The following is a 112,319-nucleotide window of genomic DNA, read 5'->3' on the forward strand; positions in this document are numbered from 1 at the left end:
GGTGAGCGGTTCCGGTTTCACAACGGCGCCCGGCGGCAAGGGCGCCAACCAGGCGCTCGCCGCCGCACGTGCCGGTGCTCAGGTGCGCATGGTCGGCGCCGTCGGCAAGGACAATTTCGCACCAGAAGCGCTGGCGTTGCTGCGCGAGGCCAAGGTCGACCTGTCGGGCGTGGGAGAGACCTTTGCCTCGACCGGCACGGCGCTGATCATGGTCGGTGACGACGGCGAGAACATCATCGCCGTGGTTGCCGGCGCCAATGCTTCCGTGGTGCCCGGCGACCTCTCCAAGGCTTTTCTGAACAAGGGCGACGTCGTGCTGCTGCAGCATGAGATTCCGCTCGCGACGATCGATGCGGCACTCGACCAGGCAAGGGCGGCCGGCGCGGTCACCGTGCTCAACACGGCTCCGTTCCACGCCAAGGCGGCCGGCTTCCTCGGCAAGGCTGATTACGTCGTAGCCAACGAAACCGAGTTCGACCTCTATGGCGAGGCGCTGGCGCTCAGCGGCCGCGATCGGAAGGCGCGCATGCGCGATTTTGCCGGGAAAACCGGACGCGCCATCGTCGTCACGCTTGGCGGCGAAGGCGTGATGGCGGCGACGCCGAGCGATTTCCTGACCGTTCCCGCGTTGAAGATCACGCCGGTCGACACGGTCGGGGCCGGCGACACATTCTGCGGCTATTTCGCGGCCGGCCTGGCGTCGGGCCTCACGCTCGAACAGGCATTGGCGCGTGCCGGCGCCGCCGGCTCGCTGGCTTGCCTCAAGCCCGGCGCCCAGCCGGCAATCCCGCTGGCCAAGGATGTCGACCAGGCCTTGCAGGAAACCCGTTGAGATGATGCGCCCCCGCACCAGACATGCCGTACCCGCGGCCAGCGACATCTGCCGCCTGTCGGCTGTCGAACTCGCCGACGCGATCCGCCGAAAGAAACTCTCCGTGCGCGAGGTGGTGACGGCGTTCCTCGATCGCATCGATGCGGTCAACCCGCTGGTCAATGCCATTGTCTCGTTGCGCGACCGCGCCGACATCCTGCGCGAGGCCGACGCCGCCGATATCAGGCGGACGGATGGAAGCGGGTCCCTCTTTGGCCTTCCCATTGCCATCAAGGACCTTGCCTCCACAACGGGCCTCAGAACCTCGTTCGGCTCGCCGATCTTCGCCGATTTCGTGCCGCAGGAAGACGACTTCTTCGTCGAACGCATCCGCGACGCCGGAGCCATCATCATCGGCAAGACCAACGTTCCCGAATTCGGGCTCGGCTCCAACACCTACAACAACGTGTTCGGGCCAACGCTGAACGCTTTCGATCCGTCGCTCACCGCCGGCGGCTCGAGCGGCGGTGCGGCGGTGGCGCTGGCACTCGACATGGTGCCCGTCGCCGACGGCAGCGATTTCGGCGGTTCGCTACGCAACCCGGCAGCCTGGAACAATGTCTACGGTTTTCGGCCGTCGCAAGGGCTCGTGCCCGCTGGTCCCGACTTCGAGGTTTTTCAGGCGCAGATGGGCGTCGAGGGGCCGATGGGCCGCAACGTCGCCGACATGGCGCTGTTGCTCGACGTGCAGGCCGGTTACCATCCGCAGGCGCCTCTCTCCTATGAAAAGCAGGGCTCCTTCCTTGAAGGGCTCGCGACGGTGGCGACCGGCGGCCGCATCGCCTGGCTGGGCGATCTCGGCGGCCATCTGCCGATCGAGCCCGGCATCCTCGACCTTTGCGAGGCAGCACTCGCACGGTTCACGGATGTATCCTTCCTGGCCGAGCCCTTGCGACCGGATTTCGATTTCGAAGCACTCTGGCAGGCCTTCGTGACGCTGCGCCAGGCCAGCAGCGGCTGCGCCCTGAAAGTGCATTATGACGATCCCGCCAGGCGCAGCCTGTTGAAACCGGAAGCCGTCTGGGAAGTGGAGAACGCCATGCGGCTGACGGCGCCGCAAATCCGCGCGGCTTCGGTCGTTCGCACCTCCTGGCACCGCATGCTGTTGTCGATCTTCGACCGCTTCGACCTTATCGCGCTGCCAACCGCACAGGTCTTTCCCTTCGATGTCGGCACCCATTGGCCCCGCGAGGTCGCCGGGCGGGAGATGGACAGCTACCATCGCTGGATGCAGGTTTCAGCCTTCGCCACCTTGGGCGGTTGCCCGGCGGTCAATGTGCCGGTCGGCTTCGACCACAGGGGCCGGCCCATGGGCATGCAGCTGATCGGCCGGCCACGCGGCGACCTCGCCGTGCTGAAGGCCGCGGCCGCCTATGAGACGACGTTGCCCTGGCCGGCCGGCGCCTGAGCCAGGCACGCCGCGCACCGGCTTGCGTCGTTATCGCCGCCATGCATTGATTGTCGCCTGAAAGGCCGCGTAGCGGCATTGCGAGGAAAAATCATGTCGCTGGAACTCTACGCCGCCTATGTTCTTGCCTGCATCGTCATCATCCTGGTGCCCGGGCCGACGGTGACCTTGATCATCGCCAACAGCATCCGCCACGGAACTCGTGCCGGTCTCGCCAACGTTGCCGGCACGCAAGCCGGCCTTGCCGTCACGATCGCCATCGTCGGCATCGGCCTCAACACGCTGATCTCGGGCATGGGCCACTGGTTCGAGTGGGTGCGTCTGATCGGCGCCGCCTACCTGATCTGGATGGGCGTGCAGATGTTCCGCTCGAAGGGCACGCTGAACGCCGACGGAACCGCTCGTAAACCACGCGGCGGCTTCTTCCTGCAGGGCCTGCTCGTGGCGCTGAGCAATCCCAAGACGCTGATTTTCTTCGGCGCCTTCTTCCCGCAGTTCATCGCGCCGCAGGGCAATTATTCGCTGCAGATCGTCGTCATGGGCCTAACCGCCATGATCTTCGCCGTCATGTCGGATTCGACCTATGCGCTCGCCGCCGGCCGCGCCGGCCGCATGCTCTCGGCCAGCCGCGTCAAGCTCCTGTCCAGGATCAGCGGCAGCTTCATGGTCGGCGGCGGCCTGTGGCTGGCGTTTTCGCGGTCGAAGTAACCACGAAAGCGCCTTCTTCATAAATTTTCGCAGAGACACATTGAAGAATTGCACGCCACTGCACAATTCTTCACTATGCGCAAATCAAACGTTTCCTTTCGGGATCGCTTGCTTATTTGGCAATACGAGTACAGCGACGCAGTGGTCGGCATCGCTTTCTTTTGCGCCTTTGCGCTGATGAAATCCATCGCAATTGTAGAGCTTCAGGCCAATCCGGTCGTCGCCACCCAACGCGTGATGGCCGTTGTCGAATACATTAGAGTGAAGCCTATCAGCCCGTATGCCATGGTAGGTCACAATTTGTACTACACCTACGATGTACGCCTTGATGACGACAACACGCGGATATCGATCGACGATGACGTCGAGCGACCGCATCTTCTTGGCTCTCTCGTTCCTATTGAACGGCAGCACCACAAGCACGGCGTCGACACCTATCGATTGCTCAATGGGTGACAACGCGCGCTGGTGACAACGCGCGTTGTCCAAAAAACGTCAGTTAAGCCGCCTCAGCCTCTCCACCAGCAGCGCAAAAAACCCGTCATGGTCGATGTCGCGCATCACCATGGCGTTCTTTTCCCGCTTGGTCACCCCCCACCAGTCGATCACGGTCATGCCCATGGTCAGTTCCGAGGCGGTTTCCACGCTGACATTGCAATTGCGGCCCTTGAACAGATCCGGCTTCAGCAGATAGGCGATAACGCACGGGTCGTGCAGCGGCCCGCCGTCGGTGCCGTACTTCTCCTCGTCGTAACGCTCGAAGAATTCGAGCATATCTGCCGTGGCGATGCCGACCTTGCTGCCAAGCTTGCGAAAAGCGTCGATGCGCTTGGACGTGGTCAGCGCCTTGTGGGTAACGTCGAGCGGCATCATCACGATCGGGATGCCGGACTTGAACACCAGATCGGCGGCCTGTGGATCGACATAGATGTTGAATTCGGCGGCCGGCGTGACATTGCCGCCTTCGAAGAAGCCGCCGCCCATCAGCACGATTTCCTTGATGCGCGGTGCAATGCGCGGTTCGCGGATTAGTGCCAGCGCTATGTTGGTGAGCGGCCCGAGCGGGCAAAGGGTGATGGTGCCGCTCTCTTCCTTCATCAGCGTCTCGACGATGAAATCGACGGCATACTGCTCCTGCAGCTTCATCGTCGGTTCGGGCAGTTGCGGCCCGTTGAGACCGGTCTTGCCATGCACTTCCTCGGCGGTGACCAGTTCGCGCGCCAACGGACGGATGGCGCCGGCATAGACCTTGATGTCTGGCCGGCCGGCCAATTCGCAGATCTTACGGGCGTTCTTTTCGGTCAGTTTCAACGGCACGTTGCCGGCAACGGCAGTAATGCCGATGATGTCCAGTTCGCTACTGCCGAGCGCCAGCAGAATGGCGACGGCATCGTCCTGGCCGGGATCGGTGTCGATGATGATCTTGCGTGGTTGGGGCATTTCAATTCCTTGTTTGGCTAGCCATCAGCTCACCGGTCGTGCGCCCGAAAAACGCCAACCGGCTGCAAGCTGCCGAACCGCTCGACGGGGAACGGTCCTGGCCTGCGCGCTTCTCCTTGCATCCGCGCGTCGTTTCAAGCGCCATGTCGATTATTCCTGTGAGTCCACGGCTTGGTCTTTTTGGGCGGGTCTTTTGGTGGCTTGAACTTGGTCGTGGGGCGGACCATATCAAGACCATCGGGAAAAATGCCATTTGGGTTTTTCCAGTTTATGTCGCTCTTGAGAGGACAGTGTAACATGAGCCGAATGACGCCTTTCTCCAGCCCGCTTCTCCTGGGTTTCGATGCCATGGAAAAGACCCTGGAGCGTCTGGCGAAGTCCGGTGACAGCTACCCTCCCTACAACATCGAGCGCCTCAGCGGTGCCGACGGCAAGGCCGAAAGGCTACGCATTACACTTGCTGTCGCCGGTTTCGCCGAAAGCGATCTCGATGTGACAACGGAGGAAAACCAGTTGGTCGTGCGCGGTCGTCAGACCGACGATACCGAGCGCGAATTCCTTCATCGCGGCATTGCCGCACGCCAGTTCCAGCGCTGCTTCGTGCTGGCCGACGGCATGCGCGTGATCGCGGCGGAGCTGAAGAACGGCCTTTTGTCGATCGACCTCGATCGGCCGGAGTCTGAACGGCTGGTACGGAAAATAAATATATCGGTGAAAGACTGATCTTCACTGATGGCTCTCATGCGGGATGGCCTTGAGCGGCGTCCTCGCGCCAAGGAGGCTTGAAATGACCAGAACTGACGAAACCATCACCATGACCAGCGGCGAGTTCGCCCATCTCGGCGAAGGCTCGGTCGCCTATCTGCGCAAGGTCTCGAGCGATGAACTGCTCGGCCGCTTCCCCAACATCGGCGAAATCGCGCCCGGTATGGAGCTGTGGGCCCTGTTTGGCGCCAACGGCCAGCCGATCCTGCTTTCCGATGCGCGTGACCGTGCCTTGGCCGGCGCCATGGAAAACGACCTGACCACCGTCGCCATTCATTAAAGTCGGCCAGCGGGTTAACTGAAAAGGGCCGCTCACGGCGGCCCTTGGGGTGATATCTTAAAAAAGATGGCTTCAGGCCGCGTGCGAGGCCTGTGTGTCCGACAAAAGCGCGTGGATCGCCGCGGCGTCGCGCGTTCCCCTGACCTTGGCCACCGTGTCGGCGTCGCGCAGCACGCGCGCGATGCGCGACAGCGCCTTTAGGTGATCGGCACCCGCCCCTTCCGGCGCCAGCAGCAGAAACACCAGATCGACCGGTTGGTCATCCAGCGATTCGAAATCGACCGGGGTTTCCAGCCGGGCGAAAACGCCGGCGATGCGCTTCACGCCGGCGAGCTTGCCATGCGGGATGGCGATGCCGTTGCCGACGCCGGTCGAACCCAGGCGTTCGCGCTGCAGGATGGTGTCGAACACCTCCCGTTCCGGGATGCCCGAAATCGCCGCGGCTCGCTCGGACAGCAATTGCAGAAGCTGCTTCTTCGAGTTCGCCTTCAACGCCGGCAAGATCGCCGGAACGCTGATAAGATCGCTCAGATCCATGCTTGAAAATCCTTGTTCGCCTGCCGCGCCAGTCCCCACCCCTCGTGCGGCCGGCTTTTATCCCTGTGCGACTTTGGTCGTGGACGGATCGATCCAGCCGATGTTTCCGTCTGGCCGGCGATAGACAATGTTGAGGTGGTCGGTTCCGGCATTGCGGAAAACAACCACCGGACTGTCCTTGGTATCGAGCTCGATGACGGCTGAGGCCACCGACATGGTCTTCAGCGTCATGGTTGATTCGGCGACGATGGCCGGTGCGAAATCCTCCGGGATTTCCTCATCGTCATCGGCAAGCGGTGCCATCACGGTATAGGCAATGTCGGTCAACTCGCCATTGGCATTGCCCGAATTGTGCGATTTCAGACGGCGCTTGTAGCGCCGAAGCCGGGTCTCCAGCCGATCGGCCGCGGCCTCGAAGGCGAGCGTCGGATCCTGGGCATCGCCGGTGGCCTGCAGCGAGGCGCCGGAATCCAGCCTGATCATGCAATCCGCCGAATAGCGCGAGCCCGATTTGATGACGGTGACGTGCCCCGCGAAGCCGCGATCGAAATATTTGCCGATCGCTTCACCGACACGATCGTTGATGCGTGTGCGGAACGCATCGCCGATATCCATGTGCTTTCCCGAAATGCGCAGATTCATCTGAAAACTGACCTTCCTTGCTCAGGCTTCAAACTGGCCCGAGTTTATACTCGTGATCCGTGCGCACAAGCTTTGCGGCGTCACTCGCGCCGATTTAAATCCGAACTTTCCGGTTGATCACAAGCCGCCTTCTTGACCGTCCCGGGTCATTGTCGTGACGGACCATCCGCTAGCGGGCATCAAGCCCGTCTCATGCGGGCGGGCTTCTAGCCACTTCACCGTGGCTTGTCAATGAAACTCGAAAACTGTGGAAATCGCGAGTGCCTAACGGCCGGCGCTGGCGAGCGCCCGCTTCTCGCGCCGGCGCTGCACTGATGAGGGAATATTCATGCCTTCCCGGTACTTGGCGACCGTGCGACGGGCGATATCGACGCCGCTTTCCCTCAGCATGTCGACGATAGCATCGTCCGACAGCACATCGACGGGCTTCTCTTCGTCGATCATTTGCTTGATGCGATCACGCACCGCTTCGGAGGAATGCGCATCGCCACCACCCGATGCCGCGATCGAGGCGGTGAAGAAATAGCGCAGTTCGAACACGCCGCGCGGGGTGAGCATGTATTTGTTCGCGGTGACCCGGCTGACCGTCGATTCGTGCATGCCGATGGCGTCGGCCACCGTGCGCAGGTTGAGCGGCTTCAGGTGGCGCACGCCATGGACGAGGAAAGTATCCTGCTGGCGCACGATTTCCGAGGCCACTTTGAGGATCGTCTTGGCCCGCTGGTCGAGGCTGCGTGTCAGCCAGTTGGCATTCTGCAAGCACTCGGCCAGGAAGTCCTTCTCAGCCTGGTTCTTCGCGTGCGGCGACACTTGGGCGAAATAGATATGGTCGACCAGCACGCGCGGCAGCGTTTCGGCGTTGAGTTCGACGGTCCAGCTGCCGTCATTGGCCGCCCGCACCTCGACATCGGCGACGATCGAGTCGCTGGCGCCGCCTGAAAACGCCATGCCGGGCCGTGGGTCGAGCGCCCGGATTTCGGCCAGCATGTCGAGCAAATCCTCCTCATCGACGCCGCAGAGCCGCTTAAGCGTCTGGAAATCGCGGCGCGCCAGCAGTTCGAGATTGGCGATCAGGGCCTTCATGGCCGGATCGAGCCGGTCACGCACCGCAAGCTGCAGGGAAAGGCATTCCGCGAGATCGCGGGCAAACAGGCCGGCCGGCTCGAAGGTCTGGCATACGGCCAGCACCTTGCCCACCGCCACGCCGTCGGTGCCAAGCCGCCCAGCGATCTCCGCCAGATCGGCCCTGACATAGCCGGTCTCGTCGAGCCCATCGGCAAGTTCTCCGGCGATCAGCCGCGGTACGGGATCGGTGAAGGCGAGCGCGATCTGCTCGCCGACATGGTCGCGCAGCGTGATCGCGCTCGCCGCCATGTCGCCGGCATCGAGCCCCTCGGAAGAGGAGCCGCCGCCACTGCCAGAAGCCGATTTCCATTGCGCCGTCAGGTCGGGCCCGAGCCGTTCGCTGGTGCCGGGATCATCGGGAAACAGGTTTTCCAGGGACGTGTCGAGCTTTTCCGAGATTGCCTCGGCGCTCCATGCCGTCTCGTTCTCGAACCAGTCGCCATCGGGCGCCGCTTGCGGCTCAGCCTCGAGCTTCTGCGCCTGATCGCTCGCGGCATCGTCCTGCGGCTCGGCGCGCTCCAGGAGCGGGTTGCGCTCGATCTCCTCGTCGATGAAATGCTCGAGCTCTGCATGAGTGAACTGCAGCAGCCGAATCGACTGCATCAGCTGCGGCGTCATCACCAGCGACTGCGACTGTCGGAGCTGTAGTTTCGCCGCCAATGCCATGGTTCGGTTTCAAACGCCTCCTCTACGCGTCCGGACTTCCGGAATGAATTTCTCGGCCGGCCATAGAAACTGGCCCGGCTTTTGCTTGTCAAGGCAAAGCCTAGCAAAACTCGCTTACCGGAGCGTTATTGCGGATCAAAATCGCGGAAAACTGGTCGTCGGCGCGCAAAAAATCGTATCAGGAAACAAATTTCACGCTGAGAGCGTTTCCAGGAGCCGGGAAAAAATGGCTTTCCGATCGGAATTCGTGAAAACAGAGACGGGACGGTTCGCTGTTTCAGACAGCGAACGTCTCAGAGCGTGAAACCCTCGCCGAGATAAAGCCGCCGCACGTCGGGATTTGCCACCACTTCGTCGGCGCGGCCATGGGTCAGCACCTGGCCGGCATGGATGATATAGGCACGATCGATGAGGCCGAGCGTCTCACGCACATTGTGGTCGGTGATGAGGACACCGATGCCGCGCGCCGTCAGGTGACGCACCAGTTGCTGGATGTCGGCGACGGCGATCGGATCGATGCCGGCGAAGGGTTCGTCGAGCAGCATATAGGCCGGGCGCGTCGCCAGCGCACGCGCGATTTCCAGGCGCCGCCTTTCGCCGCCCGAGAGCGACATGGACGGCGCCTTGCGCAGATGGCTGATGTGAAATTCCTCGAGCAGTTCGTCGAGGCTGCGCTCGCGAACCTTGCGGTCCTTTTCGACCACTTCGAGCACGGCGCGGATGTTCTGTTCGACATTGAGGCCGCGGAAAATCGAGGCCTCCTGTGGCAGATAGCCGATGCCGAGGCGCGCGCGGCGATACATTGGCATCGAGGTGACGTCGAAGCCGTCGATCTCGATAGTGCCTTCATCCACCGGCACCAGGCCGGTGACCATGTAGAAACAGGTCGTCTTGCCGGCGCCGTTGGGGCCGAGCAGCCCGACGGCTTCGCCAGCGCGCACGCCCAGCGTGACGCCGCTGACGACCTTGCGGCCCTTGTAGCTCTTGGTCAGGCCCTTGGCGATCAAGGTACCCTTGAACTTCGCCTTGTCGACGGTGATCGCGGCCGGAGCCGAAAGCTTGCCTGCGGCCCGTCCCGGAAGACGCGCCGTCAGCGACGACAGGCTGGCCATCAGGGGTTCGTCGCTCCCGATTTCGACGCATCCGATTTCGGCGGTGGTGTGATCGACATCACGACGCGTTTGCCAGCGCATGGATCAACCTGGGCCAGCCCGGTTTTCATCTGCACGACGAGTTTGCAGCCGACCAGGACATTGTCGTTTTGCGAGAGCACCACCTTCTGACCCGAAAGCACCAGAACCTGGGTCTTCATGTCGAAGCTGCCTTGATCGGCGGTGGCGACCTGCGCATCCGACTTGATGTAGACCTTGTCGGAGATCTCCAGGTGATCGATGTTGGCGGAGCCGGTCATCGCCGCACCTGCCGCTTCCGACCCCTTGGCAGCGGCATTGGGATCCTTGACGTAATAGACCGTCATCTTGCCGGCCTTCATCAACGTCGGCCCCTGGACGACGCTGACATTGCCTGTGAAGATGGCGACACTCTCGGCCTGACGAACCTCCAGCTTGTCGCTTTCGATCTGGATCGGCTTGTCGCCGGACAGTTTAAGACCTGATTGGGTGGTGGACTGCGCCAGTGACGGCACCAGTCCGAGCAGCAGCAACGCCGAAGTTGCAGCCGCGAGCCGCGTCGAACTACTGAGCCGCATTGGTTTCTCCGCTGTTTCCCTCTGCCGTCTTCATGGCGGCGGAATCGATGTTGACGCGCACTTTATTCTCAAAAACCAGAACCTTGCCATTGTCCTGGACCGACATCGTATTCGCCGTGATCCGCGACCCGTCATGGCTGACGTCGACCGGATCGCCCGTCTTCATAGTGCCTTTGCCCATGTCGAGGAAGACCGATTTGAACTTGGCTTGCATGCCGTCGGTCGTGGTGATGACAACGTCGCTGGTCAGGTTCATCGTGTTGCCGTCGCGATTGTAGGTACCGTGCGAGGCTTTTACCGCCGCGACATTATCGGGCGCGATCGGCACCTTGGCGTCGATGCCTTCGAGTTCGATGATGCCTTGCGTGCTCACATCCTGTATCGCCCGCAGCGCCGTCATCGAATAAGGCTGCTTCTGCTTGGTGAAACCGTTGAGTTTGGGATTGGCCATTACCAGCTTGCCGTTGGAGAAGGCGGTGCCTTCGGCCTGCACCGCGACGGAGACGGGCGCGGCGAAATAGGAATAGACCGGGAAGGCCACGGCGATCAACGCCGCGGCCAAGGGCACGGCGAATTTGAGCACGCGCACGCGGCGCGAATGACGCTGGGCGCGGTCGAAAGCTTCGCCCCGCGTCCAGCCATCCGCCGGGGGAGCCAACTCCGTCTCCGGGCTGGTCGGTTCATTCGGTCGCGCTAACATGACTGCTTTCTTCCAAAACCCTGCCCAGGAGCCCCGCCTATAGGTGGGACGCCAGCGCCCTCACGCAAGCACAAGCCGACGAAAACCGCAAAAATGTGACAGCTGCCGTGCACAAACAAAACCGGGTCAGCGCAACAGCCAGTGCTTCATAGCAGAAATAGACGCCCTTGCGTCTTTTTTCATTACTGAAGTTCTTCGCACTTACCTCGCGTCGCTCGCATAGGCCAGTCACAAAAAAGACAGCATATGGACCGTCGCGCGCGGATCGCCGCGCCACGTGCGGGACGGAACTGCTTCCCGATGAAGACATCATGGTCTAAAAGCGTCTCTTCCCGCTGACTGTGAGGCTGACGATGGCATTGAGAGCCGACGACCTGATCGACCGCCGCCGCTTGCGGCGCAAACTGACTTTCTGGCGTGTTGCGGCCTTTGGCATCGTGGCGCTCGGCGTGATTGCGCTGTCGACCTGGTTCTATGGCGACGATTTCGGGGGCTTTGCCGTCGACCACATCGCCAAGGTCAGGATCGAAGGCACCATCACCGAGGACGACGAACTGATCAAGCGGCTGGAGACCATCCGCCAGTCGCCGAAAGTAAAAGGCGTGATCCTGGTGGTCGATTCTCCTGGCGGCACGACCGTCGGCGGGGAGTCGATCTACGAGGAGGTGCGCAAGCTCGCCGCCGACAAGCCTGTCGTGGCCGAGGTCGGAACGCTCGCCGCGTCGGCGGGCTACATGATCGCCAGTGCCGCCGACCATATCGTCGCCCGCAAAACCTCGATCGTCGGCTCGATCGGCGTGCTGATCCAGTATCCCGACGTCAGCGGCCTGATGGACAAGCTCGGCGTCAAGCTGGAGGAGGTGAAATCCTCGCCGCTGAAAGCCTCACCCTCGCCCTTCAAGCCGACCAATGACGACGAACGCGCCATGGTCCGCAAGCTCATCCTGGACAGCTACGACTGGTTCGTCGGCATCGTCGCGGAACGCCGCAAGATGACCCACGAACAGGCGCTGGCGCTCGCCGACGGTTCGATCTTCACCGGCCGCCAGGGTGTTGCCAACGGGCTGATCGACGCCGTCGGCGGCGAGTCCGTGGCGATCGACTGGCTGGCGACCAAGGGTGTCGATGCCAAACTCAAGGTGGTCGAGTGGAAGGACACGGAACGGCGCGGCGGTTTCCTGTGGTCGAAGGCGATGGCACGCACGGTCGCCGGCGCGCTCGGCCTGCCGGACTCCGGCGGCGACGTCATCCATGAACTTGGCGCCGACCGCTTGTTTCTTGACGGTCTCGTTTCCGTCTGGCACCCTTGAGACGCGTTGGGACAGCTGAAAAAGCAAATAAAATCATCCTGATAATTTTGGCCGAACTGCTTTCACGGGGACCCGTCTGATGATCAAGTCCGAGCTTGTGCAGATTATTGCCACGCGCAATCCGCATCTTTTCCTGCGCGACGTCGAAAACATCGTCGGCGCGATCTTCGATGAAATCACTGACGCGCTTGCCGAGGGCAACCGGGTCGAATTGCGCGGTTTCGGCGCTTTTTCGGTGAAGAACCGACCTGCCCGCACCGGCCGCAACCCGCGCACCGGCGAATCCGTCGAGGTCGAGGAGAAATGGGTGCCGTTCTTCAAGACCGGCAAGGAACTGCGTGAAAGACTGAACGGCGGCAAGTAGCCGGACGGCTTGTCCCGGCCCGCTTGCGACGGAAAATATCATGCTCAACCGCTTCATACTTATCGTGATCTTCGTGCCCCTGGCGATCATCCTGATCGCTTTGGCCGTCGCCAACCGCGAACTCGTCGCCTTCACGTTGGACCCGTTCAATCCCGGCAATCCGAAGCTGACGCTGACCTTGCCGCTGTTTATTTTCCTGTTCCTGGCGCTCGCCGTCGGCATGGTCGTCGGCAGCCTGGCGACCTGGGTCAAGCAGGGCCGCTACCGCAAACTGGCGCGCCAGCGCGGCGTCGAGGCGGAAAACCTGCGCCAGGCGGTCCGCGCGCCTTTAGTGCCGCAGGCCCCGGTCCAAGGGTCAGCCCCAGGGTCAGGCCCAGGGTCAGCATTGCCGAAGCCCACCAATTGAAGCGTCGGCCGGCGCATTTCTTTTCATGGAGCCTTTCATGCTGACCATTTCGGCCGCCGAGGTCGATCGTGCGCTGACCTTTCCTGGTCTGGTCGAGACGCTGCGCACGGCATTTCGCGAGGGCGCGGTGCAGCCGGTCAGGCATCATCACGCGGTCGAAAGGCCTGACGGTGCGGCGTCGACCCTGCTGCTGATGCCGGCCTGGACCGATTTTCAAGCCGCGGGCGGTTCCGCCGGCGGTCATATCGGAGTCAAGATCGTCACCGTCTCGCCCGACAACAACACCATCGGCAAGCCCGCCGTGATGGGGCTCTACCTCCTGCTCGACGGCGGCACCGGCGAACCGGAAGCCCTGATCGACGGCCAGCGGCTGACGCAGTGGCGCACGGCCTGCGCCTCGGCGCTCGCTGCGTGCTATCTCGCCCGTGACGATGCCTCGCGGCTGCTGGTGGTCGGCGCCGGCGCGCTGTCACCCTTCCTGGCCAAGGCGCACAGCGCCGTGCGGCCAATCAAGACCATCCGCATCTGGAACCGCACCCCGGCCAACGCCGAGAAAGTCGCGGCCGATCTGTGCGCCGAGGGCTTCGCGGCCAGCGCGGCGACCGATCTCGATGCCGAGCTCGGCCAGGCCGACATAGTCTCCTCGGCGACAATCACCACCACGCCGCTGATCAAGGGTGCGCTTCTGCGGCCGGGAACCCATGTCGATCTGGTTGGCGGCTTCACCCCGACGATGCGCGAAAGCGATGACGACGCGATCATGCGCGCCCGCGTCTATGTCGACACACGCGCCGGCGCCACCAAGGAGGCCGGCGACATCGTCCAGCCACTGGCCTCCGGCGTGCTGAAGCCGGAAGCCATCGTCGCCGACCTGCACGAACTGGCGCGCGGCCAAAGGGAAGGCCGCGGCAGCCCTGACGAGATCACGCTGTTCAAGTCGGTTGGCGCGGCACTCGAAGACTTGGCCGCCGGCATTGCCGTCTACAAGGCGCTCAGGGGCTAATGCATGTCGCCCGGAACTGTCCTCGGTTCCGGGATAACGACATGCATAAAATCAGAAGCTTACAGCAGGTCGGCGAATCCACCGGCCAGCGGTGCCGGCGCAGCGACTGGATCAGGTCAAGCAGGCGTTCGGAACGGGACATGGACGCTATCCGGGAGTGGTAAACGATAGGGCCAGCGCTGAGGCAACGGCAAGGGGCGACGGTTCGGAACGGCTTCGGCCCGGAACCGTTGTCGCGTCATGCGACTATATGGCTTCCTGCTCTTCTGGTCTGTCTTGACCGCCACGATCGCTGCGCTCAGCCTCGGGCCGTCCTTCGCCCATGTCCTGGAATCGGCGCCCCGGCTCACCCGGTGGTCCCCGGCGCTTTGGCGCGAGGCCACCGTTTTCAACGGGCAGTTCCTGCTCTTCGCTATCATCGGCGCGCCGCTGGATGTCGCGGCGGTCGCCTGCCCGGGACTGCTCGCATGGTTGCTGCGCGAGGATCGGCCGGCGTTCTGGTTCGCACTAGGCGCCGCCTTGCTCTATGCGCTATCCCTGGTGCTTTGGTTCGTTCTCGTCAAACCGGCCAATAACGTTCTCGCCACCTGGGTGCCGGGCCCGATTCCGGACAATTTCGAAGCCATACGGCTGCGCTGGGAGACCGGCCACATGGCCGTCACGGCGGCCAAGGCTGTCGGCTTCGTTTCGCTGGTTGTCGCCCTGCTTTCGATCGGGCATGGCTGAGCCTCCGCAATCGCAATGTCGCGCGGGTTTGTTGCGCCGATGGGCATAGCTGTGGCAGAAGCGGGCCGAACCGCCGGAGAAGCTGCCTCTTGAAGTCTTTTCGCGTCAAACGCCGCGACGGCCGACCGCACCCAGCGAAGAGCGGGACCGTACAGCCGCGCCCGGCCGAGGATCGTTCCGCGGTCAAGCCAGATGCCAGGCCGCGCGAACAACACAATGTGAAACCGGAAAACCGGTTCGAGCCGAAATCCGCGCCGCGCATCCTCGCCCGCCGCGAAGGCGCCCTGCCCGCTGAGCACCTTCCGGTAATCCTCGAAGTAGCTCCCAACGCAGATTACGCGCTGCTCGACAGCGGTGCCGGCCAAAAGCTTGAACAATACGGTCCCTACCGCATCGTGCGGCCCGAAGGCCAGGCGATCTGGCAGAAGGCTCTGCCGGCAAGGGACTGGGAGCGGGCCGACGCGATCTTTACCGGAGACACCGACGAGGAGGGCATCGGCCGCTGGCGTTTTCCCAAGACACCGCTCGGCGAAACCTGGCCGATGAAGCATGACGGCATCGATTATCTCGGCCGTTTCACTTCGTTTCGCCATGTCGGTGTCTTTCCCGAGCAGGCCTCGCACTGGGACCATATGGCGGACCTGATCGCTGCGGCCAGGCGCCCCGTCAAGGTGCTCAACCTGTTCGGCTATACCGGCCTTGCCTCGCTGGTGGCGGCGCGCGCGGGTGCGGAGGTCACCCATGTCGACGCCTCGAAGAAGGCAATCGGCTGGGCGCGCGAAAACCAGGAGATGGCCGGTCTTGGCGCCAAGCCGATCCGCTGGATCGTCGACGACGCGGTGAAGTTCGCCGAACGCGAGGAGCGTCGCGGCAGCCGCTACGACATCATCCTCTTCGACCCGCCGGCCTATGGCCGCGGCCCCAAGGGCGAAGTGTGGCAGTTGTTCGAGGACCTGCCTGATTTGACGGACCTCTGTCGCTCGATCCTGACCCCAAAACCGCTTGCCGTGGTTCTGACCGCCTATTCGATCCGTGCCTCCTTCTTCGCCGTCCACGCTCTGATGCGCGACACCTTTGCGGGCATGGGCGGCAAGGTTGAATCGGGCGAGCTGATCATCCGTGAAAAGTCCGTCGGCCGGGCGCTTTCGACTTCACTGTTTTCGCGCTGGGTGGCCTGACATGAACGAACGGCATGCCGGCGCACCAGGCCAGGTGAAGGAAGTCACCAGCCTTGCCAATCCGCTGGTCAAGGACATCAAGGCACTTGCCTTGAAGAAATTTCGCGACCAGCAGAACGCCTTCATGGCCGAAGGGCTGAAGCTGGTCATCGATGCGCTCGATTTGGGCTGGCAGATCAGGACGCTTGTTTTCGCCAAGGCCGGACGCGGCAACGCGGCCGTGGAAAAGGTCGCGGCGCGCACCGTTGCCGCCGGCGGCACCGTGCTCGAAGTATCGGAAAAGGTGCTTGTCGCCATCACCCGCCGCGACAATCCGCAAATGGTGGTCGGCGTCTTCTCGCAAAAATTCCTGGCCCTGAAGGACATCCGTGCCGATAATGGCGATGTCTGGGTGGCGCTCGACCGGGTGCGCGATCCAGGCAATCTCGGCACCGTCATCCGCACCGTCGATGCCGTCGGCGCCAGGGGCATCATTCTGGTCGGCGATACCACCGATCCGTTTTCTGTGGAAACTGTACGCGCCACCATGGGTTCCATTTTCGCCGTGCCTGTGGCGAAGGCAACGACCGAGGCATTCCTGGCCTGGCGCGGCGGCTTTTCGGGTCTCGTTGCCGGCACGCATCTGAAAGGCGCGGTCGACTACCGCTCGGTCGATTTCTCCCGCGGGCCGGTGCTGCTGATGATGGGCAACGAGCAGCAGGGCTTGCCCGAAAGCCTGGCGGCAAGCTGCGACAGGCTGCTCAGGATTCCGCAGGCGGGCCGCGCCGATTCGCTCAATCTCGCGGTCGCCACCGGCATCATGCTGTTCGAGATCAGGCGCGGCGCGTTGAAACTCGAACCAATCCCGGACCAGCAATGAGGGTTGCCCAATCGTGAAATCATGGTCTCCCTACGTGCTGCTCGTCATCGTGGCCATCGCGCTCGACCAATGGATAAAGGCACTGGTCGAGGCCGGCCTGCCCTTCCAGGAAAAGCTCGACCTCCTGCCGTTCCTGGCGCTGTTTCGCACCTATAATACGGGCATCGCCTTCTCGATGTTCTCCTCCTTCGGCGACACCGGCCTCGTGGTCATCGCCGCGCTGGTCGTCGCCTTCGTGCTTTACCTCGCCACGCGCACGCCATCGGGCCATGTCATCGCCCGCATCGGCTTTGCCCTGATCATCGGCGGCGCGCTGGGCAATCTGATCGACCGTGCCGTCTACGGCCATGTCATCGATTACATCCTGTTCCACACGCCGGTCTGGTCCTTCGCCGTCTTCAACCTTGCGGACGCCTTCATTTCCGTGGGCGCGGCGCTGGTCGTCTTCGACGAACTCATCGGCTGGCGGCGTGAACCCACGCCTCCGAACGCCAAGCCTTCCAAGGATTGACCCCACGCTGCCATCGCCGCACAGTCACACGCCAAGCAAGTTCGCGGAGAGAAAGATGACCGAAACCTTCAAAGCCATCCTCGTTTCGCGCGATGCCGAGAAAAAACAGTCGGTCGTCGTGACCGATCTCACCGACGCCGATCTGATGGAGGGCGACGTTACCATCGCGGTCGAGGCGACGACGGTGAACTACAAGGATGGACTGGCCATCTCGGGCAAGGCACCGGTGATCCGCCGATGGCCGCTGGTGCCGGGCATCGACCTTGCCGGCACCGTCATCTCCTCTTCCAATCCCGACTGGCGCAAGGGTGACAAGGTCATCCTGAATGGCTGGGGCGTTGGCGAAACCCATTTCGGCGCTTATGCCGGGCGCGCCCGCGTGAAGGGCGACTGGCTGGTGCCTCTGCCGGAAGGCATGAGCGCGCATGATGCCATGGCGGTCGGCACCGCCGGCTACACGGCCATGCTCTGCCTCATGGCCCTGGAGCGGCACGGCATCCTGCCCGATCGCGGCCCTGTCGTGGTTACGGGCGCCGCCGGCGGCGTCGGTTCCGTCGCTGTCTCGATCCTGTCCAGCCTCGGCTACCATGTCATCGCCTCGACCGGCCGCAATGCCGAAAGCCCTTATCTGATCAACCTCGGCGCCGCCGAGGTGATATCGCGCGACGAGCTCAACCAGCCCGCCAAGCCGCTGGCCAAGGAGCGTTGGGCCGGCGGCATCGATTCGGTCGGCAGCCACACGCTGGCCAACGTCCTGTCGATGACCTCCTATGGCGGCGCGGTCGCCGCTTGCGGCCTCGCCGGCGGCATGGATCTGCCGTCGAGCGTGGCACCCTTCATCCTGCGTGGCGTCTCCCTGCTCGGCATCGATTCGGTGATGGCGCCGAAGGCAGTACGCCTCGAGGCGTGGCGGCGCATCGGTGCCGATCTCGATGTCGACAAGCTCGCCAGCCTGTCCACGACCATCGGCTTCGACGGCATCATCGGTGCGGCACACGACATCGTCGATGGCAAGATCCGCGGCCGCGTCGTCGTCGACATGTGACCCGTCTAAGGGGTCGCGGGCGCCGGACGGAATTGCCACATCAGCTGGTAAATCCGTCGCCGCCGAGGCAAAAACGCCCAATCCGCTAAAATTCGAACGATCCCCCGCAATTTTCCATAATCTCTGTCTGGCAAAGGATTTCGCATGATCGCGGAATCCGACAGCCAACCGGTCGACGCAGGCGACGGTATCGATGCAGGTGACGACATCGATGCGGCACCGGCGCAAGCGCCGGCGCCTGCGCGGCGGTTTATCGCCGCGCCGCCGCTGGTGCCCGATCAACAACCGGCCAAGCGGGAAGGCCTGCCGATCCTGACCTTCGTTGTCATGGCGCTGGCAGGCCTCTCCTACCTGACCGGGGGCCCGGCCTTCATCAGCGTGGCGTTGCTGGTAACCGGCCTTGCCGGCCTGGCCATGCATCTGCACGCCAGACGCAGCGTGCGCCGCAATACGGTCATGCTTGACGAAACCACCGCCCGCAACCGCGCCGAGATCGAGACGCTGGCCGATCGCATGTGGGAGATGCAGGAAAGCGAGGAGCGCTTTCGCGGTCTCATCGATGCACTCGGCGACCTCGTCATCCATCGCGACCGCGATGGTTACATTGTCTATGCCAACAAGGTGTTCGCCGACCTTGTCGAAACCGATCAGCGCGACCTTGCCGGCAAGACGCTGGCCGAGCTCGGCATCGAGGTCGGTATCGTTCCCGATGCCGCTTTCTCCGACCATGAATGCCTGAGTTCCACCGACGTTGAAATCCGCACGCCGACCGGCCCGCGCTGGTTCTCGTGGATCGAGCTGTCGGTGCGCGACAAGGACAGCAATGCCGTCTCGCATCGCGCCATCGCCCGCGACATCACCGCACGCAAGCGCGCCGAATCATCCATGATCACCGCGCGCGAGCGCGCTGAGTTCGCAAGCCAGGCCAAGTCGCGCTTCCTCGCCACGGTCAGCCATGAGATCCGCACGCCGATGAACGGCATCATGGGCATGGCCAGACTGCTCGCCGACACCAGGCTGTCGCCGGAGCAGCAGACCTATGTCGGCGCCATCTCGACTTCGGCCAGCGCCTTGCTTGCCCTGATCGAGGACCTGCTCGACTATTCCAAGATCGAGGCCGGACGCTTCGATCCCGAACCGCAGCCGATGTCCGTGCGTGAGATCGCCGACAACATCATCGAATTGATGGCCGCACGCGCCTTCGCCAAGAATATTGGCCTCGGCTGCCATGTCGAACCGGATGTGCCGCAATTGATCACAGCCGATCCGGGCCGGGTCAGGCAGGTGCTGCTCAACCTCATCGGCAACGCCATCAAGTTCACCGACAGCGGCGGCGTTCTGGTCAGCGTCGCGCGCGCCCGCACCGAGACCACCGACCGCATCTGCTTCACCATCGCCGATACCGGTCCGGGCCTGCGCGACAAGGACATGGAGCGCATCTTCGAGGAATTCGAGCAGGCCGACGGCACCTCGACGCGCCCGCATGGCGGTGCCGGACTGGGACTTGCCATCTCCAAGCGCCTGGTGGCCGCCATGGGCGGCGCGATTTCGGTTTCCAGCCGGCTTGGCCAGGGATCGGAATTCGTCTTCGAAATTCCCGCCATATCAGCCACCGAGCCGCCGCAGGGCCGGTTGAACGCGCTTGCCGGGCGACGCGCCGTGATCCTGTCCAAGAACACCGTCGAGGCCGACGCCATCGCCCGCACCATCCGCGCCAATGGCGGCGCGGCCGGCATGGCCACCACCGTGGCTCAGGCCGCTTCCTTTGCCGACGGCTGCGACGTGCTTCTGGTCGACGCGGCCCTGGAAGAGAGTGACGGAAGGCTGCTCAAGCGGCTCCGTCAACATGGGTTCGCCAATTGCGAAGCCATCACGCTGATTGCCCCCACCGACCGCGGCATGCTTGGCGAGTTTCGCGGCAGCGGCTACGCGACATTCCTTGCCCGGCCAGTGCGCGGAGGAACACTCTTGCGCGTCCTTTTGAGCAGCCACGCACCGGTCCTTGCCACGCCGCAGCCGGAAAAACGCCGCGCACCGGCGCTTCGTGCGTCAGGCGAACGCCAGCAGGGCCTGTCCGTGCTGATCGCAGAGGACAACGACATCAATGCCATGCTGGCCCGTGCAACGCTGCTGAAAGCCGGACATCGCGTCAAGGTGGTCGGCAATGGCAAGGCCGCCGTCGAGGCGGTCACGGGCGCCGGCCACAACCGCCGTTTCGACGTGGTGCTGATGGATCTGCATATGCCGGTCATGGACGGGCTGGACGCCATTGCCGCGATTCGTCGCCATGAGGAGGAGACATCCGTGCCGCCCGTGCCGATCATGGTGCTGTCAGCCGATAGCCAGGAAAAGACCCGCCATGCGGTGCTTGCCCACGGCGCAAGCGGCTTCGTCACCAAGCCGCTTGACCCTGAGGCGCTGGTCAGCGCCGTCGAAGGCCAGGTCGCCGCTTGAGCCGCCTTTTCCCGGTGCGTGGCTGACGAAGACCACCAAAAAAAGCAGCACGGTTTCGGCACCCGCGAACACGACGCACCTGGGGCCTTGTGACGCAACATAGCCGGTTGACCGCTTTCGCCAGCCGACGAAGTATTGCCCGCGACGCCGTATCACGGTACTGTCACAATCCTGTTGCACCTACACCGTATCCCCGTGCCAAGAGGGATGGCTCGAAGGAGAATCACTCGTGCATACAGTTATGCCGGAATGTGACACTCGGCCGAACGCCAGCAGCGCCTTGCTCGCCGGACGTAATGTCGATTCCGTCATAAAAGGCGCAGCGCTCGGCCGTATCGGCAACCTCGAAGTGCGGCTTGCCCGCAACGAGGCCGAGATCGCGGCCGCGCAGGAAGTGCGTTACCGTGTATTTTATGATGAGCTTGGCGCCAGGAAGGATCTGTTCCAGGCGCAGGACCGCCGCGACGCCGACCGTTTCGACCCGCTCTGCGACCATCTGCTCGTCCTTGATACCACGCTTTCCGGCCCTGAGCACCGCCGCATCGTCGGCACCTATCGCTTGCTGCGGCAAGAAATCGCAGCAACCGCCGGCGGCTTCTATTCCGAAGGCGAATTCGAGCTGACCAAGCTCATCGCCCGTCATCCCGGCCAGCGTTTCCTCGAACTCGGCCGCTCCTGTGTTTTACCCGAATACCGTTCGAAGCGCACCATCGAGGCGCTGTGGCAAGGCATCTGGGCCTATATCAATCATTACGAAATCGGCGTGATGACCGGTTGTGCCTCATTCCACGGCACCGTGCCTGCGGCGCATGCCGAGGCGCTCACCTATCTCGCCCATCATTGCCGCACAAACTCGGCCTGGGACGTGCGAGCTGTGTCCGAACGTTATTGCTCCATGGACCTGATGCCGATCGAGGCGGTCAACACCAAGGCGGCGATCGCGGCGATGCCGCCTCTGGTCAAGGGCTATCTGCGGGTAGGCGCTCGCATCGGCGATGGTTGCGTCATCGACCGCGAATTCTCCACGGTCGACATTTTCGTCGTGATGCCGGTCAAGGAGATCGGCGCACGCTACGTCAATTATTATGGCGGGGAAGCGCAGCGCTTCGCCGCGTGACGATAGCGAATAGCGAATAGCGAATAGCGAATAGCGAATAGCGAATAGCGAATAGCGAGAGCTGCGCCGCAACCATGCGTTCTGCCAACCCTATTCGCTACTCACTACCCGCTATTCCCTTCTTTTCACGGAATGTCTTCCGGCCGCCGGCCGGGCCGGCTCTTGTAGGATGGAAAGGTCCAGCCGAAACGGAGCGCACCGCCGCGCACCGCGAACGCGGCGGCGAAGCCGGCCAGCTCTGAAACGATCGGCGGCAATCCTGTGACGTCGCTAGCCGTGAAGATTGCAGCGCCCGCGAGAGCGGCCGTAACATAGATCTCCGGCCTCAGCAGCACCGAGGGTTCACCCGCCAACAGATCACGCAGGATGCCGCCCGACGTGGCGGTGAGCACGCCGGTGACGACGGAAACGACCGGCGAACTGGTAATGGCCAGACCCTTGGCCGCACCCATCACCGAAAAAGCGGCCAACCCGATGGCGTCGAGCCAGAGCAGCCACTTCCAGCGGGATTCGACACGGTGCGCACCAAAGAACACCAGCACCGCGACCGCCGCGCAGATCAGCACGTAGCTGGAGTTGGCGACCCAGAAAACCGGCAGATTGAGGATGACGTCGCGAAGCGTGCCGCCGCCGATACCGGTGACGCTGGCCAGGAACAGAAAACCGATAATGTCGACCTGTTTGCGCGACGCCGCCAACGCCCCTGTCGCCGCGAAGACGGCAACGCCGGCATAGTCGAGAAGGGCGATGGGGTTCATGGGTTAGGGGAATAGGGAATAGGGAATAGGAGAATATGTTTAGCACGAAGCCGCTTGATTCATACGGCTTCCTGTTTCTTTTCCCTACTCCCCTACTCCCCTACTCCCTATTCCCCTACTCACGCATCCTTCTCGGCCTGCTCATTGACCGGCCCTGGCTCGACCGGCGCGTCGGCCGCGATTTTCGGGCCGCCCTTGGCGACGCCGACCATGGCTGGGCGCAGCACTCGCTCGCCGATCGAATAGCCCGGCTGCACGACCTGGACCACGGTGTTGGCAGGGACATCGGGATTGGGAACTTCGAACATCGCCTGGTGGAAATTGGGATCGAACTTCTCGCCTTCCGGAGCGAGTTTCTTGACTCCATGCCGTTCCAGCGCCGACAGCATGGCGCGCTCGGTCAGATCGACGCCTTCGATCAGTGCCTTGAAGCCGGCATCCCCCGACGCCTTGGCCTCGGCGGGAATGGCATCCAGCGCGCGGCGCAGATTGTCTGACACCGACAGCATGTCACGGGCAAAATTCGCCACCGCGTAGGTGCGCGCGTCGTGCACGTCGCGCGCGGTGCGGCGGCGCAGGTTCTCCATCTCGGCCGCGACGCGCAGTGCGCGGTCCTTCAGCTCTTCGTTTTCCTTCAGCAGGCGCACAAGCGCTTCATAGTCGCCATCGATGCTGCCTTCCGTACGCTCGACATTGGCCTCGGCCGTCTCGGCTTCACTGGGCGCGCGTTCGTCTTTTGCCTGGTCGCTCATCGCCGTTTCCCGTCATCTCGAATGGTATGGATTTGTGCCCGATATCGAGGTTCGCAGGCCAAAAATCAAGGGGAAAGCGACCGCGAGGACCTTTCACCGGACTGGAAGGCACCAAGGCGGTAGTCCGATTTTAATTCAAATTTTACCGTGCTTGCCGGCTTTGCTTGCCACAAGGCCGTGATGCGGGAACCATTCCGTCGCTGGAGGAGTTTGGGACCCGACGCAGGATTTGAACCGATGACCCGCAACAAGCTCGAAAAAACAGAAAGGCTCGCTGCGGAGGTTCGGCGCCAGATCGGCGCCGAGGCGATGAAGCGCTTTCTGCGCACCTTGCCAGCCTTCCGCACCGAAACCGACATCCCGGACCGCTTCGGACAATTGCTCGACCACCTCGACAGGGTCGAGGATGGCGACGTCGGCTGGCGACGGGCAGTGAGGATCGACTAGGCCTTACGCGACAATTACGCACAGTAACTTTACGTGATCATCGGCTTGCGGTGGCGGCGCACCCCGCCTATGCTTCCTGATGAACATGATTTCCCCCGAAGCGGCGGCCAATAGCAAGCGCGCCTGGCTCAAGATTCTGGCGCGCTACAAGAAGCCTGACAGGCGGCGCAGCGCACTCGAACTTGCCATCACCCTCATTCCCTTCGCCACTCTGTGGGCTCTGTCGTCCGCGGCCTATGCCTATGGTCATTGGTGGGGACTGATCCTCATCTTGCCCGCGGCCGGATTCCTGGTGCGGATTTTCATGATCCAGCACGATTGCGGCCATGGCTCCTTCTTTGCCAATCGCCATGCCGATGACTGGATCGGTCGTGCGCTGGGCATCCTGACGCTGACGCCTTACGACTGCTGGCGGCGCGCCCATGCCACGCATCATGCCAGCGCCGGCAATCTCGACGAGCGCGGCATGGGAGACATCAGGACGTTGACCGTCGCCGAATACCGGCGGATGTCCTGGCGGGGCCGTCTGGCCTACCGTCTCTACCGCCATCCCCTGGTGATGTTCGGCCTGGGGCCGGTCTGGCTGTTCATCTTCTCGCAAAGGCTGCCCGTCGGCATGATGCGCGGCGGCCTGACGCCCTGGGTTTCGTCAATGACCACCAATCTTGGCATCGCGCTTGCCGCGGCCATCCTCATCTGGGTCATCGGTCCCGGCGCGTTCCTGATTGTCCATCTGCCGATCGTCATTCTCGCCGGTTCGGCCGGCATCTGGCTGTTCTATGTCCAGCACCAGTTCGAGGAGACCGAGTGGGCGAAGGATGGGGAATGGGAGTTCCAGCACGCCGCCCTGCACGGCTCGTCCTATTACGACCTGCCGCCGGTGCTGAACTGGCTCACCGGCAATATCGGCGTTCACCACGTCCACCACCTCTCCGCCAGGGTGCCCGGCTACCGGCTGCAGGAAGTGCTGCGGGACTATCCCGAGTTGCGCGGTATCGGCCGCGTCACGCTGCTCGAGAGCCTGCGCTGCGTCAAACTGGCCTTGTGGGACGAAAGCCGCAGCAAGCTGATATCGTTCCGCGAGGCACACGCGGCGCTATAGGCGCGGTCCACGCAGCGGACGAAGGGCCGGATGAGAGGCAGCGCAAAGCTTCTCAACCGTCCGGCCAGTCCTCAAAGCCTCAGGCCGCCTGCCGCTCGTCGCGCATCAAAATCTCGCCATGGCGGATCTCAGTGCCCAGCACCTTCAGGCATTCGCGGATGAAGTTGGACAGGCCCGGCCAGCCCTTGGCCGAAACGAGATTGCCGTCGACATGGGCTCCATTCGGCGCGACGTCGATATAGATGCCGCCCGCCAGCGTCACCTCCGGCTCGCAATAGTGAAGCGCCGCCACTTCCCTGCCCCGCACCACGCCGTCGACCGCGATCAGGATCTGCACGCCATGGCAGATGGTGAAGATCGGCTTGCCTGTCTCATGGAAGTGCCGCACCAGCGCCTGCACGCGCTTGTCGATGCGGATGTATTCGGGACCGCGGCCGCCCGCCGCGTAAACGGCATCGTACTGGGCCGGATCCACGTCGGAAAACGTCTTGTTGAGGATGTAATCGTGGCCGGGCTTTTCGGTGTAGGTCTGGTGGCCTTCGAAATCGTGCAGCGATGTCTTCAGCACGTCGCCGGCCTTCTTGTCCGGGCAGACGACATGCACGGTGTGGCCGACGGCATGCATGGCCTGTTCAAAGACGAAAATTTCATATTCCTCGCTGAACTCGCCAACCAGCATCAATATCTTCTTGCCAGCCATTCCCGGTTCCTCCCTTTGGGGCCATTATTTCGGGTTCCGAAATAATCGCATTATCCTAAGGGCAAGATGATGCAAGGAAAAGCGCAAATCGCACAATTGGTACGACCAGTTTGGGTCTTCCTCGATTGAGAGGGCTTTGGCTTTCGTAGAAAACGCGTCAGCTGCCGCGAACCCGGCGCCAGGAATATTTCGGACCCTTGGGCTCCGCGATGGCCGCAGGCTGGTAGTAAAGCCCCAACCCGCCGGTGCGGCCCTCTTCCAGGCGCTTCAAGAGCACTGGATTCGAGACCTCGAACTCGTCGAAGCCAAGCCGCAGCATGTGCGGCAACGGGTCGACCAGGACTTGCCCGGTGGCACGCAGCGCGCCCGTGAAATGATAGCGGCTGCGTAGCAGTTCGCCCTTGGAGAAGGAGCGGCCGTCACCGAAGGCCGGGAAGGCCAGCGCCACCAGCGACAGTTGGTCGAGCAGATCGGCGATCTTCTCGAGCTGATCGCCGGGCTGCAGCAGGGCGCCGAGCCGCTCCTTCGCCGAGCGGCGCACCTCCGGGTCGAGGTCGAGGAACGCCTGCAGCGGCAGGATGAAGCGGCCATTGCCGGAAAGCGCATCGGCGCTTTCGGCATGGATCCACTCGTCCTCGCGAAAACCCTCCGGGGTCCAGAGCCGGGTCTCCGGCGTCGTCGGTTCAGTCATCAAAATTCCCAAAAATTCGAAGCGCTCCAGGGTGTGTTGAAATTCAGGTCAGGCCGCGTCGAAAACGGTTGTTTCCGAGAACCGGAGCGGAGCGTACTTGAAGTACGTGAGCACCGGAAGCTCAGGAAGCTGCCGTTTGCAGGCCGGCCTCACCTGAATTTCAACATACCCTATAGCGATGCGTCGGTCAGCGACACTTCCAGTCCCGACAGGTGAATGCCGCACTCGGTCTTGGCGTGACCGGCCCAGCGGCCGCTGCGCGCGTCCTCGCCCGGCTGCACCGGCTGCGTGCAGGGAAAGCAGCCGATCGACAGATAGCCATAGGCGACCAGTGGATTTTCGCGCAGCGCATGCGCGCGCATGTAGCCGGCCTGATCCGACGTCGTCCAGCGCGCCAGCGGATTGATGCGGATGCGCGGGCCGACCGCCTCGAACACTGGAAGTGCGGCCCGCGTCGAGGCCTGGAAGCGCTTGCGGCCTGTGAACCAGGCGCGGAAGGGTGCGATGCCACGTGCCAGCGGCTCGACCTTGCGCACGTTGCAGCAGGCATCGGTGTTGTTCTGGTGCAGATTGCCGGTCGGATCGATCCGTTCGAGCGCCGCTTCGTCGGGCTTGATCACCCGGATGTTGGTCAGCCCGAAATCGGCGACCAGCGCGTCGCGATAGCCGAGCGTCTCCTCGAAATGCTTGCCGGTATCGAGGAAGACGACCGGCAGCGTGCGGTCGATCTTGGCGATCATGTGCAGCAGCACCGCCGAATCTGCGCCGAACGAAGACACGGCGGCGATCTCGTCGTGAAACAGCTCATTGGCCGATCGTTCGATGATCTCGATCGGGCTGAGATGACCGTAGAGCGCGTCAAACCCCGCCGCCTTGGCGGCGGCGCCGTCCTCGACGTCGACAATATGGTCAAGCGGCCTTGGCTTCGCCAGCATAGAGCGCCTCCTTGAACGGCGCGGGACCGACACGGCGGTAGGCGTCGATGAATATTTCGTGTGGGTTGAGCCGAAGGCCGAGATAGGTATCGACGATCGTCTCGATGGCGTCGGTGATTTCTTCCGAAGAGAAGCCGCGGCCGATGATCTCACCGACGGAGGTGTTTTCATCGGCGGAACCGCCGAGCGTCACCTGGTAGAGTTCGGAGCCCTTCTTCTCGACACCCAGGATGCCGATATGACCGACATGGTGGTGGCCACAGGCATTGATGCAGCCGGAGATCTTCAGCTTCAGCTCGCCGATCTCGCGCTGCCGCTCCAGCGAAGCGAAGCGTTGCGAGATTTCCTGTGCGATCGGGATCGAGCGCGCGGTCGCCAGCGCGCAATAGTCAAGACCCGGGCACGAGATGATGTCCGAGATCAGGTTGGAATTGGCCGTCGCCAGCCCGATGTCGACCAGCGCGTCATAGACCGTCTTGAGGTCGGCGCGCGCCACATGCGGCAGGATCAGGTTCTGCTCGTGGCTGACGCGAAGCTCGTCGAAAGCGTATTTTTCGGCGATGTCGGCGACTGCTTCCATCTGGCTGTCGGTCGCATCGCCCGGCACCTCGCCGATACCCTTGAGTGAGATCGTCACCGCCGCGTAGTCGGGGTGGCGGTGCGTCACCACGTTCTGGTCGAGCCAGTCAGAGAAGCCCTTGGAATCCAGGCGCGCCACCTTGACCGCCGTGTCGCCGTCCGGCCGCCCGGTCAGCGCCGGCGGGGCGAAATAGGCCTCGATGGCGCGAATGTCAGCCTCCGGCAGCTTCAGCTCCGCGTCCTTCAACTCCTGCCACTCGGCCTCGACCTGGCGGGTGATTTCCTCGGCGCCGGTCTCGTGGACCAGGATCTTGATGCGCGCCTTGTATTTGTTGTCGCGGCGGCCATAGAGATTGTAAACGCGCAGGATCGCCGTGCAGTAGGACAGAAGGTCGGCTTCCGGCAGGAAGTCGCGGATCTTCCTCGCCACCATCGGCGTGCGACCCTGGCCGCCACCGACATAGACGGCGAAGCCGAGCTCGCCGGCGGCGTTCTTCTTCAGGTGCAGGCCGATGTCATGCGTCTGGATGGCGGCTCGGTCGCGCTCGGCTCCCGTCACCGCGATCTTGAACTTGCGCGGCAGGAACGAGAATTCCGGATGCACCGACGACCATTGCCGCAGGATTTCCGCATAGGGGCGCGGATCGGCGACCTCGTCGGCGGCCGCCCCGGCAAAATGGTCGGCGGTCACATTGCGGATGCAATTGCCGCTGGTCTGGATGGCGTGCATCTCCACGCTGGCCAGGTCCGCCAGGATCGCCGGAATGTCCGACAACGCCGGCCAGTTGAACTGGATATTCTGGCGCGTGGTGAAGTGGCCGTAGCCCTTGTCGTATTTGCGGGCGATGTGGCCCAGCATGCGCAGCTGCTTGCCGTTCAGTGTGCCGTAAGGCACAGCGATGCGCAGCATATAGGCGTGCAGTTGCAGATAGACGCCGTTCATCAGCCGGAGTGGCCGGAACTGGTCCTCGGTGATCTCGCCGGACAGCCGGCGCTCAACCTGGTCGCTGAACTCGGCGACGCGGGCCTGGACAAAATCGTGGTCGAACTCATCGTAGCGGTACATATTTCGTCTTTCAGGGCGCGTCCGCCCGTGGCTGGTTAGGCTGCCCGCGCAGCCTGCTTGCCGAGATCGTTGCGGATGGTGGGACCGGCGGCGCGGATCTTCTCGCGCAGCCGCACCGGCTCGACAACGCCGTCGACGACTTCCGCGTCGATCAGATTGACGTCGACCACTTCATTGTCGGCGTGGGCCTTGGCGCCGATCGCCTCCAGCCGATCCTCGGCCGCTTTGTCATAGGCAAGGTCTGCATGGTCCACCGTCTCGGCCCAGCCGCCATCGGCGTACCAGACGGCAATGCCGTCGCCGAGGCGATTGGCGGTCAGTATCTTCATGGCTGAACTCCCTCGGCGGCCGCTACGGGCGCACTCTCATGCCTGTGTGCCGCGAGCGCCTCGGACCGCTCGAAATTGGCGCCGGCGACAGCGTCGCCGATGATGGTCATGACCGGGCCCGACAGATCGGCGCGCGCCTCCAGCGACGGCAGGTCGGCAAGCGTGCCGTGGAAGCGTCGGCGATTGGTCAGGCTGGCATTCTCGACCACCGCGACCGCCGTGTCCGGCGACAGGCCGGCCTCGATCAGCCGGCCGGCAACTTCGGCCGCGACCGAGCGGCCCATGTAGACGGCGACGGTAGCGCCGGAAATGGCGAGCTTGGCCCAATCCGGCAACGAATTGCCCTTGAGGTCGTGGCCGGTGGTGAACACCATCGACGACGACACACCGCGCAGCGTCAGCGGCAGTTCGAAATCGGCGGCAGCGGCGAAGGCCGCGGTGACGCCCGGAACCACCTCATAGGCGATGCCGGCATCGCGAAGTGCTGCCATCTCCTCGCCGGCGCGGCCGAACACCAGCGGATCGCCCGATTTCAGCCGCACGACGCGCTTGCCCTCACGGCCAAGCTCCACCAGCAGCGCATTGATTTCGGCCTGGCTCTTTGTATGGCAGCCCTTGCGCTTTCCCACCGGCAGGCGCTCGGCATCGCGGCGGCCCATGGCGACGACCGCCTCCGGCACCAGCGCGTCATGGACGATGACGTCGGCCTCCATCAGCAGGCGATGCGCCCGCAGGGTGAGGAGGTCCTCGGCGCCGGGACCGGCGCCCACCAGGGCGATGTGGCCGCAAATGGGCGCGTAGGACAACAGCAGATCGGTGGCGGCTTCGTGCGCCTGCGAAAAATCGCCGGCCTCGACGGCGCGCGCCGGCGCTCCGCCGAAGAAGTCACTCCAGAAACGCCGGCGTACATTGCCCCGGGGTAATCTCTCGGCGGCATTGCGGAACGACATTGCAAGCGCCGCCAGCGCGCCAAGCGACGGCGACAGCATGCGGTCGATGCGGCCACGCAGCATCTGCGCCAGCACCGGACCTGCACCTTCGGTGCCGATGGCAATGGCGACCGGTGCGCGGTTGACCAGCGCCGGAGTGAAGAAATCGCAGAGATCCGGCCGGTCGACGGCATTGACGGGAATGCCCAGCCGGCGCGCGTCGGCGGCCACGCGGCGATCGAGCGCTTCGTCGCCGCTGGCGGCAAACACCATCACGGCGCCTTCGAGCTGCGAGGCATCATACGCGGCGGCCACATGCTTCGCGCCGGCTTCGGCGATGAAGGTCAACAACTCCGGCTCGGCATTTCTGGCGATGATGTGCAGAACGGCACTCGACTGGGCAATCAGCCGCGCCTTGGCCAGAGCCTCCTCGCCGCCGCCGACAATGGCCACGGCTTCGCCCTCGACCCGCAGGAAGACGGGAAAGGCGTTGAGCTTGGTGGTGGCTTGCGGCATGATGATAGCGATCCGGGACAGTTTCGCAGTTTTACGCCGAGGCGTAAAAAAGCAGAAGCAAAGCACTCGCGCATCCGGTGATGGCAGGCAATCGCTTTTTCGCAACCGCGAAGGGCAGGAGAAAAATATTCCACGCCCATGCCCATGGGCACGCTGGGTCGCCGAAATCGGCCCTGATTTCAGGCGCTTTTAGCTGCCGGCGACCTGTCCCGCAAAACAGTTTTTTCTAATTTCTATTAATTTAGTAGATTAAAGCCGTCCGGTGGCGATTTCATGTTCAGCGCCCGGCCTGCACGGCTGTTCGGTGCGCCGCGTGAGTTGGAACGTTGACGGGCTGAAACGCGTTCCCGGTATAACCACCACTCAACAAGGAGCGTCCTCATGAACACGATCAAACTAAAGCATGGCATTTGGGTTCTGGTGGCAGACGGTGAAAAGGCGCTCCTGCTCAAGAACGTCGGTGACACCAAGTTTCCTAACCTTGAAGTCGTGCATCTGATGGAACAGGAAAACCCGCCCACACGCGAACAGGGAAGCGACAGTCCCGGCCGGTACAATGACGGCCCATCCGTGCACCGCAGCGCGGTCGAGGAGACCGACTGGCACCGTATCGGCAAGGAACGCTTCGCCGAGGAGATTGCCGCCCGGCTCTACAAGCTTGCCCATGACGGCGAGTTCGATAGCATCGTGCTTGTCGCCCCACCAGTGGTGCTCGGCGCCATGCGCAAGAAGCTGCACAAGGAGGTTGGTGACAAGGTGACGGCCGAAATCTCGAAAACCATGACCAACCACGGCATCCCCGAGATCGAGGCCCTGTTGCAGGCAGCCTGATCGCTGGCAACAAGGCGAATGCCATAGCGAGCTCAAACAGAACGGCGGCACCCCGGTCGCCGGTCCGGCATTTTGTCGCCGCGCCGTCGCTTTTCGCACCTTGCGGGTTGCATCACCGTTGCCCCTTCCACCATATTGCGAAACAGGCGACGGCTTTCGGGCGCCGCATATCCGACATCGCTAGCTTGAAAGGCGCTCCATAGACAATGCCGCATGACACGCCCCTTATCGCCACCATCGTCGCCGGTCTGGGGCTCGCTTTTGTCTTCGGCGCTCTCGCCAATCGCTTCCGTATTCCCCCATTGGTCGGCTATCTCGTAGCCGGCGTTCTGGTCGGCCCGAACACGCCCGGTTTCGTCGCCGATGCAGGGCTTGCCAACGAATTGGCTGAAATCGGCGTCATTCTCCTGATGTTCGGTGTCGGCCTGCATTTCTCGCTCAAGGACCTTCTGTCGGTCCGCGCTATCGCCGTGCCTGGCGCCATCGTTCAGATCGGCTTTGCCACCGCGCTCGGCGTCGGGCTGTCCTGGATGCTCGGCTGGTCGATGGGCGCGGGCGTGGTGTTCGGACTGGCGCTGTCGGTCGCCTCGACCGTTGTGCTGCTGCGCGCGCTTCAGGAACGCCGCCTGATCGAGACCGAGCGCGGCCGCATCGCCGTCGGCTGGCTGATCGTCGAGGACTTGACCATGGTGCTGGCGCTGGTGTTGCTGCCGGCGCTTGCCGGTGTACTCGGCGGCCAGGAACACGCCAATGCCCATTCGGGCGACCTGCTGTCGCTGCCGGCCAGCTACGGCATATGGGGTGTCGTCGGCATCACGCTGGCCAAGGTCGCCGCCTTCGTGGTGGTCATGCTGGTGGTCGGCCGCCGGGTCATTCCCTGGATCCTGCACTACGTTGCCCATACCGGGTCGCGCGAACTGTTCCGTCTCTCCGTGCTCGCCATTGCGCTCGGCGTCGCCTTCGGCGCGGCAAAACTGTTCGGCGTCTCGCTGGCGCTGGGCGCGTTCTTCGCCGGCATGATCATGAGCGAATCCGAGCTCAGCCACCGCGCGGCCGAAGAATCGCTGCCGCTGCGCGATGCCTTCTCGGTGCTGTTCTTCGTCTCCGTCGGCATGCTGTTCGATCCGTTCAGCCTGATCAGCAACGGCCTGCCGATCCTGGCGACGCTGGCCATCATTGTCATCGGCAAGTCGCTGGCGGCGTTCGTGATCGTCGTAGCCTTCGGCTATCCCCTGGCCACGGCCTTGATGATTTCGGCCAGCCTTGCCCAGATCGGCGAGTTCTCCTTCATCCTGGCCGAACTCGGCGTCGGGCTGAAACTTCTGCCCGAGCAAGGCCGCGATCTGATCCTGGCCGGCGCCATCCTGTCGATCGTGCTCAACCCGTTGATGTTTCTGGTTATCGACTGGATGAAGCCGTGGCTGGAGGCCCGCGCCATCAGGACGGCGCAACCAGCGGATACCAAGCCGGTCGGCCCGGCGACGGAACCGGGCCAGGTAGCCTCGGTCGCCGCAACGTTGAGCAAGGAAGACGGCCCGCCGCCGACTACGACGCTTGCCGGTCATGCCATCCTGATCGGCTATGGCCGGGTCGGTGGCCTCGTCGGTGCCGCGCTGAAGGAAGCGGCACAGCCTTTCCTCGTCATCGAGGATGCCGATAAGACGCTGACGAGGCTGAAAGCAGACGGCATCGAAACCATCGCCGGTAATGCCGCCAATGCCGAAGTGTTCGCCGCGGCCAATCCTGAAGGCGCAAAGCGGCTGATCCTTGCCATCCCCAACGCCTTCGAGGCCGGCCAGATCGTGCTGCGGGCACGCGCCGCCAATCCCAACATCAATGTCATCGCCCGCGCCCATTCCGACGCCGAGGTCGAGCATCTGAAGGGACTCGGCGCCGATACCGTGATCATGGGCGAACGCGAGATCGCGCGCGGCATTGTCGAAGAGGTGCTTGGCCACGAGCCGCGGGTTTCTGAACCGTCCGCTGCCTGAGTCGACGCAACCCACAAGCGCGTTCAATCATGCCACGAATGCCGAGCCGCCATTTTGCGCGACACCGCCGAGATATTTTGCCGGGGGCTTGCCAAGCGCCTTCTTGAACATGGTGATGAAGGCGGTAACCGAGCCATAGCCGAGGTCGCCCGAGACTTGCTGCACGCTGGCACCGGACGCCAGCTCCCGAATGGCGACGATCAGGTGCAAGTGCTGGCGCCAGCGCCTGAAGCTCAAGCCAGTCTCCTTGACGACGAGACGCGCCAGACTGCTTTCGCTGAGCGCGACGCGGTTGGCCCATTGTGCCAACGTACTGCGATCGGCAGGGTCTTGCGCCAGCGCCTCGGCGATCCGCCTCAAGCGCGGCTCGGATGAAATCGGCAGATGCAGCTGCTGGACAGGCATGCGCGGCAGTTCTGCAAGCAGGGTCCTGGTCAGGAGCTCATCCCTTGCCTGGTCGTCCTGCACGCTGTCGGACAGCTCGACGATCAGTTCGCGCAGCAGCGGCGAGATCGAAAGCGTGCAGCACCGGTCCGGCAATTCGGCGGCTCCCGGCTCGATATAGACGAAGAAGATCCGCGCGTTGGCCGTCGCGATGTTGCTGTGCTCCATGCCGCCGGGAATCCATACGCCGCAATGCGGCGGCACCATCCAAAGACCGCTCGGAACGCGGCATGTGACGCCGCCTCCGAGCGCAAAGACGAGCTGGCCTTTGCGGTGCCAATGGGCCGGCACTTCCGCTCTGGTCTCGGTGACGTCGACACGCACGGCGATGGCTGGCGCCAGCACGTCATCAACATCGAAATTGACCCATGGGTAGCGAAGAGGCTGTCTCATGATTGACTGCTTTTAGCGATCAAATGCCATAATAGCTAAATTCTTCAAGCAGGGAAGCCGATAAGTTCCGGCCTCCAGCAAGAAGGTACGCACCCATGCTCGCCTTAATCATATGTTCCGACAGCGCCACGGGCTTGAGGTTAGCCGGGGTCGAAGAACCTCGGCCCCTCGCGGACGAGGCGCTCGTCTCGGTCCGCGCAACTTCGTTGAACCGGGGTGAACTGCGCTTGCTCACCATCCGTCCGAACGGCTGGACACCCGGCCAGGACATCGTCGGAATTGTCGAACGCGCAGCCGCCGATGGCTCCGGGCCGATCACGGGCACCAGGGTCGCGGCTTTGGTCGACCAGGCCGGATGGGCTGAACGGGTCGCCGTTTCAACAGACCGTCTCGCCGTCCTGCCGGATGAGGTCAGCTTCGCCTCGGCAGCCACGCTTCCGGTCGCCGGCACGACCGCGCTCAGGACTTTGCGCCACGGCGGTGACCTGGCCGGCCTAAAGGTCCTGATCACCGGTGCAAGCGGTGCCGTCGGTCGCTTCCAGATCCAGATCGCCCGCGAGCGGGGGTGCGTCGGTGACCGCCATCGCCGCCGCCAGGCACAACGAGGATTTGCGCGAACTCGGAGCCGAGCAGATCGTGGAGTCGATCGAGCGGGCCGAGGGGCCGTTTTCGCTGATCACCGAGTCGGTCGGCGGCGAAAGCCTCGCACACGCGATCGAACGCGTCGCGCCCGGCGGGACCATCGTCATGTTCGGTTCAAGCAGTGGCGTGCTCACGCCCATCGGATTCCGCCAGTTCGTTCCGGACCATGAGGGGGCGCGGCTTCAGACGTTCGCCTACTACACGTCCGGTTCAGCCATCGGCGCCGACATCGCCGCGCTGCTCGCCCTGGTCGCCGCTGGTCGGCTGGACACCCGCATTGCCTTGACCGTGCCATGGACGAACATCGGCCAAGCCCTGGACGCACTGCGACAGCGCAGCTTCAGCGGCAAGGCTGTCGTCACCATAGGGGTGAGCCGGCCCTAGCCTGAAGTCGACCAGTTCATACGTGCTGGCCGCCATTGATGTGGATTTCCGAGCCGGTCACATAGGACGCCTGCCCGGAGCACAGGAAAAAAATGATGTCGGCGACCTCCGCCGTGGTGCCCAGGCGCCGCAGCGGAATGGTCTCGACGATCTTTTCCGTGCCCGGCGACAGGATCGCGGTGTCGATCTCGCCCGGCGCGATGGCGTTGACACGGATGCCGTGCGGGCCGAAATCATGCGCCATCTCGCGCGTCAGCGAGCCGAGAGCGGCCTTCGACGTCGCATAGGCGGTGCCGGCGAAGGGATGCACGCGGGTGCCGGCGATCGACGTCACATTGACGATCGAGCCTCTGGCAGCCGCCAATTCCTTGAACAGGCCGCGCGCCAGCATGATCGGCGCGAAGAAATTGACCTGGAACACGTCGCGCCAGACATGCATCGGCGTGTCGATCGAGTCCATCCGGCTGTTGCCATCCTTGAGCTTGGGCGAAATGCCGGCATTGTTGACCAGCGCGTGCAACTGCCCGCCATGCGCTTCGAGCCGATGACGGATTTCCGACACCGCAATACCGACATCTTCCTGATCGGCGAGATCGACCTTGATGTGGTCCTCCGGACCGGCCGGCCACGGGCAGTCCTCGGCAAAGGCCTGGCGCGAGCAGGTGATGACGCGCCAGCCTTCGCGCGAAAAGCGTTTCACCGTGGCATGGCCGATACCGCGGCTGGCGCCGGTCAGCACGATGGTTTTTCTGGTGTCTGTCTCGGTCATGTCGCGGTCTCCAGGCAGGACATGTAGCCGAACGCCGCCGGGGTGGCGAGAGGCGGTTGACGCCGCTAGCCGGCTGCTCAGCCGCCGCCAAGAATATCTAGGATCGAGGTCTGCCGCTTCTTGAGCCGACCGCCGACGCTGCCTGGCGGCACCGGGTGCCCGACCGAAGCCGTGGTGCCGCCATCCGCTGGCATGTTGAAGCCATCGGCATCGACGGTCTGGGCAGGCCGCGCCGCACGGACCGGCGCCGGCGGTGCCGCCGCCTGCGCGGCCGGCGCCTGCTGTCCAACCGAAGCCGAGGGAACCGGTGCCGGTTGGTTGTTGTCGGCCGAGGGAATGTCGTCGGGCACGATGGTGTCCGCCGGCGTCGACTTCCAGGTGCCGGGCAGCGGCCGCACCGGCACGCCCTCATGCGCGGCGACCATGAATTCGTGCCAGGCCTGCGCCGGCAGCGCGCCGCCGGTAACCTTCTTCATCGCCGTGCCGTCATCATTGCCGAACCACACGCCGGTGGTCAGATTGGCGGTGTAGCCGACGAACCAGGCGTCGCGCGAATTCTGGCTGGTGCCGGTCTTGCCGGCCGACGGCCAGGCGAAGGCCGCCTTCTTGGCGGTGCCGACCTCGACCGTCCCGGTCATCATCGAATTCATCATGCCGACGATCTCGGGCTTGATCACGCGCGGTGCGCTCCCCCCAGCGCTGTCATAGAGCACCTTGCCGTCGGATGTCGTGACGCGGCGGATGAAATGAATGTCGGGCTTGTAGCCGCCATTGGCGAAGGGCACATAGGCCGAGGTCAGTTCCAGCGGCGTCACTTCCGAGGTGCCGAGCGCGATCGAGGTGTTGGCCAGCAGGTCGGACTGGATGCCCATGCGGTGCGCGGCTTCCACCACCGCGTTCGGCCCGACTTCCATGGTCAACTGCGCGGCAACCGAGTTGAGCGACTTGGCCAGCGCCGTCGCCAAGGTGACCTTGCCAAAGTACTTGCCGCCGTAATTGTCGGGTGTCCAGTTGCCGATCTTGATCGGTGCGTCGTTGCGGATGCTGTCGGGCGTGCGGCCGGCCTCGAGCGCAGCCATGTAGACGAACGGCTTGAACGCCGAGCCCGGCTGCCGGCGCGCCTCGGAGGCGCGGTCGAACTGGCTGGTCGAATAGTCATAGCCGCCGACCATGGCGCGCACCGCGCCGGAATCGTCGATCGACACCAGCGCGCCCTGGGTGACATTGAGCTTCTTGCCGCTGTCGTTGATCAGCCGGCGGATCGACTGTTCGGCGAGTTTCTGCAGGTTCAGGTCTACGGTAGAATCGATGACGATATCGCCGCGCACATCGCCGATCAGGTCGGGCAACTCTTCCATGATTGTGTCGGCGACGTAATTTTCCGAGCCGGTCCAGTAGGATGGCGAGCGCGTCGCCGGTGCGCTCAGCGCCGTCTTCAGCTCTTTCTCGCTGATCTTGCCCTCCTCGCGCATGGCGGCGAGCACCAGCTGCGAGCGCTCCTCGGCGGCCTTGGGATCGCGCGCCGGCGACAGCCGCGACGGCGCCTTCAGCAGGCCAGCCAGGAGTGCGGCTTCCGACAAGGTGACGTCGCGCGCGCTCTTGCCGAAATAGCGGCGCGAGGCCGCCTCGACACCATAGGCACCGGAGCCGAAATAGACCCGGTTGAGGTACATTTCGAGGATCTGGTCCTTGGTGTGCTTGTGCTCCAGCCACAGCGCCAGCAGCACCTCCTGCACCTTGCGTTCCAGCGTGCGGTCAGGCTTCAGGAAAAGGTTCTTGGCCAATTGCTGCGTCAGCGTCGAACCACCTTGCGAGAAGTGCCCGCCGATGAGGTTGGTCACCATGGCGCGAGACAGGCCGATCGGATCGACACCGAAATGCGAATAGAAGCGGCGGTCCTCGATGGCGATCACCGCCTCGGGAATATAAGGCGACATTTCGTGCAGGCCGACCGCTTCGCCGCCGCTCATGCCGCGATTGGCCAGCAGCTGCCCGTCGGCCGAGACGATCTTGATGTTGGGCGCACGGTCGGGGATCGACCAGGTCGTGGCCGCGGGCATCTTGGCGCCGTAGTAGATAACGACGCCCGCCACCGCGATGCCGCCCCATATGGCGAGCACGAAACACCAGTAAACCAGCCGGCCGAGCACGCCGAACAGGCCGCGTCCACTCCCTCCGCGCCTCCCCCGCGACGATTTCCCCTTCGATGATTTGCGTTTGGCGGAGGCTTTGCGATTGCTCGGCACGACGCGGTCCTCCTCGCTCACCGAAAGACCCGTCTGGGATTTCGCCCGTGGCGGTCCCTCGAAGCTGGGCTCGATGCGACTGTCTCTGCGGTTCGCCATGCGCTGCGCTTGATGTCCCCGGTGCCAATGGCGCTCGGGTTGAAGAGTAGATGCGGCGATTTAAGGGCGGGTTAAGCAGAGCTTCGCGCAAGCGCCTGAATTCCGTTAGGAATTTGTTAATCTGTTGTCCATTGCCAGCGTCGCAGCGCGGCGGATGTGACAGCTCCGCGCACCCGAGGCACCGTCGGCGTCCGAACGCTCGTGGCGAGCCCTCATTTGTGGCCTTGGCGTTTTTCTATCTCGTAGCTCAGCCACCGGCAGAACATACCCATGACCGACGCGGCGGCGCCGACAAGCAGGCAGACGACCAGCAGCGGGCTCTTTGAAGCGCTCGACCAACTGACTATGGCCAGCAGGACGACACTGGCGGTGGAAATCAGATAACCCACCCCCTTGAGCAAGTGCAGAGAAGCCGTCGTCATGCCTGAAACATCCTCCGCCTGTCTTATGGAACATTCATTTCGCCTTGGAGTTCCATTCAGAGCAAACCCGGACCCACGACGTCGATGAAGCGCGCAGGGTGATCAGGAGGGGTATTAAGGCCTTTGCCGCCAGAATGCGGATGCAGGCTGGCGCCCCAACCCGGGTCTCTTCATAATCCGCTCAAATTTCACATCCGGTTAGTCGGGATCACCAGCCTGCCGTAGCAAGGCGACGAGACACTCGCACTTGATTCTTCGAGCAGGCGCACGGTTGCGGAGCGGAAGGCTCCGAATTGGCCCCGATTTCGATAGCGTCAGGCTATGCGAAAGCGCCCGGCCAGCGGCGCGCTCATTGGTCGTCGTCGTCGCCGGCGGCGGGCCGCCAGCTGGTTGGCTCGACCTTCTTTTGCGTGTGGCTGTCGATGTAGACCCACCAGCCGTCGTCGCGGTATTGAGCGATGGATTCATTGAGGATGCCATCGCTGTCCTTCCAGGTGACGGTGACCTTGGAGCCGTCGGTCGGCGCGGTCGATATCGGCTTTCTGTCCGCCATCTCATCCCCTTCTTCCAGACGGTTGATCGCCACGAGGGCCATCAGCTGTGAGCGAAGATATCCTCTTCGTCCCAGCCCATCAGGTCAAGCTTGGCCCGCGTCGGCAGAAAGCGGAAACAGGCGTCCGCCTCCTTCGTGCGCCCCTCGCGCGCCAGCCGCCCGGCCAGCACATCGCGCAACCGATGCAGATAGAGCACGTCCGAGGCCGCGTATTCGAGCTGCTCGGGCGACAACGTTTCGGCCGCCCAATCCGACGATTGCTGCGCCTTGGACAGGCCGACGCCGAGAAGCTCGAAACAGATGTCCTTCAGCCCGTGCCGGTCGGTGTAGGTGCGCGTCAGCCGCGACGCGATCTTGGTGCAGAACACCGGCTCGGCCATCACGCCAAAAGCATGGTAGAGCACAGCGAGGTCGAAGCGACCGTAGTGGAACAGCTTGGTCACGCTGTCGTTTCCCAGCAGCTTGACGAGGTTCGGTGCTTCCTTCTGCCCCGGCGCGATCTGGATGACATCGGCACTGCCGTCGCCAGGCGAAATCTGCACCACGCAGAGCCGGTCACGGTTGGGATTGAGGCCGAGCGTTTCCGTATCGATGGCCACCGCAGCGACATCGTAGCGGGAGAGGTCAGGCAGATCGTTTTTATGGAAGCGGATATCGCTCATCGTCTTCTCCGGGTCGCGGCCTTCGGCGTCGCGCATCCATCGAAGAAGCGCACACGCGCTCCAACAAATTGCGCTGTCGACCCGTCCTCGCCGTGATCGGCGGAAAAATCAACAGAAAGTTGATTTTCCGCCGTCCAGGTTGTCCGCCTTACCGTGTCAGCGCGTCCAGAATGCGCGCCCAGGAGCGCTGGCCCTTGTGGAAGGAGCTGAGCTCGTATTTCTCGTTGGGCGAGTGGATGCGGTCGTCGTCGAGGCCGAAGCCGACCAGCAGCGATTCCATGCCGAGATAGGTCTGGAAGTCGCCCACCACCGGAATGGAGCCGCCGCTGCCGGTCGTCACCGCGGGCTTTGGCCATTCGTCGGAAAGCGCGGTCTTGGCCTTGGCCAGGAACGGCGAGTCGTAGGAGAGCTGGATTGCCGGAGAACCGCCATGAGCGTGGAATTCGACCGAGCAATCGGCTGGGATGCGCTCCTTGACGAATTTCTGGAAAGCCGCGCGGATTTTCTTCGGATCCTGCTTGTGGACGAGGCGGAAAGACACCTTTGCCGAGGCTTCCGCGGCGATCACCGTCTTGAAACCCTTGCCGGTATAGCCGCCGATGATGCCGTTGAACTCGGCGGTGGGCCGCGCCCAGGTCAGTTCCAGTACCGAGCGGCCTTTTTCGCCCGACGGGATCGACAGGCCGACAGGTCCGAGGAAGGTCTCGGCCGTCTCGCCCAGCGTTTCCCATGATTTCAGCACCTGCGAAGGCGTTTCCTCGACGCCGTCATAGAAGCCCGGAATGGTGATAAGGCCGTCCTTGTCGTGGATGTCGGCCAGCACCTTGGCCAGGATGCGGATCGGGTTCGCGGCAGCGCCGCCATAGAGGCCCGAATGCAGGTCCCGGTCGGCGGCCTTAACCGTGATCTCCTCGCCGACCAGACCGCGCAGCCCGACGCAGATCGACGGCGTGTCGCGGTCCCACATGCTGGTATCGCAGACCAGCGCGAAGTCGGCCTTGAGCTCCTCGGCATTGGCCTCGAGGAACGGCTTCAGCGAGGGCGACCCCGATTCCTCCTCGCCTTCGAACAGGATGGTGACGCGGCACGGCAGACCACCATACACCTGTTTCCAGGCACGGCATGCCTCGACGAAAGTCATCAGCTGACCTTTGTCGTCGGCCGAGCCGCGCCCGGTGATGATTTTGTGACCAGGTGCAATCTCCTTGATCGCCGGGGCGAAGGGATCGTTTTCCCACAGCTCGATCGGGTCGACCGGCTGCACGTCATAATGGCCGTAGAACAGCACATGCGGCGCGCCCGCCGGCCCGTCGTGATGCGCAACCACCATTGGGTGCCCGGGCGTGTCGCGCACGCTGGCGTCGAAGCCGATCAGCTTGAGTTCCGCCACCAGCCATTCCGCCGCCTTGCGGCAGTCGGTGGCATAGGCTGGATCAGTGGAGATCGACTTGATCCCGAGCAGGCCGAAGAGCCGTTCTAGGCTCTGGTCGAGGTTCTGATCGAGACGGTCGAGGACAGGGGAAACTGCGGACATTTGCATAGCCTTTCGATTCAGTGCCGGAACCGTAAAGGCAGAGCGGCGAAACGAAAAGCCCGGGACGATTGGACCACGGCCCGGGACGGTCGCCGCGGGCAAAAAAATGCCGCCGTGGTGGAGGGGGAACCACGGCGGCCTTTTACTCGAAACGATGCGGCAGCCCGGAGAGGGGGGATAGGCTGCCGCAATTGTCCGGTATAGGCGGGGGACGGGCCTTGCTCCGGACTTCGGCGAAAACTGCCGATGAACTGTATTTGGGTCCCTGAACGTGGCGATTCAAGGGCACCAACGTTACACTTTTGTAACGTGCCCGTGAGCGGGCTTGTATAACCCCGATCCGTCAGGATCCCGATCTGTCAGGGTGTTGACGGAACCTATCTCTGGCGATGTCTTTGGCATGGACCAAGGCATTGCGCCGCGCTATCCCTGCCGGCATGAAAAAAGGCGATCATCTCTTCCTCATTGACGGCTCTGGCTACATCTTCCGGGCCTATCACGCACTGCCGCCGCTGACCCGCAAGTCCGACGGCCTGCCGGTCGGTGCCGTTTCCGGCTTCTGCAACATGCTTTGGAAGCTGATGCAGGATGCCCGCAACACCGATGTGGGCATTGTGCCGACGCATTTTGCCGTCATTTTCGACTATTCCTCGAAAACCTTCCGCAACGACCTCTATCCCGAATACAAGGCGAACCGTTCGGCGCCGCCCGAGGATCTGATCCCGCAATTCGGGCTGATCCGCCAGGCAACCAGGGCGTTCAACCTGCCTTGCGTCGAGATGGAAGGCTTCGAGGCCGACGATCTCATCGCCACTTACTGCCGGCTGGCCTGCGAGGCCGGTGGCGACACCACCATTATCTCCTCCGACAAGGATCTGATGCAGCTGGTTGGCGACACGGTCGGCATGTACGACCCGATGAAGGATCGCCAGATCGGCATCCCCGAAGTCGTCGAGAAATGGGGCGTGCCGCCGGAAAAGATGATCGACCTGCAGGCGCTGACCGGCGACTCCGTCGACAATGTGCCTGGAGTGCCCGGCATCGGGCCAAAGACCGCGGCGCAACTGCTCGAGCAGTTCGGCGATCTCGACGGATTGCTCGCCCGCGCCGGCGAGATCAAGCAGGAGAAAAGGCGGGAATCGATCATCGCCAACGCCGACAAGGCGCGCATCTCGCGCCAGTTGGTGACGCTGAAGAACGACGTACCGGTGGCCGAGGGGCTGGACGATTTCCTGCTGCATGCGCCCGACGGGCCGAAGCTGATCGGCTTCCTCAAGACCATGGAATTCACCTCGCTGACCCGCCGCGTCGCGGAGGCGACCGGCACCGAGGCCGGCGACGTCCAGGCCGTCACTGTGACCGTCGAACGCGCCGATAACGCACATGGCCCCGACGTCGGTGCCGGAACACCGCCCGTCGCCCGAAAGGGGGCGGGCTCCGAACCTGGCCAGGCTGCTGAAGCCGAGACGACGGAGAGGCCAAAACAGGGTGACACCCCTTCCCTCCTGGCCGCATTGCGGCTGGAGGGCGCGGCGACACGCAAGATCGATACCTCGGCCTATCAGTGCATCCGCGATATCGCGACGCTGAAAGCCTGGGTCGCCGAGGCGCGAGAGGCTGGTATCGCTGCCTTCGACGTCAGGGCGACGTCGACCGATCCGATGCAGGCCGAACTGATCGGCATGGCAATGGCCACAGCGCCCGGCTGCGCCGGCTACATTCCCTTCGCCCACAAGAGCGGCAATGGTGACTTGCTCGGCGGCGGCGCGCTCGAAAACCAGATACCGCTTCGCGAGGCGCTGGCGGTCCTGAAACCGCTGCTTGAGGACAGGTCGGTGCTGAAGATCGCGCACAACCTGAAGTATGACCTGGTTATCATGAGCCGCTATGGCATCGATGTCGCGCCCTTCGACGACACCATGCTGATCTCCTACGTGCTCGACGCCGGCACTCCGCACGGCCACGGCATGGATGCCCTTGCCGACAAATGGCTTGGCCATAGGCCCCTTCAGCTCAAGGACGTGACCGGTTCCGGCAAAAGCTCTGTCGGTTTCGATCAGGTCGACATCGACAGGGCGACGGCTCACGCCGCCGAGGATGCCGACGTGACGTTGCGGCTGTGGCTGGTGCTGAAGCCCCGCCTTGCCGCCAAGGGCCTGGTCTCGGTCTATGAACGCCTGGAGCGGCCGCTGGTGCCGGTGCTGGCGCGCATGGAACAGCGCGGTATTTCGGTCGACCGGCAGATCCTGTCGCGGCTTTCGGGCGAGCTGGCGCAAGGTGCAGCCCGGCTCGAAGAGGAAATCTACCTGCTCATCGGCGAGCGCATCAACATCGGCTCGCCCAAGCAGCTCGGTGATATCCTGTTTGGCCGCATGGGCCTGCCCGGCGGCTCCAAGACCAAGACCGGCCAGTGGTCGACCTCGGCGCAGCTGCTCGAAGACCTTGCCGCCGAAGGTCACGAACTGCCGCGCAAAGTCGTCGACTGGCGCCAGCTGACCAAGCTGAAATCGACCTACACCGATGCGCTGCCGGGCTTCGTCAATCCCGAAACCAAGCGCGTCCACACCTCCTACGCGCTGGCCGCGACGACGACCGGGCGGCTGTCGTCTTCCGACCCGAACCTGCAGAACATTCCGGTGCGCACGGCTGAAGGGCGCAAGATCAGGACCGCCTTCATCACCGACAAGAGCCACCGGCTGGTGTCAGCCGACTACAGCCAGATCGAACTGCGCGTGCTCGCCCATGTCGCCGAAATCCCGCAACTGCGGCAGGCCTTTGCGGATGGCGCTGACATCCACGCCATCACCGCTTCTGAAATGTTCAATGTGCCCGTGGAGGGCATGCCGTCGGAAGTGCGCCGCCGCGCCAAGGCGATCAATTTCGGCATCATCTATGGCATCTCGGCTTTCGGCCTCGCCAACCAGCTGTCTATCCCGCGCGAGGAGGCGAGCGCCTACATCAAGAAGTACTTCGAGCGCTTTCCCGGCATCCGCGACTATATCGAGGAGACCAAGGCCTATGCCCGCGAGCACGGCTTTGTCGAAACAATCTTCGGCCGCCGCATCCACTATCCCGACATCAGATCGTCGAACCCGTCGCTACGGGCGTTCAACGAGCGCGCCTCGATCAACGCCCGCCTGCAAGGCACCGCCGCTGACATCATCCGCCGCGCCATGATCCGCATGGAGGAAGCCTTGGACAAGGCCAAGCTGTCCGCCCGCATGCTCCTCCAGGTACATGACGAACTGATCTTCGAAACGGTCGAGGCGGAAGTCGAGGAGACGATCCCGGTCGTGCGCCATGTCATGGAAAACGCGGCGATGCCGGCGGTATCGATGTCGGTGCCGCTGCATGTCGACGCGCGGGCCGCCAACAATTGGGACGAGGCGCACTGACGCGCTAGAGCAATTTCAGGAGAAGTGTATAGCGGTTTTCCCGGGAAAAGCGCTTAGCGCTTTTCCTTGGAAATTGCATTAAAACAAAGAGTTAGAGCGGTTAGGCGATTCAATCAATCGCTGAACCGCTCTGCGGAATGCCCTCAGGCCGCCTGCGCCAAACACTTCGCGCACGTCCCGCGAAATTCGATCACCGCCTTCTTGGCGGCGAAGCCGGTCGAGTTGACCCATTCGTTCAGCCGGTGGTCGACATCGTGGTCGGACATTTCGGTCACCTGCCCGCAGCCGTCGCAAATGGCGAAAGCGGTCATCGAGTGGCTGTGGTCGTGCGGCTCGGCGCAGGCGACGAAGGAGTTGATGCTTTCCAGCCGGTGCACGAAGCCCGACTTCACCAGCGTGTCGAGCGCGCGATAGACCTGTAGCGGCGCGCGAAAACCGCGCTCGCGCAGCTGGTCGAGCAAGGTGTAGGCGCTGAGCGGCCCGCTGGCGGTCTCGAGTTTCTCGAGCACGCACAACTGGTTTTTCGTCAGCACATCCCTTGCCGCCATGATTCCACTTGTCCTGCACTGTTTGCGGCCTGCCTGCGCGTGCAAACGGCCCGATCCCATTCAGATAGCGACGAACCGCCGTCTTTGCTACTCCTCTGTTGCCGTCCCGGTCAGTCGATGACGCGCGGGCACATTGGTGACGGCGGGATCGATAGCGCCACGGTGTTCAAGGATACTGGCGGAAATCTCGACGAAGATAGCCAAGGGTGTGCCCGGCACCATTGGCCGGCCGACCCACCCGGCGATCAAGGCCGCCTCAGGGAGGCCGGCCACGCCCTGACTGGACTTCATCCGTGAAAGGCCGGCGCGAGCAATTCCGCCAGCCTTTATTAGCCAGCTTCATCTACTTCCTCGGCGGACCTTTGCGCTCGGCGGAGGCCGCCCACAGGTTGATGTCGGACTCGCGCGCGTACGTATCGATCTCGGCCAGTTCGGCGTCGCTGAAGTCGAGCACCTTCAGCGCGCCGACGCAGTCCTCGACCTGCTCGGGCCGGCTGGCGCCGATCAGCGCCGAAGTAACCCGGCCCCTGCGCAGCACCCAGGCCAGCGCCATCTGCGCCAGCGTCTGGCCGCGCTTGCCGGCGATCGCGTTGAGCGCCTTGATGTTGGCGATGGTGCGGTCGTTGATGAAGGCTGTCTTCAGCGACTTGCCTTGGGACGCCCGGCTGCCATCGGGAATGCCGCCGAGATATTTATCGGTCAACATGCCTTGCGCCAGCGGCGAGAACACGATGGAGCCGACGCCGAGCCCTTCGAGCGTATCGAGAAGGCCGTCTTCCTCGACCCAACGGTTCAACATCGAATAGCTCGGCTGGTGGATGACGCAGGGCGTGCCCAATTGCCTCAATATGTCGGCGGCCTCGCGGGTGCGCTGCGAATTGTAGGACGAGATGCCGGCATAGAGTGCCTTGCCCGAACGCACCGCATGGTCGAGCGCGCCCATGGTTTCTTCGAGCGGCGTGTCGGGATCGAAGCGGTGCGAATAGAAGATGTCGACATAGTCGAGGCCCATCCGCTTCAGGCTCTGGTCGAGACTGGCCAGCATGTATTTGCGCCCGCCCCATTCACCATAGGGACCCGCCCACATTTCATAGCCAGCCTTGGTCGAGATGATCAGTTCGTCGCGATAGGCGGAAAAATCGGTGCGCAGGATCTCGCCGAAAGGCGTCTCGGCCGAGCCGGGCGGCGGCCCATAATTGTTGGCCAAGTCGAAATGGGTGATGCCGAGGTCGAAGGCCTTGCGCACGATCGCCTGCTTGGTCCGATGCGGCGTGTCGTCGCCGAAATTGTGCCACAGCCCGAGCGAGATCGCCGGCAGCTTGAGGCCGGACCGACCGCAACGGTTGTAGATCATTTTTTCATAGCGGTTCTCAGCGGCGACATAGGTCATGGGAAATCCTCGAATCTGAACGGACAGGGCACCGTCATCGCAGAGGCGGTGAGCATGCCCGTACCCCATCCTTTACCCCCTCCCCGGAGGAACGGGGAGGGGGGCAAGCAAAATTATCGATAATCTTCGCGACCTATTTCTTCTTGGCCAGAAGATCCTTGGCTTGCTTGACGCCAAGCGCGGCCGGGCGCTCGCATGTGGTTTGCATGGCGACGAACTTGCCGGTTTCGCCCGAGCGCAGGAGGCCGGTCATGACATCGACGGCATGCAGCGCGAGTTCCATCGAACAGCGGTGCGGCCGGCTTTCAGCGATCGCCAGCGCCATGTCGGCGAGGCCTGATGTGCGGTAATTGGCCATCATGCCCTGGCCGTGCATCTCATTGGGGATGCCGAGCGGGTGCTTCCATTTCGGCAGCTTCTTGACCGGCTTGCCTTCTTCGGTGAAGCGCACGTCGCCACCGAAGAAGTTCGGATCCGGCACGAACACCGTCCCGGCCTCACCATAGAGTTCCATCGGCGCGTGGCCGTGAGCCCAGACGTCCCAGCTGGTGTTCAGCGTCACCACGGCGCCGTTCTCGAATTCGAGCAGGCCGTGAATGGTGGTCGGTGTGTTGACCGGGATTTTTTCACCCGCGCGAGGCTTTGAGCTGATGGTCCGCTCCTTGGCCGGAGTCGTCGCGAAAGCCGCCACCTGCTTCACCGGCCCGATCAGCTGGATCAGATTGGTGATGTAATACGGCCCGATGTCGAGCACCGGCCCGGCACCCGGCTGGAAGAAGAAATCGGGATTCGGATGCCAGTGTTCCATGCCGTGGCCCATGACGTGGCAGGTGCCGCTGGTGATCCTGCCGAGCTTTCCCTCGTCGATCAGTTCACGCACCAGCTGGTGCGCGCCGCCCAGGAACGTGTCCGGCGCCGAACCGATGCGCAGCCCCTTCTTCTCGGCCCGCGCCTTGAGGTCCTGGCCTTCCCTGAGCGACAGCACGAACGGCTTTTCCGAATAGACATGCTTGCCGGCATCGAGCACCTGCTTCGACACCTCGTAGTGCACGGCCGGAATGGTCAGGTTGACGATGATGTCGATGTCGTCGGCCTTGAGCAGGTCCTCGACGGTCTCGGCGCGGAGCTTGAATTCCTTCGCCCGCGCCCTGGCCACATCCATGTTGATGTCGGCGCAGGCACGCATCTCGATGCCGCGAAACAGCGGCGCCAGCGAAAAATAGGCCTTCGAGATGTTGCCGCAGCCGATGACGCCAATACCAAGTTTCTTTGCCATGGTGGTTGTTCCTAGTAGCTCTTGACGGTCGCGATCGAGCGGCGGGCGAAGCGCTCGATGTCGTTGGGATTGTCCTGTTCCATGACAAAGTATTTTGCCGCGCTCTTGGCCCGCAACACCTTGATCAAGCCGGCCCAGTCGATTGTGCCATGCCCGACATCCGACCAGCCATCCTCATCCAGCCCCTCGCCAGGCTTCGCCATATCCTTGACATGGACGGCGACGATGCGCTGGCCGTGCTTCTCGATCCAGGGTAGCGGGTCGGCGCCGCCGCGCACCACCCAGGCAACGTCCATTTCCCAGCCAATATTGGGGGCGGACGACAGGATATGGTCCTGCGGCAGCGAGCCGTCGGCGAGCATCTTGAATTCGAAATCATGGTTGTGCCAGGCAAAGCCATAGCCGGCCTTCGAGGCCACGTCGCCGACCTTGGCCAGACGCTCGCCGAAGGCGCGCCAGCCGGCGGCGTCGGATGGCCTGTCCTCGGCCATCAGATAAGGGCAGATCAAAAGCTTGACGCCGAGCGTTTCGGCGATCCTGCGCACGCCGTCGAAATCCTTCTCCAGCGCATCGATGGAAAAATGCCCGGTCGGCATCGAAAGGCCGTTCTTGTCGAGTTCGGCGCGGAAGGCCTTGGGATCGTCATAGACGCCGCCGAAGCCTTCGACCTCGGCGTAACCGAGCTTGCCGAGCATTTCGAGCACATCGGTCCAGGGCAAGAAATTGCGAGCGCTGTAAAGTTGGAATGACCAGTTCATCGTCTCTGTCCGTTCTGCTTGGGATTGTCTTTGGGAGGATGGTTTTCTTGGGAGCTACATGCGGTTTCCGGATGGGGTGTCGAACAGCGAGGCGCGGGCGGGATCGAAACCGATTCGGATCGGATCGCCATTGCGCAGCGTTTTTTCCGCCTCGACACGGAAGGAAAAAATGCGGCCGCCGAGCTTCGTCCACACCAGTGTATCGGAGCCCATGGGCTCGACGATCTCGACGGCGGCATCGGTGGCAAAGGGCATGGAATTCGCGGCCTCGCCAAAGACAACGTGCTCCGGCCGGATCCCGAACACGCAAGGCCCGCTCTTGTCGCCGGTGCCGTCGAAGCTGTAGCGATCGAGCGGTATGTTCAAATCCCCGGTCTTGAACACTGCCGTCGGGCCGGTCTCCAACTGCCCCTCGACGAAGTTCATCGCCGGTGAGCCGAGGAACCCGGCAACGAACCGGTTGACCGGACGGTTGTAGATGGTTTGCGGCGCGTCGAGCTGCTGGATGACACCGCCCTTCATCACCGCTATGCGATCGGCCAGCGTCATCGCCTCGATCTGGTCATGGGTGACGTAGATCATCGTGTTCTGCAATTTACGGTGCAGAAGTTTGATCTCGACGCGCAGTTCGGAACGCAGCTTGGCATCGAGATTGGACAGCGGTTCGTCGAACAGGAAGACGTCGACATCGCGCACCAGCGCCCGCCCGATGGCTACGCGCTGGCGCTGGCCGCCGGAGAGTGCGGCCGGCTTGCGCTGCAAAAGCGGCTCGATCTGCAGGATCTCGGCGGCCCGCGCGATGCGCTTGGCGATCTCGTCCTTGGCGATGCCGGCGACGCGCAGCCCGAAGGACAAGTTCTTCTCCACCGTCATCTGCGGATAGAGCGCATAGGACTGGAAGACCATGCCGATGCCGCGGTCCTTGGGCTCTTCCCAGGTGACGTTCTTGCCCTTGATGAAGATACGGCCTTCGGAAATGTCGAGCAGGCCGGCGATGCAGTTGAGCAAGGTCGACTTGCCGCAGCCGGAGGGCCCGAGCAGCACGATGAACTCGCCTTCGGCGACATCGAGGTTGAGCGTCTGCAGCACCGAGATGGCGCCGAAGTTCAGCGACAGATCCTGGATCGAAACACTGGTACCGTTCGCCGCCATCGCCATCACCCTTTCACCGCGCCGGCGGCGATGCCGCGCACGAACAATTTGCCGGAAATGAAATAGACGATCAGCGGCACCAGCCCGGTCAGGATGGTGGCGGCCATGTTGACGTTGTATTCTTTCACGCCTTGCACCGAGTTGACGATGTTGTTGAGCTGCACCGTCATCGGATAGGTGTCGGGGCGGGTGTAGACGACGCCGAACAGGAAGTCGTTCCAGATGCCTGTCACCTGCAGGATGATGGCGACGACGAAGATCGGCAGCGACATCGGCAGCATGATGCGCAGATAGATGCCCCAGAAGCCGGCACCGTCGACGCGCGCCGCCCGGAACAGCTCTTCCGGCATGGAGGTGAAATAATTGCGGAACAGAAGCGTCAGGATCGGCATGCCGAAGATGGAGTGCACGATCACCAGGCCGGTAAGGCTGCCATAGAGGCCGATCTCGCGCAGGATGATGACGATGGGATAGATCATCACCTGATAGGGAATGAAGGCGCCGACGATCAGGATGACGAAGAACGTGTCGGCGCCCTTGAAGCGCCAGTTGGCCAGCGCATAGCCGTTCACCGAAGCGATGGCGATCGACAGGATCACTGAAGGAACGGTGATGCGCACCGAGTTCCAGAAACCACGGGAAAGCCCATCGCAATTCAGGCCGGTGCAGGCCTGCGACCACGCCTTGACCCAGGGCTCGAAGGTGATCTCGAGCGGCGGCGAGAAGATGTTGCCGAGTCGGATCTCCGGCATGCCCTTGAGCGAGGTGACGACCATCACATAGAGCGGCAGAAGGTAGTAGAGCGCGACCACCACAAGCGTGCCGTAGAGGAAAATGTTGCGGCGCGAGAACATGTGCCGCGGCTTTGGCCCGCTCGGGCCGGCGGCATCATCCCGCGGGTTTGACGACGTGGCGGACAAGGCGACGGCATGGTCAGACACGCTTGCGGCCTCCGAATTCGAGATAGGCCCACGGCACGATGACGATCATCACCGACAGCAGCATCATGGTCGAGGCGGCAAAACCCTGGCCGAGGTTCTGGGCGAAGAACATGTAGTCGTAGACATATTTGGCCGGCACTTCGGAGGCGATGCCCGGCCCGCCGCTGGTCTGCGCGACAACGAGATCGTAAACCTTCACAATGCCTGACGCGATGATCACTAGCGTGGTGATGAACACCGGCCGCATCATCGGGATGATGATGAACAGATAGGTCTTCCACATGGGTATCCCGTCCACCCGTGTGGCCTTCCAGATGTCCTCGTCGATGCCGCGCAGGCCCGCCAGCATCAGGCACATGATCAGCCCTGTGCCTTGCCAGAGCGCCGCAATCGATATGCCATAGATGACGATGCTGGAATTGTAGAGCGGATTGAAGTCGAAGCTGGTCCAGCCGAGGCTTCGTACCACGCCCTGGACGCCGAAATCCGGATTGAGCAGCCATTGCCAGACAAGGCCGGTGACGATGAAGGAGAGTGCGAAGGGGTAGAGAAAGATGGTGCGGAACGTGTCCTCGAAACGGATCTTCTGGTCGAGCAGGGCAGCCAGCAGAAACCCAATCACCAGCGAGAACACCAGTGAGATCACGCCGTAGATCAGAAGGTTCTCGATCGAGATCAGCCAGCGCGGCGTCGCCCACAGCCGGTAATACTGGTCGAGCCCGACGAAATTCAGCCGCGGCAGGAGCTTCGAATTGGTGAAGGAATAGAGCACCGTCCATGCGGTGCCGCCGACAAAGACCACCATTGCGGTGAGGATCATCGGGATCGAAGCGACCTTCGCATTGAGATTGCGGAAGAGTTGGCTCGGGCGTTCGCTCTTGCTCATCGGTACAGTCGTGCTGGATCGGATAAGGGCGGAAAGTCAGCACGCCTGGGCTCCCGACCCTGCCCGGCAAGGTCGGGAGCGAGGCGGCTCATCAGTCGTCAGTCAGCCGAGGCGATGATGTCGGCGAAGCGCTTCTGCGCATCTTCGAGGCTCATGTCCTGCTTGGCGAAGAATTCGGAGAAAAGGTCCTCCTTCTGCTTCTGGCTGTCCTGCGAGAGCAGCTGGTCCGTCCATGGGATGACCGCGCCCTTGGCCAGGATAGCGAGGCCCTTCTTCATGCAATCATTGGCCGCGTTGAGGTCGACGTCGCCGCGCACCGGCAGCGAACCCTTCTTGAGGTTGAAGGCAACCTGGGTCTTGGGATCGAGCAGGGTCTCGGCCAGCACTTCCTGCGCCTTGGCCTTGTCGGCGTCCTTGAGCATCGGGAAGTAGAAGGCGTCGCCGCCCGTGGCGATGACCTCGTTCAGGCCAAGGCCGGGAAGGCAAGTATAGTCCTTGCCGGCGGTCTTGCCGGCGACCTGGAACTCGCCTTGCGCCCAGTCGCCCATGATCTGGCCGCCGGCCTTGCCGGTGATGACCATGTTGGTGGCCTGGTTCCAGTCCTGCACATTGGTGTTCTTGGCCATCTTGCGCGCGTCGTCCGCGGCCTTGAAGACCTTGGCGACTTCGGGACCGGCGGCGAACTTGGCGTCCTTGTCCTTGTAGACCTTGAGGAAGGCGTCGGTTCCACCGACCGCGGCAAGCAGCACGTCGAAGGCGCCCGATGCCTGCCAGGCCTGCCCGCCGACCGCGAGCGGCACGACGCCTGCCTTCTCCAGCGCCGGGGCCGCGGCCACATACTCATTCCAGTTCTTCGGCACCGGAACGCCGGCCTTCTCGAAGGCCGCGTTCGACAGCCACAGCCACTGCCAGGAATGGATGTTGACCGGCACACAATAGATCTTGCCGTCGATCGTGCACGAGTCGAGCAGGCTCTTGGGCCGTACCACCTCCGTCCACTTGCCCTTGTTGGCGACATCGGTGAGGTCACGCATCAGGCCGGCCTGCACCAGCTCTTCCGCTTGCCGGCCATGGTTGAATTGGGTGGCCCCCATCGGATCGCCGCCGGTGATGCGGCTGATCATGATCGGCCGCGCCGTGCCGCCGGATCCGGCGATGGCGCCGTCGACCCAGTGATTGCCGGTGGCGTCGAATGCCTTGGCGAGTTCGGCGACCGCTGCCGCCTCGCCGCCGGAAGTCCACCAATGGGTGACTTCCAGATCGGTCGCGGCCGCCGGCCCGGCGAAGTTGAGCGCAACCGTCGCTGCAAACGCAGCGGTCAGGAATTTATATCGCATTTCGGCTTCCTCCCAGAAATCTGAAACGTTACAGATTTTCGATACGGCAATTGAAGACTATGCGCAACCCCTTCCGGCAAGAGTCGGTTTGATATTTTTCGAGCCGCGAACAAAATCGTTTCGTTGCGGCCTTATTGTGCGACGCAATGAGCAAGACTGCGCCGCACAATGAGCAAAGGCAGCAAGAAACTTGCTAGGAGCATGCTCTCTCTGAATCCCAACGATTTTTCGCCACGCGGTTGACGATGTCTTTCCGTGTCCGCGAGCACCCACTTTTACACCGATCGTGACAAGCTGTAACGTTTCAGTATATTGCTTCCAATGCAGATGACGCGCCATGGGAAGCGGCCCGCAACATTGCCGGGCTGCCCGGCGGCTGCTATGCGCCTGATGGGCGGGACGGATGGACAGACAACGCACGGACAAGGATGACGACGCGACGGCACAGGAGCGGCCGACGCTGAAGACGCTTGCCTTCATGACCGGCCTCGGCGTCACCACCGTCTCGCGCGCCTTGAAGGACGCGCCCGAGATCGGCGCAGAGACCAGGCGTCGTGTCCAGCTCGTGGCCAAGCAGATCGGCTATCGGCCGAACCGCGCCGGCGTGCGCCTGCGGACCGGCAAGACCAATGTCATCAGCCTCGTGCTCAACACCGAGCACGAACTCATGAGCTTTGTCTCCGACATCATCTATGGCGTGACGGAAGTCATCGCCGACACGCCCTACCACCTGATCGTCACACCCTATTCGCGCTCGCAGGATCCGCTGGATCCGGTGCGCTATCTTGTTGAGACCGGCTCCGCCGACGGCGTGATCATTTCACGCACGCAGCCGAACGATCCCCGCGCCCGCTACATGCTGGAGCGCGGCATTCCCTTTGCCACGCATGGCCGCACCGATATGGGGCTGGTGCATCCCTATCATGATTTCGACAACTACGCCTTCGCGGCCGAGGCGGTGCGCCACCTCGCCGGCATGGGCCGCCGCCGGCTCGCTTTGGTGACCCCGCCGGTCGGTTTGAGCTACTACCGTCATACGGTCGACGGCTTTGCCGACGCGCTGAGCGAAGTCGGCGCCAGCGAGGTGCCGTTCAACACCGTCTCTATCGACCACTCGATCGAGCAGATCAGGATGAGGACGGCGCAGCTGATGCGGCGCGACATCAGGCCGGACGGCATCATCAGCAGTGCTGCAGCCGCGACGCTCGCTATCGTCGCCGGCATCGAGGATGCCGGCCTGAAGCTCGGCCGCGACGTCGACGTTGTGTCGAAGCAATCGTCGGAACTGCTGCATCTGTTCAGGCATGAATTGCTGGTCGTCAACGAAGACTTCCGGCTGGCCGGGTCCGAACTCGCCCGCTCGGTGCTCGGCTGGATCGGGGGTGCCGCGCCCGGCTCGCTGCAGAGCCTGAGCGAGCCGAAGGGCGTCGTGGCCTATCGGCGCTTCGGCGAATAGACTCCTTTTTTACGCAATTCCGGACGGAAACCGCCACGCAATCTCCTGGAATTGATCTAGCCAGCCGCGCCGCTGCCCCACGGCCCGTGGAACGCACCCTGCTCGCCAATGCGCTCGAAACCATGCGCACCGAAGAAGTCGCGCTGCGCCTGGATCAGGTTCGAGGTACCGCGGCCCTGGCGGTAGCTGTCGAAATAGGCAAGCGCCGAAGACAGCGCCGGCACCGGCGCACCGGCCTCGGAAGCCCTCGCGACGACACGTCGCAGCGACGGATGCGCCTCCTGCATCATGGTGATAAAGGCCGGCGCCATCAAAAGATTGGTCAAAGCGCCGCCGCTGCCGAACGCTTCGGCCATCGTGTCGAGCATCTGCGAGCGGATGATGCAGCCGGCGCGCCAGATCTTGGCGATGGTCGGCATCGGCAGGTTCCAATTGAACTCCTTCGAAGCGCCGCTCATCACCGCAAAACCCTGCGCGTAAGCGGCGATCTTGCCGGCGAACAGCGCCAGTTCGAGGTCTTTCAGCAGCGCGTCCTTGTCGCCGGAAATTTTCGTCACGCCGATATTGCCATAGGCTTTTTCGGCTGCCTGCCGTTCGTCCTTGATCGACGACAGCACGCGCGCCGCCACCGCCGCTTCGATCGCTGTCGCCGGAATGCCGAGCTGCTGCGCCTCGATGACGGACCATTTGCCGGTGCCCTTCTGGCCGGCGCGGTCGAGGATGATGTCGACCACCGGCTTGCCGGTCTTCGGATCGTCGGCGGCGAGCACCTTGGCGGTGATCTCGATCAGGTAGGAATTGAGCCGGCCCTTGTTCCAGTTGGAAAACACCGTGCCGATCTCTTTCGGCCCCATGCCCAGACCATCGCGCAGGATGCCGTAGATCTCGGCGATCATCTGCATGTCGGCATATTCGATACCGTTGTGGATGGTCTTGACGAAATGTCCGGCGCCGTCAGTGCCGAGCCAGGCGGCACAGGGCTCGTCGTTGAACTTGGCGGAGATGGCGGTCAGCACCTTCTCGACACGCTTCCAGGAGTCTTCGGTGCCGCCGACCATGATCGACGGTCCGTGGCGTGCGCCCTCCTCGCCGCCGGAGACACCCATGCCGATGAAGGTCAAGCCCGAGCCGGACAGTTCCGAGAAGCGCCGCATCGTATCGCGGAAATTGGCATTGCCGGCATCGATGACGATGTCGTTGTCGGACAGCACGCCGCGCAAGGCTTCGATCTGCTCGTCGACCGGCTTGCCGGCCAGCACCATGATGATGATCGGGCGCGGCGGCCGGATCGCCGCGGCGAGTTCCTCCAGACTGTAGCAAGGAATGACCATGTCCCTGAGCGCACCGGCATTCTCGACGAAAGCGTCCGTGCGTGCCTTGGTGCGGTTGAAGACGGCGATGCGGTGCCCGTGCTCGGCGATGTTCAGCGCCAGGTTGGAGCCCATCGTGCCAAGGCCGATCAGGCCGATTTCGGCTTTTTCCATCGTTTCTTCCCTGTTTCCGGATCTGGTGTTTTCGAGCTCGAGCCCGTTCTTGCCTCGATACCCATTATTGCTTGGATGATTGACGGGCCTTCAGGCCCGCGTCAACCGCCTCGCCCAATTGTGTTGTCGCGGCCATTACGGCCTGATGTCGATCGGCGCCTCGATCTTCACCATGTCGAAGTCCGAGATCAGTATGTCTATGCGCACCGTCCAGCGGCCGGGAACCGGGATGATGAGGTTGTCGACACGCCAGCTGCCATCGCCGGGCCTGGTTGCCGCGCGCTTCAGCGGCTCGATGCCGGAATCGGGCTTCGACAGCACCAGCGTCACTTCCTTGGCGTCGAGCGGTCCGAAATCGCCGCTCATGATGATCATCGAGGCGGCGACGGGTCCGGCATGGCCAGGCGTGATGCTGAGATCGGCCATCGCCTGCAGCGCGTGGACGTGCACCGAAACCGGCTGGGCCGCGGCGATCGCCAGCGCTCGTGGCGGCGGCGTGAAGCGCCAGCCCGCCGCGACCCCGAAGATCGCCAGCACGATCAGCACTTCGACGCCGACCGAGCGGGTGAGCCGGCGTTGCACCTCGGTCGCTCCCGCCTCGGCCGAAGCGGTGAGCTTCCAGCGATTGACGCCGGCCAGCGTGAACAGGAAGACCAGCAGCGCGAGCTTGACCAGCAGCAGCCGGCCATAGGCAGTGTCGACCAGCGCCGAGGGCGTCTGCACCTGGATCACGGCCAACACGATGCCTGCCACGGCAAGCAGGGCGACCACAGGCACGATTGCCCATGAGAAGCGGCGCAGGAATTCAACGGCGCCGGCCGCTTGACGCTTCAGCGAGAGGCCGAGCGGCACCAGAGCGCCGGCCCAGAAGGCGATACCGACGCCATGGACGAAGACCAGCGGCCGTGTCAGCCATTGCGGTTCGGCGGCACAGGCATGGCCGCTGGCGGCAAGCGCTGCGCCCACACCGACCAGCCCGGCAAGGGCAAGCTGCCTGGCGGCCGCGCGCGGTCCGGCCAGCGACAGCAGGCCAAGCCCCAGCGCGATCAGGGCGATCAGCACCGTCCAGCCGAAGCTGGTGCCGAGCCCTGTGCACCAGACCACCGGCTGCGCCAGATGGGAGAGCGGCGCACCGAGCGCATCGAGACCTTGCAAGCCGAGCGACAAGAGTGCCGCCACCAGCCCGCACAGGATCGTCCCGGCAACAAAGCGTTGACCGGCGCGGCCATCCCCGGCCAGCCAGGCAAGGGCGAAAGCGCCGCCAGTGCCGAGGAAAAGGCCGGCATAGAGAACGACCTTGCCGATCCAGATCGCCGACCGCAACGGCCAGTCGACCGCCTCGGAGACGGCTGGAGGCTCGCTTGGCGCACCGATGGAAAACAGCAGCGAACCGCCGACCGGATGGCCATCGGCGGAGATGACACGCCAGCTCAGCACATGCGTGCCGGATTTGAGTGTTTGCGGATTGTCGATCTCGACCGTCTGGTCGCTGAGGCGGAAGGATGTCAGCGGGATCGGCGTACCATCGGGCGTCACCAGCGTCAGCACCAGCGGCGAGACCGGCTCGCTGAAGGTCAGCGAGAACCGCGCCGGCGCCTGCGCCAGCACGGCGCCGTCGGTCGGGTCGGTCTTGATCAGCGCCGCATGGGCAAAGGCCTGGCCTGTCGAGGCCATGACGATGAGCGCCATGAGCACCGCAAAGAGCCCACCAGCCCAGCCGAATCGCTTGCCGGCCATTGCGGTCCTTTGGAATGGGGATGTTGGGTTCATGCTGCCGCCATGGAATTGGCGGCGCACCTTGCGGACAGGGCGCGCCGCCAGAAAATCATTTCTTCGGCGTGAGCTTGATGCCGGGCGCCGGGGTCTCCAGCGCGTCCTCATCCTGTCCGGCCGCCGGAATCTCGATCCAGCGGGCGGCGGCATCGCCGCATTCCTGCACCACCGGGAAGTAGAGCTTCTGGCCGGCGGGCAGATCGGCCGTCAGCGTCGCCCGGAAGACGAACTCGTCATAGAATTCATCCGGCAGATTGCCGCCGCTCCAGTCGACTTCCTTGACACCGTCGGCCACCGCCTGGCCATAGAGCTGGTAGGATTTTTCATATTTGCCTTTCTTGGTCTGCAGCGTCCAGCCGGGCTTCGGCATCGGCTTCACCGCGATCACCCCTTCCGGAATCTGCACACGCACGGCGGTCGTCGCTTTGCCGTCGCAGCCATGCGGCACGCGCAGCACAGCCTTGTAGGTCGAGCCGACGGCCGCCTCCTGGGTTTCGAGCGTGATGTGCGCCAAGGCGGCATTTGTCCCCAGCACGAGAAACGCGCCGGCCGCCAAAAGATACTTGATCATGATGGTCCCTCTGATTTCAAAAAATGGTGGATCGGCGCGATCAATTGGCGTGGTCGTCCATGCCCCCCATTTCACCCATGCCCTCGACGGCGAACTCGATGCTGACGGCGCCGGCCTTCTCGAAAGTCAGCGTGGCGGCGAATTTTTCACCCTGCTTGGGTTGCCGCTTCAGGCCGATGAACATCAGGTGATAGCCACCGGGCGCCAGCGCCACCTTGCCTCCGGCCGGAATCTCCAGGCCACCGTCAACTGGCCGCATGGTCATGACGCCGTCCTTGACGCCCATTTGATGCAGCTCGGCCTTTTCAGAAACGTCGGAGGAAATCGACAGCAGCCGGTCCGCGGCGCTACCCTTGTTGATGACGGTGAAATAGCCGCCGGCCACCTTGGCGCCGGCGGGGGTGGCGCGCGACCAGGGGTGTTCGATTTCGAGATCGCCCACCTTGAATTCATGCGCCAGGACGGCCTGGACGCCGACGAACAACAGGGCAAAGGCCAGCGTGACAATGCCGAGATCGGCTTTGAACCGAGGCAGGATGCGGCCGAACACAGTGCCCGCCGACATACGGAAAGAATGGGACATGGTTGCTCCATGACGTGATGATCGCGCCGTCGCCGGTCGCGAATGGTTTTGATCTTGGATGAGTACGCTCGCGAAAGGTTCCGCAAGCAAGCAGGCTCAGGCCGCAAGCGGCGGCGCGCGCGGGTTCGATGGGGAGCGTTCGCGGGCGAAGTCGAGATGGGTGGTCGCCGGAAAGACGAAGGCGACGGTCTCGAAGGAAAGGGATGCAAGCGCGAGCCCCGCATCGGGCGGCGGCGCATAGGCCGGCGAAAACATGCTGCAGCCGAGTGTGCAGCAGGCCGGCAGATGTGACGGGTGCTGGTCGCCGCCGGGAAGCTGGGTGGCGCCGTCGCGGGTACAGATGACGTTGCCGAAGGCATCGAGCTGCGCGGTATCAGGCCCGGAGCTGAAGGCGAACGCACCAAGTGTCGACTGGAGCAACAGCAGACAGGCCGCGACAAGCGCGACCGGCATGCACCGTTGTCTCCCCCGGCGGCTCAAACCATCTGCCTCTTCAAACGATCGATGACGATACCTACCACGGCCGGGACAGGTCGAAAATCGCCAAATCGACACTGCGGCAACACGGCAGGATCAGCTCTTTTGGGATGACCGGCTTTCCGGGATCGAGGTCAGCAATGTCTGGCGTGCCGACTTCAAATGCTTGCGGCAGGCGGCATCGACCTTGCCGAGGTCGCGCGACTTGAGTGCCTCGATATAGGCTAGATGTTCGCCGATCGCGACTTCGTTGCGCTCGCGTTCCTGCGCCTTGTTCCACTGGTAGTGGTAGTGGAAAATCATGGCGATGACGTCGTAGAAATCGACGATGAAGCGGTTGCGCGAGGCGCGGTGGATGAGCCGGTGGAGGCGCTCGTCCAGCTCCGAGAACTCATTGAAGCGCGTCGCGATCTCGCGTGCCAGAACGCGGTGTTCCCCCTCCAGCCGGTCGAGATCGCCCCAGACCGGACTGTCCTGCGGCAGCGCAGTGAAGGCGGCGGCCGAGCGCAATTCGAACATTTCGCGGATCTCGGTCAGTTCCAGTGCGAAGGCCCGCGTAAAGCCCTTCAGCACCCAATGGCTGTTGCGGCGTTTTTCGATCAGGCCAAAGCGGGAGAAGCGGATCAGGAACTCGCGCACGCTGGTGGTGCCGACGCCGATCTCGCGCGCCAGTTCGAGCTCGTTGATCTGCATGCCGGCCTCGGCGCCGCCGGCCAGCAGCCTGCGCATGAACGACCGTTCGATAATCTCGGCCAGCGTGTCGGTCTCTTCCTCGGGAAAGAAGTCATCGGGACGCGGAGCGCGCAGCACCGTCTTGGCGCGCTTGTTCCAGGCGATCAGTCCGGTCTCTTCCATGCGCGCCAGGATGCTGCGCACCGTCGTACGGCTGACGCCGAGCACCGCGCCCAACTCCGGTTCCGACGGCAGGCTGCGCGTTTCGTCGAGCAGCCTGAGGCAGCGGTTATAGGCGTCCTTATAGACGTTGTTGCTCTTCGACATCCCCTGATCCATTCATGCCCGTGCTTGCGGCGGCCGGCTTGAAGCGCAATATGTGTTCCAATGATCCTGAAAAGCAGGAATCTCTTTCTCCGGGTCCGGTTCATTGTTCCGGCACCACCACTTGCCTCAGGGCGAACTGCGGCGAAAAAACGATTGACGCAAAACTGTTTTTTCACGATAAAAGACATTAACTCTTAACAGGCGCGTGTCAATCCGCGCATCCCAGGATCACCCAGGAAACGCCCGTGAACGTGTCGAACACCATTCTTCTGTCCCCCGCCGACAATGTCGCCGTTGCCAATGGCCGTATCGAGATCGGCACCACGCTGCCGGGCGGCGCGCTCGCTGCCGCCGTCATCGAGCCTGGCCACAAGGTGGCGATCAAGCCGATCGCCGCGGGTGAAGCAGTCGTCAAATACGCCCAGGCGATCGGCCGCGCCACACAGGACATCGCACCGGGCGAGCATGTCCATTCGCACAATCTGGTCTTCGAGGCCGGCCGCCTGCCGGTGGTGCCGCCGAGCGAGGCCGAGCATGCGACGGAGGCCGACCGCGCCCGCACCTTCATGGGCTATCGCCGCGCCGATGGCCGCGCCGGCACCCGCAACTTCATCGGCATCATCGCCAGCGTCAATTGCTCGGCCACCGTCTGCCATTCGATCGCCGACACCGCCAACAGGACCTTGCTGCCGAAATATCCCGGCATTGATGGCTTCGTGCCGATCGTCCATGGCCAGGGTTGCGGCATGAGCGCCACCGGCGACGGCATGATGGTGCTGCATCGGACCTTGGCCGGCTATGCCCGCCACCCGAACTTCGGCGGCGTGCTGATGGTCGGCCTCGGCTGCGAGGTCAACCAGCTCACGCTTTACGGCCAAAAGGGTGCCGCCGCCGGCAAGCGCCACTTCAACATCCAGGATGCCGGCGGGTCGCGCAAATCGGTGGAAAAGGCGATGGGCGTGCTGGCCGAGATCGCCGAGGAAGTCGGCCAGTTGAAACGCGAACCGATTCCGGTCAGCGAGATCGTCGTCGGCCTGCAATGCGGCGGCTCCGACGGCATGTCGGGCATCACGGCCAACCCGGCTCTGGGCGCGGCGGTCGACATCCTGGCCGGCGTCGGCGGCATCGGCATCCTTTCCGAGACGACGGAAATCTACGGCGCCGAACACCTGCTCGCCTACCGCGCCGCAAGCCCCGAGATCGCCAAGAAACTCGATGGCTACGTGAAATGGTGGGAAGATCACGTCGCCAAGCATGGCGCCTCGATCGACAACAACCCCTCGCCCGGCAATAAGCGCGGCGGCCTCACCACGATCCTGGAAAAGTCGCTCGGCGCGGTCGCCAAGGGCGGCCAGACGCCGCTCAACGGCGTGTTCGGCTATGCAGAGAAGGTCACCGGCAAGGGGCTGGTGTTCATGGACACGCCCGGCTACGACCCGGTCTCGGCCACCGGACAGGTCGCGGGCGGCGCCAATGTCATCGTCTTCACCACCGGCCGCGGTTCCTGCTTCGGCTGCCGGCCGACACCCTCGATCAAAGTCGCCACCAACTCGACCATGTACAACCAGATGGAAGAGGACATGGACGTCAATTGCGGCGTCATCGCCTCCGGCGAAAAGACCATTGCCGGCATGGGCCGCGAGATCTTCGAACTGATCGTCGAGACGGCTTCGGGCCGCAAGACCAAAAGCGAGGATTTCGGCTACGGCGACAACGAGTTCGTGCCCTGGCATCTCGGCGCAACGCTCTAATTCGACTGATATCTGGTAGACTGCCCGGCCGCACAAGTGGCCGGGAATAGGGAGGTTGTGGATGAAAAAACGCCGTATCGGCCAGACAGCGCTGGAGGTGACCGAAGTCAGTTTCGGCGGCGCCGCGATCGGCGGTCTATACCGGGCCTGTTCGCGTGAGGCGGCTATGGAAACATTGCAGGGCGCGTGGGAAGCCGGCTTGCGTTATTTCGATACCGCGCCCTTCTACGGTTTCGGCCTGTCGGAGCGTCGCTTCGGCGACTTTCTACGCTACAAGCCGCGTGATTCCTACGTGCTGTCGACCAAGGTCGGCCGCCTGTTCCGCCCGGTGCCCGAAGACCAGGTTCCCGACCACTCCTATGTCGATCCGCTGCCCTTCGCGCTGGACTACGACTATTCCTATGACGGTATCATGCGGTCGGTCGACTTCAGCTATGCGCGCCTTGGGCTAAACAGGATAGACATTCTGTATGTGCACGACATCGGCGTCTACACGCACGGAGTCGAGAAGACCAAACTGCACTTTCGCCAGCTGATGGACGGCGGGCTCAAGGCGCTCGAAGAGCTGAAGCGGGCCGGCACGATTTCGGCCTATGGGCTCGGCGTCAACGAAGTCCAGATCTGCCTCGAAGTCATGCGCCGGGCGCCGCTCGACTGCACCCTGCTCGCCAGCCGTTATTCCTTGCTCGACCGCAGCGCGGAAGCCGAACTGCTGCCGCTGTGCCGCGCGCAACAGACCTCGCTGGTGATCGGTGGTGTTTTCAACTCGGGCATATTGGCGACCGGGCCGGTGCAAGGCGCGCATTTCGACTACGTACCCGCCAGCCACGATGTGCTCGGTCGTGTCGACGCCATGGAGAAGATCGCCGGTGAAGGCGGTTATCCGCTGGCGGCGGCCGCGTTCCAGTTTCCTTTGCACGAGCCAACAGTCGCCACCGTGCTGACCGGCACCGCAAAATTGGCGAACCTGACGCGCAACCTCGAATTGCTCGATATCGACGTGCCGGAGACAGAATATGCCAAGTATCGTCCCTACACCGTGGTGCAGGAACTGCCTTGAAGCCCGCACTTTCGCGATGTCCACAGGGTCGCGGGCGGCTTCACAATATCGCGATCTGGAAGAATGAACATTCCATATTGACTGGAGTATGGAATTAATATTCCATACTCCCTCAGAACGGAAACGGGAGCGCCCGACCAAGACTGGAGAGAGCCGACGCCGGTAGGAGTCGTTGTCAGGCCTTTGGGAGAGTTGGCCGGAAACACCGCTTGCATCGGCTGGATCGATGGACTATCAAAACAGTGCAACTGTTTTTTATTGATAAAGTTCTGTTTGGGCCACGCCTATCCGAACCGGGCTTCCGTAACGTTTCACCAGGCGACTTAGGGAGGATCCTATGAAATTCGTGACCAGCATTCTCAACCGCCGCGCCGTCATGGCCCTGGCGGCAGCCTCGATGCTCACCGGCGTCATGCATACCGCACCGGTTTCGGCGGCGGACGTGACCATTCCGATCATCGTCAAGGATACCACGTCCTTCTACTGGCAGATCGTCCTGGCCGGCGCCCGCAAGGCCGGCAAGGATCTCGGCGTCAATGTGCCGGAACTCGGCGCCCAGGCTGAGACCGACGTCAACGGCCAGATCTCGATCCTCGAGAACGCCGTCGCCGGCAACCCGGCCGCCGTCGTCATCGCGCCGACCGAAGCCAAGGCGCTCGGCAAGCCGATCGACGAGGCCGCGGCCAAGGTCAAGGTCATCGGCATCGACTCGGGCGCCGACTCCAAGGCCTTCACCTCGTTCCTGACCACCGACAACGTCCAGGGCGGCCGCGTCGCCGCTGACGGTCTCGCCGCCGCGATCGGCGCCGCCAACGGCGGCAAGGTCGAAGGCAAGGTTGCGCTTATCACGGCGCTCCCTGGCGCTGGCTCGCTCGAACAGCGCGCGCAAGGCTTCAAGGAACAGCTCAAGGCCAAATATCCCGGCCTCGAACTGATCGCCGACAAATACGCCGACGGCCAGGCCACCACCGGCCTCAACATCGCGACCGACCTGATCACCGCCAATCCGGACCTGAAGGGCATCTTCGCGTCAAACCTGATCATGGCGCAAGGCGTCGGCCAGGCGATCGCCGAGAACAAACTTGCCGGCAAGGTCGGACTGATCGGCTTCGACAGCGACGAGAAGCTGATCAAGTTCCTCAATGACGGCGTCATTTCGGGCCTCGTCGTCCAGGATCCGTATCGGATGGGCTATGACGGCATCAAGACGGCGCTCGCCGCTTCGAAGGGCGAGAAGGTGGAGGCAAATGTCGACACCGGTGCCAATCTCGTGACCAAGGACAACATGAAGGATCCCAAGATCGACGCGCTGCTCAATCCGAAGCTCTGAGCAGCCAGTGTTCAAAAATCGTTTCCGGGGCGTCGCGCCCCGGAAACATCCGCCGCCACGAGCGGCTTGGCAATCGGCCGGCTTCGGCTAGGCTGTTTGAAAAGACGATCACAGCCTCGCCAGGTGCCAGCCGCGGGGCCAATCTGGGAGGATCGCCATGACGCCGACGGCGCACGAACTGCATCCGGCTCCCGCGCTGGAGCCCGGCAGGACCATCCTCGAATTGCGTGGGCTGGAAAAGCGTTATCCCGGCACTCATGCCTTGAAGCCGGTGGACCTTGCCTTCAAGGCAAGCGAGATCCACGCCATCGTCGGCGAGAACGGCGCCGGCAAATCCACGCTCATCAAGCTTTTGACCGGCGTCATGCCGCGCACCTCCGGAGAAGTGATCTGGGAGGGTCAACCGGCTGCACTGGCGACCCCGCATGAGGCGATGGCGCTCGGCATCAACGCCGTCCACCAGGAAGTCGTGCTCTGCCGTCACCTCACGGTCGCCGCCAACATGTTCCTCGGCGAGGAGAATTCGCGCTTCGGCATCCTGCAGCAGCGCGCCATGGTCAAGGAAGCGCAGAAGATCATCGATGATCTCGGCTTCGACTTGCCGGCGCATGTCACATTGGGCGATCTGACCATCGGCCAGCAGCAGTTGATCGCCGCCGCCCGCGCCACCGTGCGTGGCACCAAATTCCTGATCTTCGACGAGCCGACCGCCTACCTGACCCGCAAGGAGGCCGACCAGCTCTTCACCTTGATCCGCCGCCTGAAGACCGAGGGCGTGACGATCATCTATATCAGCCACCGCATGGAGGAAGTGTTCGAGCTCGCCGATCGTGTTTCGGTGCTGCGCGACGGCACGCTGGTCGGCACCAGGAACATCAGCGAGACCAACGATGCAGAACTCGTCAAGCTGATGATCAACCGCTCGATCGAACAAATCTACCACAAGGAGCATTTCACTCCCGGTGCGGCGATCATCGAGGCCAGGAACCTCTCGGGCAAGGGCTTCGAAAACGTGTCGATGACGGTCCGTGCCGGCGAGATCGTCGGGCTCTACGGCCTGATCGGCGCCGGGCGCAGCGAATTCGTCACCACGCTCTACGGCCGGCACAAGAAGTCGGCCGGCCAGGTCCTGTGGCAAGGCAAGGATGTCCAAATCAACTCCGAGCATGACGCGATCAAGCTCGGCATGGCGCTGGCGCCGGAAAGCCGCCGCGACCAGGGTCTCTGCCTCAATTTGCCGGTTGGCCTCAACCTCAACCTGCCGATCTACAAGCGCATCTCCAGCAATTTGTTGATCTCGAACGCGAAAGAGAAGGCCGAGGCCGACCGCCAGATTGCTGGCCTCAGGATCAAGACTCCGACGCGCCATGCGTTGGCTTCCAGCCTGTCCGGCGGCAACCAGCAGAAGATCGTTATCGGCAAATGGCTGGCGCACGGCGCCAAGCTGTTCATCTTCGACGAGCCGACGGTTGGCGTCGATGTCGGCACCAAGGCCGAAATCTACCGCCTGTTCAGCGCGCTGTTGTCGAAGGGCGCCGGCATCATCCTGATCTCGTCCTATTTGCCGGAGGTCTATGAACTGGCCGACACGCTGCACGTGTTCCGCCGCGGCAAGCTGGTGGCCACGCACGGGTTCCACACCGCCGATCACGAGGACATTCTCACACAGGCGCTCGCCGAGAAACAAGAAAAGCTGGGAGGAAAGACATGAGCACCGAGGCGATTCCTGCCGAAAAACCGAAGCGCAATTACAACGCCCTGTTCGGACTGACGCTGCTGGCGCTGCTGGTGCTGCTGTGGGTCATCCTGTCGTTGTCCACATCGAGCTTCGCGTCGGCCAACAACATCTCGAACCTGCTGCGTCAGGGTTCGATGATCGCCATTTTGGCTGTCGGCCAGACCTTCGTCATCATCACCGGCGGCATCGATCTGTCCGTCGGCGCGGTGGTCGGCTTCGCAACCGTCATCGCCGCGATGCTGATCAATGCCGGCGTCCCAGTCTTCCTCGCCATCCTGCTCACCTTGCTGGTCGGCGTCGCCATCGGCCTCTTCCATGGTTTTGGCATCGTCAAGATGGGCCTGCCGCCCTTCATCATCACGCTGGCGACCCTGACGTCGCTGCGCGGCATTGGCCTCTTGATGACCAACGGCAATTCGATTTCGATCAACAATGATGCTTTCCAGGAATTCTCGCGCAACTCCTTCCTCGGCGTTCCCAATCTGTTCTGGATGGTCCTGCTGGTCGGCATACCCGCCTATGTCTTCCTGCATCACAGCCGCTGGGGCCGGTACCTGTTCTCGGTCGGGTCGAACGCCGAGGCCTCGCGCCTGTCCGGCGTCAACGTCCAGCGCACCATCTTCATGGCCTACACGCTGTCGGGTCTCTGCGCGGCCTTCGTCGGCGTGCTCTTGGCTTCGCGCATCGGCATCGGCAATCCGACGCAGGCCGAAGGCTGGGAATTACAGGCGATCGCCTCGTCGGTGATCGGCGGCACCTCCCTGTTCGGCGCGGTCGGCTCGGTGCACGGGCCGCTGCTCGGCGCCTTCATTCTCGCCACCATCAACAACGGCGCCAACCTGCTCAACGTCAACGCCTTCTGGCAGCGTGTCATCACCGGCGTGCTGATCATCGTCATTGTCTATTTCGACGGCCTGCGCCGCCGCGGCGGCAAGTAGTCAACGAGCCGAAAAACGATCTCCGGCCCGGTATCAAAACGGGCCGGCGTTTTCGTAAACCCAAAATGGACTGAAACATGAAAGCCGTCGTCTGCCGCTCGCCCGGCGAACTCATTCTGGAAGACCGTCCGGCTCCCGGCTCGCCGCCTCCCGGCTGGGCGCTGGTGGCGGTCAGCCATGTCGGCATCTGCGGCACCGACTACCATATCTTCGAGGGCAAGCACCCGTTCCTCGCCTACCCCCGCATCATGGGCCATGAGGTGTCTGGCACCGTCGTCGAAGTCGGCGAAGGAGTCGGGCTTGCGGTCGGCGAACCGGTCATCATCAACCCGTATCTCTCCTGCGGCAAATGCATCGCCTGCCGGCATGGCAAACCAAATTGCTGTGTCAGGATCGAAGTGCTCGGCGTGCATCGCGACGGCGCCATGTGCGAACAGATCCTGGTGCCGGCTGAGAATCTCTATCCCACAAATGGTCTGTCGCTCGCCGACGCCGCCGCCGTCGAATTCCTGGCCATCGGCGCGCATGCCGTGCGCCGCGCGCGTTCCGAGCCCGGTGCACGCACGCTGGTCATCGGCGCCGGCCCGATCGGGCTTGGCACCGCCATCTTCGCACGCATTGCCGGGCTCGAGGTGACACTTCTCGACATGAGCTCCGAAAGACTGGTCTTCGCGGCGAGTGAGCTCGGCTTTTCGATTCTCGACGGCTCGCAAACACCCGTGTCCGATCTGGTGCGTGATGCGACCGGCGGCGAAGGCTTCGACGTGGTCTTCGACGCCACCGGCAACACGCGATCGGTGCAATCGGCCTTCGTCCATGTCGCGCATGGCGGAGCGCTGGTGCTGGTCAGTGTCGTCAAGGACGACATCGTCTTTTCCGATCCTGAATTCCACAAGCGCGAAATGACATTGGTCGGCAGCCGCAATGCGTTGCGCGCCGACTTCGATCATGTCGCCGCCTCGATCCGCAATGGTGCTGTGCCGCTGGCCAAGCTCGTCACCCACCGCACCACGCTGGCCGATACGCCAGGGGATCTCGCACGCTGGGCACACGAGAAGTCGGGCCTGATAAAGGCCGTGATCGAGATCGGATAGCCGGGGCGTTATAGCGCCGAGAGCTTCAGCTCCACTCGCTCGGCCGGAAAACGCGATTCGGAAAACTGGATTGGCTGGCCGTCGGGCGTGACGTTGACCGCCACTGTCACCAGCACGATGGCGCCCGGCTGCAGATCGAGATCGGCGAGATCGGCGGCGTCCGCATGGCGCGCCGACAGCGAGGTCGATTGCCTGAGATAGTCGTCGATACCGAAACGAGCGAGCGACGCGGTGATCGAACCGGTTTGCGCCATCGCCTTGTCGATGCCGGCAAAGCGCTTCGCCTCGAACCATGCGGCAGCGCGCGACACCGGCCGTCCGTCGGCCTCGCCGCGCGTTTCCAGCCGGATTACCTCGGCACCCCGGGCAAGGCCAAGCCCCTCGGCAACGCGCTGGCTGGCAGGCTCGACCGAGAAAGCAAGCAGCACGATGTGCCGTTCCGAGGTCTGCCCCTGCAGCCCCGCAGAGAAGCGCGTGCGCGCGCCGATCGGATAGGACAGCCGCTTGCGCGACAAGACGAACGTGCCGCGCCCCTGTTCGGCCCGCAATACGCCCTCCTGTACGAGGGCCGATATGGCGCTACGCACGGTGTGACGATTGACGCCGTAGCGCTCCGCCAGCGCGACCTCGGGCGGCAGTGCGGCATTTTCGGCGAAATCGCCAATGGCAATCGCTTGCAAGATCCTGTCGGCGATCTGGCGCCAAAGTGAGACGCCGCTGCGCCGCTCGATGGTATCGGCCGCTTGCCCGGTCATGTTTTTGCCTCCCGGCCTGTCACGCACCCGTCATGGACTCGCGCTAGGTAATATGTATAATTTGTATAGTTGTCTATATCAATAGACAAATTTAGAGGAAAGTTGGCGATGCGAGGACAGGAAGCCCGCGACCAGGCCGAGCGCAAGGCCGCCATGGCCACCTTGGCGCAATCGAGCGGCGACGACATCGTGCGGCTCTGGAACGAGTCCGGCCTGCCTTCGCAAGCCGAGCTTCTGCGCGGTCCCGAGACGGGCCTGGTCACGCTGCGTGGCCGCATCGGCGGCGGAGGCGCGCCCTTCAATGTCGGCGAGGCGACCGTCACTCGTGCCACTGTCCGGCTGCCATCCGGGCAGGTCGGCCATTGCTACACGCTTGGCCGCGACAAGCAGAAGGCGAAGCTGGCAGCCATCGCCGACGCGCTCTGGCAGGACCCTGCCCGCCGCACCGAGGTCGAGACCAGGCTCATTGCGCCCTTGCGCTCGGCTCTGACCGCTGCCCACGAAAAACGCCGCGCCGAGACGGCGGCAACGAAGGTGGATTTCTTCACCATGGTTCGCGGAGAAGATTGATGGATATCGCTGCGCAATCGATCGAGGGCGGTTTCGCCGATCCGGTCTTCAACGCCCAGACGGTGTTCCGGGCCGTCATGGATGCCATGGCGCGGCCGGGCAGCTTTCAGCCCCTATCGGCACTGGCCCGCCCACCGGCTCCGCTCTCGGCCACATCGGGCGCCGTAGCACTGGCGCTGTGCGACAACGACACGCCGCTCTGGCTCGACCCGGCCCTCCATGCGTCCCCCGCGATCAGGTCCTGGCTTGGCTTCCACACCGGTGCGCCGCTGGCCAATACATCGGCCGATGCGCATTTCGCGTTTATTGCCACACCGGCCGAGATGATGGCGCTCGACGGTTTTTCGCAGGGCACGCAGGATTATCCCGACCGCTCGACGACGCTGATCCTGCAGGTCGGCGACCTCGCTTCAGGGTCCCCGCTGTTGCTCGAAGGCCCCGGCATCGAAACCAGCGCCGCGATCGCGCCGGCGCAGATGCCGCGTCACTTCGTCGAGCAGTGGAAGCAAAACAACAAGCGCTTTCCGCGCGGCGTCGACATCATCCTCGCCACATCGGACGGCATAGCCTGCCTGCCGCGCACGACGCGCATCAAGACGATGGAGGCTTGAAGATGTATGTCGCGGTAAAAGGCGGCGAAGCCGCAATTGCCAACGCTCACAGCCTGCTTGCCGACCGCCGGCGTGGCGACCGCTCGGTGCCGGCGCTGCGCCTCGACCAGATCGTCGAACAGCTGGCGCTCGGCGTCGACCGGGTGATGAGCGAAGGTTCGCTCTATGACCGTGAATTGGCGGCACTCGCTATCGTCCAGGCGCGGGGCGACATGATCGAGGCGATCTTCCTGGTGCGCGCCTACCGCACCACGCTGCCGCGCTTCGGCTATTCCAGACCGATCGACACCGGCACAATGCTGGTCGAGCGGCGTGTGTCGGCGACCTACAAGGACCTGCCCGGCGGCCAGTTGCTTGGTCCGACCTTCGACTACACGCACCGCCTGCTCGACCCTGAGCTCGCCGCCGGTGCCGATGTCGCCGAGCCCTTGCGGCGCGAGACGGAAGCCCAGGCGATGCCGCGTGTCTCGGCGATCCTTGCCCGCGAAGGCCTGATCGAGCCCGATGGCGACATGCCTGGGGATCATGTCCCCGGCGACATCACCCGCGAGCCGCTGGAATTCCCGATGGCGCGCGACATCCGCCTGCAGGCACTGTCGCGCGGCGACGAGGGTTTTCTGCTGGCCCTCGGCTATTCAACGCAGCGCGGCTATGCCCGCAACCATCCATTCGTCGGCGAGATCCGCATCGGCGAGGTCGAGCTGGAGCTCGACGTTCCCGAACTGCCCTTCGCGGTGCCGCTCGGCACGGTGCGCGTCACCGAATGCCAGATGGTCAACCAGTTCAAGGGCTCGGCCAAGGCGCCGCCGCAATTCACCCGTGGCTACGGTCTCGTCTTCGGCCAGAGCGAGCGCAAGGCGATGGCCATGGCGCTCTGCGACCGGGCGCTGCGCGCCTCCGAACTCGGTGAGGACGTCGTTGCCGCCGCGCAGGACGAGGAGTTCGTCATCTCGCACTCGGACAATGTCCAGGCCACCGGCTTCGTCGAGCACCTGAAGCTGCCGCACTATGTCGACTTCCAGGCCGAGCTCGACCTCGTGCGCCGCATGCGCGCCGAATATGAGGCCCGCGAAAATCCAGCAAAGGCGGGAGAAAAGAAGGAGGCTGCGGAATGACCGCGCAATCCACCGACATCGCCACCTACAACTTCGCCTATCTCGACGAGCAGACCAAGCGGATGATCCGCCGCGCGATCCTCAAGGGCATCGCCATCCCCGGCTACCAGGTGCCCTTCGCTTCGCGCGAAATGCCGATGCCTTATGGCTGGGGCACCGGCGGCGTGCAGGTTACCGCCTCGATCATCGGTCCCGACGACGTGCTGAAGGTCATCGACCAGGGTGCGGACGACACCACGAATGCCGTATCGATCCGCGCCTTCTTCAAGAAAGTAGCCAATGTCGCGGTGACCACCGATACCGCCACCGCCAGCATCATCCAGACCCGCCACCGCATTCCGGAGCATCCGCTCACCGCGGGCCAGGTGCTGGTCTACCAGGTGCCGATCCCCGAACCGCTGCGCTTCCTCGAGCCGCGCGAGACCGAAACGCGGAAAATGCATGCGCTGGAGGAATACGGCCTCATGCATGTGAAGCTCTATGAGGACATCGCCAAGCACGGCCGCATCGCCACCACCTATGCCTATCCGGTCAAGGTCGAGGGCCGCTATGTCATGGACCCATCGCCGACGCCGAAATTCGACAATCCCAAGATGCATCGCTCGCCGGCCCTGCAGCTGTTCGGCGCCGGCCGCGAAAAGCGCATCTACGCGGTGCCGCCCTTCACCGATGTGGTGAGCCTCGACTTCGAGGATCATCCGTTCGAGGTGCAGACTTTCGACCAGCCCTGCGCGCTGTGCGCGGCCGAAAATGTCTATCTCGACGAGGTCATCCTCGACGACCATGGCGGCCACATGTTCGTCTGCTCGGACACCGATTACTGCGAGAAGCGGCGTGAAGAGGGCCATCGCGGCCACCTTGCTCCCGAAACCCATCTTGCCCCAGAAAATTTGGAGCCGGCGCAATGACCGACGAACCGCTGCTGCGCGTCTCGGCGCTCTCCAAGTTCTACGGCTCGCGGGTCGGCTGCGACAACGTCACTTTCGACCTCTGGCCGGGCGAAGTCCTGGCTGTCGTCGGTGAATCCGGCTCCGGCAAGACGACGCTGCTCAACTGCCTGTCGACGCGGCTGCTGCCCTCCTCCGGCACCGCCAGCTACCGCATGCGCGACGGCCAGTTTCGCGAGCTCTACCGCATGAGCGAGGCCGAGCGCCGCTTCCTGATGCGCACCGACTGGGGCTTTGTCCACCAGAACCCGGCAGATGGCCTGCGCATGACGGTCTCGGCCGGCGCCAATGTCGGCGAGCGTCTGATGGCGGTCGGCGACCGTCACTACGGCAAGATCCGCGCCACGGCGGTCGACTGGCTGTCGCGCGTCGAGATCGAGGAAGACCGTATCGACGACGAACCCCGCGCCTTTTCCGGCGGCATGCGCCAGCGCCTGCAAATCGCCCGCAATCTCGTCACCGGGCCACGGCTGGTGTTCATGGATGAGCCGACCGGCGGCCTCGACGTTTCCGTGCAGGCGCGCCTGCTCGACCTGTTGCGCGGCCTGGTCACCGACCTTGGCCTTGCCGCGATCGTCGTCACCCACGACCTCGCCGTGGCGCGGCTTCTGTCACAGCGCATGATGGTGATGAAGGACGGCCGCGTCGTCGAAAGCGGCCTCACCGACCGCGTCCTCGACGACCCGCGCGCGCCGTACACGCAATTGCTCGTTTCCTCGATTTTGCAGGTGTGATGATGGCGCATGTACGCCCGCCGACGATTGACGATTGGAGAACCTTCTGATGCCGACGCCTCTCGTTGTCTCCGATGTCGCCAAAAGCTTCACCATGCATCTGCGCGACGGCATCAAATTGCCCGTCGTCGCGGGTGTTTCGTTCTCGATCAAGGCCGGAGAATGCACCGTGCTCGGCGGTCCGTCCGGTGCCGGCAAAAGCTCGATCCTGAAGATGCTCTACGGCAACTACGCCGTCGACGAAGGCCAGATCATCGTCACGCACGAGGATGGGTTGATCGATCTCGCCCATGCCAGCCCACGCACCGTGCTTGCCGTGCGCCGGCAAACGATCGGCTATGTCAGCCAATTCCTGCGCACCGTGCCGCGCGTCTCGGCTCTCGATGTCGTCGCCGAACCACTGGTTGAACGCGGCGAGGAGCGCGAGGCAGCCCGGGCCAAGGCACGCTCCTTGCTGGCCCAGCTCAACCTGCCGGAAAAACTCTGGATGCTGCCGCCGGCAACCTTCTCGGGCGGCGAGCAGCAGCGCGTCAACATCGCGCGCGGTTTCATCACCGAACATCCGATCCTGCTGCTCGACGAGCCGACCGCATCGCTCGACGCGACCAATCGCGACGTGGTGATCGAACTCATCGCCGCCAAGAAGGCGGCAGGCGTCGCCTTGCTCGGCATCTTCCATGACCACGAGGTGCGCGAGGCGGTGGCCGACCGCATCATCGACGTCACCGCCTTCGCTCCGGGAAAACTCGCCGCATGACCAGGAAATTGTCGGAAACGCCGCTGGTCCACCCGACAGCGGAGGTGCACAACTCGACGCTCGGCCGCTGGACCGAGATCGCCGACCGCAGCCGGGTCTCGGAAAGCGAACTCGGCGACTATTCCTACATGATGCAGGACTGCGCCGTCTGGTGCGCGACGATCGGCAAGTTCGCCAACATCGCGGCCAGCGTGCGCCTCAACGCCACCAACCACCCGACATGGCGGCCGACGCTGCACCATTTCACCTACCGTGCCTCCGACTATTGGGACGACGCCGAGCACGAGAGCGAATTCTTCGCTCAGCGCCGCGCCAAACGCGTCACCATCGGCCACGACACCTGGCTCGGCCACGGCTCGACCGTCCTGCCCGGCGTCACCGTTGGCGATGGTGCTGCGGTCGGCGCTGGCGCGGTCGTCTCGAAGGACGTCGCGCCCTACACCATCGTCGCCGGCGTGCCGGCCAAACCGATCCGCGAGCGCTTCGACCGCCGCACCGCCGAACGCTACCAGGCGCTTGCCTGGTGGACCTGGAACCATGCCAGACTGCGTGCCTCGCTCGACGACTTCCGCGAGCTGTCGGCCGAGGCATTCCTGGAGAAATACGAGGGATAGAGCAGTTCCAGAAAAAGTGGGAACCGGTTTTCCGTTCGCAATTGTTGCAGGCAAGGAGACATAGCCCTCACATCGACGTCATGAACGACTCTGTTTCATATCCTTGACACATCACCGGGGCAGGACGCGGGTGTTCCAAGGAGATCGCCATGCTCGACACCGTCAGACCCTCGCTCGCCGGATTCTTTGCCGGCTCCAATCCGACGCCGCCGGCGCATCTCGGCACGCGCTACGACGCGTCAGGCAACTTTCTCCTCGAGCCCGGCAACACCGTCGTCAGCCATCTGGTCAGCGGCTCGCCATCCGAAGCCGTGGTGCTCGCTGTGCGCGATCGGATGATGGCAATGCCAGACGCCGACCGCCTTGCCTTCACGCCTGTCTCCAGCCTGCACATGACGCTGTTCCAGGGTATCATCGAATATCGCCGCCGGTTGCCTTACTGGCCACGGGACGTGCCGCTCGACACCGGCATCGACGCCATGACCCGCCTCTATCTGGAGCGCCTGAAGGGTTTCCAGGGTGCCGGTCCATTCAACATCAAGGTCGTCGAGATCGTGCCTACCGGCCTCACCGTTGCCGGCGCGACCGCCGAGGATGTGCGCATCATGCGTGAATGGCGCGATGCGCTGGCCGTGCCATTCGGCTACCGGCACTCCGATCACGACAATTACGTCTTTCACATCACCTTCGCTTATCAGATCCAGCGTCTTGCCGACGACAGGGCCGCCGCATGGCAGACGCTGTTCGACGAATGCCTGGCGCTTTTCGCGCGGCAGGCGCCGGTGATCGAGATCAAGGCTCCAGCCTTCTGCGCATTCCGCGACATGGAGCATTTCGAGGAATTGCTGGTGCTCGGCTGATCGCCGGCAGGACGCCGGCCGTCATATCTGTGGAGCGTAACAAAACTGACATGCCGGTGACACGGCAGGTTCATGTGGCTGCGTTAGGCGAGTGCCTGACGATCAATATGGACCGGACTGGAACCAGCCCATGTCAGCAAGCTCTGCCACGCTCGAAATTCGCGGTGTCAGCCGACGATTTGGCAAGAACACCGCCGTCAGCGACGTCAACATCTCGATCCCGCAGGGGCAGATGGTCGGCGTCATCGGTCGTTCGGGTGCAGGCAAGTCGACGCTTCTTCGCATGATCAACCGTCTTGTCGACCCCAGCCAAGGGTCGATTTTTTTTGACGGCGCCGAGGTCTCCCGCCTTCGCGGGTCGCCGTTGCGGCGTTGGCAGCGCGACTGCGCCATGATCTTCCAGCAGTTCAACCTGGTGCCGCGCCTCGACGTGCTCACCAACGTGCTGCTTGGCAAATTGAACCACCGTTCGACCTTGTCCAACCTTTTCGGCATGTTCTCCCGTGCCGAATGCGCCGAGGCGGTCGCCGCGCTCGAGCGGCTCGACATCGCCCGTACGGCACTTCAACCCGCCGGCACCCTGTCGGGCGGTCAGCAGCAGCGCGTCGCGATTGCCCGCGCAATGATGCAGCAGCCCAGGGTGATCCTCGCCGACGAGCCGATCGCCTCGCTCGATCCGCTCAACGCCAAAGTGGTGATGGATTCGCTGCAGGACATCAATCTGCGCGAAGGCATCACCGTCGTCACCAACCTGCACACGCTCGATACCGCCCGCACCTATTGCAACCGCATCATCGGCATGGCCGCCGGCAAGGTCGTCTTCGACGGGCCGCCCGAAGAGCTCAACCGCGAAGCGGTGCGTCTAGTCTATGGCGCCGACAGCAATGGCGGTGAGATATCGGAGGTCATCACCTCCACCAGCGTTGCCTTCAAGCAGAAGATCGCCGCATCCGCCGGACCGCTCGAACCCGCATTCCCGGGATACTGAGCCCATTACGGGCATAGCGAGCAGCCTGGATCGTCCGTCCGCGTCAAGGGCACTTGTCAAGATCAAGAACGCTGCCGGCGCGGGGCCGGAACCTACAGGAGAGATAGCAAATGTTCAGGAAGATGGTTTTCGGTGCCGTTTCGGTGCTCGCCATGGCCACCAGCATGGCCCACGCCGCCGATATGAAGGAATTTCGCGTCGGCATTCTCGGCGGCGAAAACGAAACCGACCGGCTGCGTAACTACCAGTGCCTGGCCGACCACCTGAAGGCCGAGTTCGGCTTCGAGAAGGTTTCGCTGTTCCCCGCCGCCGACTATGACGGCGTTATCCAAGGCCTGCTCGGCGGCACGCTCGACTTCGCCGAACTCGGCGCTTCCGGCTACGCCAGCGTCTATCTGAAGGATCCGAAGGCGGTTACCCCGATCCTCACCACCAAGCAGACCGACGGCTCCACTGGCTACTATTCGATCGGGCTGGCGCTGAAGACGTCGGGGATCACCGACATCAAGTCGGCCAAGGGCAAGAAGCTCGGCTATGCCGATCCGGATTCGACCTCCGGCTACCTGATCCCGCTGACCCAGATTCCGAAGACCACCGGCGCCTCGAACGAAACCTACTTCGCTTCGACCCAGTTCAATGGCGGCCACGAAAACAACGTTCTGGCCGTGCGTGACGGCAAGGTAGACGTCGCGGTCGACGATTCCTCGGGCATCGGCGACTTCAAGAACGGCTACACCTCCGGCACCTTCCACAAGGAAGTCGCCAAGGGCGCCGTCGACCCCAACGACTTCGTCGAAGTCTGGCGCTCCGGCCTGATCCCGAACGGCCCGCTTGTCGTGCGCACCGCGATCGGCGACGACATGACCGCCAAGCTGGCCGCCTTCTTCACCGACCTGCCCAAGAAGGACAAGGCTTGCTTCGAAGGCGTCGAAGGCGGCGATTTCACCGGCTATGTTCCGGTGAAGCCGGACTTCTACAGCGTCATCGTCGAAGCCCGTAAGGCAGCCATCGGCGGCTAACGGCGAAATCGCAAAAGGGCGGTATCTCAGGTACCGCCCTTTTTGCATCTCCGATCATGACCCTTTCCGTGACAGCCCCCTCCGGCGCCACCCATCAGACGGCCGATGCCTGGCGACGCCAGACGTCGCTGCGCCGGCTCTATACAGTGCTCGGCGTCGGCCTGCTGCTCGCCGCCATGTTCGCCAGCATGTGGTTCGCCGACGAAGCCAACGCCGGGCATTTCTTCGACCGGCTGCCGCATATTCTGGATTTCCTGAGCTGGCTGGTCCCCAAGGACTGGAACGACGTCTGGCGGGCGCTATTCGATATCGCCTCGCCGCATGACACCGGCACACAGGAATTCAACTTCCCGCTCGGCCGCGTCCACGTCTGGGGCGGTTTCTACATCCCCGAATATTTCGAGCTGATGCTGACCACCGTGAACGTGGCGCTGGTCTCGACCTTCATCGGCTTTGTCTTCGCGGTGCCTTTTTCATTCATCGCGGCGCGCAACCTGACGCCCCATCCGGCACTGAGGCTGGTGGTCAAGCGCTTCATGGAATTGCTGCGCGCCTTTCCGGAGATCGTCATCGCCGGCCTCTTCGCGGCAATCGTCTCGACCGGTCCGATCGCCGCCATCATCGCCATCGGCCTGCATTCGATCGGCGCACTCGGCAAGCTGTTCTACGAGATCAACGAGAACATCGACATGCGTGCCGAGGAAGGCCTGACGGCGGTCGGCGCCAACTGGTTCGAACGGGTGCGCTTCGCCGACCTGCCTCAGGTGTTGCCCAATTTCGTTTCCTATACGCTGCTGCGGGTCGAGATCAACGTGCGGGCCTCGACCATCATCGGCGCCGTCGGCGGGGGTGGCATCGGCGAGGAACTGAAGCTCTCCATCTCGCGCGGCTTCGGCGCCAAGACGCTGGCGCTGGTGCTGCTGCTGTTCACCACCATCTTCATCATCGACCAGTTTTCCGCCTGGCTTCGTCGCAAGCTGGTCGGCGAACAAGCCTTTATGATGGGGGCGTAAATCATGGCGAACATGACCGCCGAGGAGATTCTGTCGATCGAGACGCGCCATCCACAGGTGTTCCGACGCCCGGCATACAAGCGCTTTGGTCCGCTGCTCCTGTTCGTCGGCACTCTCCTGTATCTGATCTATGCCTTGTGGTTCTTCAGCCTGCCGCAGGTGCTGCGGGAATCGCATTGGGAGCGCCTCCCGCTCTTCCTGACACAATGGATCAGCTACGATCTGCAACCGGAATTCCGTCTCGACCAGCCGGAGATCACGCCCAAATATCCGCGTTTCTCGGCGCTGGGCGACAATCCCAATCCGGATTGGGTGATCAAGAATGCCGACGGCACCTTCACCGTGCTGATCGACGGGCCGGCAAAATCCGTCACCTTCGACAAGACGCAGGCGACGATTGTCGCCAACGGCCAGACCGTGCCTGTTTCGCTGACCAGCGGCAAGCCGGTGGTCACGGGTGCGGTACCGGATTGGATCACCGCCCATGACGACGAGGTGGTGGCCAAGATGGGCTTCGCCGGCGAGGTGCGCGTCACGGTAGATCGCGTCAAGGTGCGCAAGCGCTTCCTCGGCTGGGCGAACTTCGTCTTCGACACGCGCTCGCCCTTCTTCGGCAAATCAGCGCGGGAAGTGATCTCGTTGATCATCTCGGGACCAGAGCTGAAACCAGGTACCACCAACCTCGCACTCGCCGGCGACAACATCTGGAACAACGCCCAGTGGCAACATGGCGATGTCTGGACGAAGCTCTTGCAGACCATCGTCATGGCGTTCCTGGGCACGCTGCTCGGTGGCATCGTCGCCTTCCCGCTGGCCTTCTTCGCGGCGCGCAACATCACGCCGAGCGGTGTGCTCAGCCAGGTGCTCAAACGCTTCTTCGACTTCATGCGCTCGGTCGACATGCTGATCTGGGCGCTTTTCTTCACCCGCGCCTTCGGCCCCGGCCCGCTGGCGGGAAGTGCCGCGATCTTCTTCACCGAGATCGGCACCCTCGGCAAAGTCTATTCGGAAGGCCTGGAGAACATCGACGACAAGCCGCGCGAAGGCGTACTCTCGACCGGCGCCAACGGTATCCTGGTGCAGCGCTACGGCGTGATGCCCGAAGTGATCCCGGTCTTCATCAGCCAGACGCTTTACCAGTGGGAATCCAACACCCGCGGCGCCACCATCATCGGCGCCGTCGGCGCCGGCGGCATCGGCCTGAAACTGTGGGAAGCGATGCGCACCAATTCCAACTGGGCCAACGTCTTCTACATGGTGCTGCTGACCCTGCTCGTCGTCTTCATTTTCGACAACATATCCAACTTCCTGCGCCGCCGGCTGAGCCGGACCATCCACGACTACAACAGGATCCAGGCCCAGCAGGGATAGCTTGTGATATAGAAACGGACTGGAGGCCGGCGGGACAGAGGGGGCGCGAAGGATCGTCGACGCAACGTGATCGGCTTCCTAAGCCGCCTTCTTCCACCCGTTCCTGATATGCTTGTACCCCTCCCGGTACACTGCTTCCGGCGTTTCGGAAAAATCGCGCCACACCTTGGTCGCAGCCGCCAATTCCTTCAGCGAGCGGCCGAACGCCTCGATGGTCAGCCAGTCGTCGTAGCCGCTCTTGCGGATCGCCGCGAAGGTTTCTTTCCACGGAATGTTGCCGCGCCCCGGCACGCCGCGATCGTTCTCCGATATGTGGATATGCACGACGTTCCTGCGGTGCTTCGTATAGGCGCCGATCGGGTCGGCCTCCTCGATATTGGCGTGGAAAGTGTCGTACATCGCCCTGATGTGCGGCCGGTCGATGGCGTCGATGTGCTCAGACAGGTCGGCCATCGTGTTGAGGAGATAGCATTCGAAGCGGTTCAGCGCCTCGAGCCCGATGGTGACGTTGCGCTTGCCGGCATGGTCGCCGATGGCGCGCTGCGAGGCGACCGAGCGCTTTTTCTCGGCGGCAGTCGGTCCGGACCCGGAAAAGGCGCCAAGGGTCGAATGCAGCGGTCCGCTCAGCGTGCTGGCGCCAAGCGCATCGGCGCAATCGATGGCCCATTTCATGTAATCGACACCAGCCTTGCGCGTTGCCGCATCGGCCGCGATCAGGTTCATCGCTGGATCGCCCATCGCCGAGACTGCGGTCCGCTCAAGCCCGATCCGGTCCAGCAGTTCTCCCAGTTTCCTGTAGTCGTCCGGCGTGCCGGCGAAGATCGGGATTTCGACGCCGTCAAAGCCGGTTGCCTTGATGTCGCGAAGCAATGGCTCGTGCTTCTTCGACACCGCCGTCGTCCACAAGAACATGCACATGCCGATTTTCATCGACGCCCTCCCCCATTTTCCGCTGGCCAGGCGCTTCTTACAGCTTCGTCCACGCCCCATTCTTCTTCGACGACTTCACACAGGCCTCGATGAAAGCCATGCCTTCGATGCCGTCCTGAATGGTCGGGAAGACGACATCCTTTGCCGGCTTGCCGCCCTTCTTGCGTGCCGCGCGGATGGCGCGTGCCGCCTCCTGGTAAATATTGGCGAAGCCTTCGAGATAGCCCTCGGGATGGCCTGACGGAACGCGGCTGACACGGCCCGCCACCGGCAGTGCGCCGGCGCCGTTGCGGGTGATCAATTGTTTCGGCTGGCCGAACGGCGTGTACCAGAGATAGTTGGGATCGGCCTGAACCCATTCCAGACCGCCCCTCGAACCGTAGATGCGCAGCTTCAGGCCGTTCTCATGACCAGGCGCCACCTGGCTTGCCCAGATCATGCCTTTTGCCTGATGCGTTTTTCCCGTCGGTTTGAAACGCAGCATGACATTGACATTGTCGTCGAGCAGCCTGCCCGGCACGAAGGCATCGAGATCGGCCGACAGGGTATCGAGCTCGAGCCCGGAGACGAAGCGGGCGAGGTTGTAGGCATGGGTGCCGATATCGCCGAGCGCGCCGCCGGCACCCGCCTGCTTGGGATCGCCCCGCCATGAGGCCTGCTTCTGGCCGGTGGCGGCGAGGTCCTCGGTCAGCCAGTCCTGCGGATATTCCGACTGCACGATGCGGATGTCGCCGAGCACGCCCTTGGCCACCATTTCGCGGGCCTGCCGCACCATCGGGTAGGCGGTATAATTGTGGGTGAGAACGAACACCTTGCCGGTCTTCTCGACTATCGCTGCGAGCTTCTTGGCTTCGGCCAGTGTCGTGGCCAGCGGCTTGTCGCAGATCACGTGGATGCCCGCCTCCAGGAAAGCCTTGGCTGCCGGCACATGCACGTTGTTGGGGGTGACGATGGCCACCGCCTCGATGCCATCCGGGCGCTTCGCCTCGGCCTTGGCCATTTCGGCGTAGGACGCATAGCTGCGTGAGGGATCGAGCCCGAGTTCGGCGGCCGAGGCTTTCGCACGCACCGGGTCGGACGACAGGGCGCCGGCGACCAGCACGAAATCATTGTCCATGCGTGCCGCGATGCGGTGCACGGCGCCGATGAAAGCGCCTTGCCCGCCGCCAACCATGCCGTAGCGGATCGGGCCGCCTCCCGTTTCCGACTTCGATGCAGCAACCATGTTTTTCTCCCTCGTGTGAGATTCCCCTCCGCCGAGGGGAAGTGAAAGCCGTGTCAAATTCCCATCATAGCGCGCAGCAACTTCTTGTCCGTGGTGCCGGCGGCGAAATCGTCGAATGCCTTCTCCGTCACCCGGATGATATGATGCTGGATGAAGGGTGCCCCTTCGGCCGCGCCGTCCTCCGGATGCTTCAGGCAGCATTCCCATTCCAGCACCGCCCAGGAATCGTAATCGTACTGCGTCAGCTTGGAGAAGATGCCGCCGAAATCGACCTGCCCGTCACCGAGCGAACGGAAACGGCCAGCGCGGTTCGTCCAGCTCTGGTAACCGGAGTACACGCCCTGCCGTCCGGTCGGATTGAACTCGGCGTCCTTGACGTGGAAGGCCTTGATCCGCTCGTGATAGATGTCGATGAATTCGAGATAGTCGAGCTGCTGCAGCAGGAAATGCGAAGGGTCGTAATTGATGTTGCAGCGCTTGTGGCCACCGACCGCTTCGAGGAACATCTCGAAGGTCGCCCCGTCGAACACGTCCTCTGAAGGATGAATTTCGTAGCCGACATCGACACCATTGTCCTCATAGACGTCGAGGATCGGCTTCCAGCGCTTGCCGAGTTCGCCGAAGGCTTCCTCGATCAGTCCGGCGGGCCGCTGCGGAAAGGGATAAAGGTATGGGAAAGCCAGCGAGCCGGTGAACGACACCGATGCATTCAGCCCGAGATTGCGCGACGCCTTGGCGCCGAACTTCATCTGTTCGACGGCCCATTTCTGCCGCGCCTGCGGGTTGTTGTGCACCGAAGCTGGCGCGAATCCATCCATCTGCGCGTCATAGGCCGGATGCACCGCCACCAATTGCCCCTGCAGATGCGTCGACAGTTCGGTGATCTCGACGCCGGCGTCAGTGCAGGTGCCCTTCACCTCGTCGCAATAGGCCTTGGAGGACGCCGCCTTCTCGAGGTCGAACAGGCGCGCGTCCCAGGTTGGGATCTGCACGCCCTTGTAGCCGAGACCGGCAGCCCATTTGGTGATCGACGCCAGCGAATTGAACGGTGCGGCATCGCCCGCGAACTGCGCCAGAAACAGCCCAGGGCCCTTCATTGTCGTCGGCATCGGCATCCTCCTCGTTTTGTCACGACCAAGCATAGCGCCTGATGAAAGCAGGGCCAGTCACTTTGGTCTTTTCGCGTCGGACGCTCGCCGACAATGCCATTCTGGTATGACCAAATAAGGCAGTTTGGTCAAGTCTCGGAATGCGCCGAAAAGGCGCTCCGGACGCGCAAAATAATGGCACATATCGCAATGTAATCAACAAACTAATCCATCCTGGAAGTTGCGGCACCACAGTTGTTGCCGTCTCGAGGAATTTGCTGTAGACCTAATTTCAGGCCCAATTGGTCGAACCAGTTTGCAGGAAAAGTCTGGGGATGCCTTGGGGAAGAACCCTTGCGTCGTCTTTCGGCGATGCATGTCGCAGGCAAACCATACGGACGAATCTGGAAAGGACAGGCCATGCATCTTTCGACGCACAACTGGATGCGCGCGGAACCGCTTGAGACGACGCTCAAGCGCATCAAGAAATTCGGCTATGAGTCGATCGAGATTTCCGGCGAGCCCGCGCAGTACAAGACCAAGGAGACACGGGCGCTGCTGAAGGAGCATGGCATCCGCTGCTGGGGCGCGGTCACCTTGATGCTGGGTGAACGTAACCTTGCCGCCAGGAACCAGGGCCAGCGTGAGCGCTCCGTGCAATACGTCAAGGACGTGCTGACGATGGTCAGCGAACTCGACGGCGAGATCATCACGCTGGTTCCGGCAACCGTCGGCAAGGTGGTGCCGGACGGCACCGAGGAGGAGGAGTGGAAGTGGGTCGTCGATGCGACCCGCGAATGTTTCACCCACGCCAAGAAGGTCGGCGTCAAGATCGCTATCGAACCGCTCAACCGCTTCGAAACCTATCTGTTCAATCGCGGCGCCCAGGCGCTGGCGCTGGCCGATGCGGTCAGCCCCGAATGCGGCGTCTGCCTTGACGCCTATCATATCCACATGGAGGAATTTAACGTTCATGACGCCATCCGGCAGGTCGGAAAGCGCCTGTTCGACTTCCATGTCGCCGACAACAATCGCTTCGCCGCCGGGCTCGGCCAGATCGACTGGCCAAGGATCGTCGCGACCTTGAAGGAAGTCGGTTATGACGGCGCGCTGACCAATGAGTTCGTCGCCCCGGTCGACCGCACGCCGGCAGCACCCTATCCCGAAATGATCGAGCGCCACCCGGTCGATATCTCGCCCGAGCAGCTGAAGTTCATACAGGATCACGGCTCCAGCGTGCTCACCGAGAAATTCTACACCGACCAAATGCGCATCACCGCCGAAACGCTGTTGCCGCTGATCAAGTAGTCGACGCCTGGAATTTGCCTTCCGCCCTACCGGCGGCGGGCAGGGGAACAAAATGCGCATCAAGACAGTCCAGGCCTGGTGGGTCCGCGTGCCGATCGAAGCCGCGAAGCAGCATCGTAGCGACTTCGGCCAGGTGACGACCTTCGACGCCGCCATTCTGCGCATCGAAACCGATGACGGGCTGGTCGGCTGGGGCGAAGGCAAGAACGCAGCTGGCAGCGCGGGCAGCTACGGCGCTCTCGTCCACATGCTGAACCACGAGGTCGGCCCGCAATTGATCGGCCGCGATCCGGCCGATATCGGCATCATCTGGGAGATGCTCTACAACGGCGTACGCCATGAGAGCGCCGCCCATGCCGGCCACGCCATGCCGCAACTGGCGCGGCGCGGCATGAGCATCGCCGCTATCAGCGCCGTCGACATCGCGCTTTGGGACATCCTTGGCAAGTCGCTGGGCCAGCCGGTCTGGCGATTGCTCGGCGGCCGCAAGGCCGATCGCATGCAGGCCTATGCCTCCGGCGGCTGGGCCTCCGCCGATGCCATCGGCGAGCAATTGAGATCCTACGTCGCCAGGGGCGGCTTCAAGGCGCTGAAGATGCGGGTGGGCGCCATGGATGGCGCGGCACACATTTCCGCCGCCCGCGTGCGCGCTGCGCGCCAGGCGCTCGGCCCCGACGTCGAGCTGATGGTCGATGCCCACGGCACCTATACGGTGGCGGAGGCCAAGCGCTTCATCCATCTCGTCGGCGATCTCGATCTCGCCTGGTTCGAGGAGCCTGTGATCGCCGACGACAAGCCGGGCATGGCCGAAGTGCGCACCGCCGGCGCGGTTCCGATCGCCACCGGCGAGAGCGAGGCGACGCGCTATGCCTTCCGCGACCTCGCCATGCTCAAGGCCGCCGACATCTTCCAGCCGGACCCGGCCTTCTGCGGCGGCATCAGCGAGGCGATGAAGATCGGCACCATCGCCAGCGCCTTCAATTTGCGCTTCGCGCCGCATCTTTGGGCCGGTGCGCCATGCTTCTTCGCCGGACTGCATGTCTGCGCCGCCTCGCCTTCGAGTTTCACGGTCGAATATTCGCTCGGCGCCAACCCGATGATCCACGATCTGATCGAAGAGACTGTCGAAGCAAGGGACGGCATGATAGCGATCCCGGAAAAGCCCGGATTGGGATTCACCATTTCGGAGCGATTTCTGGAGGCGCACGCGCAACGCAATTGACGATGAAAGAAAAGAACCTTCTCGCGGAACTCGCCGCCTATCTGTTCTCCCATTCGGACAAGGAGAGCGGCCGCACGCCGTCGGAACGCGAGCTGGCGGAGCATTTCGGCGTCAGCCGTGGCCAGATCCGCGAAGCGCTCGCCATCCTCGAAGCCATGCGCATTGTCGAGCGCCGCGCCAAATCGGGCATCTACATCGACACCAAGCAGGCAAGCGTCGAGGCGCTGGCACTGTTTGCGCGCGCCGGCCTGCCGCTCGATCCCTTGCAGATTTATGAAACGGTCGAGTTACGCAAGATCCATGAGATCAAGGCTGCCGAGCTTGCCTGCTCGCGCGCCACCGAGGAGAATTTCGAGCGCCTGCGCGAAATCCTCAGGGCATCGGAAGACCGCATCGCCGCGGGCGAAGGCCTGGCCAAGGAGGATCGCGAATTTCATCTGGAGATCGTGCGCGCCACCAAGAACAGCGTCTTCCACAACATCTGTAGCGTCTACTATCTGATGGGCGAGCAGCGCCTGCCGATCTACTTCAACGATCCCGAACGTAGCGTGCGCTCGCATGCCGAGCACGTGCAGATCTACGAGGCGCTGCTGCGCCGCGATGGCAATCTCGCCCAGGCGCTGATGAGCGCCCACCTCCAAGGCGCGGAAAGCTATTGGAAGGGCCTGATCGAGGGCGGTATGGCGGCTGTGCCCGCGGGCGCGACACTCGAAAGGGCCTGACCGTGATCCAGGCCATGCCCAAGATCCTGTCGACCCATCCGCTGCATCCGCGCGCCACTGCCAGGCTCGCCGGCGCCGGTCAGCTCGTCATTGCCTCCGCGCTCGACGCCGCCACCTTGACCAGGGAGGCCAAGGACGCCGACATCGTCATCGTGCGGGCGCCACTGCCGCCGGCATTGTTCCAGGGAGCCTGGAAGCTGAGGGCCGCGATCCGCCATGGCGCCGGGCTCGACATGATCCCGATGGAAGCGGCCGCGGCAGCCGGCGTGCTCGTGGCCAACGTGCCGGCGGTCAATGCCCGCTCGGTCGCCGAACATGTCATGTTTACCGCGCTTGCACTGCTGCGGCAGTTCCGCAGGGTCGACCGCGACCTGCGTGCCAAGGGCTGGCTTGCCGGCCGCGAGCATGCCAATTCCAACATCGAACTCGCCGGCAAGACTCTCGGCATTGTCGGTCTCGGCGCCGTCGGGCGGGCCATCGGCCATATCGCCGCGCACGGCTTCGACCTGAAAGTGGTGGCAACGACGCGCAGCACGCAGCCGGCGCCGGAAAAAGTCGGCTTCCTGTCGATCGACGCGCTGGTCGAGCAGAGCGACATCATCGTGCTCTGCTGCCCGCTGACGCCGGAGACCCGCGGCCTGATCAGCCGCGAACGCATCGCCCGCGTGAAGCCCAACGCACTGCTGATCAACGTGTCGCGCGGGCCGGTCGTCGATGATGACGCGTTGATCGAGGCCTTGCGGGAGCGCCGCATCGGCGGCGCCGCGCTCGACGTTTTCTCGACGCAGCCGCTGCCGCCAAATCATCCCTATTTCGGCTTCGACAATGTCGTCATCACCCCGCATATGGCGGGGATCACCGAGGAATCGATGATGCGCATGGGCGTCGGCGCGGCCAGCGAAGTCTTGCTGGTGCTGGCCGGCAAGCTGCCGGTCAATCTGCGCAATCCGGAAGTGGTCGATCATTACCGGCGACGGTTTCCGGCGCAGATATAGCATCGCGGTTTCGCCCCAATTCTCCGCGACGTTGAGGCCATGCCCGGTCTTCGCCTTGCATCTCTGATTGCCGCAACTTCCTCCATCTGCACCTTGCCGGCACTCGCTGCGGCCGAGAGCAGCTATGTCTATTGCGACAACGGGACGCGCTGCTTCAAGGCGCCCTGTCCATCGAGCAGCGCGCTCGATCTCGTCACCGGCACGATCATCAAGGGTGTGTCGATCGACACCAGCGGATTGCCGCAGGCCGACAAAGCGATAACCGATCAGTCCGACGTGCTTTATAGCGGAAAGATCGTGGTCAGGGGCGCGATCGAGCAGCGCACGCAGACCATCACCGGCAAGGATTACAGCTTGCCCTGGCTGGTCGCGACCCACATCGTGCGCACCGCCAAGGACGGCGAACGCAAGCACTGTTCATCGCGCTGATCCGCCACTGCGGCTCACTGGCGATCAACCACCCAGCAGCCCCTCCACTGACGCGGCGATACTCAGCAGACGACTGTCATGGCCATTGCGCGCCACGAGCATCAGTCCGGCAGGCAGCTTCATGCCTGGCATCGGCAACGAGATTGCGCAGAGGTCGAATTGGTTGGCGACCTGCGTGTTGCGCAAAAGCAGTCCTTCGATACGATCACGCAGTTCGGCATCCTCGGCCAGGGAAGCGATGGTCGGCGCCGTCACCGGCACGGTTGGTAGGGCCAGCACATCGATCGACGCCAGCCGCTCATCCATCGCGGCGCTAAGCGCGGCACGGCGGCGGAGCGCCCTGATATAAACCGGCGTCGGCAGCAGTGCGGCGCGCGCCAGCGGCCTGCTGACATGCGGATCCACCGGCACCGGTGCGCCTGTCGCCAGCCAGTCGGCATGCACTTCCGCCCCTTCCATGGCAGCGATCGAGCCCCGCTTGGTGGCGGTCCTGAACTCCGCGATCATGTCGTCGATCACCAGATCGGCCATGCGCGCGCCGGCCTGTACGATCTTGCCGAGGCAATGCTCGAACGCCGCGGCAACTTCACCTTCCGTGTCGCCAAAAAGAACGCCGCGCTGCACGCCGACCCGAAGTCCCGCGAGCGATACGACCGCCAGTTCGGCCGGCACCTCGCCGGCCATCACCGCGTCCGTGGCGGCACATTGCGCAACGGTTCGGGCAAGCGGCCCGATCGAGTCCAGGGTGCCGGACAGCGGAAAGGCGCCGGACAGCGGCACCCGCCGCGCGGTCGGCTTGAAACCAACCACACCATTGAGCGCCGCCGGAATGCGGATCGAGCCGCCGGTATCGGAACCGATGGAGATATCGCTCGTCCCCTCGCCGACGGAAACGCCGGCGCCTGAGGACGAACCACCGGGAATACGGCTGGCATCGACGGCATTGCCCGGTGTGCCGTAGTGCATGTTGTCGCCGATCGCCGTGAAGGCGAATTCTGTCATGTTGGTCTTGCCGATAATGACGGCGCCGGCCTGGCGCAGCCTCCCGACGATGGTGGCATCGCGCATAGCGGGCGCGGCGGTCTTGCGCATCAGCGAACCGGCCGTGGTCGGCTCGCCGGCGACATCGAACAAATCCTTGATCGAGACAATGGTGCCGTCGAGCGGCCCGAGCGTCACGACCACTCTTTTGCGGGCATCGCTGGCGTCAGCGGCAGCGCGCGCCGCTTCGGCATAGAGCTTCGTGAAGACCTTCTCGTCGGCCGCGCGATAGGCAAGACGTGACAGGATGTTTTCGAGACGGTCGCGGATTGATTGCATGTCGATGTCGGACTCCGCCAGGATAGAAACGTCCTTAGGGCAACCAGCCGCTAAGCCTGCCGAAGGGATAACCCGGCCAGCGTGCCTTTGCACCTGCCAACGATAGGAAGATACTGATGCTGTACAAAGGCAGCTGCCATTGCGGCAAGGTTGCGTTCGAGGTGGAGGGCGAGCTTGAGGGCGTCGTGCGCTGCAATTGCTCGATCTGCGCCCGCAAGGGTGCGCTGCTATGGGCCGTGCCACGTGACAGGCTTACCCTCGTCGCCTGGGGCGATGACCTTGGCCGCTACACATTCGGCGAGGCGAGAATAGCGCACCGCTTCTGCCGAACCTGCGGCATCCATCCTTTTGCCGAGGACACCAGCGAAGGCGGCGAACGCAGCGCTTACGTCAACATCAATTGCGTCATCGGTCTCGACCCGTCCGCCTTGCCGATCTTCGACTTCGACGGGCGGGCAGTCTAAGCTTCCCAGTATCCCCCATCGCCCGCTATTCGTTCACCGCTGCCTCAAAATAACGGCGGCCCGAAAGCCGTAAGGGTTCTCGGGCCGTTGCCAGGGACGACCGTTGGGAGAGACTATTCGGCCTGCTTCGGACCGCGCAGGAATACCACGATGGCAGCCAGCAACGTCGCCGCGCCGCAATAGGCAAAGGCGCTGGCAACGCCGGCATGGTCGACCAGCAGACCGCCAAAGACGGCGCCCATCGCAATCGCCACCTGGAAGGTCGCTACCATCAGGCCGCCGGCGCTTTCAGCCTGGTCCGGCGCTGCCCGCACCAGCCAGCTCTGCAACCCGACCGGCACCGCGCCGAAGGCAAAGCCCCAGCCCGCGACGGCGGCGGCGGCGACCATGGGCGAAGTGCCAAGGATCAGCATCGAGGCGGCCGCCAATGCAATCAGCAGGGGCGCTAGGGCCACCGCGGCCTTGAGGTTGCGCTCGGCCAGGATGCCGCCGGCGATGTTGCCGAAGAAACCGCCTATGCCGTAGGCCAGCAGCACCAGGGAGATCGTCTCGATGTTGAGCACCGGCACCTTCTCAAGGAAGGGACGGACATAGGTGAAACCGGCAAAGTGCCCGGACGCGACAAGCAGCACCACCAGCAGGGCAACCCTGATCGACGGCCGCTCCAGCACCTCGAGCAAGGTGCGGAAGCTCGCGACCCCCATCGGCGGCAGCTTCGGAATGGTGGCCAATTGCACCAGCAGCGCCAGCGCCCCGACGATCGTCGCAATCATGAAGGCCGTGCGCCAGCCCCAGACGTCGCCGACATAGGCGCCGACCGGAGCTGCGGTAACGGTGGCAAGCGACACGCCGGTCAGGATGATCGACATGGCGCGCGGCATCAGCCGCATCGGCACCAGCCGCAACGCCATGGCCGCCGACATTGCCCAGAAGCCGCCAAGGGCCACGCCGAGCACGACACGGGCAAGCAGAAGCATGGACAGCGACGAGGCAAAGGTGGCGACAAGATTGGACAGGATGAGGAACATCGTCAACATCCACATCACCAGCCTGCGGTCCATGCGCCTTGTGATGATGGCCATGGTGGGGGCGGCGATGGCGCCGACGATGGCGGTTGCCGTCACCGCCTGCCCCTGCCACGCCTTCGCTTACGCCCAGATCGCGCGCCATCGGCGTCAAAAGGCTGGCGGGCAGGAATTCGGCGGTGACCAGACCGAAAACGCCAAGGGCGAGCGAGACCACGGCGCCCCATGCGGGCTCGGTTCGTTCATCGGATTCTGCGGGGTTCAGAAGTGCGGCGTCAATGGCGCCTGTCGCGGGGTCGGCCATGGTCAGTCTCCGATGTTTGCAGCGCCACATAGAAACGAACCGGCTCGGGCTACCGTTACACGCCTTGCCGCCATGACTTGGCTATGCGGCCGGTCTTCGGTTTGTTTGCAGCGCAGCATTTGGCTGCAGCGCAACATGGGAGTGACGGGTTGGAGTTTCCATGCTAGAAACACCAGAATGAATTACAATTCGTCCAAAATGACGCTGCCGACTTCTGGTGATCCGCTGACCGACATGCTGCTCGGATTACGGCTCGACGGCGTCGACTATGGCCGCTGCGTGTTGGGCGAGCCCTGGGCCGTTTCCTTTCCCGCACAGAAGGCAGCGCGGTTTCATTTCATCGGCCAGCAGGGTTGCTGGCTGTTCTCGCCGGCCAGGGAGTGGATCGAACTCTCCGTAGGCGACGCGCTTCTGATCCCGCGCGGCGACGCGCATGTCCTGGCCAGCGCGCCCGGCGTGCCTCCGGTGCCGATCGGCCGCTACACGATCGAACCGGTGTGCGAGAACATCTACGACGTCTCCAACGAGTGCGGTGGGCCCAAGACGTTGCTGTTTTGCGGCAGCATGCATTTCAATCTCGACGGCTCGCATCCGCTGCTCGACATGATGCCAAACCTGATGCAGGCGCATAAATTGATGGCGAACGCGCCGGGTATTCAGCATCTGCTCGACGCGATGGCCGGCGAGGTGACGATGGACCGGGTCGGCTCCGGCGGAATCCTTGCCCGCCTTGCCGATGTGCTCGCCGCCACGATCATCCGCTCCTGGGTGGAGAACGGCTGTGGCGATGCCACCGGCTGGATCGCCGCCGTCCGCAATCCCGACGTCGGCAAAGTGCTGGCAGCCATCCACCTGCAGCCGGATCGCGATTGGAGCGTCGAGGCGCTGGCGCGGATGATGGGAGCCTCGCGCTCCGCCTTTGCCCAGCGCTTCGCCACAGTGGTCGGAGAGACGCCGGCCAAATATGTGCTGCGCGTGCGCATGCACCGAGCCAGGCAATGGTTGGCCCGCGATGGCATGAGGGTATCGGTGGCGGCGGCGAAACTGGGTTATGATTCGGAAGCATCCTTCAGCCGCGCCTTCAAGCGGGTGATGGGCGTGGCGCCGAGCCATCTGCGCCACATTGGTGCCGGCGACGACCCGTCCTGACGTCAGGCAACGAAATCGCTCCAATCCTTCCCGGCTGGAGGAATTGCCAGGTCTTTTGGACACAGCGTCATTGCCGGCCGGCTTCCGGCGGATAATCTGGTCCGTGGAGGAAATCCCATGGCCAATCATTTCGCACTGCTGGCGCTTGGTGTCCTGTCGGTCATTCCCGGACGCGCCTTTGCCCTCGAGGATAGCTATCTGCCGGCAGGCAAGATCCCTTACGTCGCCGAGGCGCCGGACCAGCCGCAGCGCCTGGGACCACTGTGGGGCGAACGGGCCAAGGGGCCTGCCGGCACCTTGCTGAAAGTCCCGGGCAACTGGCGCGCTCCTGTTCACGCGCACACCGCCGACTATCGCGCCGTAGTCATCCAGGGTCTATGGGCGCACTGGCAGATGGAAGGCGGTGAGGCGACCAAGGTCGAACTGCCACCTGGTTCCTACTGGACGCAAAAGGCCAATGAGATGCATGACGACGCCTGCCTGTCGGAGACGGAATGCGTGATCCTGTTGATCAACGACACGCCATACGAAACCTACCTGCCAAAATAGCCGCGCTTATGACGCGTACCGCAGGCTGACCCCACTGCCCTTGTCGAACAGCACCACCTTGTCGGGGTTCCATGCAAAGCGCACCGGTTGCTCGATCGCGACGTCGGTCCTGGCCGGCACCGTGGCGCGCAGTGTCGTATCGCCGACCCGCAGCGTCAGGATCTTTTCCACGCCATGGTTCTCGACGTCGTGGACACGCGCCTCGACCGGTGCGCCGCTTTCCAGATAGACATCCTCCGGACGGATGCCGAAGACGAGCGGGCGACCGTCGGTCGCCCCACTCGCCCCAGCCCCCGCAAAGATTTTAGCCGCCCCCGCAAAAGGCAGTTCGAAATTCAACGGCGCCATCACCGCCCGGCCGTTCACCAGCCTGCCGTCGATCAGGTTCATCGGCGGCGAGCCGACGAAGCTCGCTACATAGGTGTCGCGCGGATTGTTGTAGATCTCGTGCGGCGTGCCGGTCTGGATGATGCGGCCGTGGTTGAGCACGCCGACTTTGTCGCCCATCGACATCGCCTCGATCTGGTCGTGGGTGACGAACAGGAAGGTGGCGCCGAGCTGTATCTGCAGGTTCTTCAACTCGGTGCGCAGCGCCTCGCGCAATTTGGCGTCGAGCGCCGACAGCGGCTCGTCCATCAGGAACACGCGCGGCTTGCGCACGATGGCGCGGCCGATGGAGACGCGCTGCATCTCGCCGCCGGATAGCCGGTCGGTCTTGCGGTCGAGCAGGTGCTCGATCCGCAGCGTGCGGGCGGCGCGGTCGACGCGGTCCTTGATCTCGGCGTCCGGCAGACGGCGGATCTTCGGCTTCAGCGGAAATTCGAGATTCTCGCGCACCGTGTAGCGCGGATAAAGCGAGTATTGCTGCAGCACCAGCGCCACGTCGCGCTCGGCCGCGCCCCAGTCGGCGACGTCGACCCCGTCAATGAAGACCTGCCCCTCGCTCGGCTTCTCCAGGCCGGCGATCAGACGCAGCGTCGTCGTCTTGCCGGCGCCCGTTTCGCCGAGCAGGACAAAGAATTCGCCATCGGCGATGTCGAGGTCGAGCCCGGTCAAGGCCGTGTGGTTGCCGAAAGTCTTGGAGATGTTCTTGAGCTGGATATGGGCCATCAGAGCCTCACCTCAAGCGACTTGCCGCTTGCCTTGTCGAAGAAATGCGCCTGCGTCGGATCGATCCTGGCAAAGACCTTTTCGCCGGGGCCTGAAATGTAGCCACTCTTGGTGCGGGCACGCAGCATCTTGGAGCCGACCTTGAGGTCGACGATGTCGAAGGAGCCGAGCGGTTCGACGATCTGCGTCTCGACGGCCATGAAGCCATCGGCCGCGTCACGGCGAATGAGCACCCCTTCGGGCCGAATGCCGAGCGCCAGGCTGCCACTGGCATGGCCATTGAGCTTCGACAGCAATGTGCGGGGAAACTCGAAGCCGGAAGCCGCTCCACCGACCGAGACCGAAACGGAAGACGCCGTCTCGGCGACCGCCGCGTCGGCGACGTTCATCACCGGGCTGCCGACGAACTGGGCCACGAACAGGTTGGCCGGACGCGAATAGACCTCGTCGGGCGTTCCCACCTGCTGCAGCACCCCCTCATGCATGATGACGATGCGGTCCGCCAGGCTCATCGCCTCGATCTGATCGTGCGTGACATAGATGGTGGTCGAGCCCTGCTTGATGTGCAGCCGCTTGATCTCGGCCCGCATCTCCTCGCGCAGCTTGGCATCAAGCGCACCGATCGGCTCATCCATCAGCATCGCCTTCGGCCGCCGCACCAGCGCCCGGCCGATGGCGACGCGCTGCATGTCGCCGCCTGAGAGCGCCGACGGTTTCTTGGCCAACAGGTCCAAGATTTGCAGCGTTTTGGCGACCGAACGTACTTCCTGGTCGATCTCGCTTTTGCTCTTGCGCGTGGCGCGGAGTGGAAAGGCGATGTTCTCGTAGACGCTCATATGCGGGTAGAGCGAAAACGACTGGAACACCATGGCGATATCGCGGTCGGCCGCCTTCAAATGCTGGACCGGTTTGCCATCGATGAGGATATCCCCCTCATCGATGGTTTCCAGCCCGGCGATGGCGCGCAACGTCGTCGTCTTGCCGCAGCCGGACTGGCCGAGCAGCACGATGAACTCATTGTCCGCGATCTTGAGGTTGAGGTCCTTGATGACCTGGACGGCACCGAAGAATTTCTGGACGCCGCGAAGCTCGATCTGGGTCAATGCTGTGCTCCCGGATTTCGCGCATCCGCGCCATGGCCGGTGCCGGCCTGTTCCTCGGGTGCGATCTTCGAGGTGATGTTGAAGCCGATCAGCCCGATCAGGATGATGGTCAGGCCATAGGCGTGCAGCAGCATGTTCCAGGGCTGGCAGAGGGCCACGATGCCGAGCACCATGAGTATTTGCGAACCCGGTTCCAGATATTTCTGATTGATGGCGCGAAAGCTCATTTGCGGATTGCTCCGAAGGACATGCCGCGCAAGAGATGATTGCGGAGCAGGAAGGTGAAGATGGCGACCGGCAGCAGGAACAGGAAGGTTCCGGCGGCGATCACCGTCCAGTCCGGCAGGCCGGAGCCGACCTGGCTGGGGATGAACGGCGGTGCGGTCTGGGCGCGGCGGTTGGTCATGATCAGGGCGAAGGCATATTCGTTCCACGCCGTGATGAAGCAGAAGACGGCGGTGGCGGCGATGCCGGTGGCGGCCTCCGGCAGCACGATCTTGAAGAAGGCTTCCATGCGGGTGTAACCATCGACCAGTGCCGCCTCCTCATATTCCTTCGGGATTTCATCCATGAAACCCTTCATCAGCCACACCGAGAAGGACAGGTTGAAGGCGGTGTAGAGGATGATCAGCCCGATGTGGGTATCGTTGAGGCCGACCGCGCGGTACATCAGGAACATCGGGATCGCCACCACCACGGGTGGCAACATGCGTGTCGACAGGATGAAGAAGAGCAGGTCCGCCTCTCCCTTCACCTTGAAGCGCGAGAACCCATAGGCGGTGAACGTGCCCATGCCGACCGCCAGCACCGTCGATGTGATGGCGATGATCAGCGAGTTCAGAAAGCGGCTCGGATAGCCGGACCACTGCACCTGGCCCTTGCCGTCGCGCACGATCTTTTCGCCACCGTCGAAGACGACGCGCTCCCACCATGGGGCGGCCGCGTACTCTTCCGGCGACGGCGGACTGCGCAATTGAGATCGCTTGGTGAACAGCTTCACAAAGGGCGATATCTCCGGCTGAAAGACGACGGTCGGCGGAATGGTCGTGGCAAGATTGCGCGGCTTGAACGCCGTTGATGCGATCCAGTAGATCGGCGCCAGGAATATTATCGTCACCAGCAGCACGGCGACGATGGCGACGCGGTTGAAGGTGATTTCGGAAGAAGTGCGGACGGCGGCCATCTCAGCGCTCCTTTACCTTGTTGAGGTATTTGACATAGATGTTGGTGATCGCCAGCACCATGATCAGCACGATGTAGGCCATCGCGCAGGAGCGCCCGGTCTGCCATTCCTGGAACGCCATCTTGTAGAGCCGGATCGAGATCAGCTCGGCCGTCGGCTGGCTGGTCAGGATGTAGGCAAGGTCGAAGGTCTTGAACGCTTCCATGGTGCGGAAAATGACCGCGATCATCAGGATCGGCGCGACCAGCGGCAGCGTGATACGGAAGAAGGTGTAGAACGGCCCGGCGCGGTCGATCGCGGCGGCTTCATAGAGATGCTTCGGCACCGCCGACAGGCCGGCCAACGACAGCAGCATGACGAAGGGTGACCACATCCAGATGTCGGTCAGCGCGACGGCGTAAAGCGCCATCTTGGGGTCGGCCAGCCACTCGAAATTGCCGAGCCCGAGCGCATAGTTGATGACCCCCCATGACGGGTCGTAAAGCAATTTCCAGAACAGCCCGACGACCGCCATCGACAGCATCATCGGCAGCAGCAGCAGTGTGGTGATAAGACCCTTGAGCGGAATATCCCGGTTGAGCAGCATCGCCACGCCGAAGCCGACGAGCAACTGTCCGACGACCGAGACAATCACGTATTTCGCCGTGATGGCGAAGTTCGACCAGACATAGGGGTCGTTGAGCAGGTCGCGATAGTTCTGCAGCCCGACGAAATTCGCCGGCGCGTTGGTCGACGCGCGGAAGTCGGTGAAGGAATAGCCGAGCGAGTAGATCAGCGGGAAAATGTTGAAGACGATCAGGAACAGAACCGTCGGGATGATGAAGAGATTGCGGATGGAAATATCGCTCAGGCCGCGCGCCGCGGCACGCGAGGATCTGTCGAGGGTGGTGATCATCGTGGTCGCCAAGACCCTGCTCCCGGTTCAAGAAAAAGAAACGGAGGAGGCGACACCGCCCCCTCCGCGGGACATGAATGATTATTGGCCGCGGCCGTATTTCTTGAAGGTCGCGTTCCAGTCTCCAGCCAAGGCGTCCAGCGTTTCCTTGGCGGTGCCACTGCCGCCGATTATGTAGGGATAGACGCGCTGGTTCAGCTGCTGCAGCAGTTCGGCATATTCCGGCACCGCCCAGAAGTCCTTCACCTTGAACATGGTCTCGTAGAAGGCCTTGTTGTAGGGCGTGGCGTTCTGGAACTCAGGCGACTTGAGCACTGCCTGGCTGCAGGTATAGCCGCCAAGGGCCGCCCACTTCTTCTGGGTCTCGTCCTTGATGAACCATTCGAGGAACTTCATCGCCTCTTCCTGCTTCTGCGAGTACGAGATGACGGAGATACCTTGCCCGCCGAGCGCGGCGAACTGGTCGCCATTGGGACCGGGAGGGTTGGCGAAGAAGCCGGTGTTCTTGGCATTCGGGTTCGACGCTTCGTTGATCAGCGACGGGAAGAACGCGAAGAAGTTCATGCTCATCGCGGCCAGGTTTTCCGTGATTGCCTGGTTGTCCTCGACGAAGAACGATTTGGCCCAACCCGGAGGCGTGAACTTGTAGAGTTCCTTATAGGCATCGAGCGCGGCCACCGCCTTGTCGGAGTTGATGTGACCATCGACCTTGTAGGTCGTGTAGTCGCCCAACTCACCGCCATAGGAGAACAGCGCGTTCTCGAAGCCCATCGCCATCGCGTCGTAGGAATTGTCGGTGTAGATGGCGATGCCGTATCTCTTCTGATCCGGCCGGTGGAAGAACTCGGCGATGTCGCGCAGCGCCTTGAAGTCCTTCGGCACGTCGAGGTCGTAGCCGTACTTGGCCTTGAAGGCTTCCTTCTCCTTCGGATCCTCGAACCAGTCCTTGCGATAGGACCAGCCGACGGCATCGCCCTCGAGCGGGATCGCCCAGTATTTGCCGCTGTTGCCGGGATACTCGGCATAGTATTTCACCGTCGCCGGTGCCATGACGTTGCCAAGATCATGCTTCTTGAAGAAGTCGGTCAGGTCGACATAGTGGCCGCCGGTGGAGCCGGCGCCGAGCCACTGCGAGTCGCCAACGACTAGGTCATAGGCGTCGCCATGAGCGTTGAACTCGGTGAAGGCCTTGGTCTGGAAGTCGGACCAGGGCGTAGTCTCCACCGTGATCTTGACACCGGTTTCCTTCTCGTACTCGTTGCCGAGTTCCTGCAGGTAATTGGCCGGATCCCACTCCGCCCAGAAGATGGTGAGCGACTTTTCCTGCGCGTAGACGGATGTTCCGCAGGCAAGCGTTAAGCCGATACCAGCAAGCACGCTGGTCACTAACTTGCGCATAATGATTTCCTCCCTTGTGCGCATTCTACCTTGTCTTGCGAGCCGGCGACGGAGCTGGCCCTGGTAGTTCCTCCGGTGATCGCGCTTTCCGAAATTCGGAGCCTCCTCGCTCTGTCCGGAAATGGGTCGCAGCCCTCACTTTCGATCCGCTTTTCTTTCCAAATCTGGTATTACCAATTATGAATGCCCGTCAAGCCCTTTCTTGCGCAACGATGCCTGCCAAAGCCGTCGAATTTCAGACTTATCCAACTGTTTTCTCTGTATTTTCCTACTCGTTGATATGCTTTGGCCTTGTGCGGACTTTTGCATGGCGGGTATTATGAGTGGTCGACGCGCTAATCTGGTAGAACCAGATTAGCGCTATTCCTATGTCGTCGCCAGCGTCATCCCAGGCGTATCGGTGGCCGACTCCGCGATCGCCGCGCGCACCAACGCACTCGCCGCCCATTGCGCGACCGACATCGTCCGGGGGCTGTCCAGCCCCCATATATCCTTGAGCACGATCAGCACCTCCACGCCGAAGATGAGCGACAGCGCCTGCGCCAGCCGCTTGAAGTCGCGCGGCGGCAAGCGGCCCTTGAGCGGCGCGAGCGCCTCTTTCAGCAATTCGACGCGATGGCCGCGCGTGAAGGCAGGCTCGCCGCCCAGCGTACCCGCCTGGCGTCGCGCCCATTGATCGAGCGACAGCTTCAACGCTGCCTTGAATGTCGCCTCGAAGGCCTCGATGCGCGGCATGGCCGTATCGAACAGTTCTGCGACCCGGCGCTCGGCGTCGGCGGCGGTGGATTTCCAGGTGAGGATCGGCCCGAGTCCCTCGTCGACGACCGCCTGCACCAAGGCTGCCTGGCTCGGGAAATAGCGATAGGCGGTGGCGCGGGAAACCTCGGCCGCCTCCGCCACCTCGCTGACCGAGGGCGTCGCCCCCGCCTGCATCAGCCTTGTCGCCGTCTCCAGCATCAGCCGTTTCGTACGCGCGCGGGGTCCGCGTTCGGCTCTCTCACCGGTGTCTTCGTTCGTTGCGGGTTGTTGACGTGAGACACTCATACCAATACGATACGCGCGTCTCAAAAAATTGCAATGGCAGCCCCTATCCTGGAGTGGCTATGTTGACGCTTTATGGCGCACAAAGCTTTCATCTGCTGAGCATCACCACCTTTGGGCCAGCCAGCACAGGGGGGCGCAGATGAAGCGCGTCTATGTGGTGGGCACGGCCGATACCAAGGGCGAGGAACTCGGCTTCCTCGCAGATGCGATCGCAGCCACGGGCGCCGTCGTTTGCCGTGTCGATATCGGCACGCGAGGCGCGACCGTGCCGGTCGACGTCTCGGCTGAGGAGGTCGCCGCCTGTCACCCCGATGGCCGCGGTGCGGTGCTCGGCATCAACGACCGCGGCAGATCGGTTGCGGCGATGGCTGGGGCATTCACGCGTTTTGTCCAGTCGTGCACCGACATATCAGGTGTGGTCGGCATTGGCGGTGGTGGCGGCACCTCGATCATCACCGCGGGCATGCGCGCGCTGCCGCTCGGCCTGCCCAAGATCATGGTCTCGACGCTCGCTTCGGGCGACACCGCTCCCTATGTGGACGTATCCGACATCATCATGATGCCATCGGTGACGGACATGGCTGGCCTCAACCAGCTGTCTCGTGTCGTCCTGCACAACGCCGCCCAGGCGATAGCGGGCATGGCAGGCAATCCGGCGACGGCAGCGGACGGCAAAGCATCGATCGGCCTTACCATGTTCGGCGTCACCACGCCTTGCGTGACCGCAATCGCCGATCAATTGCGCGACATCTACGACTGCATGGTCTTCCATGCCACCGGCACCGGCGGCCGCAGCATGGAGAAATTGGCCGACAGCGGCCTGCTGTCGGGTGTCATCGACATCACCACAACGGAGGTCTGCGACCTGCTGTTCAATGGCGTGCTGCCGGCGACGCAGGATCGTTTCGGTGCCATCGCCCGCACCGGCCTGCCCTATGTCGGTTCGGTGGGCGCGCTCGACATGGTCAACTTCTGGGCGCCTTCGACCATTCCGGAGCGCTATCGCGGCCGGCTGTTTTATGAGCACAACCCGAACGTCACCCTGATGCGCACGACCGCACAGGAATGCCGCGCGATCGGCGAATGGATTGGTACCAGGCTCGCCCATTGCGAAGGTCCAGTGCATTTCCTGATCCCGGAAAAAGGCGTTTCCGCACTCGATATCGAAGGCGGCGCCTTCTTCGATCCGGAAGCCGATGCCGTCCTGTTCGACGCCATCGAGCGCACCATCAGGCCGGCTGCGACGCGCCGCGTCACCCGCCTGCCGCTGCACATCAACGATCCCGAATTCGCCAGGGCCGCGGTCGCTGCCTTTCTCGATATCGCCAGACAGTGAGCCCCAGACATGCCAGCCATACCGCGCAAGGACATATTGAAGAAATTCCGGGGAATGATCGACAAGGGCGTGCCGATCGTCGGCGGCGGTGCCGGCACCGGCCTGTCGGCCAAGGCAGAGGAAGCCGGCGGCATCGACCTCATCATCATCTATAATTCCGGCCGCTACCGCATGGCCGGACGCGGCTCGGCCGCGGGCCTGCTCGCCTATGGCAATGCCAACGAGATCGTCAAGGAGATGGCCTATGAGGTCTTGCCGGTGGTCAGACGCACGCCCGTGCTGGCCGGCGTCAACGGCACCGATCCCTTCGTCATCATGCCGCTGCTGCTGGCGGAACTGAAGACGATGGGCTTTTCCGGCGTGCAGAATTTCCCGACCATCGGTCTCTTCGACGGCACCATGCGGCAGAGCTTCGAGGAGACCGGCATGGGCTTCGGCCTCGAGGTCGACATGATCGCCGAGGCGCACAAGCTCGATCTCTTGACCACGCCCTATGTCTTCACCCCCGAAGAAGCCCGCGCCATGGCCAAGGCCGGAGCCGACATCGTCGTTGCCCATATGGGTGTGACGACTGGCGGCTCGATCGGCGCCACCTCGGCCAAGTCGCTCGACGACTGCGTCGTTGCCATCGACGCCATTGCCGAGGCCGCGCGCTCGGTACGCAAGGACGTCATCCTGCTTTGCCATGGCGGCCCAATCTCAATGCCCGACGATGCGCGCTACATCCTCTCCCATGCCAAAGGCCTGCACGGCTTTTATGGCGCGAGCTCGATGGAACGGCTGCCCGCGGAAGCCGCGATCGCCAGGCAGACAGCGGATTTCAAGGCGCTCGGCGGCGAGAAGACCGCCAAGAAAAAGAAGGGATGATGAGAGATGGCCGACAAGAGCAAGGTGTTTGTCTACCCGAAGGACGTCAGCGCCTTCGGTTTCGACTGGGGGAAATTGTCCCTGACCGTTGCGCCCGAAGTGAATGGCGCGACCCGCTTTTCCGGCGGCGTCGTCGACCTGCCCTCGGGCAAGGGCCATACCCGCCATAACCATCCGGGCGCCGAGGAAATCATCTTCGTCATCTCGGGCCATGGCGAACAGATGGTCGAGGACGAGAAGGGCAATCCGGTGGTCGAGAATGTCGGCCCCGGCTGCACCATCTATGTGCCGGAAAGCCGATTCCACTCGACGCTCAACACTGGTGACGGGCCTATGCAGCTCTTCGTGGTTTATGCGCCGGCGGGACCGGAGCTTGGGTTGCGTGAATTGCCGGATTTCAGGCTGATCCCGGCGGGACAGTGATGATCTGCTCGGGGCGGCGCCGCCCCTCATTGTCCTGCCGGACATTTCTCCCCGTAAAGTGACGGTGAGAAGGACGCTACACCGATGCTTTCGTCAATTTTCAACGGTGCAGGACGAGCGCGGAGGTTGCGACAGCTCCCTTCTGCCAGCCCCTATACGGGAGAAGGTGGCGGCAGCCGGATGAGGGGCAGCGCACCTCAATCCAATCAGGCCGTACCACCCTTGTTCCAGCCCCTGCCCCGATCACCGAACATCACATAACCAGCATCCGTCACCGCCACCGTATCCTCCAGCTTGATGAAGCCGCGCGTCGGGTGAAGCATGGTGGTCTCCACCGACAGCACCATGTTTTTCTCCAGCGGCTTGGCGGCATAAATGCCTTCATAAGTCACCGGATGGTTGGTCATCAGGAACGGCGCCTCATGCGTGATCAGGCCCATGCCGTGGGCGAAGAAATCCGTGTAGGGCGCGACCTTGGATGTCTTCAGCACACCCTCGGCGTGAGCAATCATGTCGCCGCCCAGCACACCTGCCCTCACCTTCGAGAAGGCCGCCTGCTGCACGGCCTCGACCTCGGCCAGCAGATCTTCCAGCTCCGCGTCCGGTTCGCCCAGAATGCCCATCCTGCAGAGGTCGCCTATATAGCCGTGATAATTACCGCCGGAATCGATCGACAGCACCTCGCCGTTCTTCCACGCCTGGCTTGACGAAGCGCGGTTGTGGCTGGAGCCCAGCGTAAGCAGGCAGTATTCGAAATGCGCGCCGCGATTGGTCTCCTCGCGCCGGAGCTGCTCGATGATCTCGCTCTTTGTCGTGCCCTCGTGCGCCCAGGCGATGGTCGCCAGCATGGAATCCGTGATCAATTCGGAGGCGGTGCGCAGCTTTTCGAGCTCGGCGTCAGTCTTGATGGCGCGCATGCGCTCCAGCATGTCGGTCGCATCGATCAGCTGGGCGTCCGGCAGCGCCTTGCGGATCAGCGCATAGGCGTCCGATGGCAGGAAACCGGGTTCGATGCCGATGCGGGCACCGCCCTTGCCGATCTTCCTGACATGCTCGACCGCGAGATTGGCGGCATCGAGCGTGCCCCAGCAGGCGGCATGCAGCGTCGGCGTCCAGAACGGATGGTTCTGGTGCTCGCCGCCCTCCATGCGGTTGCCGATATAGGCCGCATGGTCCGGCCCGCCCTTCTCGTAGACGACGATTGGCAGGTAGCGGCTGTGGCCGATAGCATCCATGGCGGCGAAGAAGATGAACTTGTAGCCGCCCAACAGATACTGCGTGTTGTGCTTGGAGGTCGCAAGCAGCACGTCGATGCCGGCCTCCTCCATAAGCCGGTCGACCCTCGCCTGGTCGAACGGGATATTGCTGACGGCACTCTTGCCCGGCGCAATGTTCATCACTCTCTCCCTGAATTGCCCGGGATCGGTGCTGTTTCGCACTCGATCCGCCGGCTCGCGATCAAATCTGCACCATTTTTCTCACTGTGGTCTAGCCAGAATGTTTACGACGCAACGCCCGGACGGTCATCAAGCGTCATTTGTCCATATATCCGCAGATCTGGTCCTACCAGCCAGCCGAATTGAATGGACTTGTGCTAACTGGTCCAGCGGACGAAAATTTCAAAGCCAAGCAAGGATGCGCCAATTCCATCTCTGGCGAAACCCTCGGCAAGGCTCATAATCCCGCCGCAAGAATGCCGATGCACGCGCCGGCGTTCGAGGGGTGTTGTCGCGCCCGGTCGCGGAGAGGACGGAGTTCGATCATGTCAGGTTTCACCATTTCCAGGCGCACCATGCTTACCGGCTCGGCAATACTGCTGGCCTCCACGGCCATGCCGACATCAAGCTGGGCACAGACGCCGAAGAAGGGCGGCCGGCTCGTGCTTGCCGCCGATTCCGAGCCACGCAATCTCAATCCGGCGATCGTCGCCTCCAACGGCGTCTTCTTCATCTCCAGCAAGATCGTCGAGACGCTGGCCGAAGCCTCCTTCGACGGCAAGGATGGGCTTGCACCTCGGCTGGCGGTGAGCTGGGAAGGGGCCGCCGACGGGTTGTCGGCGACGTTCAAGCTGCGCGAAGGAGTCAAATGGCATGACGGCAAGCCGTTCACCTCGGCCGACGTCGCCTTCTCGGCGCTGCAGATCTGGAAGCCGCTGCAGAATCTCGGCCGCACGGTGTTCAAGGACCTCAGCGCGGTCGACACACCAGACGATCTGACCGCAGTGTTCAAATTCGCCAAGCCGACGCCGTTCCAGCTGATCCGAAACGCCTTGCCGGCACTGTCGAGCGTCGTGCCGAAGCACGTCTACGAAGTCGGCAAGATCGAGGACAACCCGGCCAACAACGCACCCATCGGCACCGGGCCGTTCAAGTTCGGCGAGTACAAGGCCGGCCAGTATTACCGGCTGACGAAGAACACCGATTACTGGGGCAAGGACGAGCCATATCTCGACGAAATCATTTATCAGGTCCTGCCCGACCGTACCTCGGCCGCTGCCGCGCTCGAAGCCGAGGAAATCCAGCTCGCGGCTTTCTCCGCCGTGCCACTGGCCGACCTCGACCGCATCTCCAAGGTTCCTGGCCTGAAGGTCATCACCAAGGGTTATGAGGGCCTGACCTATCAACTCGTGGTCGAAATCAACCATCGCCGCAAGGAACTGGCCGACATCAAGGTGCGCCAGGCCATCGCGCATGCCATCGACAAGGATTTCGTCGTCAAGACGGTGTTCCTCGGCTATGCTGCCACCGCCACCGGCCCGGTGCCGAAGAACGATCCGCAATTCTATACCGCCGACGTGCCGACTTATGCCTTCGACGTCGCCAAGGCCAACGCGCTGCTCGATGAAGCCGGTTACAAGAAAGGCGCTGACAGCAACCGCTTCTCGCTCAAGCTCTTGCCGGCCCCCTATTTCAACGAGACAAAACAGTTCGGCGATTATTTGCGCCAGGCGCTCGCGGCAATAGGCATCGACGCGCAACTGGTCAACAACGACTCGGCGGCGCACATCAAGGCGGTCTACACCGACCACGCCTTCGACCTCGCGGTCGGCCCGCCGGTCTTCCGGGGCGATCCGGCCATCTCGACCACCATCCTGGTGCAGAGCGGCATTCCCGATGGCGTGCCGTTCTCCAACCAAGGCGGCTACAAGAACGACGCGCTCGACGCGCTGATCACCAAGGCCTCCGAAACGCTCGACACCACGGCGCGCATCGACCTCTACAAGGAGTTCCAGAAGCAGGTCGCGGCCGACCTGCCGCTGATCAACGTCGCCGAATGGAGCTTCATCAGCGTCGCCAGTGACAAGGTCGGCAACATCGCCAACAACCCGCGCTGGGCGGTTTCGAACTGGGCGGACACATATTTGGCAGGCTGATCTTCCTTGCGGATTGCCTGTCGGGGTGCTCAGCTCCGGAGAATGAGAGTTCCTTCGCGCCCCCCTCGGTCCTGCCGGACTGTCCAGCAGGACAGAGGGGGGCGCCGTAGGGCGCGACCTCTAGCGTCTGCAACCGGCGCCCTGTTGCCATGACCCGTGCCCTGGTCCTCCTCCGCCGTCGCCTCGTCGGCAGCATTTTCGTACTGCTGATCGTCGTCATCGGCACTTTCCTTTTGCTCGAAGCTGCCCCGGGTGATGCAGTCGACGCCTACATCGTCTCGACCGGCGGCGATGCCGGCATGATCGAGCTCTTGCGCCACCGTTGGGGTCTTGACCAGTCGGAGTTGACGCGGCTCGCCAACTATCTCTGGGCATTGCTGCATCTCGACCTCGGCCAGTCCGTCACCTTCTCCAGGCCGATCCGCGACGTCATCCTCGAGCGCTTGCCGACCACGCTCATCCTGATGGTCAGCGCCACCGCGCTCTCCTTCGGCCTCGGCTCGACGCTCGGCATCTATGCCGGCGCAAGGCCCGGCGGTTTGCGTGACCGTTTTCTCTCCGTCGCCTCGCTGGCGCTCTACGCGGTGCCCGGCTTCTGGCTCGGCCTGGTGCTGATCGTAATCTTCGCCGTCGACCTGCGCTGGCTGCCGGTCGGCGGCGTCGAGACGCTGGCCTCGGACAAGACCGGTGTGGACCGCGCCGCCGACATAGCTATCCATCTGGTACTGCCGGTTTCCGCACTCGGCTTCATCTATCTGGCGCTTTATCTGCGCATGATGCGCGCCGGCATGGCCGAGGTCTGGCGCCAGGATTTTGTGCTGGCCGCCCGCGCCAGGGGGCTATCGCGCCGCCGCATCGTGCTCGCCCATGTCGCCCGCAACGCACTGCTGCCGCTGGTCACCATGCTCGGCCTGCAATCGGCGCAGATGCTGGGGGGCAGCGTCGTCATCGAAAACGTCTTTGCCGTGCCCGGCCTCGGCCGGCTGGCGCAGGAAGCGGTGGCCGCGCGCGACGCCCCCTTGCTGCTTGGCATCATTCTCACAAGCGCAGTGCTGGTCATCCTCATCAACCTTCTTGTCGACATCGCCTATGCCTTTCTCGATCCACGCGTCGGCGCCAGTGAGGCGGGCGCATGAACCGTCTGCGCCGTTTCTTGCGCACGCCCGAAGCGGTTGCCGGCACTATTCTTTTGACGGTGCTGTTTGCCATGGCGCTGTCGGCCTCGCTGCTGTTTCCCGGGGACCCGCAAGCGATTGCCGGCCCCGCGCTGCTGCCGCCATTCCAGGATTGGTCGCTGCCGCTCGGCACCGACCGGCTCGGCCGCGACGTACTGGCCGAACTGTTCCATGGCGCCCGTACCTCGCTTGCTGTCGGCCTTGCCGCGGCCGCCGCGGCCCTCGTCATCGGCGCGATCGTCGGCACGCTGGCCGGCTTTGCCGGCGGCCTCGTCGACGACGTGCTGATGCGCATCACCGACGCGTTCCAGACCGTACCTGGCTTCCTGCTGGCACTGGCCTTCGTCAGTGTGGTTGGCCCCTCGCTCGGCGTCGTCGTCGTGGCGATAGCGCTCGGCACCTGGACCGGGCCAGCGCGCATTGCGCGCGCGGAAGTGCTGTCGATCCGTGAGCGCGACTATGTCGCCGGTGCCCGCGTCATCGGCATGAGTCCGCTGGAGATCGCCTTTCGCGAAGTGCTGCCCAATGCCTTGCCGCCGGTGCTGGCGATGTCGTCGGTCATAGTCGCCGCCGCGATCCTCACTGAAGCGGCCCTGTCCTTCCTTGGCCTCGGCGATCCCAACCGCGTCACCTGGGGTGGAATGATCGCGGAAGGGCGCGCTGTCTTGCGCACCGCGCCGTTCCTCTCGATCGTTCCGGGCATTGCGCTGGTGCTGACGGTATTGGGCGTCCATCTCGCCGGCGAAGGCATCGTCGAGACGACGGCCGTGCGCAGGGGTCTGTCGTGACGGTGCTGGCGTCGATCCGCGATCTGACGGTGACCTACCGCCGCGATGGCAGCGAGGTCGCGGCGCTGAAGAACATTACTCTCAATGTCCAGGCAGGCGAACGGCTGGCGATCATCGGCGAGAGTGGTTCGGGCAAGAGCACGCTGGCGCTGGCGATCGCGGGGTTGTTGCCGCAGTCCGCCAGGGCAGAAGGGAGCATCGAGTGGTTCTCCCTTTCATCGTTGGGTGCCAAGGCACCCCCCTCTGTCCTGCCGGAGGGGGACCTCGCAGGGCGCAGGGGGCGAAAGTCTGCCTCCGTGCCAAACCATACCCTCCTCGGCGGCCGCGACATTGGCTTCGTCTTCCAGGACCCATCAGCCAGCCTCGACCCGGTGATGACCGTCGGCAAACAAATCGCGGAAGTGGTGCGCACCCATCTTGGTCTCGGCTGGCCAGCATCTTATGCCAGGGCAGAGACACTGCTCGAACGCGTCCACCTGCCCGACCCTGACTCCACCATTCACGCCTTCCCGCACCAGCTCTCCGGCGGTCAAAAGCAGCGTGTGGCCATTGCCGCCGCGATTGCTGCCGGGCCGAAACTGCTGATCGCCGACGAGGCGACCAGCGCGCTTGACACCGTCGTGCAGGCCGAGATCGTCGCTCTGATCCGACGGCTGGTGGCCGAGGACGGCATGACGCTGCTGTTTATCAGCCATGACATTGCGCTTGCCACCGAGCTTGCCGGACGCATCGCCGTATTTCGTCATGGCGAACTGATCGAAATCGGCGGCACTGGGCAAATCGTCAACGCACCGACGCAAGCCTATACACGCGCGCTGCTCGACGCCCATATCGGCCTCGACGCCGAGCCGTTGCTGAACCGAAGCGGGCTGAATGCATGAGCCTGCTCATGGTGTCCAATCTCATCAAACGCTATAGTCGCGGCGGCAAGACCCTCGCCGCGGTGGACGATGTCTCCTTCCATATCGAGCCAGGCGAAACGCTGGCGCTGGCAGGCCCTTCCGGCAGCGGCAAGTCGACAATCGCGCGGCTGGTGCTGCGACTGATCGAGCCGGATAGCGGAAGCATCGAATTCGAAGGCAATAATTTCCTTGCCTTGCGCGGCGCGGCCTTGCGTGCGCGCCGCGCCCGCCTGCAGATGGTGTTCCAGGATCCGCTCGCCGCCTTCAATCCGCGCGCCACGGTGGCGCGCGTCCTCGACGACCCCTTGCGCATCCACGGCGTCGCCTCGCGATCCGAGCGCCCGCGCCGCATCGCTGCCCTGCTGGAACGGGTCGGCCTGGCGGCCGATCTTGCGCCCCGCGCCATCCACGAAATCTCCGGCGGTCAGCGGCAGCGCGTGGCGATTGCCCGCGCCATCGCCACCAAACCGTCGCTGATCGTGCTTGACGAAGCGGTATCGGCGCTCGATGTTTCAGTGCGCGGCCAGATCCTCAATCTGCTGCTCGACCTGCAGCGCGAGGAACGGATCGCCTATCTCTTAATTTCGCATGATCTCGGCGTCGTCCGGGCGGTCGCCCACCGTGTCATCCTTCTCGATGCCGGTCGGATCGCCGAGAGCGGTGGTGCCCGAACCGTCATCGGTGCACCGCAATCGGCCATCGGCCAGGCGCTGGTGGCAGCCGCCCCGAGATTACACAGGACCACACAGGACGCATCATGACCGATCCCGAAGCCAGAGCCGAGAAACTGTCGCGCGAGCTCGATTCCGCCTTCCGCAACCGGGCCGATCTCTATCGCCTGTTCCTCGACGAACTCACCGGCGAAGTGGGCGCCGAAAGAGCCGAGGCGATCATGATCCGCACCATCGAACAGCGTGGTAGGGAGGTTGCAGCGGCCGCTTTTGCCGCCTTCGGCCCCAACGATGCGCCAGCAATCGGCGAGGCGTTTCTGGCTGTCAGCCCGGATGGCGGCCTGATGTACCCGACCGATGTCGAACGCGGCGATGACCGCATCGCCTTCAAGGTCAAGCGCTGCCCGCTGAAGGATGCCTGGGTCGAGGCTGGTGTCGGCGACGACAAGCTCGCGACCCTCTGCCGCATCGCCGGCGCCTTCGACCGCGGCCTCTTCGAGGCGACCGGGGTGCGCTTCGACAACATCACCTGGACGCCGGGCCGCGGCTCCGGCTGCTGCCACATCGTACTAACCAATCGAGATGCCGGCTAAGCAATTTATCGTCCTAAGAATGCGTTGAGGTTCAGCTCTGGCTGAGCCCAAAGCGGCTGATGCCGAGAACCGTAGCATCGCCTGAACATCGACACACGTTAACCCCCGACCATCAGCCGGACGACCTCATCATGGTTGGTCTCGGAAATCTTGCGCTCGCCGGCCTGGACGCCGCGCCGCAGCACGACGATCCGATCCGAGACCGCAAAGATATCCTGCAGATTATGCGAGATGAAGATCACGCCGCGTCCTTGCGCCTTGAGCTGGTGGATCAGCGAAATCACCTTGCGCTGCTCCGGCACGCCCAATGCCGCCGTCGGTTCGTCCATGATGAGGATCTGCGCGTCCCAGTAGACGGCGCGGCCGATGGCGACGGCCTGGCGCTGGCCGCCGGAGAAATTGCTGACCGGGGCGTTCATCCGGCTGACGTGGAAATCCAGCCGCTTCATCGTCTCCCTGGCCGCGTCGGCCATCGCCTTGCGGTCGAGCACCGGCAGAAAGCCGAACGCCTTGCGCATCGGTTCGCGGCCAAGGAAGATGTTGGCGCCGATCGATAGATTGTCGGCCAGGGCCAGATCCTGGTAGATCGTCTCGATGCCTTTTTCGCGCGCCTCCTGCGGCGTCGCGAATGCCACCGGCTGGCCACCGAGCAGGATTTCGCCGCCTGTCGGCTGGAACACGCCCGAGATCGCCTTGATCAGCGTCGTCTTGCCTGCACCATTGTCGCCGGCAAGCGCCACCACTTCGCCCGGCCGCACGGCCATGGAGAAATCACTGAGCGCACGCACGGCGCCGAAATGCTTGGACAGGTTGCGGACTTCGAGCAAGGGGGTGTTCGCGTTGGTGCTATTCATCCTGGCGGCCTCCACTGAACCGGCGCTGCGCCTGGTCTATGAGCACGGAAATGATGATGACGACGCCGACGGCGATGAACTGCCAGAACGGCTCGACATTGACGAAGACCAGCCCGTACTGGATCACCGCGATCACCAGCGCGCCGGCGACCGTGCCCAAGATCGTGCCGGAGCCTCCGAACAGGCTGGCGCCGCCGATCACCACCGCAGCGACGCTGTCGAGCAGCAACGGCTCGCCGGCTTGTGCCGCGCCGGCGGTGAAGCGCGCCGCGTAGAGCGCTCCGCCAAGGCCGGCGCACATCGCCGACAGCACATAGAGCCGCAATATGTGGCCCCTGATGTCGATACCGGCACGCCGCGCCGCCTGCACATTGGCGCCGATGGCATAATTGTGCTGGCCGAACCGCGTCTGGCCGAGCAGATAATGCATCGCGATGACGAAAACGGCAGCGATCATGACCAAATAAGGCACGCCGTGGAACTTGCCATTGCCGAGCAGCGCGAACCAGGAATTCTGCACCGGTACAGTCGTGCCGCCGGCAAGCAGGAAGGCGACACCGCGCGCCACGCCGAACATGCCGAGCGTTCCGATGAACGGCGGCACCCTGAGGCGCGAGATTAGGAGGCCATTGATGATGCCGGGCAAGCTGGCGACGATCACCGCCGCAAGGATGCCAGCCAGCATGGCCAGCGGCAAGGGAATGGCGGCGCCCGCCAGATTTGTGGCATGTGCGGCAACGACGGCGGCAAGCCCCATGATGAAGCCGAGCGACAGATCGATGCCGCCCGAAATGATGACGAAGGTCTGTCCGGTCGCAAGCAGCAGCGGCGCTATCGCGAAGATCGCGATGGACTGCAAGTTGAACGGGTTGAGCACGAACGTCGCGCCGAAGGCGAACCTCGACCATATCTCGAAACAGATGATCAGGCCGGCGAGGAACAACCAGGCGCGCCCTTCGGCGATGCGTCCGATCAGGGTCCTGGCCGGATCGCCATGATCGGCCTGGGGCGCGACATGCTTCTCGGCCGGCTGGGCTGGTGATGTCGAGGTCATGAATACTCCGCGGCGCGGCTGCCTTCAAACAGGCCTCGCCTTTTGCGGGACCCGGCACGAGCTCCCCCCGGCGATACCGGGAGGAGCCAAGCTCGTCTGGACCTACTCGGAGTAGAGATACTTCGAGATTTTCGGGTCCGCGATGTTGGACTTGTCCATGATCGTGAAGCCGGTGCCGATCGCGACCGGGATCGACTGGCCGGTCAGATGGGCATAGGCCGAAACAACCCCGAAATAGCCGATCTCGGCGGGATGCTGGGCGATTGCCACATCCACGAGGCCGGTATTGATGTTGTCGACGATGCTGGTCGGTGCATCGAAGGCAACGACCTTGACGGTGCCCGTCTGGCCCGCCTGCTTGACGCCGTTGGCGGCACCCAGGGCCGAGAACAGATTGGCGCCGAACACGCCGACGAGATCGGGATTGCGCGCGAAGACAGCCTGCAGCTGCGAGGCCGCCTTGTTGGCGTCGTCATCATTGAATTGGGTCTCCAGCACGGTGATGCCCGTATGCTTGGCCATCTCCTTCTTGAATCCCTCTTCGCGCTGGTCGGTGGTCGAAATGCCGGGCTTGACGTTCGACACATAGACCTTGCCCTTGTCGCCGATGGCGGTGGCCAGCGCGCGCGCGGCGATCTCGCCGCCCAGCACATTGTCCGAGGCAATGTAGGCCAGCGGGAAATCGGCATCGCCGGCACCCGTCTGGTAGACGCCGCTGCCGATGAAAGTATCGACTGTTATGACCGGGATGCCGGCGTCATTGGCCTTGCGCAGCGGCTCGACCAGTTGAACCTTGTCGGTCGGCGCGATCAGGATCGCATCCGGCTTCTTGGCGATGACCGCGTCGAGCACCGGCACCTGGGTGACCGGGTTGAAGTCTGGAGCGCCCTGGAAGACCAGGTTCACGCCGAGCGCATCGGCCGCCGCCTGGG

The 112,319-nt window shown here is 63.3% G+C and carries 110 protein-coding genes and 2 pseudogenes (2 of these 112 only partly in view); 59 read left to right on the forward strand and 53 right to left on the reverse strand.

What is annotated here, in order from left to right; genetic code table 11:
- The 4 genes from FJ960_RS03965 to FJ960_RS03980 form a co-directional block, all read left to right on the forward strand.
- Nucleotides 1–832 carry the 3' portion of a ribokinase gene (locus FJ960_RS03965; protein ID WP_140712020.1) on the forward strand. Its footprint begins 74 nt before the window's first position, so 832 of the gene's 906 nt are visible here — the last part of the coding sequence; the start codon falls outside the window, past its left edge; the stop codon is at nt 830–832.
- A gap of 1 nt (nt 833) precedes the next feature.
- On the forward strand, nt 834–2,279 hold the full coding sequence (locus FJ960_RS03970) for an amidase (RefSeq protein WP_140712022.1): 1,446 nt from the start codon (nt 834–836) through the stop codon (nt 2,277–2,279).
- Between the two features lie 93 nt (nt 2,280–2,372).
- Nucleotides 2,373–2,987: a LysE family translocator gene (locus tag FJ960_RS03975; RefSeq protein ID WP_140502971.1), complete on the forward strand. Its 615-nt coding sequence runs from the start codon at nt 2,373–2,375 to the stop codon at nt 2,985–2,987.
- 75 nt (nt 2,988–3,062) lie between these two features.
- Nucleotides 3,063–3,443 carry a hypothetical protein gene (locus FJ960_RS03980; protein ID WP_140712024.1) on the forward strand — a complete coding sequence of 127 codons (381 nt, stop codon included), beginning with the start codon at nt 3,063–3,065 and terminating at the stop codon, nt 3,441–3,443.
- 39 nt (nt 3,444–3,482) lie between these two features.
- On the opposite strand, the gene FJ960_RS03985 is transcribed toward FJ960_RS03980, so the two are convergent.
- A complete protein-coding gene (locus FJ960_RS03985) occupies nt 3,483–4,427 on the reverse strand; it encodes a nucleoside hydrolase (RefSeq protein WP_140712026.1) in 945 nt (314 codons plus the stop codon).
- 297 nt (nt 4,428–4,724) lie between these two features.
- On the opposite strand from FJ960_RS03985, the gene FJ960_RS03990 reads away from it, so the two are divergent.
- On the forward strand, nt 4,725–5,150 hold the full coding sequence (locus FJ960_RS03990; RefSeq protein ID WP_013893014.1) for an Hsp20 family protein: 426 nt from the start codon (nt 4,725–4,727) through the stop codon (nt 5,148–5,150).
- A 64-nt stretch (nt 5,151–5,214) separates the two neighbouring features.
- A complete protein-coding gene (locus FJ960_RS03995; RefSeq protein ID WP_015315721.1) occupies nt 5,215–5,472 on the forward strand; it encodes a DUF1150 family protein in 258 nt (85 codons plus the stop codon).
- A 72-nt stretch (nt 5,473–5,544) separates the two neighbouring features.
- Here FJ960_RS03995 and ptsN read toward each other — a convergent pair whose 3' ends face one another.
- The 6 genes from ptsN to lptC all read right to left on the reverse strand — a co-directional run bounded on the left by ptsN (nt 5,545) and on the right by lptC (nt 10,850).
- A complete protein-coding gene (gene ptsN, locus FJ960_RS04000) occupies nt 5,545–6,009 on the reverse strand; it encodes a PTS IIA-like nitrogen regulatory protein PtsN (RefSeq protein WP_027056629.1) in 465 nt (154 codons plus the stop codon).
- Between the two features lie 57 nt (nt 6,010–6,066).
- Entirely contained in the window at nt 6,067–6,651 is a 585-nt protein-coding gene (gene raiA / locus FJ960_RS04005) for a ribosome-associated translation inhibitor RaiA (RefSeq protein ID WP_027143036.1), read from the reverse strand.
- A 264-nt stretch (nt 6,652–6,915) separates the two neighbouring features.
- The gene (gene rpoN, locus FJ960_RS04010) at nt 6,916–8,442 is read right to left on the reverse strand and encodes an RNA polymerase factor sigma-54 (RefSeq protein WP_140712028.1); all 1,527 of its coding nucleotides are present in this window, start codon (nt 8,440–8,442) and stop codon (nt 6,916–6,918) included.
- Between the two features lie 293 nt (nt 8,443–8,735).
- Nucleotides 8,736–9,554, reverse strand: coding sequence for an LPS export ABC transporter ATP-binding protein (lptB, locus tag FJ960_RS04015; protein WP_027143038.1), 819 nt, complete (start codon nt 9,552–9,554; stop codon nt 8,736–8,738).
- Nucleotides 9,554–10,150: an LptA/OstA family protein gene (locus FJ960_RS04020; RefSeq protein WP_027143039.1), complete on the reverse strand. Its 597-nt coding sequence runs from the start codon at nt 10,148–10,150 to the stop codon at nt 9,554–9,556. The genes lptB and FJ960_RS04020 overlap by 1 nt, the downstream gene beginning before the upstream one ends.
- Nucleotides 10,137–10,850, reverse strand: a complete 714-nt coding sequence (gene lptC, locus FJ960_RS04025) for an LPS export ABC transporter periplasmic protein LptC (RefSeq protein ID WP_140712030.1) — start codon at nt 10,848–10,850, stop codon at nt 10,137–10,139. Before lptC ends, FJ960_RS04020 begins: the two co-directional genes overlap by 14 nt.
- Nucleotides 10,851–11,203: 353 nt before the next feature.
- Here lptC and sppA point away from each other — a divergent pair, with 353 nt between their 5' ends.
- The 11 genes from sppA to FJ960_RS04080 all read left to right on the forward strand — a co-directional run bounded on the left by sppA (nt 11,204) and on the right by FJ960_RS04080 (nt 21,823).
- The gene (gene sppA, locus FJ960_RS04030; RefSeq protein ID WP_140712032.1) at nt 11,204–12,160 is read left to right on the forward strand and encodes a signal peptide peptidase SppA; all 957 of its coding nucleotides are present in this window, start codon (nt 11,204–11,206) and stop codon (nt 12,158–12,160) included.
- A 79-nt stretch (nt 12,161–12,239) separates the two neighbouring features.
- Nucleotides 12,240–12,524: an integration host factor subunit beta gene (locus FJ960_RS04035; RefSeq protein ID WP_006200394.1), complete on the forward strand. Its 285-nt coding sequence runs from the start codon at nt 12,240–12,242 to the stop codon at nt 12,522–12,524.
- Between the two features lie 40 nt (nt 12,525–12,564).
- On the forward strand, nt 12,565–12,930 hold the full coding sequence (locus FJ960_RS04040; RefSeq protein ID WP_140712034.1) for a DUF1049 domain-containing protein: 366 nt from the start codon (nt 12,565–12,567) through the stop codon (nt 12,928–12,930).
- A 37-nt stretch (nt 12,931–12,967) separates the two neighbouring features.
- Complete coding sequence (locus tag FJ960_RS04045) at nt 12,968–13,933, forward strand: ornithine cyclodeaminase family protein (protein WP_140712036.1); 966 nt, start codon at nt 12,968–12,970, stop codon at nt 13,931–13,933.
- A gap of 240 nt (nt 13,934–14,173) precedes the next feature.
- A complete protein-coding gene (locus tag FJ960_RS04050; protein ID WP_140712038.1) occupies nt 14,174–14,659 on the forward strand; it encodes a DUF1772 domain-containing protein in 486 nt (161 codons plus the stop codon).
- Between the two features lie 89 nt (nt 14,660–14,748).
- Entirely contained in the window at nt 14,749–15,837 is a 1,089-nt protein-coding gene (locus FJ960_RS04055; RefSeq protein ID WP_140712040.1) for a class I SAM-dependent rRNA methyltransferase, read from the forward strand.
- Nucleotide 15,838: 1 nt separating this feature from the next.
- Nucleotides 15,839–16,696, forward strand: a complete 858-nt coding sequence (locus FJ960_RS04060; protein ID WP_140712042.1) for an RNA methyltransferase — start codon at nt 15,839–15,841, stop codon at nt 16,694–16,696.
- Nucleotides 16,697–16,709: 13 nt separating this feature from the next.
- Nucleotides 16,710–17,207, forward strand: a complete 498-nt coding sequence (gene lspA, locus FJ960_RS04065) for a signal peptidase II (RefSeq protein WP_140712044.1) — start codon at nt 16,710–16,712, stop codon at nt 17,205–17,207.
- Nucleotides 17,208–17,262: 55 nt separating this feature from the next.
- Nucleotides 17,263–18,252: an MDR family oxidoreductase gene (locus FJ960_RS04070; RefSeq protein WP_140712046.1), complete on the forward strand. Its 990-nt coding sequence runs from the start codon at nt 17,263–17,265 to the stop codon at nt 18,250–18,252.
- 144 nt (nt 18,253–18,396) lie between these two features.
- Nucleotides 18,397–20,706: a PAS domain-containing hybrid sensor histidine kinase/response regulator gene (locus FJ960_RS04075; RefSeq protein ID WP_140712048.1), complete on the forward strand. Its 2,310-nt coding sequence runs from the start codon at nt 18,397–18,399 to the stop codon at nt 20,704–20,706.
- A 241-nt stretch (nt 20,707–20,947) separates the two neighbouring features.
- A complete protein-coding gene (locus FJ960_RS04080) occupies nt 20,948–21,823 on the forward strand; it encodes a GNAT family N-acetyltransferase (RefSeq protein WP_032935138.1) in 876 nt (291 codons plus the stop codon).
- Nucleotides 21,824–21,948: 125 nt separating this feature from the next.
- On the opposite strand, the gene FJ960_RS04085 is transcribed toward FJ960_RS04080, so the two are convergent.
- Nucleotides 21,949–22,581 (reverse strand): trimeric intracellular cation channel family protein, encoded by a 633-nt coding sequence (locus FJ960_RS04085; protein WP_140712050.1) that lies wholly within the window; start codon nt 22,579–22,581, stop codon nt 21,949–21,951.
- A gap of 119 nt (nt 22,582–22,700) precedes the next feature.
- Complete coding sequence (grpE, locus tag FJ960_RS04090; protein WP_140712052.1) at nt 22,701–23,333, reverse strand: nucleotide exchange factor GrpE; 633 nt, start codon at nt 23,331–23,333, stop codon at nt 22,701–22,703.
- A gap of 237 nt (nt 23,334–23,570) precedes the next feature.
- Between grpE and FJ960_RS04095 the strand changes: the two genes are divergently transcribed.
- Nucleotides 23,571–23,780: a hypothetical protein gene (locus FJ960_RS04095; protein ID WP_027143052.1), complete on the forward strand. Its 210-nt coding sequence runs from the start codon at nt 23,571–23,573 to the stop codon at nt 23,778–23,780.
- A 79-nt stretch (nt 23,781–23,859) separates the two neighbouring features.
- Entirely contained in the window at nt 23,860–24,882 is a 1,023-nt protein-coding gene (locus FJ960_RS04100) for a fatty acid desaturase (RefSeq protein ID WP_140503002.1), read from the forward strand.
- 79 nt (nt 24,883–24,961) lie between these two features.
- Here FJ960_RS04100 and FJ960_RS04105 read toward each other — a convergent pair whose 3' ends face one another.
- The 6 genes from FJ960_RS04105 to cysG form a co-directional block, all read right to left on the reverse strand.
- Nucleotides 24,962–25,582: a DJ-1/PfpI family protein gene (locus tag FJ960_RS04105; RefSeq protein ID WP_140503003.1), complete on the reverse strand. Its 621-nt coding sequence runs from the start codon at nt 25,580–25,582 to the stop codon at nt 24,962–24,964.
- A 157-nt stretch (nt 25,583–25,739) separates the two neighbouring features.
- A complete protein-coding gene (locus FJ960_RS04110; protein WP_140503005.1) occupies nt 25,740–26,273 on the reverse strand; it encodes a DUF934 domain-containing protein in 534 nt (177 codons plus the stop codon).
- Between the two features lie 170 nt (nt 26,274–26,443).
- A complete protein-coding gene (locus tag FJ960_RS04115; RefSeq protein WP_140712054.1) occupies nt 26,444–27,208 on the reverse strand; it encodes a phosphoadenylyl-sulfate reductase in 765 nt (254 codons plus the stop codon).
- The gene (locus tag FJ960_RS04120; protein ID WP_140712056.1) at nt 27,183–28,853 is read right to left on the reverse strand and encodes a nitrite/sulfite reductase; all 1,671 of its coding nucleotides are present in this window, start codon (nt 28,851–28,853) and stop codon (nt 27,183–27,185) included. The genes FJ960_RS04115 and FJ960_RS04120 overlap by 26 nt, the downstream gene beginning before the upstream one ends.
- 35 nt (nt 28,854–28,888) lie before the next feature.
- The gene (locus FJ960_RS04125; RefSeq protein ID WP_140712058.1) at nt 28,889–29,182 is read right to left on the reverse strand and encodes a DUF2849 domain-containing protein; all 294 of its coding nucleotides are present in this window, start codon (nt 29,180–29,182) and stop codon (nt 28,889–28,891) included.
- Nucleotides 29,179–30,627, reverse strand: coding sequence for a siroheme synthase CysG (gene cysG / locus FJ960_RS04130; RefSeq protein WP_140712060.1), 1,449 nt, complete (start codon nt 30,625–30,627; stop codon nt 29,179–29,181). Before cysG ends, FJ960_RS04125 begins: the two co-directional genes overlap by 4 nt.
- Nucleotides 30,628–31,008: 381 nt before the next feature.
- On the opposite strand from cysG, the gene FJ960_RS04135 reads away from it, so the two are divergent.
- Nucleotides 31,009–31,458: a host attachment family protein gene (locus FJ960_RS04135; RefSeq protein ID WP_140712062.1), complete on the forward strand. Its 450-nt coding sequence runs from the start codon at nt 31,009–31,011 to the stop codon at nt 31,456–31,458.
- Nucleotides 31,459–31,664: 206 nt separating this feature from the next.
- Entirely contained in the window at nt 31,665–33,449 is a 1,785-nt protein-coding gene (locus FJ960_RS04140; protein ID WP_140712064.1) for a cation:proton antiporter, read from the forward strand.
- Between the two features lie 27 nt (nt 33,450–33,476).
- Here FJ960_RS04140 and FJ960_RS04145 read toward each other — a convergent pair whose 3' ends face one another.
- Nucleotides 33,477–34,286, reverse strand: a complete 810-nt coding sequence (locus FJ960_RS04145; RefSeq protein ID WP_140712066.1) for a helix-turn-helix transcriptional regulator — start codon at nt 34,284–34,286, stop codon at nt 33,477–33,479.
- A gap of 95 nt (nt 34,287–34,381) precedes the next feature.
- Between FJ960_RS04145 and FJ960_RS30245 the strand changes: the two are divergent.
- A pseudogene (locus tag FJ960_RS30245) lies at nt 34,382–35,312 on the forward strand (zinc-binding dehydrogenase).
- Between the two features lie 16 nt (nt 35,313–35,328).
- Here the strand turns inward: FJ960_RS30245 and FJ960_RS04155 are convergent.
- The 6 genes from FJ960_RS04155 to FJ960_RS04180 form a co-directional block, all read right to left on the reverse strand.
- A complete protein-coding gene (locus FJ960_RS04155; protein ID WP_140503016.1) occupies nt 35,329–36,081 on the reverse strand; it encodes an SDR family oxidoreductase in 753 nt (250 codons plus the stop codon).
- A gap of 77 nt (nt 36,082–36,158) precedes the next feature.
- Nucleotides 36,159–38,426 carry a transglycosylase domain-containing protein gene (locus tag FJ960_RS04160; RefSeq protein WP_140712068.1) on the reverse strand — a complete coding sequence of 756 codons (2,268 nt, stop codon included), beginning with the start codon at nt 38,424–38,426 and terminating at the stop codon, nt 36,159–36,161.
- A gap of 212 nt (nt 38,427–38,638) precedes the next feature.
- Complete coding sequence (locus FJ960_RS04165) at nt 38,639–38,848, reverse strand: hypothetical protein (RefSeq protein ID WP_027143066.1); 210 nt, start codon at nt 38,846–38,848, stop codon at nt 38,639–38,641.
- 349 nt (nt 38,849–39,197) lie between these two features.
- Nucleotides 39,198–39,401 (reverse strand): hypothetical protein, encoded by a 204-nt coding sequence (locus FJ960_RS04170; protein ID WP_140503458.1) that lies wholly within the window; start codon nt 39,399–39,401, stop codon nt 39,198–39,200.
- 41 nt (nt 39,402–39,442) lie between these two features.
- On the reverse strand, nt 39,443–40,063 hold the full coding sequence (locus tag FJ960_RS04175; protein WP_140712070.1) for a ribonuclease D: 621 nt from the start codon (nt 40,061–40,063) through the stop codon (nt 39,443–39,445).
- Between the two features lie 148 nt (nt 40,064–40,211).
- Nucleotides 40,212–41,603: a M20/M25/M40 family metallo-hydrolase gene (locus FJ960_RS04180; protein ID WP_181165809.1), complete on the reverse strand. Its 1,392-nt coding sequence runs from the start codon at nt 41,601–41,603 to the stop codon at nt 40,212–40,214.
- 431 nt (nt 41,604–42,034) lie between these two features.
- On the opposite strand from FJ960_RS04180, the gene polA reads away from it, so the two are divergent.
- The gene (gene polA / locus FJ960_RS04185; protein WP_181174154.1) at nt 42,035–44,992 is read left to right on the forward strand and encodes a DNA polymerase I; all 2,958 of its coding nucleotides are present in this window, start codon (nt 42,035–42,037) and stop codon (nt 44,990–44,992) included.
- Between the two features lie 143 nt (nt 44,993–45,135).
- Here the strand turns inward: polA and FJ960_RS04190 are convergent, their stop codons facing one another.
- From FJ960_RS04190 to FJ960_RS04225, 8 genes are all read right to left on the reverse strand, one after another.
- On the reverse strand, nt 45,136–45,540 hold the full coding sequence (locus FJ960_RS04190) for a Fur family transcriptional regulator (RefSeq protein WP_140712072.1): 405 nt from the start codon (nt 45,538–45,540) through the stop codon (nt 45,136–45,138).
- A gap of 343 nt (nt 45,541–45,883) precedes the next feature.
- Complete coding sequence (gene mgrA, locus FJ960_RS04195) at nt 45,884–46,930, reverse strand: L-glyceraldehyde 3-phosphate reductase (RefSeq protein ID WP_140712074.1); 1,047 nt, start codon at nt 46,928–46,930, stop codon at nt 45,884–45,886.
- A 133-nt stretch (nt 46,931–47,063) separates the two neighbouring features.
- The gene (locus tag FJ960_RS04200; RefSeq protein ID WP_140712076.1) at nt 47,064–48,206 is read right to left on the reverse strand and encodes a Gfo/Idh/MocA family oxidoreductase; all 1,143 of its coding nucleotides are present in this window, start codon (nt 48,204–48,206) and stop codon (nt 47,064–47,066) included.
- 11 nt (nt 48,207–48,217) lie between these two features.
- Entirely contained in the window at nt 48,218–48,964 is a 747-nt protein-coding gene (locus tag FJ960_RS04205; RefSeq protein ID WP_140712078.1) for a sugar phosphate isomerase/epimerase, read from the reverse strand.
- Nucleotides 48,965–49,018: 54 nt separating this feature from the next.
- Entirely contained in the window at nt 49,019–50,116 is a 1,098-nt protein-coding gene (locus tag FJ960_RS04210; protein ID WP_140712080.1) for an ABC transporter ATP-binding protein, read from the reverse strand.
- 5 nt (nt 50,117–50,121) lie between these two features.
- Nucleotides 50,122–51,057: a carbohydrate ABC transporter permease gene (locus FJ960_RS04215; RefSeq protein WP_140503031.1), complete on the reverse strand. Its 936-nt coding sequence runs from the start codon at nt 51,055–51,057 to the stop codon at nt 50,122–50,124.
- Nucleotides 51,050–51,943, reverse strand: a complete 894-nt coding sequence (locus tag FJ960_RS04220) for a sugar ABC transporter permease (protein WP_140712082.1) — start codon at nt 51,941–51,943, stop codon at nt 51,050–51,052. Before FJ960_RS04220 ends, FJ960_RS04215 begins: the two co-directional genes overlap by 8 nt.
- Before the next feature lie 98 nt (nt 51,944–52,041).
- Nucleotides 52,042–53,280 carry an ABC transporter substrate-binding protein gene (locus FJ960_RS04225; RefSeq protein WP_140712084.1) on the reverse strand — a complete coding sequence of 413 codons (1,239 nt, stop codon included), beginning with the start codon at nt 53,278–53,280 and terminating at the stop codon, nt 52,042–52,044.
- A gap of 403 nt (nt 53,281–53,683) precedes the next feature.
- Here FJ960_RS04225 and FJ960_RS04230 point away from each other — a divergent pair, with 403 nt between their 5' ends.
- Nucleotides 53,684–54,736: a LacI family transcriptional regulator gene (locus tag FJ960_RS04230; protein WP_140712086.1), complete on the forward strand. Its 1,053-nt coding sequence runs from the start codon at nt 53,684–53,686 to the stop codon at nt 54,734–54,736.
- Nucleotides 54,737–54,792: 56 nt separating this feature from the next.
- On the opposite strand, the gene gndA is transcribed toward FJ960_RS04230, so the two are convergent.
- The 6 genes from gndA to FJ960_RS04260 all read right to left on the reverse strand — a co-directional run bounded on the left by gndA (nt 54,793) and on the right by FJ960_RS04260 (nt 60,623).
- Nucleotides 54,793–56,220 (reverse strand): NADP-dependent phosphogluconate dehydrogenase, encoded by a 1,428-nt coding sequence (gndA, locus tag FJ960_RS04235; RefSeq protein WP_140712088.1) that lies wholly within the window; start codon nt 56,218–56,220, stop codon nt 54,793–54,795.
- 135 nt (nt 56,221–56,355) lie between these two features.
- A complete protein-coding gene (locus FJ960_RS04240; RefSeq protein ID WP_246672614.1) occupies nt 56,356–57,957 on the reverse strand; it encodes a copper resistance CopC/CopD family protein in 1,602 nt (533 codons plus the stop codon).
- 88 nt (nt 57,958–58,045) lie between these two features.
- A complete protein-coding gene (locus FJ960_RS04245) occupies nt 58,046–58,564 on the reverse strand; it encodes a YcnI family protein (protein WP_140503043.1) in 519 nt (172 codons plus the stop codon).
- A gap of 40 nt (nt 58,565–58,604) precedes the next feature.
- Entirely contained in the window at nt 58,605–59,147 is a 543-nt protein-coding gene (locus FJ960_RS04250; protein ID WP_140712092.1) for a copper chaperone PCu(A)C, read from the reverse strand.
- Nucleotides 59,148–59,243: 96 nt separating this feature from the next.
- Nucleotides 59,244–59,600 (reverse strand): DUF2946 family protein, encoded by a 357-nt coding sequence (locus tag FJ960_RS04255; RefSeq protein WP_140712094.1) that lies wholly within the window; start codon nt 59,598–59,600, stop codon nt 59,244–59,246.
- Nucleotides 59,601–59,720: 120 nt separating this feature from the next.
- Nucleotides 59,721–60,623, reverse strand: a complete 903-nt coding sequence (locus tag FJ960_RS04260) for a GntR family transcriptional regulator (protein ID WP_140712096.1) — start codon at nt 60,621–60,623, stop codon at nt 59,721–59,723.
- Nucleotides 60,624–60,868: 245 nt separating this feature from the next.
- On the opposite strand from FJ960_RS04260, the gene FJ960_RS04265 reads away from it, so the two are divergent.
- The 6 genes from FJ960_RS04265 (at nt 60,869) to FJ960_RS04290 (ending at nt 68,534) form a co-directional block, all read left to right on the forward strand.
- Entirely contained in the window at nt 60,869–62,374 is a 1,506-nt protein-coding gene (locus FJ960_RS04265; protein ID WP_140712098.1) for an altronate dehydratase family protein, read from the forward strand.
- Between the two features lie 61 nt (nt 62,375–62,435).
- Nucleotides 62,436–63,434 (forward strand): aldo/keto reductase, encoded by a 999-nt coding sequence (locus FJ960_RS04270; RefSeq protein WP_140712100.1) that lies wholly within the window; start codon nt 62,436–62,438, stop codon nt 63,432–63,434.
- A 337-nt stretch (nt 63,435–63,771) separates the two neighbouring features.
- Nucleotides 63,772–64,764 carry an ABC transporter substrate-binding protein gene (locus FJ960_RS04275; protein WP_027144669.1) on the forward strand — a complete coding sequence of 331 codons (993 nt, stop codon included), beginning with the start codon at nt 63,772–63,774 and terminating at the stop codon, nt 64,762–64,764.
- A 157-nt stretch (nt 64,765–64,921) separates the two neighbouring features.
- Complete coding sequence (locus FJ960_RS04280) at nt 64,922–66,475, forward strand: sugar ABC transporter ATP-binding protein (RefSeq protein WP_140712102.1); 1,554 nt, start codon at nt 64,922–64,924, stop codon at nt 66,473–66,475.
- Entirely contained in the window at nt 66,472–67,440 is a 969-nt protein-coding gene (locus tag FJ960_RS04285; protein ID WP_027144667.1) for an ABC transporter permease, read from the forward strand. Before FJ960_RS04280 ends, FJ960_RS04285 begins: the two co-directional genes overlap by 4 nt.
- A gap of 77 nt (nt 67,441–67,517) precedes the next feature.
- A complete protein-coding gene (locus FJ960_RS04290; protein ID WP_140712104.1) occupies nt 67,518–68,534 on the forward strand; it encodes a zinc-binding alcohol dehydrogenase family protein in 1,017 nt (338 codons plus the stop codon).
- A gap of 8 nt (nt 68,535–68,542) precedes the next feature.
- Here the strand turns inward: FJ960_RS04290 and phnF are convergent, their stop codons facing one another.
- Nucleotides 68,543–69,289, reverse strand: coding sequence for a phosphonate metabolism transcriptional regulator PhnF (gene phnF, locus FJ960_RS04295; protein ID WP_140712106.1), 747 nt, complete (start codon nt 69,287–69,289; stop codon nt 68,543–68,545).
- Between the two features lie 108 nt (nt 69,290–69,397).
- On the opposite strand from phnF, the gene phnG reads away from it, so the two are divergent.
- The 12 genes from phnG to phnE (FJ960_RS04355) all read left to right on the forward strand — a co-directional run bounded on the left by phnG (nt 69,398) and on the right by phnE (FJ960_RS04355) (nt 79,888).
- Nucleotides 69,398–69,859 carry a phosphonate C-P lyase system protein PhnG gene (gene phnG / locus FJ960_RS04300; protein WP_140712108.1) on the forward strand — a complete coding sequence of 154 codons (462 nt, stop codon included), beginning with the start codon at nt 69,398–69,400 and terminating at the stop codon, nt 69,857–69,859.
- Nucleotides 69,859–70,470: a phosphonate C-P lyase system protein PhnH gene (gene phnH, locus FJ960_RS04305; protein WP_140712110.1), complete on the forward strand. Its 612-nt coding sequence runs from the start codon at nt 69,859–69,861 to the stop codon at nt 70,468–70,470. Before phnG ends, phnH begins: the two co-directional genes overlap by 1 nt.
- A 2-nt stretch (nt 70,471–70,472) precedes the next feature.
- Nucleotides 70,473–71,585, forward strand: coding sequence for a carbon-phosphorus lyase complex subunit PhnI (locus FJ960_RS04310; RefSeq protein WP_140712112.1), 1,113 nt, complete (start codon nt 70,473–70,475; stop codon nt 71,583–71,585).
- The gene (locus FJ960_RS04315; protein WP_140712114.1) at nt 71,582–72,493 is read left to right on the forward strand and encodes an alpha-D-ribose 1-methylphosphonate 5-phosphate C-P-lyase PhnJ; all 912 of its coding nucleotides are present in this window, start codon (nt 71,582–71,584) and stop codon (nt 72,491–72,493) included. Before FJ960_RS04310 ends, FJ960_RS04315 begins: the two co-directional genes overlap by 4 nt.
- On the forward strand, nt 72,490–73,266 hold the full coding sequence (phnK, locus tag FJ960_RS04320) for a phosphonate C-P lyase system protein PhnK (RefSeq protein ID WP_056577906.1): 777 nt from the start codon (nt 72,490–72,492) through the stop codon (nt 73,264–73,266). Before FJ960_RS04315 ends, phnK begins: the two co-directional genes overlap by 4 nt.
- 49 nt (nt 73,267–73,315) lie before the next feature.
- Complete coding sequence (gene phnL / locus FJ960_RS04325) at nt 73,316–74,023, forward strand: phosphonate C-P lyase system protein PhnL (protein WP_140712116.1); 708 nt, start codon at nt 73,316–73,318, stop codon at nt 74,021–74,023.
- Nucleotides 74,020–74,637, forward strand: coding sequence for a DapH/DapD/GlmU-related protein (locus FJ960_RS04330; RefSeq protein WP_140712118.1), 618 nt, complete (start codon nt 74,020–74,022; stop codon nt 74,635–74,637). The genes phnL and FJ960_RS04330 overlap by 4 nt, the downstream gene beginning before the upstream one ends.
- A 149-nt stretch (nt 74,638–74,786) precedes the next feature.
- On the forward strand, nt 74,787–75,497 hold the full coding sequence (locus FJ960_RS04335) for a DUF1868 domain-containing protein (RefSeq protein WP_140712120.1): 711 nt from the start codon (nt 74,787–74,789) through the stop codon (nt 75,495–75,497).
- A 130-nt stretch (nt 75,498–75,627) separates the two neighbouring features.
- Complete coding sequence (phnC, locus tag FJ960_RS04340; protein ID WP_140712122.1) at nt 75,628–76,485, forward strand: phosphonate ABC transporter ATP-binding protein; 858 nt, start codon at nt 75,628–75,630, stop codon at nt 76,483–76,485.
- Nucleotides 76,486–76,595: 110 nt separating this feature from the next.
- Nucleotides 76,596–77,504, forward strand: a complete 909-nt coding sequence (gene phnD / locus FJ960_RS04345; RefSeq protein WP_015315649.1) for a phosphonate ABC transporter substrate-binding protein — start codon at nt 76,596–76,598, stop codon at nt 77,502–77,504.
- Between the two features lie 56 nt (nt 77,505–77,560).
- Nucleotides 77,561–78,517 (forward strand): phosphonate ABC transporter, permease protein PhnE, encoded by a 957-nt coding sequence (gene phnE / locus FJ960_RS04350; RefSeq protein ID WP_140712124.1) that lies wholly within the window; start codon nt 77,561–77,563, stop codon nt 78,515–78,517.
- A 3-nt stretch (nt 78,518–78,520) separates the two neighbouring features.
- Nucleotides 78,521–79,888, forward strand: coding sequence for a phosphonate ABC transporter, permease protein PhnE (gene phnE, locus FJ960_RS04355; protein ID WP_140712126.1), 1,368 nt, complete (start codon nt 78,521–78,523; stop codon nt 79,886–79,888).
- 78 nt (nt 79,889–79,966) lie between these two features.
- Here the strand turns inward: phnE (FJ960_RS04355) and FJ960_RS04360 are convergent, their stop codons facing one another.
- From FJ960_RS04360 to FJ960_RS04370, 3 genes are read right to left on the reverse strand one after another with little or no spacing between them, the layout of a single operon-like run.
- Entirely contained in the window at nt 79,967–80,818 is an 852-nt protein-coding gene (locus tag FJ960_RS04360) for a sugar phosphate isomerase/epimerase (RefSeq protein WP_140503083.1), read from the reverse strand.
- A gap of 37 nt (nt 80,819–80,855) precedes the next feature.
- The gene (locus FJ960_RS04365) at nt 80,856–82,043 is read right to left on the reverse strand and encodes a Gfo/Idh/MocA family oxidoreductase (protein WP_140712128.1); all 1,188 of its coding nucleotides are present in this window, start codon (nt 82,041–82,043) and stop codon (nt 80,856–80,858) included.
- A gap of 53 nt (nt 82,044–82,096) precedes the next feature.
- A complete protein-coding gene (locus tag FJ960_RS04370) occupies nt 82,097–83,152 on the reverse strand; it encodes a sugar phosphate isomerase/epimerase (RefSeq protein ID WP_140712130.1) in 1,056 nt (351 codons plus the stop codon).
- A 399-nt stretch (nt 83,153–83,551) separates the two neighbouring features.
- On the opposite strand from FJ960_RS04370, the gene FJ960_RS04375 reads away from it, so the two are divergent.
- Genes FJ960_RS04375 through FJ960_RS04395 form a run of 5 tightly spaced genes read left to right on the forward strand, consistent with a single transcriptional unit; the run spans nt 83,552 to nt 87,807 of the window.
- Nucleotides 83,552–84,439 (forward strand): sugar phosphate isomerase/epimerase, encoded by an 888-nt coding sequence (locus tag FJ960_RS04375; RefSeq protein ID WP_140712132.1) that lies wholly within the window; start codon nt 83,552–83,554, stop codon nt 84,437–84,439.
- A 52-nt stretch (nt 84,440–84,491) separates the two neighbouring features.
- The gene (locus tag FJ960_RS04380; RefSeq protein WP_140503091.1) at nt 84,492–85,661 is read left to right on the forward strand and encodes a mandelate racemase/muconate lactonizing enzyme family protein; all 1,170 of its coding nucleotides are present in this window, start codon (nt 84,492–84,494) and stop codon (nt 85,659–85,661) included.
- 2 nt (nt 85,662–85,663) lie between these two features.
- Nucleotides 85,664–86,383, forward strand: coding sequence for a FadR/GntR family transcriptional regulator (locus FJ960_RS04385; RefSeq protein WP_140712134.1), 720 nt, complete (start codon nt 85,664–85,666; stop codon nt 86,381–86,383).
- Between the two features lie 14 nt (nt 86,384–86,397).
- Nucleotides 86,398–87,378: a hydroxyacid dehydrogenase gene (locus tag FJ960_RS04390; RefSeq protein WP_140712344.1), complete on the forward strand. Its 981-nt coding sequence runs from the start codon at nt 86,398–86,400 to the stop codon at nt 87,376–87,378.
- 39 nt (nt 87,379–87,417) lie between these two features.
- Entirely contained in the window at nt 87,418–87,807 is a 390-nt protein-coding gene (locus FJ960_RS04395; RefSeq protein WP_140712136.1) for a hypothetical protein, read from the forward strand.
- A gap of 24 nt (nt 87,808–87,831) precedes the next feature.
- On the opposite strand, the gene FJ960_RS04400 is transcribed toward FJ960_RS04395, so the two are convergent.
- The gene (locus FJ960_RS04400; protein ID WP_140712138.1) at nt 87,832–89,127 is read right to left on the reverse strand and encodes an amidase; all 1,296 of its coding nucleotides are present in this window, start codon (nt 89,125–89,127) and stop codon (nt 87,832–87,834) included.
- Between the two features lie 116 nt (nt 89,128–89,243).
- On the opposite strand from FJ960_RS04400, the gene FJ960_RS04405 reads away from it, so the two are divergent.
- On the forward strand, nt 89,244–89,591 hold the full coding sequence (locus tag FJ960_RS04405) for a GFA family protein (RefSeq protein WP_140503098.1): 348 nt from the start codon (nt 89,244–89,246) through the stop codon (nt 89,589–89,591).
- A 113-nt stretch (nt 89,592–89,704) separates the two neighbouring features.
- Here the strand turns inward: FJ960_RS04405 and FJ960_RS04410 are convergent.
- Nucleotides 89,705–90,920 (reverse strand): annotated as a pseudogene (locus tag FJ960_RS04410) (MFS transporter).
- A gap of 177 nt (nt 90,921–91,097) precedes the next feature.
- On the opposite strand from FJ960_RS04410, the gene FJ960_RS04415 reads away from it, so the two are divergent.
- Both FJ960_RS04415 and FJ960_RS04420 read left to right on the forward strand, forming a co-directional pair.
- Entirely contained in the window at nt 91,098–92,069 is a 972-nt protein-coding gene (locus tag FJ960_RS04415) for an AraC family transcriptional regulator (protein ID WP_140712140.1), read from the forward strand.
- Nucleotides 92,070–92,186: 117 nt separating this feature from the next.
- A complete protein-coding gene (locus tag FJ960_RS04420) occupies nt 92,187–92,618 on the forward strand; it encodes a DUF4437 domain-containing protein (RefSeq protein WP_140503104.1) in 432 nt (143 codons plus the stop codon).
- Nucleotides 92,619–92,624: 6 nt separating this feature from the next.
- Here FJ960_RS04420 and FJ960_RS04425 read toward each other — a convergent pair whose 3' ends face one another.
- From FJ960_RS04425 to FJ960_RS04455, 7 genes are all read right to left on the reverse strand, one after another.
- A complete protein-coding gene (locus tag FJ960_RS04425; RefSeq protein ID WP_140712142.1) occupies nt 92,625–93,728 on the reverse strand; it encodes an ABC transporter ATP-binding protein in 1,104 nt (367 codons plus the stop codon).
- On the reverse strand, nt 93,728–94,831 hold the full coding sequence (locus FJ960_RS04430) for an ABC transporter ATP-binding protein (protein WP_140712144.1): 1,104 nt from the start codon (nt 94,829–94,831) through the stop codon (nt 93,728–93,730). Before FJ960_RS04430 ends, FJ960_RS04425 begins: the two co-directional genes overlap by 1 nt.
- On the reverse strand, nt 94,828–95,058 hold the full coding sequence (locus tag FJ960_RS04435; protein ID WP_140503109.1) for a hypothetical protein: 231 nt from the start codon (nt 95,056–95,058) through the stop codon (nt 94,828–94,830). Before FJ960_RS04435 ends, FJ960_RS04430 begins: the two co-directional genes overlap by 4 nt.
- Complete coding sequence (locus FJ960_RS04440) at nt 95,055–96,014, reverse strand: carbohydrate ABC transporter permease (protein ID WP_027144637.1); 960 nt, start codon at nt 96,012–96,014, stop codon at nt 95,055–95,057. Before FJ960_RS04440 ends, FJ960_RS04435 begins: the two co-directional genes overlap by 4 nt.
- A 1-nt stretch (nt 96,015) precedes the next feature.
- Nucleotides 96,016–96,921, reverse strand: a complete 906-nt coding sequence (locus tag FJ960_RS04445) for a sugar ABC transporter permease (RefSeq protein WP_015315632.1) — start codon at nt 96,919–96,921, stop codon at nt 96,016–96,018.
- A gap of 69 nt (nt 96,922–96,990) precedes the next feature.
- Entirely contained in the window at nt 96,991–98,307 is a 1,317-nt protein-coding gene (locus tag FJ960_RS04450) for an ABC transporter substrate-binding protein (RefSeq protein WP_027144635.1), read from the reverse strand.
- Between the two features lie 366 nt (nt 98,308–98,673).
- Nucleotides 98,674–99,351 (reverse strand): TetR/AcrR family transcriptional regulator, encoded by a 678-nt coding sequence (locus tag FJ960_RS04455; RefSeq protein WP_140503111.1) that lies wholly within the window; start codon nt 99,349–99,351, stop codon nt 98,674–98,676.
- A gap of 139 nt (nt 99,352–99,490) precedes the next feature.
- Between FJ960_RS04455 and FJ960_RS04460 the strand changes: the two genes are divergently transcribed.
- Genes FJ960_RS04460 through FJ960_RS04470 form a run of 3 tightly spaced genes read left to right on the forward strand, consistent with a single transcriptional unit; the run spans nt 99,491 to nt 101,977 of the window.
- Complete coding sequence (locus FJ960_RS04460) at nt 99,491–100,687, forward strand: Tm-1-like ATP-binding domain-containing protein (protein WP_140503113.1); 1,197 nt, start codon at nt 99,491–99,493, stop codon at nt 100,685–100,687.
- Between the two features lie 9 nt (nt 100,688–100,696).
- A complete protein-coding gene (locus tag FJ960_RS04465; protein ID WP_027144632.1) occupies nt 100,697–101,554 on the forward strand; it encodes a phosphoenolpyruvate hydrolase family protein in 858 nt (285 codons plus the stop codon).
- A 6-nt stretch (nt 101,555–101,560) separates the two neighbouring features.
- Nucleotides 101,561–101,977 carry a cupin domain-containing protein gene (locus tag FJ960_RS04470; protein WP_140503117.1) on the forward strand — a complete coding sequence of 139 codons (417 nt, stop codon included), beginning with the start codon at nt 101,561–101,563 and terminating at the stop codon, nt 101,975–101,977.
- Between the two features lie 206 nt (nt 101,978–102,183).
- Here the strand turns inward: FJ960_RS04470 and FJ960_RS04475 are convergent, their stop codons facing one another.
- The gene (locus FJ960_RS04475) at nt 102,184–103,374 is read right to left on the reverse strand and encodes a Xaa-Pro peptidase family protein (RefSeq protein ID WP_140712146.1); all 1,191 of its coding nucleotides are present in this window, start codon (nt 103,372–103,374) and stop codon (nt 102,184–102,186) included.
- 365 nt (nt 103,375–103,739) lie between these two features.
- Here FJ960_RS04475 and FJ960_RS04480 point away from each other — a divergent pair, with 365 nt between their 5' ends.
- From FJ960_RS04480 to FJ960_RS04505, 6 genes are all read left to right on the forward strand, one after another.
- On the forward strand, nt 103,740–105,350 hold the full coding sequence (locus FJ960_RS04480; RefSeq protein ID WP_140712148.1) for an ABC transporter substrate-binding protein: 1,611 nt from the start codon (nt 103,740–103,742) through the stop codon (nt 105,348–105,350).
- A 149-nt stretch (nt 105,351–105,499) separates the two neighbouring features.
- Nucleotides 105,500–106,486 carry an ABC transporter permease gene (locus FJ960_RS04485; protein ID WP_140712150.1) on the forward strand — a complete coding sequence of 329 codons (987 nt, stop codon included), beginning with the start codon at nt 105,500–105,502 and terminating at the stop codon, nt 106,484–106,486.
- On the forward strand, nt 106,483–107,313 hold the full coding sequence (locus FJ960_RS04490; RefSeq protein WP_140712152.1) for an ABC transporter permease: 831 nt from the start codon (nt 106,483–106,485) through the stop codon (nt 107,311–107,313). The genes FJ960_RS04485 and FJ960_RS04490 overlap by 4 nt, the downstream gene beginning before the upstream one ends.
- A complete protein-coding gene (locus FJ960_RS04495) occupies nt 107,310–108,194 on the forward strand; it encodes an ABC transporter ATP-binding protein (RefSeq protein ID WP_140503127.1) in 885 nt (294 codons plus the stop codon). Before FJ960_RS04490 ends, FJ960_RS04495 begins: the two co-directional genes overlap by 4 nt.
- On the forward strand, nt 108,191–108,976 hold the full coding sequence (locus FJ960_RS04500; RefSeq protein ID WP_140712154.1) for an ATP-binding cassette domain-containing protein: 786 nt from the start codon (nt 108,191–108,193) through the stop codon (nt 108,974–108,976). The genes FJ960_RS04495 and FJ960_RS04500 overlap by 4 nt, the downstream gene beginning before the upstream one ends.
- A complete protein-coding gene (locus tag FJ960_RS04505; protein ID WP_140712156.1) occupies nt 108,973–109,479 on the forward strand; it encodes an L-2-amino-thiazoline-4-carboxylic acid hydrolase in 507 nt (168 codons plus the stop codon). The genes FJ960_RS04500 and FJ960_RS04505 overlap by 4 nt, the downstream gene beginning before the upstream one ends.
- Before the next feature lie 98 nt (nt 109,480–109,577).
- Here FJ960_RS04505 and FJ960_RS04510 read toward each other — a convergent pair whose 3' ends face one another.
- The 3 genes from FJ960_RS04510 to FJ960_RS04520 form a co-directional block, all read right to left on the reverse strand.
- A complete protein-coding gene (locus FJ960_RS04510) occupies nt 109,578–110,333 on the reverse strand; it encodes an ATP-binding cassette domain-containing protein (protein ID WP_140503133.1) in 756 nt (251 codons plus the stop codon).
- On the reverse strand, nt 110,326–111,387 hold the full coding sequence (locus tag FJ960_RS04515) for a ribose ABC transporter (protein WP_027144622.1): 1,062 nt from the start codon (nt 111,385–111,387) through the stop codon (nt 110,326–110,328). The genes FJ960_RS04510 and FJ960_RS04515 overlap by 8 nt, the downstream gene beginning before the upstream one ends.
- A gap of 102 nt (nt 111,388–111,489) precedes the next feature.
- Nucleotides 111,490–112,319: the 3' portion of an ABC transporter substrate-binding protein gene (locus FJ960_RS04520; RefSeq protein ID WP_140712158.1), read on the reverse strand. It continues 154 nt past the right edge of the window; the window shows 830 of its 984 coding nt (coding positions 155–984); the start codon falls outside the window, past its right edge; the stop codon is at nt 111,490–111,492.

This window comes from Mesorhizobium sp. B2-3-11 (assembly GCF_006442215.1).
Classification (GTDB): Bacteria; Pseudomonadota; Alphaproteobacteria; order Rhizobiales; family Rhizobiaceae; genus Mesorhizobium; species Mesorhizobium salmacidum.

Bases quoted from the DNA above. Each gene is read 5' to 3' on its own strand.
- FJ960_RS04245 (WP_140503043.1), bottom strand. From the start codon at position 58,564: ATGATCAAGTATCTTTTGGCGGCCGGCGCGTTTCTCGTGCTGGGGACA.
- FJ960_RS04370 (WP_140712130.1), bottom strand. From the start codon at position 83,152: ATGCCGACGACAATGAAGGGCCCTGGGCTGTTTCTGGCGCAGTTCGCG.
- FJ960_RS04475 (WP_140712146.1), bottom strand. From the start codon at position 103,374: ATGAACATTGCGCCGGGCAAGAGTGCCGTCAGCAATATCCCGTTCGAC.
- polA (WP_181174154.1), top strand. From the start codon at position 42,035: ATGAAAAAAGGCGATCATCTCTTCCTCATTGACGGCTCTGGCTACATC.
- FJ960_RS04175 (WP_140712070.1), bottom strand. From the start codon at position 40,063: ATGAGCGATATCCGCTTCCATAAAAACGATCTGCCTGACCTCTCCCGC.
- FJ960_RS04075 (WP_140712048.1), top strand. From the start codon at position 18,397: ATGATCGCGGAATCCGACAGCCAACCGGTCGACGCAGGCGACGGTATC.
- FJ960_RS04450 (WP_027144635.1), bottom strand. From the start codon at position 98,307: ATGCGCAAGTTAGTGACCAGCGTGCTTGCTGGTATCGGCTTAACGCTT.
- rpoN (WP_140712028.1), bottom strand. From the start codon at position 8,442: ATGGCATTGGCGGCGAAACTACAGCTCCGACAGTCGCAGTCGCTGGTG.
- FJ960_RS03985 (WP_140712026.1), bottom strand. From the start codon at position 4,427: ATGCCCCAACCACGCAAGATCATCATCGACACCGATCCCGGCCAGGAC.
- FJ960_RS04050 (WP_140712038.1), top strand. From the start codon at position 14,174: ATGCGACTATATGGCTTCCTGCTCTTCTGGTCTGTCTTGACCGCCACG.
- FJ960_RS04180 (WP_181165809.1), bottom strand. From the start codon at position 41,603: ATGCAAATGTCCGCAGTTTCCCCTGTCCTCGACCGTCTCGATCAGAAC.
- FJ960_RS04500 (WP_140712154.1), top strand. From the start codon at position 108,191: ATGAGCCTGCTCATGGTGTCCAATCTCATCAAACGCTATAGTCGCGGC.
- FJ960_RS03975 (WP_140502971.1), top strand. From the start codon at position 2,373: ATGTCGCTGGAACTCTACGCCGCCTATGTTCTTGCCTGCATCGTCATC.
- FJ960_RS04140 (WP_140712064.1), top strand. From the start codon at position 31,665: ATGCCGCATGACACGCCCCTTATCGCCACCATCGTCGCCGGTCTGGGG.
- FJ960_RS04085 (WP_140712050.1), bottom strand. From the start codon at position 22,581: ATGAACCCCATCGCCCTTCTCGACTATGCCGGCGTTGCCGTCTTCGCG.
- FJ960_RS04460 (WP_140503113.1), top strand. From the start codon at position 99,491: ATGAAGCGCGTCTATGTGGTGGGCACGGCCGATACCAAGGGCGAGGAA.
- FJ960_RS03970 (WP_140712022.1), top strand. From the start codon at position 834: ATGATGCGCCCCCGCACCAGACATGCCGTACCCGCGGCCAGCGACATC.
- FJ960_RS04285 (WP_027144667.1), top strand. From the start codon at position 66,472: ATGAGCACCGAGGCGATTCCTGCCGAAAAACCGAAGCGCAATTACAAC.
- FJ960_RS03995 (WP_015315721.1), top strand. From the start codon at position 5,215: ATGACCAGAACTGACGAAACCATCACCATGACCAGCGGCGAGTTCGCC.
- FJ960_RS04120 (WP_140712056.1), bottom strand. From the start codon at position 28,853: ATGTACCGCTACGATGAGTTCGACCACGATTTTGTCCAGGCCCGCGTC.
- FJ960_RS04250 (WP_140712092.1), bottom strand. From the start codon at position 59,147: ATGTCCCATTCTTTCCGTATGTCGGCGGGCACTGTGTTCGGCCGCATC.
- FJ960_RS04115 (WP_140712054.1), bottom strand. From the start codon at position 27,208: ATGCTGGCGAAGCCAAGGCCGCTTGACCATATTGTCGACGTCGAGGAC.
- FJ960_RS04365 (WP_140712128.1), bottom strand. From the start codon at position 82,043: ATGGTTGCTGCATCGAAGTCGGAAACGGGAGGCGGCCCGATCCGCTAC.
- phnH (WP_140712110.1), top strand. From the start codon at position 69,859: ATGGATATCGCTGCGCAATCGATCGAGGGCGGTTTCGCCGATCCGGTC.
- FJ960_RS04125 (WP_140712058.1), bottom strand. From the start codon at position 29,182: ATGAAGATACTGACCGCCAATCGCCTCGGCGACGGCATTGCCGTCTGG.
- FJ960_RS04415 (WP_140712140.1), top strand. From the start codon at position 91,098: ATGAATTACAATTCGTCCAAAATGACGCTGCCGACTTCTGGTGATCCG.
- FJ960_RS04390 (WP_140712344.1), top strand. From the start codon at position 86,398: ATGCCCAAGATCCTGTCGACCCATCCGCTGCATCCGCGCGCCACTGCC.
- FJ960_RS04330 (WP_140712118.1), top strand. From the start codon at position 74,020: ATGACCAGGAAATTGTCGGAAACGCCGCTGGTCCACCCGACAGCGGAG.
- phnE (WP_140712126.1), top strand. From the start codon at position 78,521: ATGGCGAACATGACCGCCGAGGAGATTCTGTCGATCGAGACGCGCCAT.
- phnE (WP_140712124.1), top strand. From the start codon at position 77,561: ATGACCCTTTCCGTGACAGCCCCCTCCGGCGCCACCCATCAGACGGCC.
- FJ960_RS04280 (WP_140712102.1), top strand. From the start codon at position 64,922: ATGACGCCGACGGCGCACGAACTGCATCCGGCTCCCGCGCTGGAGCCC.
- FJ960_RS04045 (WP_140712036.1), top strand. From the start codon at position 12,968: ATGCTGACCATTTCGGCCGCCGAGGTCGATCGTGCGCTGACCTTTCCT.
- FJ960_RS04080 (WP_032935138.1), top strand. From the start codon at position 20,948: ATGCCGGAATGTGACACTCGGCCGAACGCCAGCAGCGCCTTGCTCGCC.
- FJ960_RS04225 (WP_140712084.1), bottom strand. From the start codon at position 53,280: ATGCGATATAAATTCCTGACCGCTGCGTTTGCAGCGACGGTTGCGCTC.
- FJ960_RS04310 (WP_140712112.1), top strand. From the start codon at position 70,473: ATGTATGTCGCGGTAAAAGGCGGCGAAGCCGCAATTGCCAACGCTCAC.
- FJ960_RS04020 (WP_027143039.1), bottom strand. From the start codon at position 10,150: ATGCGGCTCAGTAGTTCGACGCGGCTCGCGGCTGCAACTTCGGCGTTG.
- raiA (WP_027143036.1), bottom strand. From the start codon at position 6,651: ATGAATCTGCGCATTTCGGGAAAGCACATGGATATCGGCGATGCGTTC.
- grpE (WP_140712052.1), bottom strand. From the start codon at position 23,333: ATGAGCGACCAGGCAAAAGACGAACGCGCGCCCAGTGAAGCCGAGACG.
- FJ960_RS04170 (WP_140503458.1), bottom strand. From the start codon at position 39,401: ATGGCGGACAGAAAGCCGATATCGACCGCGCCGACCGACGGCTCCAAG.
- FJ960_RS04110 (WP_140503005.1), bottom strand. From the start codon at position 26,273: ATGACTGAACCGACGACGCCGGAGACCCGGCTCTGGACCCCGGAGGGT.
- FJ960_RS04210 (WP_140712080.1), bottom strand. From the start codon at position 50,116: ATGGCGGCGAACGGTACCAGTGTTTCGATCCAGGATCTGTCGCTGAAC.
- phnL (WP_140712116.1), top strand. From the start codon at position 73,316: ATGCCGACGCCTCTCGTTGTCTCCGATGTCGCCAAAAGCTTCACCATG.
- FJ960_RS04405 (WP_140503098.1), top strand. From the start codon at position 89,244: ATGCTGTACAAAGGCAGCTGCCATTGCGGCAAGGTTGCGTTCGAGGTG.
- FJ960_RS04480 (WP_140712148.1), top strand. From the start codon at position 103,740: ATGTCAGGTTTCACCATTTCCAGGCGCACCATGCTTACCGGCTCGGCA.
- FJ960_RS04420 (WP_140503104.1), top strand. From the start codon at position 92,187: ATGGCCAATCATTTCGCACTGCTGGCGCTTGGTGTCCTGTCGGTCATT.
- FJ960_RS04160 (WP_140712068.1), bottom strand. From the start codon at position 38,426: ATGGCGAACCGCAGAGACAGTCGCATCGAGCCCAGCTTCGAGGGACCG.
- FJ960_RS04490 (WP_140712152.1), top strand. From the start codon at position 106,483: ATGAACCGTCTGCGCCGTTTCTTGCGCACGCCCGAAGCGGTTGCCGGC.
- FJ960_RS04485 (WP_140712150.1), top strand. From the start codon at position 105,500: ATGACCCGTGCCCTGGTCCTCCTCCGCCGTCGCCTCGTCGGCAGCATT.
- FJ960_RS04270 (WP_140712100.1), top strand. From the start codon at position 62,436: ATGAAAAAACGCCGTATCGGCCAGACAGCGCTGGAGGTGACCGAAGTC.
- lptC (WP_140712030.1), bottom strand. From the start codon at position 10,850: ATGTTAGCGCGACCGAATGAACCGACCAGCCCGGAGACGGAGTTGGCT.
- FJ960_RS04240 (WP_246672614.1), bottom strand. From the start codon at position 57,957: ATGGCCGGCAAGCGATTCGGCTGGGCTGGTGGGCTCTTTGCGGTGCTC.
- FJ960_RS04135 (WP_140712062.1), top strand. From the start codon at position 31,009: ATGAACACGATCAAACTAAAGCATGGCATTTGGGTTCTGGTGGCAGAC.
- gndA (WP_140712088.1), bottom strand. From the start codon at position 56,220: ATGGAAAAAGCCGAAATCGGCCTGATCGGCCTTGGCACGATGGGCTCC.
- FJ960_RS04205 (WP_140712078.1), bottom strand. From the start codon at position 48,964: ATGAACTGGTCATTCCAACTTTACAGCGCTCGCAATTTCTTGCCCTGG.
- cysG (WP_140712060.1), bottom strand. From the start codon at position 30,627: ATGCCGCAAGCCACCACCAAGCTCAACGCCTTTCCCGTCTTCCTGCGG.
- FJ960_RS04425 (WP_140712142.1), bottom strand. From the start codon at position 93,728: ATGGCCCATATCCAGCTCAAGAACATCTCCAAGACTTTCGGCAACCAC.
- FJ960_RS04165 (WP_027143066.1), bottom strand. From the start codon at position 38,848: ATGACGACGGCTTCTCTGCACTTGCTCAAGGGGGTGGGTTATCTGATT.
- FJ960_RS04380 (WP_140503091.1), top strand. From the start codon at position 84,492: ATGCGCATCAAGACAGTCCAGGCCTGGTGGGTCCGCGTGCCGATCGAA.
- FJ960_RS04375 (WP_140712132.1), top strand. From the start codon at position 83,552: ATGCATCTTTCGACGCACAACTGGATGCGCGCGGAACCGCTTGAGACG.
- FJ960_RS04040 (WP_140712034.1), top strand. From the start codon at position 12,565: ATGCTCAACCGCTTCATACTTATCGTGATCTTCGTGCCCCTGGCGATC.
- FJ960_RS04220 (WP_140712082.1), bottom strand. From the start codon at position 51,943: ATGAGCAAGAGCGAACGCCCGAGCCAACTCTTCCGCAATCTCAATGCG.
- FJ960_RS03980 (WP_140712024.1), top strand. From the start codon at position 3,063: ATGCGCAAATCAAACGTTTCCTTTCGGGATCGCTTGCTTATTTGGCAA.
- FJ960_RS04505 (WP_140712156.1), top strand. From the start codon at position 108,973: ATGACCGATCCCGAAGCCAGAGCCGAGAAACTGTCGCGCGAGCTCGAT.
- FJ960_RS04260 (WP_140712096.1), bottom strand. From the start codon at position 60,623: ATGTCGAAGAGCAACAACGTCTATAAGGACGCCTATAACCGCTGCCTC.
- FJ960_RS04105 (WP_140503003.1), bottom strand. From the start codon at position 25,582: ATGGCTGGCAAGAAGATATTGATGCTGGTTGGCGAGTTCAGCGAGGAA.
- FJ960_RS04395 (WP_140712136.1), top strand. From the start codon at position 87,418: ATGCCCGGTCTTCGCCTTGCATCTCTGATTGCCGCAACTTCCTCCATC.
- lptB (WP_027143038.1), bottom strand. From the start codon at position 9,554: ATGGCCAGCCTGTCGTCGCTGACGGCGCGTCTTCCGGGACGGGCCGCA.
- FJ960_RS04455 (WP_140503111.1), bottom strand. From the start codon at position 99,351: ATGAGTGTCTCACGTCAACAACCCGCAACGAACGAAGACACCGGTGAG.
- FJ960_RS04275 (WP_027144669.1), top strand. From the start codon at position 63,772: ATGAAATTCGTGACCAGCATTCTCAACCGCCGCGCCGTCATGGCCCTG.
- FJ960_RS04200 (WP_140712076.1), bottom strand. From the start codon at position 48,206: ATGGCAAAGAAACTTGGTATTGGCGTCATCGGCTGCGGCAACATCTCG.
- phnD (WP_015315649.1), top strand. From the start codon at position 76,596: ATGTTCAGGAAGATGGTTTTCGGTGCCGTTTCGGTGCTCGCCATGGCC.
- FJ960_RS04145 (WP_140712066.1), bottom strand. From the start codon at position 34,286: ATGAGACAGCCTCTTCGCTACCCATGGGTCAATTTCGATGTTGATGAC.
- FJ960_RS04435 (WP_140503109.1), bottom strand. From the start codon at position 95,058: ATGAGCTTTCGCGCCATCAATCAGAAATATCTGGAACCGGGTTCGCAA.
- FJ960_RS04070 (WP_140712046.1), top strand. From the start codon at position 17,263: ATGACCGAAACCTTCAAAGCCATCCTCGTTTCGCGCGATGCCGAGAAA.
- FJ960_RS04035 (WP_006200394.1), top strand. From the start codon at position 12,240: ATGATCAAGTCCGAGCTTGTGCAGATTATTGCCACGCGCAATCCGCAT.
- FJ960_RS04155 (WP_140503016.1), bottom strand. From the start codon at position 36,081: ATGACCGAGACAGACACCAGAAAAACCATCGTGCTGACCGGCGCCAGC.
- FJ960_RS04060 (WP_140712042.1), top strand. From the start codon at position 15,839: ATGAACGAACGGCATGCCGGCGCACCAGGCCAGGTGAAGGAAGTCACC.
- FJ960_RS04510 (WP_140503133.1), bottom strand. From the start codon at position 110,333: ATGAATAGCACCAACGCGAACACCCCCTTGCTCGAAGTCCGCAACCTG.
- phnG (WP_140712108.1), top strand. From the start codon at position 69,398: ATGCGAGGACAGGAAGCCCGCGACCAGGCCGAGCGCAAGGCCGCCATG.
- mgrA (WP_140712074.1), bottom strand. From the start codon at position 46,930: ATGACCTATGTCGCCGCTGAGAACCGCTATGAAAAAATGATCTACAAC.
- FJ960_RS04190 (WP_140712072.1), bottom strand. From the start codon at position 45,540: ATGGCGGCAAGGGATGTGCTGACGAAAAACCAGTTGTGCGTGCTCGAG.
- FJ960_RS04230 (WP_140712086.1), top strand. From the start codon at position 53,684: ATGGACAGACAACGCACGGACAAGGATGACGACGCGACGGCACAGGAG.
- FJ960_RS04315 (WP_140712114.1), top strand. From the start codon at position 71,582: ATGACCGCGCAATCCACCGACATCGCCACCTACAACTTCGCCTATCTC.
- phnC (WP_140712122.1), top strand. From the start codon at position 75,628: ATGTCAGCAAGCTCTGCCACGCTCGAAATTCGCGGTGTCAGCCGACGA.
- FJ960_RS04470 (WP_140503117.1), top strand. From the start codon at position 101,561: ATGGCCGACAAGAGCAAGGTGTTTGTCTACCCGAAGGACGTCAGCGCC.
- sppA (WP_140712032.1), top strand. From the start codon at position 11,204: ATGGCATTGAGAGCCGACGACCTGATCGACCGCCGCCGCTTGCGGCGC.
- FJ960_RS04465 (WP_027144632.1), top strand. From the start codon at position 100,697: ATGCCAGCCATACCGCGCAAGGACATATTGAAGAAATTCCGGGGAATG.
- FJ960_RS04515 (WP_027144622.1), bottom strand. From the start codon at position 111,387: ATGACCTCGACATCACCAGCCCAGCCGGCCGAGAAGCATGTCGCGCCC.
- phnK (WP_056577906.1), top strand. From the start codon at position 72,490: ATGACCGACGAACCGCTGCTGCGCGTCTCGGCGCTCTCCAAGTTCTAC.
- FJ960_RS04290 (WP_140712104.1), top strand. From the start codon at position 67,518: ATGAAAGCCGTCGTCTGCCGCTCGCCCGGCGAACTCATTCTGGAAGAC.
- FJ960_RS04400 (WP_140712138.1), bottom strand. From the start codon at position 89,127: ATGCAATCAATCCGCGACCGTCTCGAAAACATCCTGTCACGTCTTGCC.
- phnF (WP_140712106.1), bottom strand. From the start codon at position 69,289: ATGACCGGGCAAGCGGCCGATACCATCGAGCGGCGCAGCGGCGTCTCA.
- FJ960_RS04255 (WP_140712094.1), bottom strand. From the start codon at position 59,600: ATGCCGGTCGCGCTTGTCGCGGCCTGTCTGCTGTTGCTCCAGTCGACA.
- ptsN (WP_027056629.1), bottom strand. From the start codon at position 6,009: ATGGATCTGAGCGATCTTATCAGCGTTCCGGCGATCTTGCCGGCGTTG.
- FJ960_RS04440 (WP_027144637.1), bottom strand. From the start codon at position 96,014: ATGGCCGCCGTCCGCACTTCTTCCGAAATCACCTTCAACCGCGTCGCC.
- FJ960_RS04100 (WP_140503002.1), top strand. From the start codon at position 23,860: ATGAACATGATTTCCCCCGAAGCGGCGGCCAATAGCAAGCGCGCCTGG.
- FJ960_RS04335 (WP_140712120.1), top strand. From the start codon at position 74,787: ATGCTCGACACCGTCAGACCCTCGCTCGCCGGATTCTTTGCCGGCTCC.
- FJ960_RS04385 (WP_140712134.1), top strand. From the start codon at position 85,664: ATGAAAGAAAAGAACCTTCTCGCGGAACTCGCCGCCTATCTGTTCTCC.
- FJ960_RS03990 (WP_013893014.1), top strand. From the start codon at position 4,725: ATGAGCCGAATGACGCCTTTCTCCAGCCCGCTTCTCCTGGGTTTCGAT.
- FJ960_RS04095 (WP_027143052.1), top strand. From the start codon at position 23,571: ATGACCCGCAACAAGCTCGAAAAAACAGAAAGGCTCGCTGCGGAGGTT.
- FJ960_RS04360 (WP_140503083.1), bottom strand. From the start codon at position 80,818: ATGAAAATCGGCATGTGCATGTTCTTGTGGACGACGGCGGTGTCGAAG.